Below are 115,343 nucleotides of genomic sequence, written 5' to 3'. Positions count from 1 at the left end.
GACCGGCTCGTAGGGGATGCGCAGCGCCTCGAAGATCTCGTCGTAGAAACCGCCCTCACCGAGCAGGAGGTTCGCGACGATGCGCAGGAACTCGCCGGAGGCGGCGCCCTGGATGACCCGGTGGTCGTAGGTCGACGTGAGCGTCATGACCTTCGAGATGCCGAGCTTGTTCAGGGTGTCCTGGGACGTGCCCTGGAACTCCGCCGGGTAGTCCATCGAGCCGACGCCCATGATGACCGACTGGCCGGGCATCAGACGCGGGACCGAGTGCACGGTGCCGAGGCCGCCGGGGTTGGTCAGGGAGACCGTGACACCGGTGAAGTCGTCCATCGTCAGCTTGCCGTCACGGGCACGGCGGACGATGTCCTCGTAGGCCTGCCAGAACTCGAAGAAGTTCAGCGTCTCGGCCTTCTTGATGCCGGCGACGACGAGCTGGCGGTCCCCGTTCGGCTTCACCAGGTCGATGGCGAGACCGAAGTTGACGTGGGCCGGCTTGACCAGGGTCGGCTTGCCGTCCTTCTCCGCGAAGGAGTGGTTCATCGACGGCATGGCCTTGATGGCCTGCACCATCGCGTAGCCGATGAGGTGGGTGAAGGAGATCTTCCCGCCCCGGGCGCGCTTCAGGTGGTTGTTGATGACGATGCGGTTGTCGAAGAGCAGCTTCACCGGGACCGCGCGCACGGACGTGGCCGTGGGCACCTCGATCGAGGCGTTCATGTTCTTCGCCACCGCGGCGGCGGGGCCGCGCAGCGGGACCAGCTCCGGGCCCTCGGCGGCGGGTGCGGCCTTCGGCTTGGCGGCGGCGGCCGGCTTCGCGGGGGCCGGCGCCGGAGCGGCGGCCTTGGCGGGAGCCGGAGCCGCGGCGGCGGGCTTCGGGACCACGGGTGCCGGAGCGGCGGCCGCGGGGGCCGGAGCAGCGGGCGCGGGAGCGGCCGGGGCCGAGGTGGTGGTCCCTGCGGCCCCCGCGGCCGCAGTACCCGCCGGGGCCGAGGCGGCAGGAGCGCCCGGCTTGTAGTCGGCGAAGAAGTCCCACCAGGCTCGGTCTACGGAATTCGGGTCCTGGAGGTACTGCTGATAGATCTCGTCGACGAGCCACTCGTTGGGGCCGAAGGCCGCGGCGGGGTTCTTCCCGGCTTGGTCGTCGGTCGAGATGCTCGAGTTACTGGGGGACTGTGGCGACACGGCGGCAACCGCCCTCTTCCGCTTCACAAGGTGATGGACAGCGGGAATAAAGGCTACGCCCCCCAGAGGGTGGAGGTCAGGCCGGGCTGGTCCATCGTCGCGTAAGTCACATCAAAGAGCGGGTTTCGGGGCTTGAAATGGCGGGAAACAAGCGCGGTTGTGCAACAGAGGGGACGCGGGAGGGTGCGTCGGCCCCGGTCCGGCGCCCACCAGGCGCAGGCCTCTGCCTGATCACACGTGTCCGTCAGCGCGGAAGCGCGTGGATCTTGTGGCTCCGGTTCGAACTTTACGTCAACTTGGGACGGAAGACTCTCCCGGGAGAGTGACGATAATCCTGCAGCCCCGGTCGGATTCGGCCACACCGATCCGGCCGCCGTGCAGATCCACCGCCCAGCGGGCGATCGCCAGGCCGAGGCCCGTGCCGCCGTCGCTGCCGGGCCCGTGCGGCCGGCTGACGTTGCCGCGGTTGAACCGCTCGAACACACGGCGCCACTCCGACCTCGGGATGCCGGGGCCCTCGTCCAGCACCTCGAGGTCCAGCGACTCGGGCAGCGGCCCGCGCCGCGCCCTGACCGTCACCCGGCCGTGCGCCGGACTGTGCTTGACCGCGTTGTCGATGAGGTTGGCCACGACCTGGTGGATCCGCTCCGGGTCCGCGTGCGCGGTCAGCTCCGGCGGGGACACGTCGAGGTGCAGATGGACGTCCGTACGGGTGTGGTTGCCGGAGCCGGAGGCGATGCCCGCGCGCGCGGAGGCGACCATGTTGGCCTCCTTCAGGACGCCCGACAGGTACGGCCACACCTCGAAGCGACGTTTCTTCAGTGGTACGACGCCGTTGTCCAGCCTGGACAGGTCGAGCAGCGTCTCCACCAGCCGGCCCAGCCGCTCGGTCTGCTTCAGGGCCGTACGCATCGTCTCGGGGTCGGCCTGCTGGACCCCGTCGACGATGTTCTCCAGCACCGCGCGCAGGCCCGCGATGGGCGTCCGCAGCTCGTGCGAGACGTTGGCCACCAGCTCCTTGCGCTGGAGCTCCTGCGCCTCCAGCTCGTCGGCCATCACGTTGATCGTCTGGGCCAGGTCGCCCAGCTCGTCGCGCCGGCTCTCACGTACCCGGCGGGTGTAGTCGCCGTGCGAGATGGACCGGGCCACCGTGTTCATCTCGTCCAGCGGCGCGGTGAGCGAATGCGCCACGAACTGCGTGATCAGCAGTGTGGCGATCATCGAGAAGACCGTGATGAAGCGCAGCTCCGTCTTGGTGTGCACCGCGATCACCGACAGCCCCGTGGTGATCAGCACCGAGACGACGACCAGCGCGCCCAGCTTGGTCTTGATCGAGAACGGGCGTACGCCCCCCCAGGGCTCCCCGGGGCTTCTCCGTGGGGCCGGCCCGTCGCTCATGGCGTCGGCGTCTCCAGCGCGTAACCGACACCGTGCACCGTGCGGATCCGCTCGGCGCCGATCTTCCGCCGCAGCGCCTTGATGTGGCTGTCGACGGTCCGGGTACCCGAGGCGTCCGCCCAGTCCCACACCTCGGCGAGCAGCTGCTCACGGGAGAGCACCGCGCGGGGGGTGTTGGCGAGGCACACCAGGAGGTCGAACTCGGTGGGCGTCAGATGCACGTCGTCGCTGCGCACCCGCACCCGGCGCTGCGCGTGGTCGATCTCCAGCTCGCCCAGCCGCAGGATTCCGCTGCGCGGGGTCGAGGCCGCGATCGCGGCCCGCTCCACGCGGCGCAGCAGCACGTGCACCCGTGCGGCCAGCTCACGCATCGAGAACGGCTTGGTCATGTAGTCGTCGGCGCCCACGCCGAGTCCGACCAGCATGTCGGTCTCGTCGTCGCGGGCGGTCAGCATCAGCACCGGCACCGGACGCGCGGCCTGCACACGGCGGCAGACCTCCAGGCCGTCGAAGCCGGGCAGCATGATGTCGAGGATCAGCAGATCGGGCTGCCAGGCCTCGGCCGTGTCGACCGCTGACGGACCGTCGCCCGCCGTTTGCACGAGGAATCCCTCGGCGCGCAGGCGGGTCGCGATGGCGTCCACGATCGTCGGATCGTCCTCCACGACCAGAACCCGGCGCTGAGCGCCGGGGGCCGCCGCCGTACCGTTGTGGGAGGTGTGTGTCTGCTCCATCGCCCGCCCCTGAGTTGCTTTCCGGGATCAGTGGGGTGACCCCTTGTCTGCGCATGACTGCGATTGACGCTTGAATGATCGGCGTCAGGTAGGCAGCGTACGGGGAGTGACCGCGCCTTTGCTATCCAGGTCGGACGGCGAGATGTACGACGTCGGGAACGCCCCGGGCAACCGGGATCTCTTCGGTACGCACCTGTTGGAACCCGGCATTCCGTAGGGATCCTTCAAATTCCGGAGATGGCCGCGCCGACCACACCGCCAACACGCCACCCGGGTTCAACACCCTTGCGCAGCTGGCCAGTCCGTCGACGGAGTAGAGGCTGTCGTTGCCCTCGGTGACCGTCCAGCCGGGCCCGTTGTCGATGTCCAGGCACAGCGCGTCGTACGTGGCGCATGTCTCATTGACGAATGCGACAAGGTCCGTTTCCAGAATCCCGGTGCGCGGGTCGGCGAGGGCGGGCGCCGAGAGCGCGGACAGCGGACCGCCGCGATGCCAGTCGACGATGGCGGGCTCGCGCTCGACGACCGTGATCCGGCCCCACCGCGGGTTCGCCGCCGCGTGTGCGAGCGAGAATCCGACGCCCAGTCCGCCGATCAGCACACTCGGACGGGCCGGGGGCGCCGGCCGCCCGTCCAGGGCGTCGAGCGCCGCGTCCATCAGCAGCCGCTCCGACCGTCCGTCGGAGGTGTCCATCAGGAAGCACCCGTTGGCGATGATCTGCAGCAGCTCGCCGTGGCGCCGCAACACGACCTCGCCGTACGGGCCCTCGCGACGGTCCAGGACTTCGGGGGTGTCGTACGAGTACGAGAGGGGCATCGGCCCATCCTGGCAGTCGGGCGGGGGAGGGGCGGGCGAATTATCCGGAGGGCGGCCTGCCCGGGGTGACGCGTGCGCGCGGGGCTGCTCACGCGCGGGCTGCCCGCCCGCGGATGTTCAGGCGCTTGGGAAGTTCCTGTGAATCGCCCGGTGCGTGGCGCCGGTCATAGACAGTGCCGGTGCGGGGCGCGAAGGGTGGGGTGTGACGGAAGGGGCTCCTCACCGTGGAATCGACCGAGACCGCCGACGCGGCGGCGCCCTTCCCGCCGTCCGGCGCGTGCCCGCCGACGGAGTCCGGGCTCCTGGACGGGGTGCCACGCCAGCGTGGTGCCGCCGCACAGGGCACCGGGTCCGCCGGCTGCGCCGAGTCCGAGGGGTCCGTCGAGTCCGCCCGGGCGGTTGTCACCACCCCGCCCGCGACGGCGAACGCCGGGACGGCCACCGCCCGGGCGGTTCCCCGCCGCTTCCCCCGCCGATGGCGCCTGCTGCCCACGCCGCCCGCGACGGCGAACGCCGGGAGGGCCACCGCCCCGGCGGTTCCCCGCCGCTTCCCCCGCCCGTGGCGCCTGCTGCCCACGCCCGCCTCGACGCCGGTCACCTTCGCCTTCGTGCTCGTCCTCGTCGTCACCTCGGCCGTCACCGCCCACGCCGACCCGGCGCTCGTGCACGCCCTCCACCAGGGGTCCAGCACCGACGTGGCGCACCTCGTGCGGACGCCCGTGCTGGTGCTGTTCGCCAGCGCCCTGTGGGTCGCGGGCGGGATCACCTCGCCGTACGCGCTCGGTCTCGTCCTGGTCCTCACCGCGCTGGAGCGGCGCGTCGGCGGCCCGCGCACGGCCGGCGTGTTCCTTCTCGGCCATGTCCTGGCCACCCTCGCGACCGAGGTGCCCGTGGGCCTCGCCGTCCTGGCCGGCCACCTCCCCGAGAGTTCGCTGCACCGTCTCGACTACGGCGTCAGCTTCGGCGTGGCCGCCGCCACCGGCGCCCTGGCCGGACTCCTCACGCCCTGGCTGCGCTGGCCGCTCCTGGCGGTCTTCGGCGGGGCGCTGGTCCTGGACCTGCTCGCGTTCACGGACCCGATGACGAACTGGGGCCATCTGATCTCGCTGGTGACCGGCATCGCCACCTGGCCGGTGATCCGACGGCACCACCGGACGCGGACCGCGGCCCCTGCGGCGGACCGCAGGTAGGGGGACCGGCTGTGAGCGGCTTGATCGCCCACAGCGAACGCGTGGCCTCCCGGGGAACATTCGTCGATGCGTGTGCATTGAGTCGGCATAGCTCAACTTGAATGCCGAAGGGGAGATCATGGCTTCGACGTCCACACCGCTCACTCTGCCTGTGCTGCCGCTCGACGACGAGGTCGTGCTGCCCGGAATGGTCGTACCGCTCGATCTGAACGACGCCGACGTGCGCGCCGCGGTGGAGGCCGCACAGGTCGCCGCCCGCTCGGAGCCCGGCAAGCCCAGGGTCCTGCTGGTGCCGCGCATCGACGGGTCGTACCCGGGCACCGGTGTGCTCGGCACCGTCGAGCAGGTCGGCCGGCTGGCCGACGGTGACCCCGGCGCGCTCATCCGTGGCCGCGGCCGCGTGAAGATCGGTGCCGGTACGACCGGCCCGGGCAAGGCACTGTGGGTCGAGGGAACGAGGATCGAGGAGAGCGCGCCCGAGCCGCTGCCCGGTCACGTCGCCGACCTCGTGAAGGAGTACAAGGCCCTGGCCACCGCCTGGCTGCGCAAGCGTGGCGCCTGGCAGGTGGTCGACCGGGTGCAGGCCATCGACGACATCTCCACGCTCGCCGACAACTCCGGGTACTCGCCGTTCCTGACCACCGAACAGAAGGTGGAGCTGCTGGAGACCGCCGACCCGGTCGCCCGCCTCAAGCTCGCCACCCAGCAACTCCGCGACCACCTCGCCGAACAGGACGTCGCCGAGACCATCGCCAAGGACGTCCAGGAGGGCGTCGACAAGCAGCAGCGCGAGTTCCTGCTGCGCCGCCAGCTCGAGGCCGTACGCAAGGAACTGCGCGAGATCAACGGCGAGCAGGAGGGCGAGGAGTCGGACGACTACCGCGCCCGTGTCGAGGCCGCCGACCTGCCCGAGAAGGTCCGGGAGGCCGCCCTCAAGGAGGTCGACAAGCTGGAGCGGTCCAGCGACCAGTCGCCCGAGGGCTCCTGGATCCGTACCTGGCTCGACACCGTGCTCGAACTCCCGTGGAACGACCGCACCGAGGACGCGTACGACATCCAGGGTGCCAAGGCGGTCCTGGACGCCGAGCACGCGGGCCTGGAGGACGTGAAGGAGCGCATCACCGAGTACCTGGCCGTGCGCAAGCGCCGCAGCGACCGGGGCCTGGGTGTGATCGGCGGGCGGCGCGGCGGTGCCGTGCTCGCGCTCGTCGGACCGCCCGGCGTCGGCAAGACCAGCCTCGGCGAGTCCGTGGCGCACGCCATGGGCCGCAAGTTCGTCCGGGTCGCCCTCGGCGGCGTCCGCGACGAGGCGGAGATCCGCGGCCACCGCCGTACGTACGTCGGAGCGCTGCCCGGCCGGATCGTCCGGGCGATCAAGGAGGCCGGGTCCATGAACCCGGTGGTCCTGCTGGACGAGATCGACAAGGTGGGCTCGGACTTCCGCGGCGACCCCGCGGCCGCGCTCCTGGAGGTCCTGGACCCGGCCCAGAACCACACCTTCCGGGATCACTACCTGGAGGTCGAGCTGGACCTGTCGGACGTCGTCTTCCTGGCCACCGCCAACGTGCTCGAAGCCATCCCCGAGGCCCTGCTCGACCGTATGGAGCTGGTCCGCCTGGACGGCTACACCGAGGACGAGAAGGTCGTCATCGCCCGGGATCACCTGCTCCCGCGCCAGCTGGAGCGGGCCGGTCTGAACACGGACGAGGTGGTGCTCGACGAGAGCGCCCTGCGCAAGCTCGCCGGCGAGTACACGCGCGAGGCGGGTGTCCGCACCCTGGAGCGGTCGATCGCCCGGCTGCTTCGCAAGGTCGCGGCCCAGCACGAACTGGGCGCGCGGGAGCTGCCGTTCACCATCCGGGACGGCGACCTGCGCGAGCTGATCGGCCGGCCGCACCACGTGCCCGAGTCCGCTCAGGACCCGGCCGAGCGCCGGACGGCCGTGCCGGGCGTGGCGACGGGTCTCGCGGTCACGGGCGCGGGCGGTGACGTGCTGTTCGTCGAGGCCTCCCTGGCCGACCCGGAGACGGGCGCGGCCGGACTGACCCTGACCGGCCAGCTGGGCGACGTCATGAAGGAGTCGGCGCAGATCGCGCTGAGCTTCCTGCGCTCCCACGGCGCCGAGCTGGAGCTGCCCGTCGGCGACCTGAAGGACCGGGGTGTGCACATCCACTTCCCGGCCGGCGCGGTCCCCAAGGACGGCCCGAGCGCGGGCGTCACGATGACGACGGCGCTGGCGTCGCTCCTCTCCGGCCGCCTGGTCCGCACGGACGTCGCCATGACCGGCGAGGTCTCGCTGACCGGCCGGGTGCTGCCGATCGGCGGTGTGAAGCAGAAGCTGCTCGCCGCGCACCGGGCGGGTGTCACCACGGTGATCATCCCCAAGCGCAACGAGCCCGACCTGGACGACGTCCCGGCGGAGGTGCTGGACAAGCTCGACGTCCACGCCGTCACGGATGTCCGCCAGGTCCTGGAACTGGCTCTGTCGCCGGCTGTGAACGGCGCGGAGTCGGAGGTTCCGGTAGCGGCGTGACGGACGCGGCCGGACAGTGGAGGCCCGGGTCCCGTGAGGGAGGCCCGGGCCTTCGCCGTGCCTGGTGAGCGGTCGGCGGTCGTGTGCGGTGCGGTACGGGGCGGGCCTCTGCCGGGTGAACCGTCACCTGGTTCATCATGGTCATGCCATTACCGGGGCCGTTGGGGCGGCCACGCACGGGAAACACCAGGTGGGAACAGGCCCCGGAGGCTGCCAATGGTCCAAGCCTGCGAAATACTTGCCGAGCCGCGCCCGATGACGGCTCTTGGCGGAAACGTTCACCACGGGGACAACCGAGGCAGGGACTGACGTGCACGAAGACGCGAACGGTGACGGACGCCGGGTCGAACCCGGTGAGTCACCGAATGGTGTGGACCAGCTGGACGTCAACCGGATCGCCATGCCCCCGGTGGACCCCGAGTACCTCTCCCTGGAACGTGAGTTGACGGTGCTGCTGCGGCGCGCCCGCGCCAACCAGGGCGAGATGGCCCGCGAGGTCCACCCGGATCTGGAGTCGGCGGCCTACGGACTCCTCGTCCGCCTGGACGAGTGCGGCCGCCAGCGCGCCACCGAACTCGCCGCGTACATCGGCGTCGGCAAGGCCACCATGTCCCGCCAGCTGCGCGCCCTGGAGGACCTCGGCCTGGTCGCCCGCGAACCGGACCCGGCGGACGGCCGCGCCTGGCTCGTCCACCTCACCCAGGAGGGCCGCACCCGCGTCGGCAAGGTCCGCGAGGCCCGCCGGGCACGCTACGTCAGCCAGCTGTCCCACTGGGACCGGCAGGAGGTCGCTGAACTGGCGCGACTGCTGCAGCAGTTGAACCAGGGAATGGAGAAATAGCCGCGCGTCGCCCTGCGGCGCCAAGCCGCGCGTCGCCCTGCGGCGCCCACCCGCGCGTCGCCCTGCGCCGCCCCACACCGCCCCACACCGCCCAGTCGCGCGCCGCTCCACGGCCGCGCCCCGCGCCCCGCGCCCCGCGCCCCGCGCGTCGCGGCAGAGCGCCCCCGCACCTCATCCCCGGCCCCACCCGCAGGCCGCCTCACAGCTCGGCGTACACGACCGTCGCGTCGTCGTGCGTCTTGCTCCGCCCCAGATGTGTCCGCGCCTTGGCGTCCGCCCGCTCCAGCGCCCGTACCCGGTCCACCAGCTCCTGCGGACCCTTCTTCCGTACGAGGGTGAAGCAGTCCGCCCAGTCGCCCTCGCGGAACTTCTCCACCCATCGCGTCGCCCCGTCCGTCAGCGCGGTCAGCGACCGCACCTCCGCGCGCGGCAGCGACCCCGTCACGGCGTGCTCCGCCACCGCCGGATCCGCCGCCGCCGTGTAGAAGCCGCCCTCCTTGTTGCGGAGCGTGGCGTCCACCAGGGCGTCCGTGGCGAGAGCGGCGCGCGGCAGACGGGACAGGCGGTCGTCCAGCAGTGCCGTGACCGCTCCCTCGGGGGACTCCACCAGGAGGGTCGAGTCGGACAGGATCAGGTACTCGACCGTCTCCGGTGACCAGCGGGCCGCCACCACCGTCGCCTGCGGTGTTCGTGGGTGAGAAAGGTCACAGGACCCCTCGTGGCCCTCGGCTGTTCGACGGATCGCCAGGGAGAGAACCTCGGACAGCGTCAGATCTCGCCGGGAAACGGTCAGTTCGGTCAGGGCGCCGCCGAGGCGGCCGGTGAACCAGGGAACGGAGTGCAGGCAGCCCGTCCCCGTCCGCGGCGGCGTCACCCCGTCCGCGACCACCAGTGCGCCGCCCAGTCCTGAGGCCGGTAGCGCGACGGCGGAGAAGTCCTCGTTGGGGCGGGCCGGATCGCCGGGCTCCGAAACAAGTTCAGTGCGCATCCGGCCAGTCTGCACGAGCCCTTCACGACATCCATCAAAGGCTGCCATCAGTCACGGAATTGACGTGCCCGTGCAGGTCAGGCGCCTGGTTTGGGGTGGAATGATTCGCTCCGCCGAGACGTGGCGGCGAATCCTGCCACCGGCCGCCGCTGACGTCCAACCGGCCCGGCGCGCACGCCCCTCGCGCGCGCCCGGGAAACTTGCCCGGCCGCTCTTCTCCGGGGTTCACTCCTTCGGGTGGCGGGGCAGGTGATGCAGGACCGCCGCCCACCGGCACTGGGAGGGTCGGGGACCGATGCGGGTCCCCCCGTGCGAGTGACCTCGAGCGCGGGGGAGGGCGTGCGCACAGTCGGCAGGAGTTGACGCAGCGTCACGCGGGTCCATGAGTAGGACGAGTCAGGAATGCGAGCACCGGTGCAGAAGACGCGGCCTCGTCGCACAGGCAGGCAGACGGCCTCCGAGGGCGGCGCTGAGCGCACCCCCGGCGCCGCAAGCACCCCCGGCGCCGCCGGCAGCCCGAGCGCGCCGGTCGGCAAGGGTCGCCCCACCCACGTACGCACCCGGCTCATCCTCGCCGTGGCCGTCGTGGCCGTCGTGGCCGCGGCCATCGCAGGCGCCGGCGCCCCGTCCCTCATCGATGCCTCGGGGCAACTGAACGACTCCCAGGACCTGGTGACGCTCGCCGAGCAGACCCAGGACGCCCTCTCGCTCGCCCACTCGCTGGCCGACGAGCGCGACGAGGTCACCTCGTACATCGCGGCCGGCCGCGCCAAGTCCAAGGCGCCCTCGGAGCAGCGCGGTGCCCGTGTCGACCGGCAGGTCGAGGAACTGCGCACCGACACCGACACACCCGCCTCGCTGCGCTCCGACCTCGACAACATCGCGACCGTGCGCCGGGCGGCGCTCACCGGCAAGAGCAGCGCCCTCGAAGCACACCAGGCCTACTCCGCCGCCATCACCGAACTGCACGGGCTCGCCGAACAACTGGCCCAGCGGACGCCGCCGCGGGCCGGCTCCGGCGCCTACGCGCTGGCCGAGCTGGACTCCGCCGTCCAGCAGGCGGCCGCGGCCCGAGGGCTGCTCCTCGCGGCCCTCAACGTGCCGCGGCGCACGCAGACCGTGATCGACCCCGCGACCGGTCTGCCCACCACCACGACCGACTCCTCGGAGGCCGACGCCAAGCAGCGCGACGCCCTCACGGCCGCCGCCCAGCAGGCCCGCCTCCGTTCCGACGCGGCCCTCGCCGACTTCCACGACACCGCGTCCCAGGCCGCCCGCACCTCGTACGACTCCGCGGTCACCGGACCCGAGGTCAACTCCGCCGAGAAGTACCTGGCCTCGTTCACCGACCAGCCGACCCTCTCGGACGGCGAACTCGGCACCAGCACCAAGAAGGCCGACGCCGCCCTCTCCGCCCGCGTCGACCTGATGCGCGGTGCGGAGTCCGCGCTCTTCGACCGCCGCACCAAGGAACTCGCCCAGCTGCGCGACGACGACGTCACGGCGCTGGAGATCCGGATCGCCGTCCTCGGCGCCCTGGTGCTGCTCGCCGTCGGCATCGCCACGGCCATGGCCCGCACGCTCACGCGCCCGCTGTCCGTCCTGCGCCGCGGCTCGGCCCGGCTCGCGCAGGCGCCGGACCCGACCGCCGAGGAAGCCGTCGCCTTCACTGGGCGCAACGACGAGTTCGCCCAGGTCGTACGGTCCGTCAACGCCCTGCACGCACACGCCGCCGCCCTGCACGACCGCGTCGCCACGCTGGAGGCCGACCGCAAGCACCTGGTCGGCCAGCGGCAGAAGATGGCCGACGCCCGTGAGGAACTGCGCGCGGAACTCGCCGACTCGGGCGCCCAGCTGGAGCGACTGCGCACCAGCATCGGCGGCACCTTCGTCAACCTGGCGCTGCGCACCCTGGGTCTCGTCGAGCGGCAGCTCGCCGTCATCGAGGGACTGGAGGAGCGCGAGCAGGACCCGGACCGGCTGGCCACGCTCTTCAAGCTGGACCACTTCGCCACCGTCATGCGCCGGCACAGCGAGAACCTCCTCGTCCTGTCCGGAACCGAGCACGTCCAGCAGCACGCCGGTCCGGTCCCGCTCGTCGACGTCGTACGGGCCGCGGTCAGCGAGATCGAGCGGTACGAGCGGGTCCGCATCGCCGCGTTGCCACCGCACGCGCACCTCGCCGGATTCGCCGCGGACGACCTGAGCCATCTGCTGGCCGAACTCCTGGAGAACGCCACCTCGTTCTCCCCACCCGACCTGCCCGTCGAGGTCTCCGGCTGGCTCCTGGAGAACGGCGAGGTCATGCTCTCCGTCCAGGACGAGGGCATCGGCATGGCCGAAGCGCGGATGAGCACCCTCAACTCCCGGCTCGGCGAGTTCGACCCGGAGGCGCCCTACGACCAGGAGGGCGAGGGAGGGCTCGGGCTCGGCCTGTACGTGGTGGCCCGGCTCGCCCACCGGCACGGCGTCCGCGTGCAGTTGCGCGAGCAGAAGCAGGGCGGGATCGCCGCCGTCGTCGTCCTGCCCAAGTCGCTGCTGGCGGCCGCCCCCACCGCCGCCGTCCCGGCCGCCTCGCCCACGACGGGCGGCACGCACACGTTCTCCCTGCCGGGGGCCGACGCGGAGGCCAACTCCAATGTGATCAGCGCCCGTTCGGCGGGCGACGACACGCTGGTCGCGCTCGCGGAGAAGGCCGTACGCACGGCGGAAGCCGCCGAGGAGAGCCCGCAGGCCGCCGAGCAGACCCCGGAACCCGCCGAGGAGAGCCCGGAACCCGCCGAGCAGACCCCGGAACCCGCCGAGGAGAGCCCGGAACCCGCCACGACGCCGGCCGAGACCCCGGTCGGGACCCGGGTCCAGACCCCGGCCGTGACCCGGGCCAGGACTCCGGCCGAATCCCCGGCCGAGACCACCATGGAACTCCTGCTCCCGGCGCCGGAGACGGCAGCAGGCCCGGACGGCACGGACGGCCCGGACAGGACCGACCCGACCGGACCCACCGACCTCGCCGAAGACGCCGAGGACGAGGGCGAGCACGAGCACGAACGGCGGCACGAGCAAGAGGCCGACGCGGAGGCGGTGGAGCACCGGCGCGTCCCCGACGCGCCGGAGGAACCCGTCACCGACAAGGGACTCCCCAAGCGCACCCCGAAGATCACCGAACAGGCGACGGCCCCGCGCAGGCGGACCGGTTCCGTCGATGCCGAGGCGCTGCGCCGCCGCCTGGGCGGCTTCCGCCGGGGGGCGGACGCCGGGTACCGCGACGTACAGGCGGAGATCGCCGAACACCCGGACCGCACGGGGGCGTCGGCCGCGGGAGCAGCAGGGCCCGCGGCACCAGCAGGACCCGCACAATCCGCAGAAGTCACGGGGGGCACAGCCGAGGAGGCAAGCAGTTGACCGCGCCCAGTACCTTCGGACTGAGCAGTGAAGCCCGCAATCTGCACTGGCTGCTGACCAATCTCGTCGAGGAGGTGCCGGGCATCCAGTCCGTCGCGGTGGTCTCCTCCGACGGTCTGCTCCTGCTCTCCTCCGACCCCGGCCGCAACGCCGGGGCACGGGAGGCGCTCGAGGTGCGGCCCACCGGCCCCCGCGGCTCCTCCGCCGACCTCGCCACCATCGTCTCCGGCATCGGCAGCCTCACCATCGGCGCCGCCCGGCTGATGGAGTCCGGCCCGGTGAAGCACACGATGGTCGCGATGGACGAGGGCAGCCTCTTCGTGATGTCGATCAGCGACGGCTCACTGCTCGGCGTGCACGGCGCCGCGGACTGCGACATGAGCGTGGTGGCCTACCACATGGCGCTCTTCGTGGGCCGCGCCGGTCACGTCATGACGCCCGAACTCCGCAGTGAGCTACGACAGTCCCTCGAGGCCGAGTCGACGGGGAGTGCCCGATGAGCACCAGTGCCAGCATGCCGGCCAGGCTTCCCGTACGCGGCGGCGACCGCAAGCCCGCCCGCGTACGCCCCTACTCGCTGACCGGCGGCCGTACCCGCTTCGGGCACGTCCTGCTCGTCGAGACGTTCGTCGCGAGCACCGCCGCGCTCGAAGCCGGCGAGGAGCGCAGGGAACTGATGAACGGTTCTCTCTCCAGCCGGGTCATGCCGGAGATGCGGGCCATCGTCGAGCTGTGCCGCCGTATGCGCACGGTGGCCGAGATCGCCGCGCTGCTGAAGATGCCGCTGGGTGTGGTCCGCGTGCTCCTGAGCGACCTCGCGGACCAGGGAAAGATTCGTGTGTACGGCACCGGGACCGGTCACGGTACGGGCCGTCCGGACCGCGCTCTGCTGGAAAGGGTGCTGAGTGGACTCCGTCGTCTCTGACGCCGCCGCCTACGGCGTCTCCCCGCTCCTCGACGAAGAGGAGCCCCCGAGGTCCTGGCAGACGGACCGCACCCGCGCGCCGGTCGCCACGAAGATCGTGGTCGCGGGCGGGTTCGGGGTCGGCAAGACCACGCTCGTCACCGCCGTCTCGGAGATCACGCCCCTGCAGACCGAGGCGCTGATGACCGAGGCGAGCGAGGACACCGACGACCTCACCGCCACACCGCAGAAGCTGACCACCACGGTGGCCATGGACTTCGGCCGCCTCACGCTCGACGACGACCTGGTGCTCTACCTGTTCGGCACGCCGGGCCAGCAGCGGTTCTGGTTCATGTGGGACGACCTGGTACGCGGCGCGATCGGCGCCGTCGTGCTGGCCGACACGCGCCGCCTCAAGGACTGTTTCCCCGCGCTCGACTACTTCGAGAGCTGCGGGCTGCCGTACGTCGTCGCGGTCAACCACTTCGACGGCAGTGAGCGGTTCGAGCCGGCGGATGTGCGGGAGGCGTTGACGATCCCCGCGCACATACCTGTAATGATCATGGACGCGCGCCGTCGGATCTCGGTGATCGAGACCCTCCTGGCCCTGGTGGGCCACGCGCTCGACGCAACCCCCGAGTAGTCGCGATTTAGGAGTCACCAGCCGCATGCGGAAGATACTCGTCGTCGGAGCCGGCCAGTCCGGCCTCCAGCTCGCCCTCGGACTCCAGTCGCACGGCTACGAGGTCACCCTGATGTCGAACCGGACGGCGGACGAGATCCGCTCCGGCCGGGTCATGTCGACGCAGTGCATGTTCCACACGGCGCTGCAGCACGAACGTGATCTCACGCTGAACTTCTGGGAGTCCCAGGCCCCGAAGATCGAGGGGCTCGGCGTCTCCGTGGCCGCCCCCGGTTCGCACGACCCGGGTCCGACGCAGCGCGCGATCGACTGGGTGGGCAGGCTCGACGGGTACGCGCAGTCGGTCGACCAGCGGGTGAAGATGGCCGGCTGGATGGAGACCTTCGCGCAGCGCGGCGGCCAACTGGTCATCCACGGCGCGGCGGTCGGCGACCTCGACTACTTCTCCCGTACGTACGACCTGGTCCTGGTGTCGGCGGGCAAGGGCGAGCTGGTGTCGATGTTCGGCCGGGACGCCTCGCGTTCGCCGTACGGCGAGCCGCAGCGCGCGCTGGCCGTCTCCTACGTCCACGGTCTGGGCCCGCGTCCCGAGCACCCGGAGTACGACGCGGTCCGCTGCAACCTGGTGCCCGGCGTCGGCGAGCTGTTCGTCATGCCGACGTTCACCACCTCCGGCCGCGCGGACATCCTGTTCTGGGAGGGCATACCCGGCGGCCCGCTCGACGTCTTCAAGGGCGTCAAGGACCCGGCGGAGCACCTCTCCCTGACCCTGGAACTCATGAAGAAGTTCGTCCCCTGGGAGTACGCGCGCGCCACCAAGGTCGAACTGACCGACGCGGGCGGCACGTTGGCGGGACGGTACGCGCCCACGGTCCGCAACCCGATCGGCCGGCTGCCCGGCGGCGGTCTGGTGCTCGGTGTCGCGGACGTCGTCGTCGCGAACGACCCGATCACCGGGCAGGGCTCCAACTCCGCGGCCAAGTGCGCGGCCGCCTACCTCGCCTCGATCCTGGAGCACGGCGAGAAGGAGTTCGACGGGACCTGGATGCAGGCCACCTTCGACCGCTACTGGGACACCGCCCAGCACGTCACCAAGTGGACCAACGCGATGCTCGCTCCGCCGCCGGAGCACATCCTGAACCTCATCGGCGCGGCCGGCCAGCTCCAGCCGGTGGCTAATCGTTTCGCCAACGGGTTCAACGATCCCGCGGACTTCGAGAACTTCTTCTACGAGCCCGAGAAGACGGACGCCTACCTGGCCTCGGTGGCCGCGGGCTGATCGCCGCGGGACGGAGTGCGCCGCGGTCGCATCGTCCGCCACGGTCGCTTGCGCCTGCGGCGGTCGCGTCCGCCCACCGCCGGTCCGTTGTGCCGGCCGCGGCGCGGGGGTGTGTCGACCGCCGGTCCGGTGTGCCGGTCGCGGGGCGGGGGTGTGTCGACCGGCCGGTCCGGTGTGCCTGCGGCGGTCGCGTCTGCCCACCGCCGGTCCGGTGTGCCGGTCGCGGCTCGGGGGTGTGTCAACCGCCGGTCCGTTGTGCCCGCCGCGGCTCGGGTGCGTCCGCTCGCACCCACGCGGCGGGAACCGCACGTCGACACGACCCTGCGGCCCGCGTCAGGGGGCCTGGCGGGCCGAGTGGGGCGCGTGGGCCGTGCCGGTCAGGTCCAGGTTCCGGTTCAGGTTCCGGTTCCGGTTCCGGAGCTTCGGCGGTGTGTAGTGCCGTAGGGGTGCCGCGTGCGGGTCCGGGCGGACGGCGCCCAGGATCGGGTTGGCGGCGATCGGGGAGACCTTGACCCGCGCACCGGGACGCGGTGCCTGCACGACCTTCCCGCCGCCGACGTAGAGGGCGACGTGGGTGGCCTCGGGGAAGTAGACGACCAGGTCGCCCGGGCGCAGTTCGCTCAGCGGAATCCGCTTGAGCCGCGCCCACTGCTCCTGGCTGGTGCGCGGGACGGATTTCCCCGCGTGGTCCCAGGCCTGCGAGGTCAGCCCGGAGCAGTCGTACGACTTCGGCCCCTCCGCACCCCACTGGTACGGCTTCCCGAGCTGCCGCATCGCGTACCGGACGGCCCGGTCGCCCTCCCGCGACGGCTTCGGCGTCCCGCCCGCCTTGCCGTCACTCTCGTCTCCGACACCGTCGTCAGCCGTCGCGCCGCTCAGCGCGCCGGAGGCGACGAGATCCTGCTGGGCCCGGTCGATCCCCTTCTCCTCGAACTCCGCCAGCGCCGCCAACTGTTCGGCGCTCAGCGAGGCGAGCAGTTCCTCGACGTCCGCGAGCCGCGCGCGTACGGCGTCGCGCTCCTTCTTCGTCCGTTCGGCGAGGGTGAGCCGGTCGTCCAGGGCCTTGCGCGCCCGGCGCGCCAGGCCGTCGGCCTTCCGCTCGTTCCCGGTCAGCCGGCCCACCGTGTCGGCCCGTTCCCGCGCGAGCTGCCCGATCACATGGCCCTCGTCGAGCGCGTGCTGCGGATCGCGGGCGAGCAGCAGCCGTACGTACGGGGAGAGGGCGGTGCTGGTCTGGTACTGCTGCCGGACCAGCCTGCCCGCAGCCCCGCGGCTGTCGCGCAGGGAGAGTCGAGCGCGGGAGAGCTCACGCTCCAGCCGGTCGGCCTCCGCGCGCTGCTTCGTCAGCTTCTCCTCGGAGGCGTTGTACGCCTCGGTGGCCCGCTCGGCCTCCCGGTACAGGCGCTGGAGGTCCGTCAGCAGCGCGGCCGTGGAGGGTTCCCCGGGTTCGGGTGCGGTCGTGGGGGATTCCCCGGGTTCGGGTGCGGCCGTGGACGGTTCCCCTGGCCCGGGTGCGGCCGCCGCCGGCAGCGGTGCGAGAACGGTGCCGGCCGCCACCGCCGCCGTACAGACCAGACGCAGGAACCTTCCTGACACGTCATCACCTCCGATGCGCAACGGTCCTTCCGTTCCGCATCGCGAGCATCAGACGCGTGCGCCGAGTCCGCGCGCCGGGTGTGCGCGGTTCGGCGCAACCAGGTCACCCGTCGGTGGCTTCCGGCTTGCCGCCCGGCGTGGCGTCTGGCCTGGTCCACGGCCATCTGAGCCTGCCGTCGCCGCCCTCGGGGTCGTAGGCGTACTTCCATCCCCGCTGGAGCCCGAGCCGCCTGCTGTGCCCGCGCGGTTCCCGCCGGTAGACGAGCACGGTGGGCGGGCCGCCGGCGGCGTCGGGGACGGGGATGCGGTAGATCTTGGGCGGCTGCCCGGTGGGCCCCAGCAGCACGGGCAGCACCCGGCCGTCCATCGGCCCGCCCTCGAAGGGGATGTCTTCGCTCTTCACGGCACCAGTGTCAGCCATCCGCCGCGAGCGCCTCGACCAGCGCCGCGGTCTGCGGGTCCCGCCCCGCGGTCACCGACAGCACGGCCACGAACTGCTCGACCAGCCAGTCCCGCAGCTCGGCCACCGGCGGCTGCTTGCCCTCGTCGAGCCAGATCAGCGAGGCGGCCTCGACCGCCGTGATCCACATCCGTACGGTCATCCGCAGCAGCAGGCCGGGCTCCGTGACCCGCAGATGGCTGAGGATGTGCTCGGCCGCGGCCCGCCGTACGCCGTCCACGATGGCCGTCGTCCGGGACGTCTCCACAACGCTGCCGCCCTGGAGCAGCGCGCTGAAACCGGCGTCGTGCTGGTCGACGAAGGCGAGGTAGCGGTCCAGGGCGCGGGTCAGCCGGGGGAGCAGCGGGCCCTCGCGCGGCTCGTCGAAGCAGTGCCGCAGCTCCTCCGCGGCGGACCGCAGCGCCGCCTCGTACAGCTGCTGCTTCCCGCCCGGGAAGTAGCGGTACACGAGCGGCCGCGACACCCCGGCCGCCTCCGCCACGTCGTCCAGGGACACGTCCTCCGGCACCCGGTGCGCGAAAAGGGACAGCGCGGCGTCGAGCAGCTGGCTCCGGCGTTCCTCGACGCTCAGGCGGCGGTACGCGGGGGTGGCGGCGGAGGGGGTCATATGGGGCAGCGTAACCGCCCCGCCCGGCGCCCGGCCTACGCCAGCAGCCCGGACGACTTCCAGAGCCGCCGCCCCACTCCCCGCAACACCCCGATGTCGTCCAGGAAGTCGGTCAGTTTCCTCGCCCCCGTCTGCATGACCTCGCGCCGGTGTCCGCTGGCCCGCACCTGCGCCACGGCCTCCCGCCGGTCCAGGCCGACGTTCGTGTAGACCTCGGGGTTGACGAACGCCACGGAGAACACCCGGGCGAACTCCCCGGACGTCACCCGGGTGAACTCCTGCGACCACCGCGGAGCCGTCACCATCTGCCGCCGCAGCTCCTCGCGGGCGTACCGCACGTGCCGCGCCTCCTCGACCACGTGGATCCGCGTCACACCCCGGACCAGGGTCTGCACCCGCTCGTCCGGGAAGGTCAGCCGCTGCATCCAGTCGAGGACCTCCTCGCCCAGCAGGGTCGCCGTGAAGGACCCCGGGGTCGTGGAGATGGTCTTGAACAGCCGCCCCAGGTTCAGGTGCGCGCGGCTCACCGGGTACCACGGCGTGTCCCCGTGCGAGATCAGCCGGGCGAACATCTTCGAGTGCCGGCACTCGTCCTCGATCTCGGTCAGCGCGTAGCGCACGTGCGCGCTCGTCGCCGCCTTGTCGTAGATGTGCCGGACCAGCAGCTGCATCAGGATCAGTTCGAACCAGATGCCGAGCGAGGCGAGCGCGGCGGCCTCGTGCTGCGACAGCAGGATCCTCTGCTCCTCGCTCATCCGCTTCCACAGCGGGGTGTCGTACAGCGACACGAGCTCCGGCGGCCAGAACCACTTGCCCTCCTCGAAGGGCGCGTCCCAGTCGAGTTCCGTGTCGGGGTCGAAGGAGTGCTTGGCGGAGGAGACGAGCAGCCGTTCGGCCACCTGTTCGCGGTCCTTGAGCAGACCGAGCGCGTCACGCAGCCCGTCGAGCGCTTCGGCGTCTGTGAGGGTCGTGGTCATGGCACTTATGAGACTGCCTGTCAGCAAGCTCGTCAATCCCCCGCGCGGGACTTGTTGACGAAGCGTCTACCGCGTGTGAGCCTGCGAGGCATGCCGACTTACGACCTGTACGCCACGGAACCGGGAGACTCCCCCTGGCAGGTGCCGGCGACCGGCGACGCCCGCTTCAACTGGGAGTACGACGACGGCCGCGACCGCCTCCTCGCCCTCTACCAGAAGGGCAAGGACAAGCAGTGGGACGGCCAGAAACGCATCGACTGGGACCTGGAGGTCGACCCCTACGACCCCCTCGGCACGCCCGACGAGGCGATGTCCCTCTACGGCACGAAACACTGGGCGAAGTTCACCGACCGGGACAAGGCCGAACTGCGCAGGCACTACGCCTCCTGGCAGTTCAGCCAGTTCCTGCACGGCGAGCAGGGCGCGATGATCTGCGCCGCCCGGATCGTCGAGTCGGTCCCTGACCTGGACGCGAAGTTCTACTCGGCGACCCAGACGATGGACGAGGCCAGGCACGCCGAGATCTACGGCCGCTTCCTGCACGAGAAGATCGGGATGCTCTACCCGATCAACGACAACCTCCAGTCGCTGCTGGGCGACACCCTGCGCGACTCCCGCTGGGACATGCCCTACCTCGGGATGCAGGTTCTGATCGAGGGTCTGGCGCTCGCCGCCTTCGGCATGATCCGCGACACCACCGACAAGCCCCTCCCGAAGCAGATCCTCGCCTACGTCATGCAGGACGAGGCCCGTCACGTGGCCTTCGGCCGCATGGCGCTCAGGGACTACTACAAGCAGCTGAGCGACGCCGAACTGCGCGAGCGCGAGGAGTTCGTCATCGAGGGCTGCTACCTGATGCGCGACCGGCTGCGCGGCGTCGAGGTGCTGCGCAACTTCGGCATCCCGGCCGCGGAGGCCGACGAGTACAGCGAGCAGTCCGAGTTCCTCGCCCTCTTCCGCAAGCTGCTGTTCTCCCGCATCGTCCCCTGTGTCAAGGACATCGGCCTGTGGGGCAAGCGACTCCAGCAGGCCTACGTCGACATGGGCGTCCTCGAACTGGGCGACTCCAGCCTCGACCTGCTGATGGCGCAGGACGAGGAGATCGCCGAGAAGCTCGACGCGGAACGGTTCGCGGCGGAAGAACAGGAGCGCGTGGCGGAGGTCGAGGGCGCGATCGAAGCGGGCGGAATCGCCTCCTGACGCGCCCCTCACATGCAGTAACGTGCTGACGTGTCCACGCCTCCACCACCCCAGAACCCACACGGCGGGCAGCCGCCCGAGAACCCCTACGGCGGGCAGCCGCCCCAGGGGCCCTACGGCCCGCAGTCGCAGGGCCCGCAGGCAGACCCGTACGGGGGGCGGCCGCAGGGCCCCTACGCCGGACCGTACGGACAGCCGCCGCAGGGGCAGCAGCCCGCCCCGCCGTACGGACAGCCGCCGTACGGACAGCAGTCCGCCGCGCCGTACGGCGCCCCGGCCCCGTATCCCCCGCAGCCGTACGGCGGTTGGGGCGCGCCCCCGGTGTTCCCGCCGCCCAGGAAGCGCCGCGTCGGGCTCGTACTCGGCATCGTCGGCGGAGTCGTCGGCGCGATCGTGGCGATCGTCGTGGCACTCGTGGTGATCGGTGCGGCGGCGAGCAGCGGCTTCCCCGAGGCCAGGTTCGACCTGAGCCTGCCCAGGACGCTGGTCGACGGGCGTTACGAACTCACCCAGGACCTCTCGGACTCCGAGGGCGGGAAGATCAAGGACGAGGCGGACGGCGCCTGGGACGCGAAGGTCGCCGGCAGCGTGGTGGGTCAGTACAGCCCCGGCGGCGACGCGACCAAGGGCGCCCTGGTGGTGTCGGGCATGTACGGCCGGTTCAAGAACACCGACGAGGCCCGCGAGAACATGATGAAGGGCGCCGCGCAGGGAGCCGACGCGAAGGTGGCCGTACAGCCGAAGGACTTCCCGCCGAGCGGCTCCGGGGGCGTCACGATCACCTGTGAGGTGCTCACCCGGAGCCAGTCCGGCACGGCAGTGACCGTCCCGGTGTGCGGCTGGGCGGACGACAACACGGGCGCCTCCGTGGCCGAGGTGACCGTGGAGACGATGTCGCAGGACCCCTCCGAGGTCGACCTGGAGGCGGCGGCCGAGGCGACCCAGCGGATCCGCTCCGACATGCGGAAGCCGATCAAGTGACGCCATGACGGGAGTGCCGGGGGAGAGCCCTACGCGGGGCACCCCAGATCCTCGGGCACCGGCACGGCCACCGGCTCGGGCGTCCCGGGCGCGGCCGTCACCGCGTCCGCCGCTTCCGGGGCGAAGGACGTCCGCAGGGTGAAGGCGTACGGCGTCGCCCCGTGCGTCCGCAGGTGCAACAGCCGTTGCTCCGCCTCCGCGACCGTCGGCCGGTGCCCCGCCGGGACCCACCACAGCGTTGTCATCGCCTCCCGTACCCGCTCGAACCACTCGCGCCGCCTGGCCAGCATCTCCCGGTGCCTCCCCTGGTACATGTAGGCGGTCAGCGCGTCGGTGTCGCGCCACACCGACATGTTGACGATGAGCCATTCGTCCCCGAACACGGCGATGTCCGTCGCGTTGCCGGAGTCGCTCTCCAGTCGCCAGACGAAGCCGTCGGCGGCGTCCGCGTCGGCGTTCACGGGGTCGAGCGCGTCGACGAAGTCCTTCAACTGCGGTGAGTCCAACGGGGCGTTGAGGCGGGCGAGATTGACCTGGGCGAGTTCGAACGCGGCGGGCTCAGTCATGACCGAACGGTAGGTCGGTCCCGCACCGCGGCGGAACCCCCCGTCTCACGAGGTGAGCACGCGCGGGGTGGCGCTCACGGGGTGGCACTCACGAGGTGAGCACGGCCTCCATCACCGCCCGTGCGATCGGCGCCGCCACCCCGCCCCCGCTGATCTCCCCCCGGTCCGCCGACCCGTCCTCCACCACCACCGCGACCGCCACCTTCGGCTCCATGTCGTCCTCGGCCTGCGCCCAGGACACGAACCAGGCGTACGGCACACCGGCGTTGCCGATGCCGTGCTGGGCGGTGCCGGTCTTGCCGCCCACCCGCGCGCCGGGGATCGCCGCGTTGCCGCCGGTGCCCTCCGTCACCACACCCTCCATCAGCTCCTTCATGCGTACGGCGGTAGACGGCCGCATCACCTGGCGCACGGGGCGTGAGCCGGCCGTGGCGAGGGTCGCGCCCGCGTCGGTGGTCGTCCGCTCCACCAGGTACGGCGCGCGCAGCTGCCCGCCGTTCGCGACGGCCGCCGAGACCATCGCCATCTGCAGGGGAGTGGCCCGCGTGTTGTACTGCCCGATCGACGACAGCGCGAGCTGCGCCCTGTCGACCGAGGTGTCGAAGGTGCTCCGCGCGACCGAGAACGGGATCCGCAGCGCCGTGTCGTTGAAGCCGAAGCCCTGCGCGGTGGCCGTCATGTCGGCCACGCCCACGTCGGCGCCCAGCTTGGCGAACACCGTGTTGCACGACCACTCGAACGCGGCCCGCAGCGGGGCGTCCTCGCACCCCTCGCCCTCGTTCGTCAGCGAGGTGGTCGTGCCGGGCAGCGTGTAGGGGGCCGGGGAGTCGGTGGGCTCGTCGAGATCCGTGATCACGCCCGCGTCCAGCGCGGCCGCCGCGGTGACCACCTTGAACGTCGAGCCCGGCGGATAGGTCTGCCGCGCCGCCCGGTTGAGCATCGGCTTGTCCCGGTCGCCGATCAGCCGCGACCAGGACCGCTTCACCGCCGAGCCGTTTCCGGACAGCACCGCCGGGTCGTACGACGGGGTGGAGACCAGCGCCAGGATCCTCCCGGTCGACGGCTCGATCGCCGCCACCGCGCCCTTGCGCGCCCCCAGCCCCTCGTACGCCGCCTGCTGTGCGCCCCGGTCGAGCGTGGTCACGACGTCGCCGCCGTCGGCCCGGGCGCGGGTGAGGTCGTTCCACAGGGGGAACGGCGAGAGCATCGGGTCCGTCCCGGACAGCACGTCGTCCTCGGCGTGCTCCAGGAACGTCGTCCCGTACAGCTGCGAGGCGAAGCCGGTCACGGGCGCGTACAGCGGGCCGTTCTCGTACGACCGCTCGTAGCGGAGCTGCCCGCCGCTGTCCCGGGAACCGGTGACGGGCCGGCCGCCGACCAGGATGTCACCGCGCGGCTCGTGGTAACGGGCGATGGTCTGGCGGCGGTTGGCGGGGTTGTCGTCGTAGGACCCGGCCTGGACGACCTGGATGCGGGCGGCGTTCGCGAGCAGCGAGGCGAGCAGCAGGGCGCAGAAGACGGCCGCGTGGCGGATGTACCTCGTCATGGGGCGGCCTTCCCGTCGTACTGGCCGCGGGCCGAGTCGCTCACCCGGATCAGCAGCGCCACGATCGCCCAGTTCGTCACCACCGACGAGCCGCCCTGCGCGAGGAAGGGCATCGCCATACCGGTCAACGGGATCAGGCCGGTCACCCCGCCCGCGATCACGAACACCTGGAGCGCCAGGATGGAGGCCAGTCCGACCGCGAGGAGACGGCCGAAGGGGTCGCGCTGGGCCAGGCCCGCACGGTAGCCGCGCTCCACCAGCAGCCCGTACAGCAGGAAGATCGCGGACAGACCCGCCAGGCCCAGCTCCTCGCCCGCCGTCGCCAGGACGAAGTCCGACTTCGCCGCGAAGCCGATGAGGATCGAGTGGCCGAGGCCAAGCCCGGTGCCGAGGATGCCGCCGGTCGCGAAGGAGAACAGCGACTGGGCCAGCTGGTTGGGTCCCTGGCCCGCCTCGATCGAGGCGAACGGGTGCAGCCAGTCCTCGACCCGGCTGTGCACGTGCGGTTCGAGCCAGCCGACGGCGACCGCCCCCAGCGAGGCCAGCAGCAGGCCGACGGCGATCCAGCCGGTGCGGCCGGTGGCGACGTAGAGCAGGACGACGAACAGGCCGAAGAACAGCAGCGAGGTGCCGAGGTCCCGCTCTAGGACCAGGACGCCGACGCTCAGCAGCCAGATCGTGACGATCGGGCCGAGCACGCGTCCGGTGGGCAGTTGGAGTCGACGGAACTTCCAGACGCGGCGGCCCGCGTACGCCAGCGCGTTGCGGTTGGCGGCCAGGTAGGCGGCGAAGAAGACCGCCAGCAGCACCTTCGCGAACTCGCCGGGCTGGATGGAGAATCCGGCGATCCGGACCCAGATGCGGGCGCCGTTCACGGCCGGGAACAGGATCGGGAGGGTGAGCAGGCCGAGGGCGGTGACGACACAGACGTACGCGTAGCGCTGGAGCACCCGGTGGTCGCGCAGCAGGACGACGACCAGGATGAACAGCGTCACGCCGACCGTGGACCACACCAGCTGGGTGGGAGCCGCCTCGTCGCCGGGGGTCTCCAGGTCGAGCCGGTAGATCAGGACCAGGCCGAGGCCGTTGAGCAGGACGGCGATCGGCAGGGGCAAGGGGTCGGCGTCGGGGGCGCGCAGACGCACCGCGCAGTGCGCGAGGAACGCGAGCACGCCGAGCCCGGCGCCGTAACCGGCGGCGCCGGGCGGGACGGTGCCGTTCCTGGCGAGGCCGACAGCGCAGTAGCCGTACACGCAGAGCAGGACGGCGAGGACGATGAGGGCCAGTTCGATGCCACGGCGCCGGGGGAGGCGTACCGCCGAAGCGGGTGCTTTCGCCTGTGCCACGGTGGTTCCGGCATTGATCATGTCCGGAACTTACCCAAATGGGCCGTGTTGTCCACCTGTGTTGTCAGCACCAGCGTGGCGCGGCGCCGATGTTGTCGATGTAGCGGGCCGAGCCCCACGCCCAGGTGCCGTCCGTGAGGAGGTACCAGAGCCGGTTGCCGTCGACGTTCTGACCGCCGGTCTTGCAGAAGATCGAGACGATCTCGCCTCGGTGGGCGTACCGGATGACCTGGCCGCCGCGGTTCGGAGCGGCGCGCAGGGCCAGCGTGCTCGCGGTGACCCGACCCCGGTAAAGGCGCTGGTCGTTCTGGTTGCCGTGCTGGTCCCAGTCACCGCCCTGGGCGTTGGCGGTCTGGTGTCCGTTGTCACCGCCCTGGGTGTTGCCGCCTTGGGTGTTGGCGGTCTGGTGTCCGTTGTCACCGCCTTGAGTGTTGCCGCCCTGAGTGCTGCCGCCTTGGGTGTTGGCGGTCTGGTTCCCGTTGCCACCGCCCTGAGTGTTACCACTCTGGGCGTTGGAGGCCTGGTTGTCGGCGCTCTGGCTGTTGGCGTTCGGGTTCCAGGTGCTGCTCTGGTTGGAGCCACCCGGCTGGTCGGATGCGGTGGCGGAGGCGTTCTGGCTGGAGTTCGGGTCGCCGTTGTCCCACTCCCCGTCCGCGACGGCGGGGGCGGCCGCGGCCGCGGCGAGCAGGCTGGCGACGGCGGCCGTTATGGCGAGACCGCGGGGGAGGGAGGAACGCAGGGACATGGGGGGTACCTCCGTGAAAGGGCGAGCATGTCGTCGGTTCCGAAGGTCTCGAAACCTGACTAACCGCCACATTAGGAGCGTCGTACGGACCGCGCCCGTCACGCTGCGCCATCGGGGAGCGCGGACCCGGGGAGCACGGACTCGCCGGGCCTGCCCTGAGGCAGCGTCAGCGTGGCGCACGCGCCGCCCCCCGGCGCGTTCGCGAACTCCAGCAGCGCGCCGAGTACCTCCGCCTGGCCGAGCGCGATCGTCAGCCCGAGCCCGTGCCCCTTCGCCCCGCCCTCGGTGCGGAACCGCTGCGGCCCGTGCTCGACCAGGTAGTCCGGATAGCCGTCCCCGTGGTCGCGCACGGTGACCACCGGGCCGTCCACCGTGAGCACCACCGGCTCCCGGCCGTGCCGGTGCGCGTTCGCGACCAGATTGCCGAGCACCCGCTCGAGGCGCCGCCGGTCCGTCTCCACGAGGACATCCCGCACGACCCGCACCTCGGTGCCGGCACCCGCACCCGTGTCGCCCTGCGGCACGACGCCGGTGCGCGACGCCGCGCCCGAGTCGCCTTCGGGAGCGACACCCGTGCCCGCGGCCGCGCTCGTGTCGCTTGCGGGAGGGACGCCCGCGCCCGACGCCGCGCCCGAGTCGCCCTGCGGCACGACGCCGGTGCGCGACGCCGCGCCCGAGTCGCCTTCGGGAGGGACGCCCGTGCCCGCGGCCGCGCTCGTGTCGCTTGCGGGCGCGACGCCGGTGCCCGACGCCGCGCGCGAGTCGCTTTGGGGAGCGACGCCCGTGCCCGCGGCCGCGCTCGTGTCGCTTGCGGGAGCGACGCCCGCGCCTGACGCCCGCACCACTCGCTCGGCCAGCGCCCCCAGCGGCTCCGGGTCCAGCTCCAGCCGCTCACGCCCGGTGTCCAGCCGGGAGATCTCCAGCAGATCCTCGGTGAGCGTGCGCAGCGCGGCCACCCGGTCCCGCACCAGCTCCGTCGGCCGGCCCGCCGGCAACAACTCGGCCGCCGCGTGCAGCCCGGTCAGCGGAGTGCGCAGTTCGTGCGCCACGTCCGCGGTGAACCGCTGCTCGCTCAGCAGCTTGCCCTGCAAGGAGGCCGCCATGGAGTCCAGCGCGGCGGCCACCGCGGCCACCTCGTCCTGCCCGCCCGACGCGTCCTTCGTACGGGGGTCGCCCACCCGCGCGTCCAGGTCGCCCGCGCTGATCCGCCGGGCCACCCGCGCGGTCGTGTGCAGCCGCCGGGTCACCCGGGTCACCGCGAACGCGCCGACCAGGAGGGTCGCCCCGATGGCCAGGGCCGACGACCACACGATCGCCCGGTCGAGGCCGTCGATGGTCCGCCTGCCCTGCGCGTAGTCGACCTGCACCGCGAGGGCCCGCCCACCGTCGACCGGGCCCGCCGCCCACATCGTGGGGCGCCCGCGGTGATCGCTCACCATCGTGCCGCGCTCCCCGGCGGCGGCCAGCCTCCGCAGCGGGACGGGCAGGCCCGGCGGATCGACCCCGGTACCCGGTGCGAGCGTGTCCCCGGCCTCGTACGCCGCCGTCGCCTCCGTCAGCCGGGACAGCGCGAGGTCACGTGCCTGGCCGACCGTCTGGTTCGTGACCGAGACGTGCACCAGGACGCCGAGCAGGGCGGCGAGCGCGCAGCACATCACGATGATGAACGCGGCGGACTTGGCGGCAAGAGTCCCGGCCCACCGGGGAAGGGCGAGCCCCGGGCGTTTCGCCGAGGCACTTCTGGTCGGGCGTCTCGTCGAACGGGTCGGGGAGGGCCTCTCCTGGCGTCTCACGGGGTGCTCGCCGAAGGGGAGAGCGAGGGGGAGAGCGAGGGGGCGGCGGTGCTTGACGGCCGCTTGGAGTGCTTCCCGTCCCCGGTGCGCAGCATCTCGTCGTGCGTCAGCAGCATCAGACGCTGCTGCGGGTCCCAGGTCCACTGGAACCGGTACTCGTAGGCCGGGATGTCGGACGGCGAGCGGATGATCACGGACCGCCCCGCCAGCTCGACGCCGGTCACCGCGTCGTCGTTGGACATCACCTGGACCAGCCGGCCCGACCGGAAGGTGTAGACGCGTACGGCCGTCTGGTTGCCGGGCAGCAGCCGGAACCCCAACGTCAGATCGTCGCGCCCGTCACCGGTGAGGTCGCGGTAGTACGCCTTGAGAACCGGGCACCGGCCGCCGGTCACGGTCTCACCGTCCGCCGCGGCCCTGCTGTCGGTCGTAGCGTTCTCGCCGCAGTCGTCCATCCTGCGGACCGTCTCGCGGTACGTCGCCTTGGCGCCGGTGTACGCCCCAGGGTGCCGGCTGATCTCCGCGCGGACGACGGCCACCGGGTCCACCTTGTGGATGTCGTCGCCCGGAGCGGTGATGCCGCGCACGAGCTCGGACTCGCCGTCCTCGTAGTCCCAGGCGGGGCTGGAGGCCGGCCGCAGACCCGGCCACAACCTGTCCGGACCGGTCGCCGCCGGGGTCGCACCCGCCCCGAGCAGCTCGCCTCCGTCACCGCAGCCCACGGCGGACACCAGCACGAGGGCGACCGTGAGGGCGGAGAGGACGAGGCGGCGGGGCGGCACTGTGCTCCTGTGATCGGGTGCGGTGTGGGTGTGTGGGCGGGGAGGGGTGGGGCGGATCCGGGTGCGGGGCAGGGCAAACAAGCAGGCAGGGGCGGGGCTGGGCCGGGATCGTGCGGGGTCGCCCCGGCCTCGTACACCTTATTCGTACGGACGTCCTTTTTGCGTCACGAGGTGTCCCGTCGGGGACCTCGTCCGGAGCCGGAGAAGAAACGATTGCTCGCCCACCGGACCGCCTCCACCGCCCCCTACTCGGTGAGCTCCTCGAGGAGCCGGGCCGTCGGCAGCCCCGTCTGGAGGTACTCGACGAAGAGTTCGTTGTGCAGCGCCCATGGGGAGCGGCGGGTCCGGATCAGCCGGATCGCCTCGTCGCTGGAGTGCCCCAGGCGTACGAGCGCGTGCGCGACGACCAGGCCGGACCGGTTGTACCCGTGGTAACAGCGCACGAGGACCTTGCGGCCGTCGTCCAGCGCGTCGCAGGCGGCCTGCGCCAGCCGCATCACGCCCGCGAGCTGCGTCCCGTCCAGCGGTCCGTCCGGAATCGGCCACACATGGTGTTCGACGCCCGGGTCGGGCCCGTGCCCCGGCAGTCTCAGGAGGGTCAGCACGAGATCGAACTGGTCCCGCACGACCGCGAACTCGAGCTGCCCGGGCGGCCCCTTGAACTCGTGCCCGCCCATCCACAGTCCGGGCACGATCTCGCTCCATGGGCTGTCCGGAGCCGGTACGTCGGATTGCTTCCTGCGCGTCCGCAACGGCGCCTCCCCAAGCCCCAGCCAACTCTCCTCAAAGGTAGCCGGGTTCTTGCCCCTGGAGCACCCCGCCTGTTCCCATGGTCGTGGGGTGATGGTGCATGAGCGGACTGCGCGTCATACCGACCTGGCGACACGGCCAGGAACGGCTGTACGTCTGCCTCAGGGACGGCAGGAACATCGCCTGGTACGACCGTGAGGCCGCCCGGGTCAACCTGCTGAGCGAGGACCGGAGAGACGACGTCCTCGAAGCCCTGGGGCCCTTCCTGACGGGCCCGGTAGCGGTGGGCCCGCCCGCGGTCCCGACCCCGGCCGAGCTGGCCCGTCTCTCCCTCCACCCGGACGACGACCTCGCGCCCAACCGCCCCGGCGAGGCGCTCCAGGTCTCGCTGGACCGGGACCCGGGCCCGCAGCGCCGTCTGCGGCCCGACCCGCGCCGCCGGGCCCTGGCCGCGGAACAGGCGGTGGGGGAGTCGCTGGACCGCCTCGACGGCGTCGGCTGGCACGCCCTGCACTCGGTCCCGCTCCCCGGCGGGGACCGGGTCCACCACCTGGTGATCGGTCCCGGCGGCCTCTTCGCGATCCACACGCTGTACGCCCGCAAGGCCCGGGTGACGGTCGCCGACCCGGTGGTCACGCTGGGCCGCCGCGACTCGAGCCCGCTCCTGCGCCGCGTCCGCGCCGACGCGGACCGGGCCTCCTACGCGCTGACGGCCGAGGTTCACCCGGTCCTCGTCCTCGTGGACCCCGCGGACCTCGCGATCATCACCCCGCTCCGAGACGTCCGCGTCCTGGCCGACACGGAGATCGAGGGCCTCGCCAAGCTGGGCGGCATCCTCAAGCCGGCAGACGTGCAGGCCCTCCACGCAACGGCCAGGGACCGGCAGACGTGGGTACGGGTGTGAGGGTCGCGATATCCGGCGAGTGCGGCCGACCTGGCGTGTCCGGCTTGCGAGGCCGACGCGGCGTGTCCGACCCACCTGGCTCACTTGGCGTGTACGGTCTGCCGGGCTCCCTTGGCGCGTCCGGCCTGCCGGGCTCACTCCGGGTGTCGGGCCCACCCTGGCGCACTTGGCGCGTCCGGCTTGCGGGGCTCACTCCGGGTGTCGGGCCCGCCTGGCGCACTTGGCGCGTCCGGCTTGCGGGGCTCACTCCGCGCGTCCGGCCCGCCTGGCCCACCAGGTCAACCGGGAGCGTCCGGCCTGCCGGGTTCACCCCGCGCCTCCGGCCCGCTCGGCCAACCCAGCCCGTCCGGCGTTTGAGGACGAGGCCCTTCAGGCCGAAGCGGGGGTCTGGGGGCGCAGCCCCCAGGACACGTGCGGCAGGCCGCGACGGGCGGATGGCAACCGGCAGATGCCGACCGACAGGGTGCGACCGGCACATACCGACCGACACATACCGACCGACACACACCGACCGGCACATACCGACCGGCACATGTCGACCGGCAGATGTCGACCGGCAGATGCCGGCCGTCAGTGCGCAACCCCGCGCATGCCGGTCACGACGCGACGGTCGCGCGCCGCGGTCACGGCAACGCCCCCGCCCGCCCCGCATCAAGCAACCCGGCGAGCAAATCGCCGTACTCCCGCACGCGCGGACCGATGTCCTCAGCCCGAAACGCCAGCCGCTCAGCCCCCCCGCTCTCCTCCACCTCGCTCCAGGTCACCGGCGCCGACACCAGTGGCTCCGCCCGCGCCCGCAGCGTGTAGGGCGTCGCCGTGGTCTTGCGGGCCGCGTTCTGGCTCCAGTCGACGAACACCTTCCCGGGTCGCAGGCTCCGCGTCATGCGGTGGACGACGAGCCGGGGCATGGCCTTCTCCGCCTCGACGGCGAGTTCCTTGGCGTACTCGGTGGTCCGTTCGGAGGAGGCCGAGCGCACCGCCGCGAGCAGGTGCAGCCCCTTCGACCCGGAGGTCTTGGCGTACGCCTCGATCCCGTCCGCCGCCAGCCGTTCCCGCAGCCACAGGGCGACCTCGCAGCAGTCGACGACGGTGGCGGGCGGGCCGGGGTCGAGGTCGAAGACGATCCGGTCGGCGTCGCCGGGTGCGTCGATGACCCACTGGTGCGTGTGGAACTCGGTGACGAGGTTCGCGGCCCACATCAGGCTCGCCAGGTCCTGTACGAGCACCATCCGGGCCGGCCCCTCCGACCGGGGTACCTCGACGGTGGTGACCCAGTCGGGCGTACCCGGCGGAACGTTCTTGGCGAAGAACACCTGGCCGTCGGGCCCGTCCGGATACCGCAGGAAGGACACCGGCCGATCCCGCAGATGGGGCAGCAGGACCTCGGCGGTGGTCGCGTAGTAGTGCAGCAGCTCGCCCTTGGTGAACCCGGTCGCGGGATACAGCACCTTGTCCAGGTTGCTGAGCGCGAGCCTCCGCCCCTCCACCTCCGTGATCGGCGTCATACGATGAGAATCCCACGCATGCAGGCATAAAGCCTCACTCAGCCACAGAACGGTGGAATCGGACCGAAAGGGTGCTGCACGTGCGATCCATCTGGAACGGTGCCATCTCGTTCGGCCTGGTCAGCATCCCGATCAAGCTGGTGAACGCCACCGAGAGCCACTCGATCTCCTTCCGCCAGATCCACCTGGAGGACGGCGGCCGCGTCCGCTATCGCAAGGTCTGCGAGCTGGAGGACCGGGAGATCAGCGGATCGGAGATCGGCAAGGGCTACGAGGACGCGGACGGCACGATCATCCCGATCACGGACGACGACCTGGCGCACCTGCCCCTCCCGACGGCGAAGACGATCGAGATCGTCGCGTTCGTGCCGGCCGACCGGATCGACCCGTTGCAGATGGACACCGCCTACTACCTCGCGGTGGGCGGCGCTCCGGCCGCGAAGCCGTACACCCTGCTGCGGGAGGCACTCAAGCGCAGCAACAAGGTGGCCATCGCGAAGTTCGCGCTTCGCGGACGGGAGCGCCTCGGCATGCTCCGGGTGGTGGAGGACGCCATCGCCCTGCACGGGCTGCTCTGGCCGGACGAGGTCCGCACCCCGCAGGGCGTCGCCCCCGACACGAAGGTCAAGGTCAACGACAAGGAACTCGACCTCGCGGACGCCCTGATGGACACCCTTGGGGAGATCGACCTCGACGAGCTGCACGACGAGTACCGCGAGGCCCTGGAGGAGGTCGTCGCCGCGAAGGCGGCCGGTGAGAGCCCGCCGGAGGCCCCGGAACCGCCGGAGGGCGGGAAGGTCCTCGACCTGATGGCGGCCCTGGAGAAGAGCGTGCAGGCGGCGAAGCAGTCGCGGGGCGGAGGGAAGGGCGAGGCGGAGGAACACGCCGAGGTCAGGAAGCTTCCGCAGCGGAAGTCGGCGCGGGCGGCGCCGAAACAGACGTCCGGGAGGAAGACGGCGGAGGGTACGAAGAAGAAGACGGCCGCGAAGACCACGTCCGCCGCCTCCACCAAGAGCACGGCGAAGAAGAAGCCACGCAAGCACCCGGCCTGAACGGGACCGCCGCCGCGGCGGCCGACGACGCGAGCGCTCCCCGCCGCCGTGGGACACGGCACGCCCAGCCCCGACGCACCCGCCGACGCCGTACCGGACCCGCCACCGGCCCTCAATGGCCGCCGTAACCCACACAAAGCGGTTCGGCCTTCACCCAACTACCGAACCACACCCGCATGTTGCCGGGATTTAACGCACGCCCCCTTGGTGAATCCCTTTCTACGCGCGTAACTTGAGCCGACTCCCCACAGGCACTGGTTCAAGCCCCGTCGCCCGACGGAGCGTGACGTACGTACCCCGAGGCAGTGCCCGAGGACGTACCCGACGTACGAGGAGACCGCCAGCGTGTCCAGACCCGCAGGAAGCAGACCCCGCGCGCGCCGCGCCGCCTACCCGCTCGTCTCGGTCGGCGCGGCGGGCGCGCTGGCCCTCACCGGCCTGCCCGCCGCCTTCGCCGCCCCGTCGGCCACCGCGGTGATCGCCGAGGTGTACGGCGGTGGAGGCAACTCGGGGGCGACCCTGACCCGGGACTTCGTCGAACTCGGCAACGCCGGTTTCACGTCCTACGACCTGTCGGACTACAGCGTGCAGTACCTGCCCGGCACGCCGTCGGCCGGCTCCCAGTGGCAGGTGACCGCCCTCAGCGGCGCCCTGGCCCCCGGCGCCCGGTACCTCGTCGCCGAGGGAACGGGCAGCGGCGGCACGACGGCACTCCCGGCCCCCGACGCGAGCGGCGCGATCGCGATGAGCGCCACCTCCGGCACCCTCGCCCTGGTCGCCGGCACCACCGCGCTGACCTGCAAGACCGCCGCGGACTGCGCGGCCGACACCCGGATCGTCGACCTGGCGGGCTACGGCAGCGCGGTCGTCCGGGAGGGCAGCGGCCCGGCCGCCGGCGCCTCCAACACCGCCTCCGTCGCGAGGGCGGCCTCCTCGGCGGACACCGACGACAACGCCGCGGACTTCACGGCCGGTACGCCGACGCCGGTCAACTCGTCCGGTCAGACGCCCGGTTCGGGCGACGGAGGTGGAGACGACGGCGGTGGCACGGACCCCGGCACGCTCCGCGTCCACGACATCCAGGGCACCACACGCCTCTCCCCGTACGCGGGCCGGACGGTCACCCGCGTCCCCGGCATCGTCACGGGCGTCCGTACGAGCGGCTCCCTCGGCTACTGGATCCAGGACCCGCAGCCCGACACCGACCCCCGCACCAGCGAGGGCGTCTTCGTGTACACCGGCTCGGCCGCTCCCACCGTGGCCGTCGGTGACTCGGTCCTGGTCACCGGCAAGGTCAGCGAGTACTACCCGAGCAGCACCAGCCAGTCCGCCACCGAGATCACCGCCCCCGCGACGACCGTCCTCTCCGGCGGCAACGCGCTGCCCGGAGCCGCGACGCTGGACGCCGGCACGGTCCCCGACGCCTACATACCGGACGCGGCCGGCGCGAGCGTCGAATCCCTCGCCCTCCAACCGGACGTCTACGCCCAGGACTTCTACGAATCGTTGGAGGGCATGCGGGTCACCTTCGCGGACGCGCGGGTGGTCGGCGCGACGGACGCGTACGACGAGCTGTGGGTGACGGTGAAGCCCGAGGAGAACGCGACGACGCGCGGCGGCACCCTGTACTCGTCCTACGACCAGCCCAACACGGGCCGGATCGAGGTGATGTCGCTGGACGCGAGCGCCGCCTTCCCCGTGGCGAACGTCGGCGACGACCTCTCGGGCCCGACCACCGGCCCCCTCGACTACTCCACCTACGGCGGCTACAACGTCCAGGCCACCCAACTCGGCACCCTGGTCGACAACGGCCTGAAGCGGGAGGTCACCCGGCGCCAGAAGGGTGACGAGCTCGCGGTCGCCACGTACAACGTGGAGAACCTGGACGCGCTCGACGACCAGGAGAAGTTCGACCGGCTCGCCGAAGGCGTCGCCGTCAACCTCAACTCACCCGACGTCGTGGCCCTGGAGGAGATCCAGGACGACAACGGCGCGGTGAACGACGGCACGGTCACCGCCGAGACGACCCTCAAGCGCTTCACCGACGCCATCCGCGCGGCCGGCGGCCCGCGCTACACCTGGCGCTACATCGCCCCCACGAACAACCAGGACGGCGGCGAGCCCGGCGGCAACATCCGCCAGGTCTTCCTCTTCAACCCCAAGCGGATCTCCTTCACCGACCGCGCGGGCGGCGACGCCACCACGGCCACCAGCGTGGTGAAGACGAGGAAGGGCCCCCAGCTCACGTACTCCCCGGGCCGCATCGACCCCACGAGCGACGCGTGGGACAGCAGCCGTAAGCCGCTGGTCGGCGAGTTCACGTTCCACGGCGAGCAGGTCTTCGTCATCGCCAACCACTTCACCTCCAAGGGCGGCGACCAGCCCCTGCACGGCCGCTACCAGCCGCCGGCCCGCAGCTCGGAAACCCAGCGCGCGACCCAGGCGGCAGAGGTCAACACCTTCGTGAAGTCACTCCTGGCCGCGGACCGAAACGCCAAGGCGGTGGTGCTGGGCGACCTGAACGACTACGAGTTCTCCCGGACGGTCACCACACTGACAACGGACCGGGTCCTCAAGCCCCTGATCACCACACTCCCGGCCGCGCAGCGCTACACCTACGTCTACGACGGCAACTCCCAGACCCTGGACCACATCCTGACGACCCCGTCGATCACGTCCTTCGACTACGACGTCGTCCACATCAACGCGGAGTTCGCCGACCAGGCGAGCGACCACGACCCGCAGATCGTCCGGATAGACGTATCGAAATGCCGTAACCACTGAAACCACTGACGCGGCAACGCCGACGGGTTGGGGGCCACAGCCCCCACTCCATCGCCGCACCACACCTCGACGCGTGGGAACGTCCTGGTGCCCGCGGCTGCCGCCGGTCCGCACCTTGTTGATCTGATCGACGACGTCCCGGCCCTGGGTGACCCGCCCGAAGACGGTGTCAGCGCGGCCGGCCCCTCCTCTCGCCGAATCCCGTCATGTGCCCGGCGCGAAAGGTCAGCCACGCGCTCAGGACCCACACCGCGCGCGGTCCTCTGCGCCCTACCTCCAGAGGACTTATCGGATCAATCTGACAGGACTATGAGCAGCCCGGGAATCGAACCGGAACGGCAAGCTCTTCGGCCTTCCGCCCGGCGGTTGAGGGGACGCGTGAAAAAGATGCGCTTGTTGCGCCCGGTGATAGCTCCGATCCTCGCCATCGCACTGGCCGGAGGCGCAGGTGCCGCTATGGCTGCGCCGTCTTCGTCCGACGGCACCGAATACAAGATCACCCTCGAGATGAGCGAATGCGGTCTCATGGCAGTGGGGGTGACCGGCACCTGCATACGCAGCCTGCAGACGTGGCTGAACATCGCCGACGGCGCGAACCTCACTGTCGACGCGATCTTCGGAGTGAAGACGAAGCGGGCCGTCATCCACTTCCAGAGGCGTTTCGGGCTGAGGCCCGACGGCGCATTCGGCGACAACAGCCGCAACGCCCTCAAGGGCTGGTACTACGACATGATCCAGAACAGCGTGCCCACGCCGCGACCCGGAGCCCCCGCGTCAGTCCCGCTGGACAAGGGCAGGGCGGAGGAAGGCCTCAACAGCGGGATGGGGTACACCGTCGTCACGGCGATCGCCTGCGGCGGAGTGGGCGTGCTCGCAGGGTTCCTGACAACGCCGGCCGGCGGTTTCGGGGCAGGCCTGGCCTGCGACATCCTCCTCGACGACTGAGGAGCGGCGCCTTCAGACCCGGCGGCGCCCGCAGGCGCATCGTGAGCTGCGGGCGCTCGGCTGCAGTGGAACGGTTCGCCGTCCGCCCGCGTCGTCCCTCTTCGAGGCACGGTGGCTGTGCCCTTGAGAGGCAGAAGAGGGGAGACCGGGTGCATACGGACGGCTTCGCCAAGTGGACAAGGCGGTTCGAGGAGGAGCGCGAGCGCAGACGCGCCGAGGGTGACCCGGACTGGGGGCAGAGCGCGACGCTGCATCCGGCGGTGTGGGCCAGCATCCAGCGCTTCCAGGTCGGCGAGGACGGTGACGGCGCCAACCTCGTGGGCAAAGCGGACCAGGCCGGAGACGCCGACTACGGGCAGGCGGTCCGGCTCTTCATCGCCGAGGAACAGAACCACGCCCGTCTGCTCGCCCGCCTGCTGGCTGCGGGAGGGCAACCGACGTTGACCGGCCACTGGAGCGACACGGTCTTCGTACGGCTGCGACGCCTCATGGGCCTACGCATGGAACTGCTGGTCCTGATGATCGCGGAAGTGGTGGCGCTGCGTTACTACCGGGCCCTGCGCGACGGCACCGACGACTCGCTCACTGCCGATGTGGCGGGGCGAATACTGTCCGACGAACAGCGCCACGTCCCGTTCCACTGCGAGCGACTGCACGCCTCCCTGGCAGAGCTACCCCGCGCCACGCGCCGCCCGGTGATGGCCCTTTGGCGCCTCCTTCTCCTCGCGGTCTCCCTCGTCGTCGCCGCCGACCACGGCCCCGCGCTGCGCCGCCTGAACATCGGCCGCCTGCGCTTCGTGCGCGAGATCATGACCTCGTCCCACACGGTGGTCTCCGCAGTCCTGTCCCCCACCCCAGACGCATGGACAAGCACGGCCTGACGCAGCCGCCCCTGGCCGCACATACGCGAAGACCCCGTCCTCAGCGAAGCCGCTGACGGCGGGGTCTTTGGGCACCTAATTCAAGGTGCCCCCGGCAGGATTCGAACCTGCGCACACGGCTCCGGAGGCCGTTGCTCTATCCCCTGAGCTACGGGGGCGTGTCGGTCGTGGTGTTCGCGGCGACGGGTAGAACCCTACCAGCTCCCTCGGGGTGTTCATGAACGGGTTTTGGCGCGTCGCGGGGGTGCTTGGGGAGGTCACGGGTGGTGCGTATGGGGCGGTGGTTGCAGGTCCCGGAGGGGGGAGGGTTGGAAGTGGGGAAAAGCCGGACGCGGTGGCCGGTCCCCACCTACTCTCGAGTTGTGCCAGGCGTGTCGGGCCGGGTGCTTGTTGTGGACGACAACAAGGTCATCCGGCAGTTGATCAGGGTCAATCTCGAGCTGGAGGGTCTCGAGGTCGTGACCGCGGCCGATGGTGCCGAGTGTCTGGATGTCGTGCATCAGGTGCGGCCCGATGTGGTCACCCTCGATGTCGTGATGCCCCGTCTGGACGGGCTTCGGACCGCGGCCAGGCTGCGTTCCGATCCTCGGACCCGTCACCTTCCCCTCGCCATCGTCAGCGCCTGTACCCAGTACGAGGTCGAGAGCGGTCTCGATGTCGGCGTCGACGCCTTCCTCGCCAAGCCCTTCGAGCCCGCCGAACTCGTGCAGCTCGTACGGCAGTTGGTGGAGCAGGCCCGCAGTGGTCCGCAGGGGGACGGGGAAGTCGGTCCGCGCGGTGAGGGGGACGCCTCGGTATTCCGGGGCGTTTTCGGCGCCGAGGAGACCGACCGAGCGGAGAGAGTCGAGCGGGCCGAGAGAGTCGAGCGGGCCGAGACAAGTGGACGGGCCGGTCATGCCGGTGGCTGAGCGGTTGGCCGTCATCGTCGCCCCCCGCCGCCCCGTACAGGGCTGACGCCCCAACCCCGGACGGCTACGACTTCTCCGACGCCCCGGCCACCGTCAACGCCCCGGCCCCGGCCACGGTCAACGCCCCGGCCACGGTCAACGCCGACTCTCCCGCTCCCACCGCGGTCAGCGCTGACGTCCCGGCTCCGGTCAGCACCGACGCCCCGGCCCCACCTCGGTCAGCACCAACGCCGACGCCGACGCCCCCGCCCCAGTCAACGCCGACGCCGACGCCTCCCGCTCCCACCCCACAGGCCTGACACCCCCGCCCCCACCCGTCCACATCCCAAAACCGGCTCGCCTACCCACCCCCCTCCTCCCCTACCCTTGTCCCGTGACCCCCGTCGAGCTCTCTCGTACCGTGCTGTGCGCGGTGCGTCGTGCTGTTGACGTGGGGGAGCTGAGCGTGAGCGTCCCCGCACGGGCCGTTGTCACGCCCCCCGGGCCCGGGGGGCGTGGTGACTACGCCAGCAGCATCGCTCTTCAGCTGGCCCGACCGGCCGGACGGACGCCGCTGAAGGTCGCCGAGGTGTTGCGAGCGCATCTCCTCGCCGAGCCCGGCATCACCGACGTCGTCGTCACCGGGCCCGGGTTCCTCAACATCAGCCTCCAGGGCACCGCCCCCGCAGTTCTCGTCGCGGAGATCCTGCGACTCGGGCCCCTGCGATACGGGTTCGCCGCCGCGCCCACCGGGCAGTTCGACGTGCTGGACGCGCCCACCGGGCAGCTCGACACCCTCGCCGCGCCCACCGGGCAGCTGGACCCGCTTGCCACGCCCACCGGGCAGCTGGACCCGCTCGAAGCGCCCACCGGGCAGCCCGACGCCCTCGCCGCGCCCCCCGGGCAGCTCGACGCTCTCGCCGCGCCCACCGGACAGCTGGACCCGCTCGAAGCGCCCACCGGGCAGCTCGACGCCCCCGCCGCGCCCCCCACCCGGCTCGTGCACCTCCACGCCCCCCGCGAGGTCCGTGCTGTCGCCGTCGCCGACGTCAGCGCCCGGCTGCTTCGCTCGCAGGGCGTCCTCGTCCGTACGAGCTGCGTGGCGCGGCCCGAAGCGTCGTGGACCGACGACCTCGGTCTCGAAGTCGACGTCTCCTGCACCCCGGAGTCGCCATCACCCTTCCCCGTGAACGTCCTGCCGGTCCCGGCCCCCGCCGATCCCGTCCCGCTCGGCCGCGACGCCGCCCGCTGGGCGCTGCTCCACCCCGCCGCCCACGACCGGCCGCGCATCGGCGACGAGCACCTCGTCCAGCGCGAGAGCAACCCTCTCTTCCGCGTCCGGTACGCCCACGCTCGCACCCGAGCTCTCAGCCGTAACGCCCGCGACCTCGGGTTCGCCGCCGAACCCGGCCCCACCCCGGAGGCCGGCGCTCTCCTCGCCGCCCTCGCCGACCACCCCCGCATCCTCGGCGCCGCCGCGAGGCACCGCGCCCCCGACCGCCTCGCCCGGCACCTCGTCACCGTCGCCGATGCCGCGCTCCCCTTTCTTCTCACCGTGCTGCCGTGCGGTGAGGAGAAACCCTCGGCCGCCCACCGTGCCCGGCTCGCGCTCGCCGAAGCCACCGGGACGGTGCTGGCCGGCGGCCTGACCCTGCTCGGTATCGACGCACCCGACCACCTCTGATCAGAGTCTCCGGGGCCGCGCGCCGGCCCCGCCCGAAGAGACCTGACGCGAGACACAGAGAGCCACCGGAGAACATGAGCCGTTCCGCACACCCCGCCGGGCCCCGCCACGCCGACGTCCTTCCCGAGGGTCACTACTCCGCTCCGGCCGCCGACCTCAACGCCCTTGATCCCAAGGTGTGGGCCGAGACCGTCGGCCGGGACGCCGACGGGGCCGTCCGCGTCGGTGGTGTCGACGTCAAGAGCCTCGCCGAACAGCACGGCACTCCCGCCTACGTCATCGACGAGGCGGACTTCCGCGCCCGGGCCCGCGCCTGGCGCAGCGCCTTCGGGACCGAGGCCGACGTCTTCTACGCCGGCAAGGCGTTCCTCTCCCGCGCGGTCGTGCGCTGGCTGCACGAGGAGGGGCTCAACCTCGACGTCTGCTCCGGCGGTGAACTCGCCACCGCCCTCTCCGCCGGGATGCCCGCCGACCGCATCGCCTTCCACGGCAACAACAAGTCGCCGCGGGAGATCCAGCGCGCGATCGAGGCAGGTGTCGGGCGGATCGTCCTCGACTCCTTCCAGGAGATCGTCCGGGTCGCGCACATCGCGCAGTCACTCGGGAAGCGGCAGCGGGTCCAGATCCGTATCACCGTCGGCGTCGAGGCCCACACGCACGAGTTCATCGCCACCGCCCACGAGGACCAGAAGTTCGGCATCCCGCTCGCCGGCGGACAGGCCGCCGAGGCCGTACGGCGGGCCCTTCAGCTCGACGGGCTCGAACTCATCGGGATCCACTCCCACATCGGGTCGCAGATCTTCGACATGTCGGGGTTCGAGGTGGCCGCCCACCGGGTCGTCTCCCTGCTCAAGGAGATCCGCGACGAGCACGGCGTCGAGCTGCCCGAGATCGACCTCGGCGGCGGCCTCGGCATCGCCTACACCAGTGCCGACGACCCACGTGAGCCGCACGAGATCGCCAAGGCGCTGACCGACATCGTGACCCGCGAGTGCGAGGTGGCGCGGCTGCGCACCCCCCGGATCTCCGTGGAGCCGGGGCGGGCCATCGTCGGCCCGACCGCGTTCACGCTCTACGAGGTCGGTACGATCAAGCCGCTCGACGGGCTGCGCACATACGTCTCCGTCGACGGCGGCATGTCCGACAACATCCGGACCGCGCTGTACGACGCCGAGTACAGCGTCGCCCTGGTCTCCCGCACCTCCGACGCCGAGCCCATGCTGGTCCGTGTGGTCGGCAAGCACTGCGAGAGCGGGGACATCGTGGTGAAGGACGCGTTCCTGCCGGCCGACCTGGCACCGGGTGACCTCATCGCCGTACCCGCGACGGGTGCGTACTGCCGCTCCATGGCCAGCAACTACAACCACGTGCTGCGGCCGCCGGTCGTCGCGGTGCGCGACGGCGAGGCCAAGGTCATCGTCCGCCGGGAGACGGAGGAGGATCTGCTGCGCCTGGACGTCGGGTGAGGCACTGTCCGATGCGCCGATCGCCGACGAAAGATCTCCTGTCTTTCACCCCGGTACAAATGAAATAGATATCTCACAATCCGGACGAGGGATAGAAACTCCCGTCCGGTGAGTGAGACTGGTCCCACCGATGACGGTATGAGGAAACGAGGTCGGATGATGCGTACGCGTCCGCTGAAAGTGGCGCTGCTGGGCTGCGGAGTGGTCGGCTCAGAGGTGGCGCGCATCATGACGACGCACGCCGACGACCTCGCCGCCCGGATCGGAGCGCCCGTGGAGCTCGCGGGCGTGGCCGTACGGCGGCCCGCCAAGGTCCGTGAGGGCATCGACCCGAGCCTCGTGACCACCGACGCCACCGCCCTCGTCAAGCGCGGGGACATCGACGTCGTCATCGAGGTCATCGGCGGTATCGAGCCGGCCCGGACCCTCATCACCACCGCCTTCGAGCACGGCGCCTCCGTGGTCTCCGCCAACAAGGCCCTGCTCGCCCAGGACGGCGCCGCCCTGCACGCGGTGGCGGAGGACACCAAGAAGGACCTCTACTACGAGGCCGCCGTCGCCGGTGCCATTCCGCTGATCCGGCCGCTGCGCGAGTCCCTCGCCGGCGACAAGGTGAACCGGGTGCTCGGCATCGTCAACGGCACCACCAACTTCATCCTCGACAAGATGGACTCGACGGGCGCCGGATACCAGGAGGCGCTCGACGAGGCCACCGCCCTCGGGTACGCGGAGGCCGACCCCACCGCCGACGTCGAGGGGTTCGACGCCGCCGCCAAGGCCGCCATCCTCGCCGGAATCGCCTTCCACACGCGCGTGCGCCTCGACGACGTCTACCGCGAGGGCATGGCCGAGGTCACCGCCGCCGACTTCGCCTCGGCGAAGGAGATGGGCTGCACCATCAAGCTGCTCGCCATCTGCGAGCGGGCGGCCGACGGCGGCTCCGTCACCGCGCGCGTGCATCCCGCGATGATCCCGCTCAGTCACCCGCTGGCCTCCGTGCGCGGCGCCTACAACGCCGTCTTCGTGGAGTCCGACGCCTCCGGCCAGCTCATGTTCTACGGGCCCGGTGCCGGCGGCGCGCCCACCGCCTCCGCGGTGCTCGGCGACCTCGTCGCCGTCTGCCGCAACCGGCTCAGCGGAGCGACCGGCCCCGGCGCGTCCGCGTACGCGGCGCTGCCCGTGTCACCCATGGGCGAGGTCGTCACGCGCTACCACATCAGCCTCGACGTGGCCGACAAACCGGGCGTTCTCGCCCAGGTCGCAACCGTGTTCGCCGAACACGGGGTCTCGATCGATACGGTTCGCCAGCAAGGCAAGGACGGCGAGGCCTCCCTGGTCGTCGTCACCCATCGTGCGTCCGACGCGTCCCTCACCGGGACCGTCGAGGCGTTGCGCAGCCTCGACACCGTGCGGGGTGTCGCCAGCATCATGCGGGTTGAAGGAGAGTAACCAGCAATGACCCACCAGTGGCGCGGAATCATCGAGGAGTACCGGGACCGGCTGCCGGTGTCCGACACGACGCCGGTCGTGACGCTCCGCGAGGGCGGCACGCCCCTCGTGCCCGCGCAGGTGCTCTCCGAGCGCACCGGCTGCGAGGTCCACCTCAAGGTGGAGGGGGCCAACCCGACCGGGTCCTTCAAGGACCGCGGCATGACGATGGCCATCACCCGTGCGAAGGAGGAGGGCGCGAAGGCCGTCATCTGCGCCTCCACCGGGAACACGTCGGCGAGCGCCGCCGCGTACGCTGTGCGTGCGGGCATGGTGTCGGCCGTCCTCGTCCCGCAGGGCAAGATCGCGCTCGGCAAGATGGGCCAGGCCCTCATCCACGGCGCGAAGATCCTCCAGGTCGACGGCAACTTCGACGACTGCCTCACCCTCGCCCGGTCGCTGAGCGACAACTACCCGGTGGCGCTGGTCAATTCCGTCAACCCGGTGCGTATCGAGGGGCAGAAGACGGCCGCCTTCGAGATCGTGGACATGCTCGGCGACGCGCCCGACATCCACGTCCTGCCGGTGGGCAACGCGGGCAACATCACCGCGTACTGGAAGGGCTACAAGGAGTACGCCGCCGACTCGATCGCCTCGCACACGCCCCGGATGTGGGGCTTCCAGGCGTCCGGCAGTGCCCCGATCGTGCGGGGTGAGGTCGTCAAGGACCCGTCGACCATCGCCACCGCCATCCGGATCGGCAACCCGGCCTCCTGGCAGTACGCCCTGGCCGCGCGGGACGAGTCCGGTGGCTTCATCGACGAGGTGACGGACCGTGAAATCCTGCGCGCCTACCGGCTGTTGGCCGCGCAGGAGGGTGTCTTCGTGGAGCCGGCGTCCGCCGCGTCCGTCGCCGGGCTGCTGAAGGCCGCCGAGCAGGGCAAGGTCGACCCGGGCCAGCGGATCGTGTGCACCGTCACCGGCAACGGCCTCAAGGACCCCGACTGGGCCGTCGCGGGTGCCCCGCAGCCGGTCACCGTCCCGGTCGACGCGGTGACCGCGGCCGAGCGCCTCGGCCTCGCCTGACCGGCCTCCGCGCGGGGCCCGGTCGGCCCCGCGCGGAGGGAATTCCCCGTCGGGGGTGCACAAGGGGCTTACGACACGCATCGTGCGCCTCCTGTGCGCCCTATGTCGCCACAGAACCTTCCTTCGATAGGCTGTACCGAACCCGCCCGCCGCATATGCCCTCGCATATGGCACGGCGCCGCGCCGCCTCCGCGGCCCGAGGGTCCTCATCAGGTACGTATCGAGTGTCCATCGAATGTCATTCGACAATCTCGCAGCTCAAGGAGAGTCATCGAGAGATGGCCGGTCCCGCTTTCCGTGCCGCCGCCGTCCGGGTGCGCGTTCCCGCCACCAGCGCCAACCTCGGCCCGGGCTTCGACGCCTTCGGCCTGTCCCTGGGGCTCTACGACGACGTGGTCGTCCGCGTGGCCGACGCCGGGCTGCACATCGACATCGCCGGCGAGGGCGGCGAGACGCTCCCGCGCGACGAGAACCACCTCCTCGTACGGGCTCTGCGCACCGCTTTCGACCTGCTGGGCGGACAGCCGCGCGGCCTCGAGATCGTGTGCGCCAACCGCATTCCGCACGGCCGGGGTCTCGGCTCCTCCTCGGCCGCCATCTGCGCCGGCATCGTCGCCGCGCGGGCGGTGACCATAGGCGGCGAGTCCCGGCTGGACGACACCGCACTGCTGGAACTCGCCACCGAGATCGAGGGCCACCCCGACAACGTGGCGGCCTGTCTGCTCGGCGGTTTCACCCTTTCCTGGATGGAGCGCGGCGCCGCGCGCGCGATCAGGACGGAGCCCGCCGATTCCATCGTTCCGGTGGTTTTCGTGCCCGGTAAGCCGGTGCTGACGGAAACCGCGCGCGGACTGCTGCCGCGCACCGTGCCGCACGTCGACGCCGCCGCCAACGCGGGCCGTGCGGCCCTGCTCGTCGAGGCACTCACCCGGCGCCCCGAACTGCTGCTGCCGGCCACCGAGGACCGCCTCCACCAGGACTATCGCGCTCCGGCCATGCCGGAGAGCGCGGCGTTGGTGGAGCGGCTGCGGGCCGACGGGGTCCCCGCGGTGATCTCCGGCGCGGGACCCACCGTGCTGGCGCTGGTCGACCACGAAAGTGCCGACAAGGTCGCCCATCTGGCGGGCGAGGGCTGGGCCGCCAACCGGCTCGAACTCGACGCCGGAGGAGCGAGCGTGCTGCCGCTCGCGCCGTTCAGTGTCCATTAGCAGCGCACGGTCGCCGGATTTCGAGAGGGGGAATGTTTGTTGGATCCGGTAGTGTTAATCTCAAGTCTGCACCCGACCCCACCATGGCGAGGTGCTTCCTGTCCCCGTCCGGGACAGACATTCTTCCGGGAGCCTCCCAAGCCGCACTGTGTTCCGTATGTCGTACGCGGGCAGTACGCCGTACGCGGACACTGAGCGACCTGCCGGGCACGCTCCGGAACAGGCGCGACCAAGCCGCGTGACACGGACACTCAGTGCCACGGCTCAGGAAAGCGCCGTCACCACATTCCTCCGCCCTCCAGGCGGACCACCGCCCCGGCACGGTCCACACAGCAAGGACCGAAGCCGGACAGCACAAACGGTCGCCGAGCCAGACAGGCCGACGTCCGCTCCAGGGAAGGACCCTTCGTGAGCGACACCACCGATCTGATGGGCGCACGTGTCGAGGAGACCGCTGCCGCGCCCGCCACGGACGCCTCCGCGCCTGCCACCGGTGCAGGCTCCCGGCGGCGCCGCGGTACCGGCCTCGACGGCATGGTGCTGGCCGAGCTGCAGCAGGTCGCATCCGGCCTCGGCATCAGGGGCACCGGGCGCATGCGCAAGAGCCAGCTGATCGAGGTCATCAAGGAGGCGCAGGCCGGGGGCTCCGCCCAGGCCGCCGGCACCGGGGGAGGGGGCGCCGAGGCCAAGGCCGACGCCGCCGAGACCAAGCCGAAGCGCCGCGCCACCTCCAAGGCCCGTACGGGTGAGGAGGCCGCCTCCGCCGCCGAGAAGAAGGCGCCGGCCAAGGCAGAGACCCCCGCCGAGAAGGCCGTGGCCCAGCAGCAGATCGAGATCCCCGGCCAGCCCGCCGGTGGCCCCGCCCGCGCCGGTGACACCGAGCGTGGGGGAGACGACGCTCCCGTGGAGCGCCGTCGCCGTCGCGCCACCGCCGACGCCGGCAGCCCCGAGACGGTCACCGCCGAGGCGAAGAGCGAGCCGCAGGCCGAGACGCCGGCCCAGTCGCAGGGCGACGCCGACGCCGACGGCCGTCAGGGCCGCCAGAACCGCCGTGACCGCGACCGTGACCGCGGCGGCCGCGACCGCGACCGCCGTGGCAACAAGGGCGACGAGCAGCAGGGCGGCGGCCAGGGCGGTGGCCAGCAGCGCCCCGACCGCCAGGAGCGCCAGGACCGCCCGGACCGTCAGCAGCAGAGCGGTGGCCGACAGGACCGTCAGGACCGTCAGGACCGTCAGCAGCGTGACAACGGCCCCCAGGACGACGACGACTTCGACGGCGGACGCCGTGGCCGTCGGGGCCGTTACCGCGACCGTCGTGGCCGGCGTGGCCGCGACGAGATCGGCACCCCGGAGCCGCAGCTCGCCGACGACGACGTCCTGATCCCCGTCGCGGGCATCCTGGACATCCTCGACAACTACGCCTTCATCCGCACGTCGGGCTACCTGCCGGGTCCCAACGACGTGTACGTCTCCCTCGCCCAGGTCCGCAAGAACGGCCTGCGCAAGGGCGACCACGTCACCGGTGCGGTCCGGCAGCCGAAGGAGGGCGAGCGCCGCGAGAAGTTCAACGCGCTCGTGCGCCTCGACTCGGCGAACGGGATGGCGGCCGAATCCGGGCGTGGGCGGCCGGAGTTCAACAAGCTGACGCCGCTCTACCCGCAGGACCGGCTCCGTCTGGAGACCGACCCGGGCGTGCTCACCACCCGCATCATCGACCTCGTCGCGCCGATCGGTAAGGGCCAGCGCGGTCTGATCGTGGCCCCGCCGAAGACCGGCAAGACCATGATCATGCAGGCGATCGCCAACGCGATCACGCACAACAACCCCGAGTGCCACCTGATGGTCGTCCTGGTCGACGAGCGTCCGGAAGAGGTCACCGACATGCAGCGCTCGGTCAAGGGCGAGGTCATCTCCTCGACCTTCGACCGCCCGGCCGAGGACCACACCACGGTCGCCGAGCTGGCCATCGAGCGCGCCAAGCGCCTGGTGGAGCTGGGTCACGACGTCGTCGTACTGCTCGACTCGATCACGCGTCTGGGTCGTGCGTACAACCTCGCCGCCCCCGCCTCCGGCCGCATCCTGTCCGGTGGTGTCGACTCGACCGCCCTCTACCCGCCGAAGCGCTTCTTCGGTGCGGCCCGCAACATCGAGGACGGCGGATCGCTCACGATCCTCGCCACCGCCCTCGTGGACACCGGGTCCCGCATGGACGAGGTCATCTTCGAGGAGTTCAAGGGCACCGGCAACGCCGAGCTCAAGCTCGACCGGAAGCTCGCCGACAAGCGCATCTTCCCGGCGGTGGACGTCGACGCGTCCGGCACCCGTAAGGAAGAGATCCTGCTCGGCAGCGACGAGCTGGCGATCACCTGGAAGCTGCGCCGTGTGCTGCACGCGCTCGACCAGCAGCAGGCGATCGAGCTGCTCCTCGACAAGATGAAGCAGACGAAGTCGAACGCCGAGTTCCTGATGCAGATCCAGAAGACGACCCCGTCGCCGGGCAACAGCGACTGACGTCACCTCCCACCAGAGGACTCACCGAGGGCCGCCCCCTGTCACAGCAGTGACAGGGGGCGGCCCTTCGGCGCTGAGAGGTACGGGTGCCTCAGACGCCCCGTCCCATCTCTTGTCTCCCTGGGGGGACCCCTTGCGCACGCCCCTGCCCGTATCCGGTCGGCACAGACGCCGGATACGGATCGCCCTGCCCCTGACCGCCGCCGGTGTGGCCGCGGCCGTCGCCGCCGCGCTGCTGACCGCGTCCGCCGGCGCGGCCACCGCCGCCCCCGCGCCGAAGCCGCCGGTCCGGTCCGCCGCCCCCGCGCCCACGCTCACCGAGCTGCGCGAGCGCATCGCCGGCGCGATGGCCGGTGACGACATCCCCGGCGAGACGATGAGCACGTCGTCTCAGAGCGCCGTGACCAGCGGCTCCGCCGTCGACCCGAAGGTCATCAGCGGCACCGACACCACCATCACCACCGCTCCCTGGATGGCGCAGCTCTGGTACACCGACGACCAGGGCACCACCGACGAGAGCGACGACACCGGCTTCTTCTGCGGTGGTGCCGTGATCGCGCCGACGAAGATCCTCACCGCCGCGCACTGCGTGAAGGGCTACGACTGGCACGCCCACGGCGCGATCGTCACGGGGACCGCTCAACTCCCCTCCAACGGGGGCACCGACCTGCACGGCGGCACCGTCAGCGGTGTCTGGAGGCAGTGGAACCACCCGTCGTACGGCGTGCGGACCTTCGACGACGACGTCGCGGTCCTCACCCTGCCCCGGCCCGTCACCGCGACGCCGATCCGTATGACGACGTCCGGCGACACCGCCTCGTACGCCGCCGGGACCAGCGCCACGATCTACGGCTGGGGCCGGACCTCCTCGACCGACCAGGACATCTCCGACACGCTGAAGACGGCCACGCTGCCCATCCAGCCGGACTCCGCCTGCGCCGGCGTCTACGCCGAGTTCGTCAAGAACGACATGGTCTGCGCCGGAAAGCCCGCCACCGGCAGCGACACGGGCACCACAGCCACGTGCAACGGTGACTCCGGCGGCCCGCTGGTCGTCGGCGGCCGGATCGTCGGCGTCGTCTCCTGGGGCGCCACGGACTGCGTCGCCAAGGGCTCCTACAGCGTGTTCGCCAAGGTCAGCACCTTCGTCGGCGCGATCTACCCGCGGGTCGAGGACACCAACCTCAGCGGCGACCACAAGGCCGACCTGTGGGTGCGCAACGCCTCCACCAGGACCGGCTACGAGAAGGACTCCAAGGGAACCTCGTTCGGCACCCGTCAGTCCTGGGGCGACTGGACCGGTGTCAACCTCGTCCTGCAGACCGACCTGAACCGGGACGGCTACCAGGACTTCGTGTACCGGCTGAGCGCGACCGGCGACGTCTACTGGTGGCGCTACGTCCCGGCCACCCAGAGCTGGGCCGACCCCAAGCGGATCTACAGCGACTGGAAGTCCCGCACCCGCATCCTCACCCCCGGCGACGTCACCGGGGACTACCTGCCCGACCTGCTCTCGGTCGACTCGGCCGGCGTGCTGTGGATCTACCCCGGCAAGGGCAACGGCACCTTCGCGGCCCGCGTGAAGGTCGGCTCCGGCTGGAACCAGTACAACTCCCTGCGCGCACACGGGGACTTCACCGGCGACGGCAAGGCCGACCTGATCGCCCGCAGCAAGAGCGGCTCGTACGTCTACCTCTACAAGGGCACCGGCAAGGCCGGCTCCGGCGCGTTCTCCGGCCGGATCAAGGTGCGCACCTGGAGCGGCTACAACGCCTTCGACGCGGTCGGCGACGTCAGCGGCGACGGCAAGGCCGACTTCCTGGCCCGCACGCCCGGCGGGACCCTCTACCTGTACAAGGGCACGGGCAAGGCCACCAGCGAGATCTTCGCCACAAGGATCTCCGTCGGCACCGGTTTCGATCAGTACGACCTCTTCGGCTGAACCCGCAGGTGAGCGCCGCTCACCCGGATGCCGGCCGTCACGCGCTGTGCCCACCGCTCCACGAAGGTGGGCACAGCGCGCCGTGCAACCCTTTGCCGAGTTCCGCCGTCTGACCAGGTGGAGCGACGATGGAGGCAATACGGTCGCTTTCGACCAGGCCTGACCCTGAAAGCAGGGGGTATCCGACCGGACGAGATTCGAGGAGCACATGTCCGCCGAGAGCACGCCGGAGCCCGGCATACCGGGTGGCACCGGCCCCGACGGCCCACGTGGCCGCGCCAAGGGCCGTCGCCGCAAACCCCGCAGCAAGCGACGCAAGGGCATCCTGGTGATGGCCTGGACCGCCGCGGGCATCGTCGTCCTGGGCGGCACCGGAGCCGGATACCTGTACTTCAAGCTCAACGGCAACATCAAGAGCGTGAACATCGACCAGGCCCTCGGCACCGACCGGCCCACCAAGGTCGACAACGGCTCCGAGAACATCCTCGTCCTCGGCTCGGACACCCGCTCCGGCAGCAACAAGGCGCTCGGCGGCGGCACCGACGACGGCAGCGCCCGCTCCGACACCGCGATGGTCGTGCACGTCTACCAGGGCCACAAGAAGGCCAGCGTGGTCTCCATCCCGCGCGACACCCTCATCGACCGCCCCGAGTGCACCGACACCAAGGGCGCCACCCACGACGCCGCGTCCGGCGTGATGTTCAACTCCGCGTACTCCACCGGCGGCGCCGCCTGCGCGGTGAAGACCGTCGAGTCGCTCAGCGGCATCCGTATGGACCACTACCTCGAGGTCGACTTCTCCGGCTTCCAGAAGCTGATCGACGAACTCGGCGGGGTCCGGGTGACCACCACCAAGGCGATCAAGGACCCCGACAGCCACCTGAACCTGAAGGCCGGCACCCACCAGCTGGACGGCGAGCAGGCCCTCGGCCTGGTCCGCACCCGGCACGGCGTCGGCGACGGCTCCGACCTCGGCCGTATCCAGCTCCAGCAGGCCTTCATCAAGGCGCTGGTCGACCAGGTCAAGGAGGTCGGCCTGTTCACCAGCCCGAAGAAGCTGTACAACCTCGCCGACACCGCCACCAAGGCCGTCACGGCCGACTCGGACCTGGGTTCGGTGAACTCCCTGATGTCCTTCGCGAGCGGCCTCAAGGGCATCAGCTCCTCGCACATGAACATGGTCACGATGCCGGTCCAGTACGACCCGGCGAACATGAACCGCGTCATCGTGCAGAAGGCCAAGGCGAAGCAGGTGTGGACCGCCCTGGAGAACGACCGGGCGATCCCGAAGAGCGCCACCAAGGGCACCGCCGGCGGCGACGCCAAGGGCGTCGTGTCCTCCTCGTAGCCCCTCGTACGGGCCCCGCGCGCACCCGGGGGAATAGATCACGGCGCCCCCCGGTTTTGGGGGATGCGGCCAGTCCTGGCAGACTGGTACGTCGGCTCCGGTTCACGCCTCCGCAATCCGCGGCTGCGACCCGGCGCCCTCCCGAAACTAGGAGACACCTTGAAGCGCGACATCCACCCCGAGTACGTCGAGACGCAGGTCAGCTGCACCTGTGGCGCGTCGTTCACCACCCGCAGCACGATCTCCAGCGGCACCGTCCGTGCCGAGGTCTGCTCCGAGTGCCACCCGTTCTACACGGGCAAGCAGAAGATCCTCGACACCGGTGGCCGTGTGGCCCGCTTCGAGGCCCGCTTCGGCAAGGCCGCCGGCTCCAAGAAGTAGCGAGCCGCCAGCGCCGGTCCACGGTGCCCCGTCCCGGGGCTCCCGGGGACCGGCGTTTTTGGTCGCCCGCCTTCCCTTCCGTTCGCAGCACAGGAGCCCAAGATGTTCGAGGCCGTCGAGGATCTCGTCGGTGAGCACGCCGACCTGGAGACCAAGCTCGCCGATCCGTCGGTGCACTCCGACCAGGCCAACGCGCGCAAGCTGAACAAGCGCTACGCCGAGCTCACCCCGATCGTCGCCACGTACCGCTCCTGGAAGCAGACCGGCGACGACATCGTGACCGCGCGCGAGTTCGCCGCCGACGACCCGGACTTCGTCGCCGAGGTCAAGGAGCTGGAGAAGCAGCGCGAGGAACTGACGGAGAAGCTGCGGCTGCTCCTGGTCCCGCGCGACCCCAGCGACGACAAGGACGTCATCCTCGAGATCAAGGCGGGCGCGGGCGGCGACGAGTCGGCCCTGTTCGCCGGCGACCTGCTGCGGATGTACCTGCGCTACGCCGAGCGCGTCGGCTGGAAGACCGAGATCATCGACGCCACCGAGTCCGAGCTGGGCGGCTACAAGGACGTCCAGGTCGCCGTGAAGACCAAGGGCGGCCAGGGTGCGACCGAGCCCGGCCAGGGCGTCTGGGCCCGCATGAAGTACGAGGGCGGTGTGCACCGCGTCCAGCGCGTGCCGGCCACCGAGTCCCAGGGCCGTATCCACACCTCAGCGGCCGGTGTGCTCGTCACGCCCGAGGCCGAGGAGGTCGACGTCGAGGTCAACCCCAACGACCTGCGCATCGACGTGTACCGGTCCTCGGGGCCCGGCGGCCAGTCCGTCAACACGACCGACTCCGCCGTGCGCATCACGCACATTCCCACCGGAGTCGTCGCCTCCTGCCAGAACGAGAAGAGCCAGCTGCAGAACAAGGAGCAGGCACTGCGTATCCTGCGCTCCAGGCTGCTCGCCGCGGCACAGGAGGAGGCGGAGCGGGAGGCCGCCGACGCCCGCCGCAGCCAGGTCCGCACCGTCGACCGCTCCGAGAAGATCCGCACGTACAACTTCCCCGAGAACCGCATCTCGGACCACCGCGTCGGCTTCAAGGCGTACAACCTGGACCAGGTCCTGGACGGCGACCTCGACGCGATGATCCAGGCCTGCGTGGACGCGGACTCGGCCGCCAAGCTCGCAGCCGCGTAAGCCCCGTACACCTACCGGAGGACGAGCGTGAACCTGCTGCTCGCAGAGGTGGCCCAGGCCACCCAGCGGCTGGCCGACGCAGGCGTGCCCTCGCCGCGCAACGACGCCGAGGAGCTCGCCGCGTTCGTGCACGGCGTGAAGCGGGGCGCGCTGCACTCCGTGAAGGACACGGACTTCGACGCCCGGTACTGGGAGGTCATCGCGCGCCGTGAGCAGCGCGAGCCGCTCCAGCACATCACCGGCCGGGCCTTCTTCCGGTACCTGGAACTCCAGGTGGGCCCCGGGGTGTTCGTGCCGCGACCCGAGACGGAGTCCGTGGTCGGCTGGGCCATAGACGCCGTACGCGCGATGGACGTCGTCGAGCCGCTGATCGTGGACCTGTGCACGGGCTCGGGCGCGATCGCGCTCGCCCTCGCCCAGGAGGTCCCGCGCTCGCGGGTGCACGCCGTGGAGCTGTCCGAGGACGCCCTGCGGTGGACCCGCAAGAACACCGAGGGGTCCAGGGTCGACCTGCGCCAGGGCAACGCCCTGGACGCCTTCCCCGACCTCGACGGCCAGGTCGACCTGGTCATCTCCAATCCGCCGTACATCCCGCTCACCGAATGGGAGTACGTCGCTCCCGAGGCGCGGGACTACGACCCCGAACTCGCCCTGTTCTCGGGCGAGGACGGCCTCGAACTCATCCGCGGCCTGGAACGCACCGCGCACCGCCTGCTGCGCCCCGGCGGTGTCGTCGTCGTCGAGCACGCCGACACCCAGGGCGGCCAGGTGCCGTGGATCTTCACCGAGGAGCGGGGCTGGGCCGACGCGGCCGACCATCCCGACCTCAACAACCGGCCGCGTTTCGCGACCGCCCGCCGGGCGATGCCGTGAGCGCGCCCCGAACTTCCGTCCCGCAGTACGTGTACGAGGAGGCCCGCTAGTGGCACGGCGATACGACACCAACGACGCGACCGACCGCGTGACCGGTCTGCGCGAGGCCGCCTCAGCCGTCCGTCGTGGCGAACTCGTGGTGCTGCCCACCGACACGGTGTACGGCATCGGTGCCGACGCGTTCTCCTCCGAAGCGGTGTCCGACCTGCTGGAGGCCAAGGGCCGGGGGCGCAACATGCCCACGCCCGTCCTCATCGGTTCTCCGAACACGCTGCACGGCCTGGTCACGGACTTCTCCGAGCTGGCCTGGGAGCTCGTCGACGCGTTCTGGCCGGGCGCGCTCACGCTCGTCGCCAAGCACCAGCCGTCGCTGCAGTGGGACCTGGGGGACACCCGGGGCACGGTTGCCGTGCGCATGCCGCTGCACCCGGTCGCCATCGAACTGCTGACCGAGTTCGGGCCGCTGGCCGTGTCCTCGGCGAACCTCACGGGCCACCCGGCGCCGGAGGACTGCGACGCCGCGCAGGAGATGCTCGGCGACTCCGTCTCCGTCTACCTGGACGGCGGCCCCACCCCCGGCAACGTCCCGTCCTCGATCGTCGACGTCACCCGTGAGGTGCCGCTGCTGCTGCGCGCGGGCGCGATCTCCGCGGAGGAGCTGCGCAAGGTCGTACCCGACCTCGAGGTGGCGAATTGACAGCCCCTGACGCGGGGCGTGGCATAGGCAACGGGGAAGAGACGGGAAACCTGTTCGAACAAGGCCTTCCCCGCGACAGCTTCCGCATCCTCCACGTCAGCACCGGCAACGTGTGCCGCTCGCCGATCACCGAGCGGCTGACCCGCCATGCCCTGGCGGACCGGCTCGGCGACCCCCTGTGGGGCGGGCTGATCGTGGAGAGCGCGGGCACCTGGGGCCACGAGGGCGCCTCCATGGAGGCCAACGCGGAGACCGTGCTGGCCGAATTCGGCGCGGACCCCTCCGGGTTCACCGGCCGGGAGCTGCTCGACGAGCACGTGATCAGGGCCGACCTGGTGCTGACCGCCACCCGCGACCACCGCGCCCAGGTGATCTCCATGGGTCACTCGGCGGGTCTGCGCACCTTCACCCTGAAGGAGTTCACCCGCCTGGTGCGGGCGATAGACACCGCGACCCTGCCCCCGCTGGAGGACGGCGTGGTCGCACGCGCGCGTGCGCTGGTGCGCGCGGCGGCGGCGCTGCGCGGCTGGCTGCTGGCCCCCACCGCGGAGGCGGACGAGGTCTTCGACCCGTACGGGGCGCCGTTGCCGTTCTTCCGGTCGATCGGGGACGAGATACACCAGGCGCTGGACCCCGTGGTGACGGCGCTCACGGGCGTCCCCGCCAAGACGTAGCCGCCGTACACCTCAACGGCCGCAACGGCCGAGCACCCCGCCGGTCCCGGGCCTACATTGGACGTACGTCACCGTCGACGCCCCCGGAGCCCACCATGTCGGTCACCCATACCCTCGAGGCCGATGTCCTGCGGCGGCAGGACCCCGAGCTGGCCGAGATCCTGCTCGGCGAACTCGACCGGCAGTCGACGACGCTCCAGCTCGTCGCCGCCGAGAACTTCAGTTCGCCGGCCGTGCTGGCCGCCCTCGGCTCGCCGCTCGCCAACAAGTACGCCGAGGGATATCCGGGCGCCCGGTACCACGGCGGCTGCGAGATCGTCGACGTGGCCGAACGCCTCGCCGTGGAGCGGGCCAAGGCGCTGTTCGGGGCCGCGCACGCCAACGTGCAGTCCCACTCCGGTTCCTCCGCGGTGCTCGCCGCGTACGCCGCGCTGCTCCGGCCCGGCGACACCGTCCTCGCCCTGGGCCTGCCGTACGGCGGTCATCTCACCCACGGCTCGCCCGCCAACTTCTCCGGCCGCTGGTTCGACTTCGTCGGGTACGGCGTCGACGCGGAGACCGGCCTGATCGACTACGACCAGGTGCGCACCCTGGCCCGCGGCCACCGGCCCAAGGCGATCGTGTGCGGCTCCATCGCCTACCCGCGGCACATCGACTACGCCCGCTTCCGGGAGGTGGCCGACGAGGTCGGCGCGTACCTCATCGCGGACGCCGCCCACCCGATGGGGCTGGTCGCGGGGGGAGCGGCGCCGAATCCGGTGCCGTACGCCGACATCGTGTGCGCCACCACCCACAAGGTGCTGCGCGGGCCGCGCGGCGGGATGGTCCTGTGCGGGTCGGAGCTCGCCGAGCGCGTCGACCGGGCCGTCTTCCCGTTCACGCAGGGCGGCGCGCAGATGCACACCATCGCCGCCAAGGCCGTCGCGTTCGGCGAGGCGGCGACTCCGGCGTTCGGCGCGTACGCCCATCAGGTGGTCGCCAACGCGCGGGTGCTCGCGGCGGGGCTGGCCGCCGAGGGGCTGGTCGTCACCACCGGAGGCACCGACACCCATCTGATCACCGCCGATCCCGCCCCCCTCGGCGTCGACGGACGGACCGCCCGCGGGCGGCTGATCGCCGCCGGGATGGTCCTGGACTGCTGTGCGCTGCCCCACGGCGACGCCCGTGGCCTGCGGCTGGGCACCGCCGCGGTGACCACGCAGGGCATGGGGCAGCAGGAGATGGCGCGGATCGCCGCGTGGTTCGGGGGCGTGCTGCGGGGGGAGGCGGAGACACCGAGCGTCCGTGAAGAAGTGCGGGAGCTGGTCGGCGGATTTCCGCCGTATCCCGGCTGAGCGCGGGTAGGCGCACCGGTGTGGCCCCATGCCCACAGCCACTCGTGCAACCATCGTCGCTACCCGGAAGTCCTCATACGTATGCGTCCGTCGCTAGGGTGTGGGGCTGAGATGGCCAGCGAGACCTGTGGGGAAGCCCGTGCGTGAATACCTGCTGACGCTCTGCGTCACGGCCGCGGTGACGTATCTGCTGACAGGGCCGGTGCGGAAGTTCGCGATCGTGGCCGGAGCGATGCCGGAGATCCGGGCACGTGACGTGCACCGGGAGCCCACTCCGCGGCTCGGCGGGATCGCCATGTTCTTCGGCCTGTGCGCGGGCCTGCTGGTCGCGGACCACCTGACCAACCTCAACGAGGTGTTCGAGAAGTCCAACGAACCGCGGGCCCTGCTCTCCGGGGCCGCCCTGATCTGGCTGATCGGCGTCCTTGACGACAAGTTCGAGATCGACGCCCTGATCAAGCTCGGCGGCCAGATGATCGCCGCCGGCGTCATGGTCATGCAGGGTCTGACCATCCTGTGGCTGCCGATCCCGGGCATCGGCTCGGTCGCGCTGACCCAGTGGCAGGGCACCCTGCTGACGGTCGCGCTCGTGGTCATCACCATCAACGCGGTCAACTTCGTCGACGGCCTCGACGGCCTCGCCTCCGGCATGGTGTGCATCGCGGCCGCCGCGTTCTTCCTCTACGCCTACCGGATCTGGTACTCGTACGGCGTCGAGGCCGCCGCCCCGGCCACGCTGTTCGCGGCGATCCTGATGGGCATGTGCCTCGGCTTCCTGCCGCACAACATGCATCCCGCGCGGGTGTTCATGGGCGACTCCGGCTCGATGCTGATCGGGCTGGTCCTCGCCGCGGGCGCGATCTCCGTGACCGGACAGGTCGACCCGGACGCGCTCAAGCTGTTCGCCGGGTCGGAGAAGGCGGCCGTGCACCAGACGGTCCCCGTCTACATCCCGCTGCTGCTGCCGCTGACGATCATCGCCGTGCCGGCCGCCGACCTGGTGCTGGCCATCGTGCGCCGCACCTGGCGCGGCCAGTCGCCGTTCGCTGCCGACCGCGGCCACCTGCACCACCGGTTGCTGGAGATCGGGCACTCGCACAGCAGGGCGGTGCTGATCATGTACTTCTGGTCGGCGCTGATCGCCTTCGGCGCGCTCGCCTACTCCGTCAACTCCGGGGCCATGTGGAGCGTGCTCGGTGTGGCGGCGCTCAGCGCGATCGGGCTGCTCCTGCTTCTGCTGCCCCGCTTCACCCCGCGGACCCCGCGCTGGGCCGAGGCCTTCGTGCCGCCCCGCTACCGCCGGCGCCGCGCCGCCGCGGCGGCGGCCGGGTCGGTGGAGTCCGCTCCGACTGGGGAGGAACAGCGCACTCCGGTCACGGTCGGCGTCTCGGGAGTCAACGGGGCGACCGCCGTCGGCCCCCGGCAAAGCGTTCCGGACCGGGGGAAAGCGGAGTCGTCGCGCTGACGCTCAAGGTAAGAATCTGACTAGAGCATTGCCAAATCGTGGGGGAGCAAAGCTCCCCAATACCAGACAACTCGGCCGGGTTCGCGCGCAGACGGGCAGCTTCACTCTCATGTGTGACACCCAGCACACCCACTTGGTAAAGACCGCATCAAATAGTTTGTGATACGGTTCACGAGAACCCGGGATAGAGCCGAAGGACCGTAATGCGACGGTCCATTGGCGCGAGGTCATCGACACTCGGCCCCGGGACTACGCTCGTCCATGACGACACCTGCCCCCTGTGAAAGCGGAGTTGCCGCCATGCCGTCCAATGACGTCCGGATCCTCCTCCAGGCTGCCGTGCCCACGGCTGCCGTCGGCGCTGTTGCCGCCGTCGTCAGCGCTGTGGTGGCCGGCGGCAAGGGAGCGATCGGGGCGGCCGTGGCGACACTGGTCGTGATCGTCTTCATGGGGCTCGGTCTCTATGTTCTGCAGCGCACTGCCAAATCGCTTCCGCACCTGTTCCAGGCGATGGGCCTGATGCTCTACACGGCACAGATCCTTCTGCTGTTCGTCTTTGTCGCGATCTTCAAGAACACGACACTGTTCAACCCCAAGGCATTCGCCCTCACGCTTGTCGCCACCACCCTGGCGTGGATCGGCGCGCAGGCGCGTGCGCACATGAAGTCAAAGATCCTGTACGTCGAACCCGACTCGACCAGCTCTTCGACGGGTGGCCAGCCCAAGAACCCGGGGCACTCGTCGTGAGGGGTAGGGCCGGGATAAGGACGCATCAGCGACCCTGCTATCGTCCGGTGCCAACTGCGGCATCGCGGGCGCGGGCATCTGAGCTGACGCCTGCTCAATCGCGAGGCTTGATGCCCCACAGCCGCCCCCACATCCGAAACACCAGTCCAGTGCCGAACCGCGGCCGTGCGCCGCGCCGACACAACGAGGTTGCCGTACCCATGCGCCACGCTGAAGGAGCCCGCGGTGAGTGCTGACCCGACGCAGGTGCTCGCCTTCGAGACCGACTGCCACATCTTCGACGGCTGTGGCTTCCCGGCTCCCGGCCTGCACTCGTTCCTGTTCGAGCCCCTCTGGGGCGACGGTGACAGCAACGTGTACTTCAACAAGACGATGCTGCTGGCGCTGCTCGGCTCGATCATCATCGTCGGCTTCTTCTGGGCGGCCTTCCGCAAGCCGAAGGTGGTCCCGGGCAAGCTCCAGATGGTCGCGGAGGCGGGCTACGACTTCGTCCGCCGCGGTGTCGTCTACGAGACCATCGGCAAGAAGGAGGGCGAGAAGTACGTCCCGCTGGTCGTCTCGCTGTTCTTCTTCATCTGGATGATGAACCTCTGGTCGATCATTCCGATCGCCCAGTTCCCGGTGACGGCGATCATCTCCTACCCGGCCGTTCTGGCGGCGATCGTGTACGTGCTGTGGGTCTCGCTGACCTTCAAGCGGCACGGCTTCGTCGGCGCCTTCAAGAACTTCACCGGCTACGACAAGTCGCTGGGCCCGGTTCTCCCGCTGGCCATGTTCATCGAGTTCCTGTCGAACCTGATCGTCCGGCCCTTCACGCACGCGGTGCGACTCTTCGCGAACATGTTCGCGGGTCACACGCTGCTGCTGCTGTTCACGATCGCCAGCTGGTACCTGCTCAACGGCATCGGGATCGCCTACGCGGGTGTCTCGTTCATCATGGTGATCGTCATGACGGCCTTCGAGCTGTTCATCCAGGCCCTGCAGGCCTACGTCTTCGTACTGCTGACCTGCACCTTCATCCAGGGCGCGCTGGCCGAGCACCACTGAGCGCCCCTTCTCGAACCCGCAGTCGTCCGGTGGCCAACCCCCACCGGTCCGTAAAGAAAAGGAAGAACTGGCATGTCCCAGACCCTTGCCGCTGTCTCCGGCTCGCTCGGCTCGATCGGTTACGGCCTTGCTGCCATCGGCCCCGGCGTCGGCGTCGGCATCATCTTCGGTAACGGCACCCAGGCGCTCGCCCGCCAGCCTGAGGCCGCCGGTCTGATCCGCGCCAACCAGATCCTCGGCTTCGCCTTCTGTGAGGCGCTCGCCCTCATCGGCCTGGTCATGCCGTTCGTCTACGGCGTCTGATCGTTCATCGACGACCAGTCCACTAGACGAAAGGCACTGATATGAGCCAGCTGCTCAATATCGCGGCTGAGGAGATGGAAAATCCCCTCATCCCGCCGATCCCCGAGCTCGTCATCGGCTTCATCGCCTTCGTCATCGTCTTCGGCTTCCTCGCCAAGAAGCTCCTCCCGACCATCAACAAGGTTCTGGAAGAGCGGCGCGAGGCCATCGAGGGCGGTATCGAGAAGGCCGAGGCCGCGCAGACCGAGGCCCAGAGCGTCCTCGAGCAGTACAAGGCCCAGCTCGCCGAGGCCCGTCACGAGGCCGCGCGGCTGCGCCAGGAGGCGCAGGAGCAGGGTGCCACGCTCATCGCGGAGATGCGCGCGGAAGGACAGCGGCAGCGCGAGGAGATCGTCGCCGCCGGTCACGCCCAGATCGAGGCCGACCGCAAGGCCGCCTCGTCCGCGCTGCGCCAGGACGTCGGCAAGCTCGCCACCGAGCTGGCCGGCAAGCTCGTCGGCGAGTCCCTCGAGGACCACGCCCGGCAGAGCCGCGTCATCGACCGCTTCCTCGGCGAGCTCGAGGAGAAGGCCGAGGCGGCTCGATGACTGCGCACGGAGCCAGCCGCGAGGCACTCGCAGCAGCCCGTGAGCGTCTCGACGCGCTGACGGACAGCACGTCCGTGGACGCGGCCCAGCTCTCCGAGGAGCTGGCCGCCGTCACCGCGCTGCTCCACCGCGAGGTGTCGCTGCGTCGGGTCCTCACCGACCCGGCGCAGCCCGGCGAGGCCAAGGCCGAGCTGGTGCGGCGCATCCTCGGCGATCAGGTCGGCGGCACGACCGTCGACCTGGTGTCCGGCCTGGTGCGCTCGCGCTGGTCGCAGTCGCGTGACCTGGTGGACGCGCTGGAGGAGCTGGCGGACACCGCCGACCTCACCGCGGCGCAGAAGTCGGGCGAGCTCGACGACGTCGAGGACGAACTGTTCCGCTTCGGCCGGATCGTCTCCTCGAACACCGGGCTGCGCTCCGCGCTGACCGACCGCAAGGCCACCGCCGCGGCCAAGACCGAGCTGCTGCACCGGCTGCTCGGCGGCCGCGCGAAGCCGACCACCGAGCGTCTGGTGACGCGTCTTGTGACCGCGCCGCGGGGACGTAGCCTGGAAGCGGGACTGGAGTCCCTGTCCAAGCTCGCCGCCGAGCGCCGGAACCGCCTGGTGGCTGTCGTCACCTCGGCCGTTCCGCTGAGTGACGCGCAGAAGCAGCGCCTGGGTGCCGCCCTGGCGAAGCTCTACGGCCACCCGATGCACCTCAACATCGACGTGGACCCCGAGGTCCTCGGCGGGATCCGGGTGCAGGTCGGCGACGAGGTCATCAACGGCTCCATCGCGGACCGCATCGAGGACGCCGGCCGCCGCCTGGCGAGCTGACAGCAACTTCATAAGCAGTAAGTACGCACCTACGGCCCGGTTGGGCCGTGCAGAGGATTCACCTCTTTTACGGGGGGAGTCCCCATCCCCCCAAAGTGAAACTTCGGGCCCAACAAGGAGAGCAGGGAACCCAGATGGCGGAGCTCACGATCCGGCCGGATGAGATCCGGGACGCGCTGGAGAACTTCGTCCAGTCGTACAAGCCGGACGCGGCCTCGCGCGAGGAGGTCGGTACGGTCACGCTGGCCGGCGACGGTATCGCGAAGGTCGAGGGCCTCCCCTCGGCCATGGCCAACGAACTGCTGAAGTTCGAGGACGGCACCCTCGGTCTCGCGCTCAACCTCGAAGAGCGTGAAATCGGTTGCGTCGTTCTCGGTGAGTTCAGCGGCATCGAGGAGGGTCAGCCGGTCACCCGTACCGGTGAGGTGCTCTCCGTGGCCGTCGGCGAGGGCTACCTCGGCCGCGTCGTCGACCCGCTCGGTGCCCCGATCGACGGTCTCGGCGAGATCGAGACGTCCGGCCGCCGCGCCCTTGAGCTGCAGGCTCCGGGCGTCATGGCCCGTAAGTCGGTGCACGAGCCGATGGAGACCGGCTACAAGGCCGTCGACGCGATGACCCCGGTCGGCCGTGGTCAGCGTCAGCTGATCATCGGTGACCGCCAGACCGGCAAGACCGCCCTGGCTGTCGACACGATCATCAACCAGCGCGACAACTGGCGCTCCGGCGACCCGAAGAAGCAGGTCCGCTGCGTCTACGTGGCCATCGGTCAGAAGGGCTCGACCATCGCCTCCGTGCGTGGCGCCCTCGAAGAGGCCGGCGCGCTGGAGTACACGACCATCGTCGCCGCCCCGGCGTCCGACCCGGCCGGCTTCAAGTACCTGGCGCCGTACACCGGTTCGGCCATCGGTCAGCAGTGGATGTACGAGGGCAAGCACGTCCTCATCATCTTCGACGACCTCTCGAAGCAGGCCGACGCCTACCGCGCCGTGTCCCTGCTGCTCCGCCGTCCGCCGGGGCGCGAGGCCTACCCCGGTGACGTCTTCTACCTGCACTCCCGTCTGCTGGAGCGCTGCGCGAAGCTCTCCGACGAGCTGGGCGCCGGTTCGATGACGGGTCTGCCGATCGTCGAGACCAAGGCGAACGACGTGTCGGCGTTCATCCCGACCAACGTCATCTCCATCACCGACGGCCAGTGCTTCCTGGAGTCGGACCTGTTCAACGCCGGTCAGCGCCCCGCGCTGAACGTCGGTATCTCCGTCTCCCGAGTCGGTGGTTCCGCGCAGCACAAGGCGATGAAGCAGGTCTCCGGCCGGCTTCGCCTCGACCTCGCCCAGTACCGCGAGCTGGAGGCGTTCGCCGCCTTCGGTTCCGACCTGGACGCCGCGTCGAAGTCGCAGCTGGAGCGCGGTCAGCGTCTGGTCGAGCTGCTCAAGCAGCCTCAGTACCAGCCGATGCCGACCGAGGACCAGGTCGTCTCCGTGTGGGCCGGTACCACCGGACGTATGGACGACGTACCGGTCGCCGACGTCCGCCGCTTCGAGAAGGAGCTCCTGGAGTACCTGCACCGCAAGGAGCAGGGCCTCATGACCTCCATCAAGGAGGGCGGCAAGATGTCGGACGACACCCTCACCGCCATCGCGGACGCCATCGCCGAGTTCAAGAAGCAGTTCGAGACCTCGGACGGCAAGCTCCTGGGCGAGGACGCCCCGGCCGCGGCCAAGTGACGTAAGGAAGGGACCTGACTCATGGGAGCCCAGCTCCGGGTCTACAAGCGTCGCATCCGATCCGTCACCGCGACCAAGAAGATCACCAAGGCGATGGAGATGATCGCCGCCTCGCGTGTCGTCAAGGCGCAGCGCAAGGTGACGGCCTCCACGCCGTACGCGACCGAGCTCACCCGCGCGGTCACGGCGGTCGGTACCGGATCGAACACGAAGCACCCGCTGACCACGCAGGCCGAGACGGTCGTGCGGTCCGCGGTACTGCTCCTGACCAGCGACCGCGGTCTGGCCGGCGCCTTCAACTCCAACGCCATCAAGGCCGCGGAGAAGCTGACCGAGCGCCTGGAGCGCGAGGGCAAGCAGGTCGACACGTACATCGTCGGCCGTCGTGGCCTCGCCCACTACAACTTCCGTGAGCGCAAGGTCGCGGAGTCGTGGTCCGGGTTCACCGACGAGCCGACGTACGCGGACGCCAAGAAGGTGGCGGCTCCGCTGATCGAGGCCATCGAGACGGAGACGGCGGACGGCGGTGTGGACGAGATCCACATCGTGTTCACCGAGTTCGTGTCGATGATGACGCAGACGGCGCTCGACGACCGGCTGCTGCCGCTCAGCCTCGACGAGGTGGCTCAGGAGTCGGCGACGAAGGACGAGATCCTTCCGCTGTTCGACTTCGAGCCGTCGGCGGAGGACGTCCTCGACGCCCTGCTGCCGCGCTATGTGGAGAGCCGCGTCTACAACGCGCTTCTCCAGTCGGCCGCCTCCAAGCACGCCGCGACGCGGCGCGCGATGAAGTCGGCGACCGACAACGCCGGAGAGCTCATCGAGACCCTCTCCCGACTTGCCAACGCGGCCCGCCAGGCCGAAATCACCCAGGAAATCAGCGAGATCGTCGGTGGCTCTGCAGCCCTGGCCGACGCGACCGCGGGGAGTGACAGGTAATGACGACGACAGTTGAGACGGCCGTTGCCACGGGCCGCGTCGCCCGGGTCATCGGCCCGGTCGTCGACGTGGAATTCCCCGTCGACGCCATGCCGGAGATCTACAACGCCCTTCACGTCGAGATCTCCGACCCGGCCGAGGCCGGCAAGAAGAAGACGCTGACCCTGGAGGTCGCCCAGCACCTGGGTGACGGCCTGGTCCGCACGATCTCGATGCAGCCCACCGACGGTCTGGTCCGCCAGGCCCCGGTCACCAACACCGGCACGGGCATCACCGTCCCGGTCGGCGACTTCACCAAGGGCAAGGTGTTCAACACCCTCGGTGAGGTGCTGAACGTCGACGAGACCTACGACGGTGAGCGCTGGTCCATCCACCGCAAGGCGCCGAACTTCGACGAGCTCGAGTCGAAGACCGAGATGTTCGAGACCGGCGTCAAGGTCATCGACCTGCTGACCCCGTACGTCAAGGGCGGCAAGATCGGTCTGTTCGGTGGTGCCGGCGTCGGCAAGACGGTGCTCATCCAGGAGATGATCTACCGCGTCGCCAACAACCACGACGGTGTCTCCGTGTTCGCCGGTGTCGGTGAGCGCACGCGTGAGGGCAACGACCTCATCGAGGAGATGGCGGAGTCGGGCGTCATCGACAAGACCGCCCTGGTCTTCGGTCAGATGGACGAGCCCCCGGGCACCCGTCTGCGCGTGGCCCTCGCGGGTCTGACCATGGCGGAGTACTTCCGCGATGTGCAGAAGCAGGACGTGCTGTTCTTCATCGACAACATCTTCCGCTTCACGCAGGCCGGTTCCGAGGTCTCGACCCTGCTCGGCCGTATGCCCTCCGCGGTGGGTTACCAGCCGAACCTGGCCGACGAGATGGGTCTCCTCCAGGAGCGCATCACCTCGACCCGTGGTCACTCGATCACCTCGATGCAGGCGATCTACGTCCCCGCGGACGACCTGACCGACCCGGCCCCGGCCACCACGTTCGCCCACCTCGACGCGACGACGGTGCTTTCCCGTCCGATCTCCGAGAAGGGCATCTACCCGGCCGTGGACCCGCTGGACTCCACGTCCCGGATCCTGGACCCCCGCTACATCGCGGCGGACCACTACAACACCGCCATGCGCGTCAAGACGGTGCTGCAGAAGTACAAGGACCTCCAGGACATCATCGCGATCCTCGGTATCGACGAGCTGGGCGAGGAGGACAAGCTCACCGTCCACCGTGCCCGTCGCGTGGAGCGCTTCCTGTCCCAGAACACCCACGTCGCCAAGCAGTTCACCGGCGTCGACGGGTCGGACGTCCCGCTGGACGAGTCGATCACCGCGTTCAACGCGATCATCGACGGTGAGTACGACCACTTCCCGGAGCAGGCGTTCTTCCTGTGCGGTGGCATCGAGGACCTCAAGGCCAACGCCAAGGAGCTCGGCGTCTCCTGAGCCACGTGCTCGTGAGGAGGGGCGGGACGCGCGCTCGTGCGGGGTGTGTCCCGCCCCTCTTCGTACGCCTACTAGAATTGACCCCAACACCCGGCACTACCGCCGGGTGGTGACCCGAGGAGCCACCCTTGGCTGCTGAGCTGCACGTCGCGCTGGTCGCGGCCGACCGTGAGGTCTGGTCCGGCGAGGCCACCCTGGTCGTCGCGCGCACCACGTCCGGCGACATCGGCGTCATGCCCGGTCACCAGCCGCTGCTCGGTGTGCTGGAGTCGGGCCCGGTGACCATCCGTACGAGTGATGGTGGAACGGTCGTCGCCGCGGTGCACGGCGGTTTCATCTCGTTCGCCGACAACAAGCTGTCGCTGCTGGCCGAGATCGCCGAGCTGTCGGACGAGATCGACGTCCAGCGCGCGGAGCGGGAGCTCGAGCGCGCGAAGGCAGAGGGCGACGCCTTCGCCGAGCGTCGCGCGGACGTCCGACTGCGTGCGGCGGCGGGACACTGATCCCGTACGCCACACGATGACGTCACTCAGCCGCGGCTGGGACCGGAGGAATCCGGCCCCGGCCGCGGCTGAGGTGAATACGGGTCTTTTTTCCATTCCGTTACCTAGGAGACGAGGAGGTCGGTGTCGATGGTCCTCGCTCTGACTGTGTGCGGTGTGGTCGTGGCCCTCGTGGTGCTGGGGCTGTTCGTCTTCGGGCTGCGCCGCAGGCTCATCCAACGCTCCGGCGGAACCTTCGACTGCAGCCTGCGCTGGGATGTGCCGGAGAAATCCGACATCAGTGGCAAGGGGTGGAGCTACGGGGTCGCCCGCTACAACGGCGACCGCATCGAGTGGTACCGCGTCTTCTCCTACGCTCCTCGCCCGCGCCGCGTTCTGGAGCGCTCCGCGATCGAGGTGGCCGGCCGCCGCGTCCCCGAGGGCGAGGAGGAACTGGCGCTGCTGTCCGACGCGGTGATCCTCACCTGTCTGCACCGGGGCACGCGTCTCGAACTCGCCATGAGCGATGACGCGCTGACCGGTTTCCTCGCGTGGCTCGAGGCGGCCCCGCCCGGACAACGAGTGAATGTGGCGTAGCCACGTCCACTCTCCCCCGGACGAAGAAGCCCAGGGGGAGTGAACGTGGCTACGGGGCGGTAACTTCTTTACGACATGCCGCTGTTGATGGCGCTCACCAGTTCACCGTTGCTGGTGTCGCCGCTGAACTCCCAGAAGAACGCGCCGCCCAGACCCTGGTTCTTGGCCCACGTCATCTTGGTGCCGATGGTGGCCGGGGTGTCGTAGGACCACCAGTTGTTGCCGCAGTACGCGTACGCCGTACCGGCGATCGTGCCGTTGGCCGGGCAGGACGTCTTGAGGACCTTGTAGTCCTCGATGCCCTGCTCGTAGGTGCCGGCCGCCGGACCCGTCGCCGTGCCGCCGGGTGCCGCCTGGGTGACTCCGGTCCAGCCGCGTCCGTAGAAGCCGATGCCGATGAGCAGCTTGCTCGCGGCCACGCCCTTCGACTTGAACTTGGCGATCGCGTCGGCCGTGGTGAATCCGGCCTGCGGGATACCGCTGTAGGTGGTGAGCGGGGAGTGCGGCGCGGTCGGGCCGTCCGCGTCGAAGGCGCCGAAGAAGTCGTACGTCATCACGTTGTACCAGTCGACGTACTGCGCGGCGCCCGCGTAGTCGGCGGCGTCGACCTTGCCGCCGGAGGTGCCGTCGGCCGTGGTGGCCGCGGTGACCAGGTTGCCCGTGCCGAACTTGGCGCGCAGGGCCTGCATCAGGTTCTTGTAGGCCGCCGCCCCGCTGGTGTCGCAGGACAGACCGCAGGCGTTCGGGTACTCCCAGTCGATGTCGATGCCGTCGAAGACGTCGGCCCAGCGCGGGTCCTCGACCAGGTCGTAGCAGGACTGCGCGAAGGCGGCGGGGTTGGCCGCGGCCTGCGCGAAGCCGCCGGACCAGGTCCAGCCGCCGAAGGACCACAGCACCTTGATGTGGGGGTACTTCGCCTTCAGCTGCCGCAGCTGGTTGAAGTTGCCGCGCAGCGGCTGGTCCCAGGTGTCGGCGGCGCCGCTGACGGACTGGTCCGCGGTGAACGCCTTGTCGTAGTCGGCGTAGGAGTCGCCGATCGCGCACTTGCCGCCGGTGACGTTGCCGAAGGCGTAGTTGATGTGCGTGATCTTCGCGGCCGAGCCGGACGTCACCAGGTTCTTGACGTTGTAGTTGCGGCCGTAGATGCCCCACTCGGTGAAGTAGCCGAGCTTGACCTTGTTGCCGGTGGGCGGGGGAGTGGTGCCGCCGGTGGTGTGGACCGCGACCGCGCCGCCGGCCGGCCCGGTCTGGTCGGCGGTGTCACGGGCCCGGACCGTGTACGAGTAGTCGGTGCTGGCGGTGAGGCCGGTGTCGGTGTACGAGGTGGTCGTGACCGTCGCGACCTTGGCGCCGTCGCGCAGCACGTCGTAGTTCTTGACGCCCTTGTCGTCGGTGGCCGCGCTCCAGGTGAGCTTCACCGAGGTGTCGGTGATCGAGGAGGCGGTCGGGGTGCCGGGCGCGGACGGGGCCGCGTCACCGGGGACGGTCGTGCCGTCGCAGCTGTCGCCGTTGAGCTTGCAGTTGGACGGCGAGCCGGAGCCCGCGCCGTTGAAGCCGAAGGAGACGGAGGCGCCGGCGGCGATGGACCCGTTGTAGGACTTGTTCTTGGCGGTCCAGTGGGTGCCGGAGGAGGTGACGTCGGCGTCCCAGGCCGAGGTGACGGACGTGCCGGAGGGGAAGTCCCACTCGACGGTCCAGGAGCTGATGGCCGTGGTGCCGGTGTTCTTCACCGTCCACTTGCCCTCGAAGCCGGTGCCCCAGTCGGAGCTCTTGGTGTAGGTGGCGGTGGCGGTCGTCGCGGCCTGGGCGGGGCTCGCGAGGCCGACCAGTCCGGCCAGCGGGAGCAACAGTGTCGCGAACCCTGCCACGGCTCTGTGTCTGAAGCGCATGCTGCGCCTCCTCGTCGGGAGTCGTCGGAGGGGGCGTGACTGAGCCTTCACACCCCACAGTGCCGCGAGAATAGAAAGGTCTGGACCATAGGTCAATAGGTCTGGACCACTGTGCCGGAATGTGCCTTAGATCCCCAACTCCTGTGCCAGCACCGCCGCTTGGACCCGACTGCGCAGTTCGAGCTTCCCCAGCAGACGGCTGACGTGCGTCTTCACGGTCGCCTCGGCCATCCCGAGGCGAGCGGCGACACCGGCGTTGGACAGGCCCTCACCGAGACAGGACAGCACCTCCCGCTCCCGGCGGGTGAGGGTGTCGAGGACGGCGGGATCGGCCTTCGTCCGCCGTACCGGCCCGGCGGCGAACTCGGCGATCAGACGCCGGGTGACCGCCGGGGCGACGATCCCCTCGCCGCGGGCCACCGTCCGTACGGCCGTGATCAGGTCCCGCGCCTCCGCGTCCTTCAGCAGGAACCCGGCGGCACCGGCCCGCAGTGCCCCGAAGACGTACTCGTCCAGGTCGAAGGTGGTCAGCACGAGCACGTCGGCCAGCCCCTCCCCGACCACCTGCCGGGTCGCCGACACCCCGTCGAGGAGCGGCATCTGCACGTCCATCAGAACGAGGTCCGGCCGCAGTTCGCGTGCCAGCCGCACCGCCTGCTCGCCGTCCGCAGCCTCGCCGACCACCTCGATGCCGGGCGCGCTGCGCAGGATGAGGACGAGCCCGGCGCGTACGGCGGACTGGTCCTCCGCCACCAGGACGCGGATCATGCGGGATCTCCTTCGGTGACGGGGAGGGTGGCGCGTACGGTCCAGGACGCGCCGTCGGGACCCGCGTCGAACGCGCCGCCCAGCAGCGCGGCCCGCTCCCGCATCCCGACCAGTCCGGCGCCCGAGCCGGGCACGCGAGGGCCGTCCCGGCGGCCGTAGGGGCTGGTCACCCGTACCTCCAGCACACCGTCCCGCCGGACGAGCGCGACGCTGACGCGACCCGGGCAGCCGTGCTTGAGGGCATTGGTCAGCGACTCCTGGACGATGCGGTACGCGGCGAGCTCGACCGGTGCGGGGACACGGCCCGGGGCGGCGTCCAGAGTGACGTCGAGGCCGCCCGTGCGGGCGCCGTCGACCAGCGCTCCGAGTCCGTCGAGGGTCGGGACCGCGGCGGGCTCGTCGTCGCCGTCGCGCAGGATCCCGATCAGCCGCCGCATCTCCGCGAGGCCCTCCACGCTGTTCTCACGGATGACGGTGAGGGCCTCCCGGGAGGTGTCCGGCTCGTCGATGGAGAGCGCGGCGGTGGAGTGGATGGCGATCGCCGACAGGTGGTTGGCGACCATGTCGTGCAACTCCCTCGCCATCCGCGCGCGTTCGGCGGTGACCGCCTGCGAGCGGTCCATCTCGGCGAGCAGCGCGGTCTGTTCGGCCCGCAGTCGGGCGGCCTCGGCGGCCTCGCGGTGGTTGCGGACGATCCAGCCGGTGGCGGCCGGTGTGAACGCGACCAGCCCGGTCGCCACGCCGATCAGCACCGCCTCGGGCACCCGCAACACCACGAGCGGCACCACCGTCCCGGCCACCGTGAGCAACCCGGTGATCCAGGGGATGCGGCGGGCCGAGGCGGGCGGGCCGTACAGGACGGCCGCGTACATCAGGTCGGTGAACATCAGGACGGTGGCCAGATTGCCGCGCGTGAGGGTGTCCAGGACGACGGCGGCGGTGCCGAGCAGCAGTCCCGTGCGCGGGGCGGCCCGGCGCAGCAGCTCACAGCCTGCCGTCACGGCGAGCGGGACCAGGATCGGCCAGCGCCCCGGCCACAGCACGAACGCCTCGGTGGCCGGACGGACCCCGAGACCGATGCCCCACAGCAGCAGCCCGCCGAGCAGCCCGGCGACCGCGACGGCCACGTCGAAGCGGGCGGGACGGGGGAGTCGTACGGCCATGACTCCATCCAACACGGCCCCCGCCGCGCCCGCCTGATGCCCGGGAAGGGTCCTCCACTGCATCTTTCGATGTACGGCGACCTCGTCACCGCCGACGACGACCGGCGCGTCCCGGCGGGCGAGCCTGAGAAGGTGACGGAAGGAGCGAACCGTGATCGTCGCGTTGATCATCGCCTGCGAGGTCGGCTTCTGGGTGCTGCTGGCCCTCGGGCTCGCCGCCCGCTACCTGCTGAACCGGCGCCGGACCGGCGCGGCCCTGTTGCTGTGCGAGCCGCTGCTCGAACTGGTCCTGTTCGTGGTGACGGCGGTCGACCTCAGGAACGGCGCCGAGCCGACCTGGAAGCACGGCCTGGCCGCGCTCTACATCGGCTGGACCGTCGCCTACGGCCGCTACACGGTCCGCCGGCTCGACGGTCACGCCGCCCACCGACTGGCCGGCGCCCCCAGGCCGCCGAAGCCCCCGCGCCACGGGATGCCCCGCGCCCGGCACGAGGCCGGCCTGTGGCTGCGCACGCTGCTCGCGGCGGCCGTCGCCTGCGCTCTGCTGCAGGCCGCGATCCGGTACGTCGGCGACGGTGACACCTCGTCGCTGCGGGCCTTCCAGTGGGTGGCGCTCAGGGTCGCCGGCATTCACGGCCTGATCGCGCTCACCTATCTGATCTGGCCCAAGAAGGCCCCGGCCTCGGCGCTGCCCGCCTCAGCGCTCCCCGCCCGGGACCCAGAGGACGTCCCCGACGTCCTTGTTGGCCGTCCGCGCCAGGATGAAGAGCAGGTCCGATAGCCGGTTGAGGTAGGTCGCCGTGAGCGGGTTCATCACCTCGCCGTGCGCCTCCAGAGCCGCCCAGGTGGAGCGCTCGGCCCGCCGTACGACCGTGCAGGCCTGGTGCAGCAGGGCCGCGCCCGCGGTTCCGCCCGGAAGGATGAAGGAGCGCAGCTTCTCCAGCTGTTCGTTGAAGTGGTCGCAGTCCGCCTCGAGCTTGTCGACGTAGAACTGCTCGACCCTCAGCGGCGGGAACTCCGGGTTCTCCACGACCGGCGTCGACAGGTCCGCGCCCACGTCGAACAGGTCGTTCTGGACACGGGTGAGGACCTTGACGATCTCCTCGTCCAGACCGCCGAGCGCGATCGCGGTGCCGATCACGGCGTTCGCCTCGTTGGCGTCCGCGTACGCGGAGATCCGCAGATCGGTCTTGTCGACCCGGCTCATGTCGCCGAGGGCGGTGGTGCCCCGGTCGCCGGTCCTGGTGTAGATACGCGTCAGATTGACCATGGGGTCAGCGTAGTGACGAGGCGCCGGTTCGGGCGACGCGCGGGCCCGCCTCTCCGCACTGTCCGGACCTCGGACGGCCGACGGGCGCAATCCGGACGAAGTGTCACTTCGGGCAGGTCCGCTGCGCCGTGACATAGCGGAGTTGTTGAGTGAAAAGGTGCTCAACTAGGCCGTACGAGGGGTGCAATGACGCCTGGCGGTGTGACGTCCGTCAGATGAGACGTGACGCGCATTACTTCCCGGTCACACGACCCCGCACGAGCGCTAGTGTCCGCCGAAGAGGCATACGTAAACAGTGTGTAAGGCGTTCAAAGGGGAGTCGCACAGTGGCACGGAAGCTTGCCGTCATCGGCGCCGGGCTCATGGGTTCCGGTATCGCCCAGGTCTCCGCGCAGGCGGGCTGGGACGTCGTCCTGCGTGACGTCACCGACGAGGCCCTGACGCGCGGCACCGACGGCATCAAGGCCTCGTACGACAGGTTCGTCAGCAAGGGCAGGCTGGAGGCGCACGACGCCGACGCCGCCATCTCCCGGATCACCGCGACCACCGACCTGGACGCCGTCGCGGACGCCGACGTCGTCGTCGAGGCGGTCTTCGAGAAGCTGGAGGTCAAGCACGAGATCTTCCGCGCACTCGACAAGATCGTGCGCGAGGACGCCGTGCTGGCCTCCAACACCTCCGCCATCCCGATCACCAAGATCGCGGCGGCCACCGAGCGCCCGGAGCGGGTCGTCGGCGTGCACTTCTTCTCGCCGGTGCCGATGATGCAGCTCGTCGAGCTGGTCCGCGGCTACAAGACCAGCGACCAAACCCTGGCCACGGCACGGGAGTTCGCCGAGTCGGTCGGCAAGACCTGCATCGTCGTCAACCGGGACGTGGCCGGGTTCGTGACCACCCGTCTCATCTCCGCGCTCGTCGTCGAGGCGACCAAGCTCTACGAGTCCGGTGTCGCCACCGCCGAGGACATCGACCTCGCCTGCAAGCTGGGCTTCGGCCACGCGATGGGCCCGCTGGCCACGGCGGACCTGACCGGCGTCGACATCCTGCTGCACGCCACCAGCAACATCTACACCGAGTCGCAGGACGAGAAGTTCGCGCCACCGGAGCTGATGCGCCGGATGGTTGACGCCGGTGACATCGGACGCAAGAGCGGGCAGGGCTTCTACAAGCACTGAAACCGCACGTGCCTCGGGCGTATCACCCGCCCGGGTGAATTGGGTATCGGTTCGCTCACGGACGGCAACCTCTGAGGGTCTCACACCGTCAGAGGTTGCATCACCGAAGACATCAGACACGGAGCACGGACGCACTCACGGGGAGCGCATATGTTCATCAGGGGCGACCACGTCGAGCTGGTCGTCGGGGGCCGCCTCGACGTCCGCAGCGCGGCGGACGCCCGTACGGTCCTGCACTCGGCCGTCGACGACGGTGTCGGCGATCTCGTGCTCGACCTGTCCGAGCTGGACTCCTGGGACGCCACCGGACTCGGGGTGATCATGGGAGCACACCGGCGGGCCGGCCGCTGCGGCCGTCGGCTCGTCCTGCGCGACGTACCGCTGCAGATGCAGCGTCTGCTGGTGGCCACCCGGCTGCACCGGATCCTGGCGATCGAGGGCGGCATCGGCGTGGAGTCCCTGCCCCGCGTGTGACACGCGCCACGGGTGTGGCACGGCGGACGCGGGAGACCCGGGCGGAGCACCGCGAATCCGGGGAGGGCAATCCTCATGAGACTGTGACGTCTCGGACCGCGCGGTACCCCGGGCTGTCGTAGATACTGACTAAAGGTTTAAGGTTCGGTCGCCCGCTGCGTGACAACCCTTGAGCGGGCCCGGACCAGAAGCGACAGCGCGGTGTGCGGCAAGGCCGGGAGGGGCTCGGCACACGACGCTTTTGGGGGGCTTGTACCTATGGACCCGAACAACCGGGGACCCGAGGAGCGCGGCCACGACGGTGACGGCGAAGCGCCACGTCAGCGCCAGCCCAGGGAATCCCTCACATCGGACTTCGGTCAGCACGCGCCCGCGCTGGCCCGCACGGTGCGGCTCGTGGCCGGTGACTTCCTGCTCACCGTCAACCCCGTCGACGGCAGCGAGATAGAGAACTGCCCGCCGGGAGAGCGCCCCGGCCGGCCCCCGAAGTTCACGGTCGCCGAACGCGCCGAGGTCGCCCGCGCCGCCAAGCCGCCCGTCCCGCCCGGGCTCACGCCGCCGGCGCTGCCCCTCCTGGCCCGCCAGGACGAGCGCGAACAGCTGGTGCGCCTGCTCGCCCGCGGCCGCTCCGTACGCCTCACCGGTCCCGCCGGCTCCGGCCGCACCAGCCTCCTCGACGTCGTCGCCGAGGACTGCGAGGACCTCGCCCCCGACGGCGTGGTCCGCCTCACCGGTTTCCACCGCACCACGAGCGACCTGCTCCACGACCTCTTCGCCGCCGTCCACAACGCCCCCCGGTACCGCCCGGGCCCGGACGACCTGCGCGCCTGCCTCCGGGACGTCGGCGCGGTCGTCGTCCTCGACGATCTCGAATTCGGCGGCGCGGCCCTCGACGAGCTGATCGAGGCGACGCCCGAGTGCGCCTTCCTGATCGCCACGACGCCGGACGTGCCCGCCCCGTCCCCCGACTCCGCCGTCGAGGAGGTCTTCCTCGGCGGACTGGACCGCGCCGACGGCCTGGAACTCCTGGAGCGCGCCGTCGGCCGCGTCCTCACCGAGGAGGAGGCCAACTGGGCCGGCGACCTCTGGTTCGAGTCCGAGGGCCTGCCGCTGCGCTTCGTCCAGGCCGGCGCCCTGCTGCGGCGGCGCGACGAGGTGCGGGCCGGCACGAACGCCGTCGACGAGTTCGGCGTCTTCGCGGACGCGCCGGCGGCCGACGCCCTCGTGGACGCCGACGACGGCGACGCCCTCCCGCTGCCCTCCCTCGGCGAGGCCGCCGCGCCCGCCCCCCTGCTCGCCTCCCGGCTCAGCGCCTCGGCGCGCGCCACCCTGCGCTTCGCCGTCGCGCTCGGCGGAGAGGTGCCGCACCAGGCGCACCTGCCCGCGCTCGTCGGCGACACCCACGCCGACGCCGCGCTCGCCGAGCTGGCCGCCTGCGGACTGGTCTCCCCGGTCGGCGCCCGCTACCGGCTCGCCGCGGGCGTGCAGACCCAGCTGGAGGCCGCCGGATACGCGGTCGAGGCCGACGCCCGGGCCCTGACGGCCGCCCAGCACTACACCTGGTGGGCCGGGCACCCCTCGGTGGGCCCGGAGCGCGTGTGCGCCGAGTCGGACGCCCTGCTCGCCGCCCTCGACGTGCTCGTGCCGGCCACCACGGCGCCCGGCGAGGAGGAGGAGAGCGCCACGGTACGGCTGGCCCGCACCGCGGCGCCCGCCTTCGCCGCCGGGCTTGACTGGAGCGCCTGGGAACAGGCGCTGCGCCTCGGCGCCGAGTCCAGCCGGCTCGCCGGAGAGGCCGCGGAGCAGGCCTACTTCCACCACGAGCTGGGCGTCCTCGCGCTCTGCGCCGGACAACTCGACCTCGCCCGCACCGAACTGGAGACCTCCGTCGGTCTGCGCGGCGCCCTCGCCGACAAGCGCGGCACCGTCGCGAGCCGCCGCGCCCTCGCCCTGGTCGCCGACCGCTCCGGCACGACGGCCGGCCTCGGCGCGGTGCTCGCCCTCGGCGCGACCGCGGGCGAGGAGGTGCCCGAGGCACGCCACGACGAGTCGGCATCGCCTCCCGGCGGAACACCGGCGCCCTTCCCGCCGCTGCGGCCCCCGGCCCGGGACGACACCTCGTCCCTGGTCGTCCACCAGGCGAGCGCGCCGCCCGCGTCGCGCTCGCCGAAGGGCCGGACCGGCATCCGCGCCTATGCCCGGCGCAACCTGGTGGCGGCCGGCGCGGGTGCGCTCCTCGTGGCCGTGCTGGGCACGGTGGTGACGCTCGGCGCCACCTCCAACAACGACGCGAACAACCCGTCCGACCAGGTGGGCGTCAACCCGTCCGCCAGCCAGGGCAGCGGGGACGACAGCCTGGGCGCCGACACGGCGCCGACCAACGGCGACGGCTCCGACGACACCGGTACGGCGACGAGCCGGCCGACCGACCCGGGCCCGGACGGCACCCTCGGCACGTCGGACGATCCGACGCCGGTGGAGACGGCGGGACCGTCGGACGACCCGAGCGGGACGCGGGGGTCGGGGGGCTCGTCGAGTTCGCCGTCCAGGCCGCCTACGCGGCCGACCACGCCCAAGCCGTCGTCGTCACCGTCGGGAAAGCCCTCCGCGTCCACGTCGGGCAGCGCGAGCCCGTCGACGTCGACCTCCTCGACGCCCTCCGACACCGCGTCACCGTCCGGCAGCGCGTCGACGGCTCCCACGACCACCGACTCCGCCAGCCGTCCCGCCTCCTCCAGCGCGCCCGTGGCGACGAGCAGTTCGGCGAGTGCCCCGACGAGCGGCGACCAGACGACGCCGAGCGGCTCGTCCCCGGTGATCTGACGCCCACCCGACACACAAGGGCCGGGTCCGCGTGTCGGACCCGGCCCTCGTCGTCGTGGCACCTCATGGAACGGCGGTCAGAACAGGCGGAGCTTGTCGTCCTCGATGCCGCGCATCGCGTTGTAGTCGAGGACCTGGCAGCCGATGCCCCGGTCCGTGGCGAGGACGCGGGCCTGCGGCTTGATCTCCTGCGCGGCGAAGACCCCGCGGACCGGCGCGAGATGGGGATCGCGGTTCAACAGCTCCAGATAGCGCGTGAGTTGCTCCACGCCGTCGATCTCGCCGCGCCGCTTGATCTCCACTGCGACGGTCCGCCCCTCCGCGTCCCGGCACAGGATGTCGACCGGTCCGATCGCCGTCATGTACTCGCGGCGGATGAGCGTGTAGCCCTCGCCGAGGGTGTCGATGCGGTCGGCGAGGAGCTCCTGGAGGTGCGCTTCCACGCCGTCCTTGATCAGGCCGGGATCGACGCCCAGTTCGTGCGAGGAGTCGTGCAGGACCTCCTCCATCGTGATGATGAGCTTCTCGCCCGCCTTGTTGACGACGGTCCAGACGCCTTCCTCCTCGCCGGTGCCCTCCTTCAGGGTGCAGGGCGGCGACATCCAGTTGAGGGGCTTGTAGGCCCGGTCGTCCGCGTGGATCGAGACGCTTCCGTCCGCCTTGACCAGGATCAGGCGGGGCGCGGAGGGGAGGTGGGCGGTGAGCCGGCCCGCGTAGTCGACGGAGCAGCGGGCAATGACGAGACGCATGGTCGGCAACGCTACTCGACGGGCCGGGGTGCACGCGATTCGCCCTCCGGACTTCCGGCGCCCCTGTCGACCGGGCTTCGCTGGGCCGTCCTTGTTGTCCTGGAAGACCCGGGTCACCCCCTGTTCACTGGTGGCCGATTGTGTGCCTATTGAGGACGCCCTATGTGCGCATTCTCCTGGTGCGGCCACCGTCCGCTGCTTACCGTATAAACGGGAGGTCGCGAGACGTGTACTCAGCGTGTTCGGCATCGCGGCCTCCCTTATCTGTCCGGCAACCCCTGCTGGTCGGGGGTGCGAGAGGAGAACCCATGTCGCTCGACGTCTCACCGGCCCTACTCGAACAGGCCGAGCGAGGCGAGGTCGACGAAGCGGAATTCGTCGACTGCGTCCGGACCTCCCTGCCCTACGCATGGGAGATGATCAGCTCCCTGGTGGCTCAGCTGAAGGTGGACGGCGGACAGTTCGCCGACAACCAGACGCCTCCGCCGGACGAGCAGGCACGCGGTCAGCTGCTGCGTGCACTTGCGAGTGACGCGATACGCGGTGCGCTGCAACGGCATTTCGGTGTGCGACTGGCCTTCCAGAACTGCCACCGGGTGGCGGTGTTCCCTGCTGACTCCTCGGTCGACGAGACGCTGGTCCGCTTCACCTCGGTACGCAGCCAGTTGCTCAACCAGTCGCCGGAGTTCAGGGACTGCTGACGCCCAAGGCCCGTTTGCTTGCCGCTCCGTACGCGGGAGGTGCATTCGTACCGGGGCGGCAAGCATCCTGCATGGGGCATATTCAGCCGAGGTGGGGGAGCACCTCGGCTCCCAGCCTCCGGACGTTCTCCTCGGTGGCGGCCAGGTCCCCGGAGCCCTCGACGAGCAGCGCGAAGCGGGAGATGCCGGTGCGCTCGCTGGTCGCCGCGAGCCGGTCGGCGCACAACCGCGGGGTGCCCACCGGGTGCAGCCCGCAGAGCAGTTCGGTGTACGCCAGCGGGTCGCGCATCGAGCGCTGCCGTCCGTCCACCGTCACATGGGCTTCCAGCCCCTGCTTGAGCCAGCCCGGCATGGCCTTCGTCAGCGTCTCGACCGCGTCCGTGCGCCGGTCGGCGATCTGGCAGACGCCGGCCGACACGTGGGCCGCGCCGAGGACTTCCTCCGCCGGCCGCCCGGCCGCGTGGGCGAGCCTGCGCCACAGGGCTACCATCTCGGCCTTCTCCTCGTCCCCCACGTGCATGCCGAGCAGCATCGGCAGCCCGCGCTCGGCCGCGAGCCGCACGCTCGCCGGTGAGGTGCAGGCGACGACGACCTCGGGGCCCGCGATGTCCGAGAGGGACTCCGACGGCCTTGGTACGACCGGCACTTCGCGAAATCCGAAGCGTTTCCCGGCGGCCCCGACCGAGGGTTCGCGCAGCCAGCGCACCAGCAGATCGAGTGATTCCGGGAAGTCCTTCTCGTACGCCTCCAGGCCCGCCCCGAACACCTCCAGGTCGACCCATGGGCCGCCGCGTCCCACGCCCAGTGAGAAGCGCCCGCCGCTGGTCACGTGCAGCAGCGCCGCCTGCTCGCCGAGGGCCACCGGATGGACGGTGGGCAGCACGCTGACCGCGGTGCCGACCCGGAGCCGGCGGGTGCGGCCGAGCAGCAGGGCTGCCAGAGTGATCGCCGACGGACAGGTGCCGTACGGCACGAAGTGGTGCTCGGCCAGCCAGACCGTGTCGAGCCCCGCTTCCTCGGCCACCTCGGCCGTGCGGACCGCGCGGTGCAGCGCCTCCCCCTGGCCCTGCCCCGGGAACTGGGCGGCCAACACGAAACTTCCTACGCGCATTGCTTTTCCTGCTTCCTTGGCTCCGACGCGGAGCTCCCCCACCGGGCATAACCGTCTGACACGTGCCGAGGACACGGCCTGGCGAAGAGATTTGCGGATTGTCTGCAGAATGGGCCGCATGGGAGGGTGACTTGAGAGGGTTGGTCCCCTACGCCTACCCCTGTCGGTGCCGCGTAGGCTGGACGTGGCCCCTGCATCCTGTATAGCCCCGTGAGGTGTCCCTTGTCCCCGCGTCGCAACCGACCCAAGGAAGCCGCCCCGGCCGCCCGTGGCGCCGAGGACGACCGCTCGGGTCGCTACGGGGGCTGGCAGTCCACCGAGGACTGGCAGGGCGAGGAGTGGAGCGTGCGCCATGTGGCGGGGGCCAGTGCGCAGGGCAAGACCTACCGCTGCCCCGGCTGCGACCAGCTGATCGCCTCCGGGGTCCCGCACGTCGTCGCCTGGCCCGAGCACTCCGGCGTCGACGACCGCCGCCACTGGCACAAGGCGTGCTGGAACGCGAAGGACCGCCGCACCACGAGGGTGCAGCGGTCCCGGAACGCGCCCAGATTCTGACGCCGGTCTCCCGGCTCTACACGTCCCGCTTCTCCAGCAGCGCGTACGCGCCGGCGAACGCGACGGCCGTCGCCCCGAGGATGATCCACAGGGGGTCCCAGCCGGACGGGCCCGTCTCCGTGAGCGAGTTCGAGTAGAAGACGCTGAGCTGGTTCGGGATCGAGTACTCGAACAGGGCCTGACGCACGTCCTCCAGCGACTGCGAGAACATGAACAGCGCGATCACCAGCGGGGCCAGCACGGCGCCGATCATGATGGTGATGGCGCCCGCCGAGTGCCGGATGATCGAGCCGACGATGAGCGAGAGCAGCCCGAGCAGCGCCAGGTAGAGCGAGATGCCGACCGTGGCCTTCAGCCATTCCTGGCCCGTGGGGTCCTTGGCACCGGTGCCGTCCAGCAGGGGGATCTGCACCAGGGCGACGAAGCAGGAGGCGGCCAGCGTGACCACGAACGCCACCCCGAAGAACACGATCGACTTCGCCGCCAGCACCCGCCCGCGGGTCGGGCAGGCGGTCATCGTGGTGCGGATCATCCCGGTGCCGTATTCCGAGGCCGTGGTCAGCACGCCGAGCGTGATGAGGCACATGCTGCCGAGCAGCAGCCCGAAGAACCCCATCGACAGCGGGTTCTCGCCCGACAGGTCCGAACTCGAGGAGCCGACGAGCGCGCCGGTCAGCAGCCCGATGCCGACGACGAGCAGGACGAACACGCCGAGCGTCCACATCGTGGAGCGCACCGACCTGATCTTCGTCCACTCCGAGGCGAGCGCGTGCCCGAGGTGCGTGCGCACCACCGGGATCGGCGAGGTGTAGGTGGGGTACGACGAGGGACCGGGCGCCGCCTGCCAGGCGGGTGCGCCCTGCTGCATCGGGGGCTGGGGGGTGCTCATCGGGCGTCCTCGGGCTTGTTCAGGTCGGCGACGGGGGCGGCGCCCTGGGCGGGAGCCGGGGCGGCGGGCGGCTGCGCGGGGGCGGCCGGCGGCTGCGCGTACGGGTTCCGGTGACCCGCGCCGGGAGCGGCACCGGGCGCGCCGTACGGGCCCGACGGCGGTTGTGCCGGCTGTCCCTGCGCCCCCGGCGGTTGCTGGGGTACGGGCTGACCCTGGGGCATCGTGAAGGGGTGGCCGCCCTGCTGGGGCGGCGGCGGGGCGTACCAGCCCGGCTGGCCCTGTCCCGGCACCGGCATCGGCGGCTGCGCGCCGGGCGGCAGCGGCTGCATCAGGCCGGCCTTCTGGTCGATCGTCGAGCGGTAGTCGACGGCGCCCTGCGTCATCCGCATGTACGCCTCCTCCAGCGAGGCCTGGTGCGGCGACAGCTCCCACAGCCGTACGCCGGAGTCGTACGCGACGTCGCTGATGCGGGGCAGCGCCAGCCCCGTGACACGCAGCGCGCCGTCCTGCTCCGGCATGACGTGTCCGCCGGCCTCGGTGAGGGCGCCCGCCAGCTTCTCGCGCACCTGCGGGTCGGTGTCGGGCGTCCGCACGCGCGCGAAGTCGGCGGAGTTCGCCGAGATGAAGTCCCGGATGCTCATGTCGGACAGCAGCTGCCCGCGCCCGATGACGATCAGGTGGTCGGCGGTCAGCGCCATCTCGCTCATGAGGTGGCTGGACACGAAGACGGTCCGACCCTCCGCCGCGAGTGCCTTCATCAGGTTCCGCACCCAGAGGATGCCCTCGGGGTCGAGGCCGTTGACCGGCTCGTCGAACAGCAGCACCTGGGGGTCGCCGAGCAGCGCGGCCGCGATGCCGAGCCGCTGGCCCATGCCGAGGGAGAAGCCCTTGGACCGCTTCCTGGCCACGTCCTGGAGCCCGACCACGCCCAGCACCTCGTCCACCCGCCGGGCCGGGATGCCCGACAGCTGGGCCAGGCTCAGCAGGTGGTTGCGGGCGTGCCGCCCGCCGTGCACCGCCTTGGCGTCCAGCAGGGCGCCGACCTGTCGGGGGGCGTTGGGCAGCTTGCGGTACGGGAAGCCGCCGATCGTCACCTGCCCGGAGGTGGGGTTGTCCAGGCCGAGGATCATCCGCATCGTCGTCGACTTGCCCGAGCCGTTGGGCCCGAGGAAACCGGTGACGGCGCCGGGCCGCACCTGGAAGGAAAGGTTGGACACAGCGGTCTTGTCGCCGTAGCGCTTGGTCAGGCCGACTGCCTCGATCATGCTCCGCACCCATCGAAAGGTTCAGGACAGCGGGGCACACGCCCCCCGTAAGGGTTAGGAGCTTATCGGGGCGCTGACGGTTCCGCCCAAGGGAAGGCAAAGCCCCGGCCGCGGCGGCTACGCGTCCCGCCGCTTGAGCAGGACGTATCCGCCCGCAAGGGCCGCAAGCACCCATAGCGCCATGATCCCGAGCCCGCCCCAGGGACCGTAGGGCGTGTCGTCGTCGACCGGGGTGACGACCTGCATGATCCTGCTGCCGGCCTGGTCCGGCAGGAACCGGCCGATCTTCTCCGTCGCCGAGACGTTGCCGAGGATGTTGGAGATCAGGAAGAAGAACGGCATCAGGATGCCCAGCGACAGCATCGGGGAGCGCAGCATCGCCGCGACGCCCATCGAGAACATCGCGATCAGGGTCATGTAGAGGCCCCCGCCGATCACCGCGCGCAGGACACCCGTGTCGCTGATCGAGGCCCTGTGCGAGCCGAGCATCGCCTGTCCCAGGAAGAAGGCGAGGAAGCTGGTCACCAGGCCGACGGCGAGGGACAGCCCGGTGGCCACCGCGATCTTGCTGAACAGGAACCTGCCGCGCTGCGGCACCGCGGCCAGCGAGGTGCGGATCATTCCGGTGCTGTACTCGTTCGACACGACGAGCACCCCGAACACGATCATCGCGAGCTGCCCGAGGCTCATGCCCGCGAAGCTGATGAACGTCGGATCGAAGGAGATCTGGTCCTTGGTGCTCATGTTGTCGAACTCGTTCCGCGACAGCGCCGAGATCAGCATGCCGAGGGCGAGGGTGACCACCACGGTGAGGGAGAGCGTCCACACCGTCGACGCCACCGACCGGATCTTGGTCCATTCGGACCGGACGACCTGGATCGCCGCCATGCTCAGCTCCTCGTCCGGTCGTGGCCCCACTGCTGCTCCGGGGGCGTCTGCGAATGCGCGTGGTACTCGACCGACTCCGCGGTCAGCTGCATGAACGCCTCCTCCAGGGAGGCCTGCTGGGGGCTCAGCTCATGCAGCACGATCTGGTGCTGCGCGGCCAGCTCCCCGATGTGTTCGGGCTTGCCGCCGTCCACCTCCAGCGTGCCGCTGCCCGCCTCGACGGCGGTGATCCCGGCCTCGTGCAGCACATCGAGCAGCCGCTCGCGCTGGGGGGAGCGGATACGGACGTACGAACGGGAGTTCTGGCCGATGAAGTCGGCCATGGAGGTGTCGGCGAGCAGCCGGCCCTGGCCGATGACGACGAGGTGGTCGGCGGTCAGCGCCATCTCGCTCATCAGGTGACTCGACACGAACACGGTCCGCCCCTGCGCCGCGAGGGACTTCATCAGGTTGCGGATCCAGTGGATGCCCTCGGGGTCGAGGCCGTTGACCGGCTCGTCGAACATCAGGATCCGCGGGTCGCCGAGCAGCGCGCCCGCGATGCCGAGCCGCTGCCCCATGCCCAGGGAGAAGCCCTTGGCCTTCTTCTTCGCGACCGAGGTGAGACCGACCGTGTCCAGCACCTCGTGCACGCGGCCGGTCGGGATGCCGTTGCTCTGGGCGAGGCACAGCAGATGGTTGAAGGCGCTCCGGCCGCCGTGCATGGCCTTGGCGTCCAGCAGGGCGCCGATGTAGCGCAGCGGGTCCTTGAGCCGGTCGTAGTGCTCGTTGTCGATCCGGACGTCCCCGGCGGTGGGGCGGTCGAGTCCGAGCATCATCCGCATGGTCGTCGACTTCCCGGCGCCGTTCGGACCGAGGAAACCCGTGACGATGCCGGGTCTGACGGTGCAGGTGAGGTTGTTGACCGCCACCTTGTCGCCATACCGCTTCGTCAGGCCCTCGAGCTCGATCATGCGGCCACGCTAAGACGCGACAAAGCCCCCTGCCACCGGAGTGGCAGAGGGCTTCGCGGGAGTTCAGCTGCCGGATGCCCGGAGGTCACCGGTGCCCGGAGGCAGCCGGCGGCCGACGGCTACCGGGACTGCTGAGCCGGAACGCCCCGGGAGATCGGCTCGTCCTCGGCCGGCGTCGCGGCGGCCACCGCGGCACCGGTGAGCGTCGCCAGCATCTCGCGCACGTTCGTCAGCTGGGCGTTGATCGAGTCGCGGCGGTTGGTCAGCGCCGCGAGCTCGCGCTCGGATTCCGAACGGATGCGGTCGGCCTTGGCGTTGGCGTCGGCCACGATGTCCTCGGCCTGGCGCTGCGCCGTCTCGACGGTCTGGCGGGCGCGGCGCTCGGCGTCCGTGCGCAGCTTCTCCGCCTCCAGCCGCAGCTGCTCCGCGCGGTGCTCGATCTCCGCGAGACGCTTCTCCGCCTTCTGCTGACGCGAGGCCAGGTCCCGCTCGGACTGCTCGCGGCGCTTGGCGAGGTTCGTCTCGAAGTCGGCGGCGGCCTGCGCGGCCTTGGCGCGGGTCTCCTCGAAGAGGGCGTCGGCCTCCTCACGCTTCGACTGCGCGTCCTTCTGCGCCTCGGAGCGCAGCTGCGAGGCGTCGCTCTTGGCCTTCTCGACGATCCGGACGCCTTCGTCCTCGGCCTTGGACTTGCGCTCCGCGGCGAACGACTCCGCGTCGTTGCGGACCTGCTGGGCCGACGACTCGGCAAGCTCGCGGTGCTGCTCGGACGCGCGACGGGCCTCCTCTCGCAGATCCTTGGCCTCTTCCTCGGCGAGGCGGAGGATCTTCTCGACACGCGCGCCGAGACCGGCGTACGACGGCTCGGCGTCGCTTACCTGAGCCTGGGCGTTCTGCGTCTCGAGGTGGAGCTCCTCGATGCGCTTTTCCAGAGCGGTGATGCGGGCGAGAGCGCTGTCACGGTCGGAGGCGAGCTTCGAGATCCGTTCGTCCACCTGCGCGCGGTCGTACCCACGCCGCACAAGCTCGAAGCCGTAGGGGGAAGTGTCGCTCATGGGGTTCCTGTCGAATGAGACCGGTGAGGTGATAGGTGGAATCCTAGGGCCGGAAGCGGTGTGTCATCGAGCGGATGCGCGTTTGATCTGGAGAATGACACCCCTTTTGGGTGGCTAACCGTCGGACGGCTTGCCAAAGACTTGGTCAAAGGCCTCAGAAGGTGTCCAATTCGACCTGTGTGCTAGCTGTCTGACGACTTGCCGCCCGAACGGGGAGCGCCGACCACGGCGCCCGCCTTGACCCCGCCGTCCTTGCCCGCCGTCGGGGCCTCGAAGGACTCCAACGCCTCCAGGACGTCCTGGACACGCGAGATCTCGGCGTTGATGTCCTCGCGCCGGCGCACCAGGATCTCCAGCTCGCGCTTGCCCTCCTCGACCGTGCGCCGCGCCTCGCGGATCGCCTCGGCCTTGAGCTCCTCGGCCTCCCGCACCAGCGTGGCCTTCTTCAGCTCGGCCTCCTTGAGGAGACCCTCGGCCTTCTTCACGGCGGCGATACGCACCTTGCCCGCCTCCGAATTGGCCTCCGAGACCAGTTCCTTGGCCTTCGCCTGAGCCTTGCCCAGCTGCTCCTCGGCGGCCTTGATGAGCGCGTCACAGCGGTCGCCCGTCGACCTCATCGTCTCGGACGCCTCGCGGCGGGCCCGCTCGTGCAGCTGCTCGATCTCGTTCGTGATCCGCTCGCGCAGCTCCTCCGCGCGCTCCCGGATCGCGGTGGCGTCCCGGCGGGCGCCGACGAGCAGGTCGTCCGCGTCCGTACGGGCCTTCTCCACCGTCGAGTTGCCCTCGACCGTCGCCTCGGACACCAGCCGGTCGGCCTCGCTGCGGGCCGCGCCGACCATGCTGTCGGCCTGCCCCTCCGCGTCCGCCGTCGTCTTCTGCGCCTGCTGCTGCGCCTCGGCGAGCAGCTTGTCGGCCTCGGCCGCGGTCTCGCTGATGAGCTTGTCGACCTGCTCGGCCGCCTCGGAACGCCGCTTGTTGGAGTCCCGGCGAGCCTCGTCGAGGGTGTGCTCGGCCTCCTCGCGGGCGGACGACACAAGACGCTCCGCCTCCGCCTCGGCCGCCGACTTGAGGCGCTGCGACTCGCCGCGGATCCGCTCCGCGTGCTGCTGCGCCGAACCGACCGTCTCCGCGGCCTCGGCCCGCAGCCGCTCCGCGTCCCCGGTGGCGTCCGCGATCAGCCGCTCCGCCTTGGTGACCGCCTCGGTGCGGACCCGCTCGGCCTCGGCCGCCGTCTCCGAGGTGAGCCGCTCGGCCTCGGCGAGGGTCTCCGTCTGGAGCCGCTCCGCCTCGGAGCGCGCCTCGTTGATGAGGGTGTCCGCCTGGTTCGCCGCGTCCGACCGGATGCGGTTGGCGTCGTCCCGGGCGTCCGCCCGGGTGCGCGACGCGGCCTGGTCGGCCTCGGCGACCAGGTCCGACACCTCGGTGCGGACCCGCTGCGCGTGCTCGGACGCGTCCGAACGCAGCCGCTCCGCCTCGGCGATCGCCTCCGCGACCGTGTGCTCGGCGAGCGACTTGGCGGCGTCCGTCTCCTCGTTCGCCTCGCGCCGGATACGGCTCGCGTCCTCCGCGGCCCGCTCCCGCTCGGCGTAGGCGTCGGCGCGGACCCGGCCCGCCTCCTCCTCGGCCTCGCGCCGGACCCGGCCCGCCACGTGCTCGGCGGCCGAGCGCAGCCCGGTGATCTCCTCCTGGGCCTGCTCGTGCAGTCCGGCGACCGCGTCCCGCACCTGCTGGGCGTGCTGTTCGGCGGCCGACACCATCTCGTTGGCCCGCCGGTCGGCCTCCTCGACCAGACGTACGGCCTCGGCCTGCGCGTCCTCCACCCGCCGGCGCGCCGAGGCCAGCAGTTCCTCGCTCTGTGCGCGGGCCTGTTCGCGCTCCTGGCCGGCCTCCTGGCGGGCGGCACCGAGCAGCTCCTCGGCCTCGCGGCGGCGCCGGGCGGCCTCCTCCTGGGCGGCGGCCAGCGTCTCCGACGCCTCGACGGCCAGCCGCTCGGCGGCGGCCTGCGCCTCCGCCCGCATCCGGTCGGCGCTGTCCTGCGCCTCCGCCTTCAACTGCTCGGCCTCGGCGACCGCGTCGGACCGCAGGCGTACGGCGATGGCCTCGCCCTCCGCCCGGGACGCGGACGCGTCCGCGGCGGCCTCGGTGCGCAGCCGGTCGGCCTCCTCGGCGGCCTGCGCCTGGAGGGTGCGGATGCGCTCCGCGGCCTCGGCGCGCAGCCGCTCGTTCTCCTCGGCGGCCTCGCGGCGGATGCGCGAGGCCTCCTCGCGGGCGTCGGTCAGGGCCTGCTCGGCGGCGGTGAGGCGCTCCTCGGCCTCGGTGTGCAGCCGGGTCAGCTCCTGGGCGGCCTCGGCCCGGCGGGTCTCTATGGCCCGCTCGGTCTCCGCGCGCAGCTCGCGCCCGGCCTGTTCGGCGTCGTTCCTGATGCCCTCGGCCTGCTCGAGGGCCTCGTCGCGGTGCCGCTCGGCCTCCTTACGGGTGCGCTCCAGGGTCTCCTCGGCCTGCCGGCGCAGCGTGGTGGCGCGCTCGATGGCCTCGGTGCGGACCTTCTCGCTGTCCGTGGTGGCGCTCTGCCGCAGCTCGTCCGCGTCGGCCTTCGCCTTGGACAGCAGGTCCTCGGCGGTCCTGGCCGCCTCCTCGATCTGCTGGACGGCCTCCCGGCGCGCCTCGGCACGGATCTTCTCGCCCTCGGCGACCGCGTCGGCGCGCAGCTGCTCGGCCTCGCCGCGCAGCCGGCGGGCCTCCTCCTGGAGCTCGACCGTCTTGGCGCGGTACTCCTTGGTGTCGTCCTTCGCCGAACCCTTGAGCTGCTCGGCGATGTCGTGCGCCTCGGCGCGCAGCCGGTCCGCCTCGGTCTCCGCGTCGGTGCGGATCCGCTCGGCCTCCTCGGCGGCCGCCCGGGTGGTCTGCCGGGCGTCCTCCTGGGCCTTGTTGAGGACGTCCTCGGCGGTCTTGGCCGTCTTGGCGAGCTGGGAGGCGGTTTCCTCGGCGGTGAGGCTGCGGGCCTTCTCGGCGGCCTCGGCGAGGATCTTCTCCGCCTCGGCGCGGGCGTCGGCGACCAGCTGTTCGGCGTCCGACCTGGTGGTCTCGGCCTCCTTGGTGGCCTCGCCGACCAGCCGGGCGACCTGCTCCTTCGCCGTACGGGTGCGCTGCTCGTTGGCCGACTCGGCGCTCGAGAGCGCCTTGGCGGCGGCCTCCTTCGCCTCGGTGAGGACCTTCTCGGCCTCGGCGCGCGCCTCACGCAGTGCCGTGTCGGCCTCCGCGATGCGCTGCTCGGCGGTCCGGCTCAGCTCCTGGGCCGTGCGGCGGGCGCTGTCCGACTCGCTCGCGGTGGAGGTGCGCAGCTGCTCGGCGTGGTCGGTGGCCTCCTGGGCCTGCGTCGAGGCGGCGTTGATCAGCCGCTCGGCGTCGGTGCGGGCACGGCGCAGAAGCTGCTCGGCCTCCGCGCGGGCCGCCTCGGCGTCGCTCTGCAGCCGTTGGCGGGCCTCCGCGGTGACCCGCTCGGCCTCGGCCCGGGCGGCGGCCATGGCCTGCTCGGCCTCGGCCCGCGACTCGTCGAGGAGGCGGCGGGCCTGCTGCTCGGTGCGGGCGCGCAGTTGTTCCGCCCACGCCACGTTCTCGTTGACGTGCGACTCGACGGTCTGCCGCCGCTCGGCGAGCTCCTGGTCCAGCTGCTGCCGGCGGGTGACCGCCTCCTGGTGGAGCTCCGCCTGGAGGCGTGCCGCCTGCTCGGCGTGCTCCTGGAGGATGCGCTGGGTCTGCGACCGCGCCTGGCTCAGCTCCCGCTCGGCGTCCAGCCGCAGCTGGTCGGCCTGGATCTGGGCGTTACGGAGCAGCTGCTCGGCCTGATAGCCGATGTCACCGCCGTCGTAGGCCGGTCGGGACATGAGGGTGCGCCGCGCCTCGTGCAACTTGGCGCGCAGCACCTCGACCTGGTAGCCGAGGTCCTCGGCGTGCTGGATCGCCTTTTCCCGCTCGGTCTTCAGCCGATCCATCTCGGCCTCGAACCGAGAGAGGTGGTCGACGTCAGCCGCCGGCTCTCGCTCCTGGCGTTCGTAGCCCCGCACTGCGCGGTCCCATCCGTCCCCTGGTCGCAAGTATGGCCAAACGAGCTCCGTCCATACGCCCGAACGGGGCCCCCGGGGAATGGTGTCAGATCAACGGCGGAGCACGGGCTGCCGCCCCGACGCTCGTCCCCCGAAACCCGGACCCCGGCCCGCGGTCACCCTCTCGGAGCGGCGACCGCCCCCAACCCTACCGGCCCATATGTACGAGGGTCAGTGCTCAGGTGACTCAACGGGCGCAGAAGTGACCAGTTCTGTCAGTACGCCATGGCAATCCTTGGGGTGCAGGAAGGTGATCCGCGACCCCATGGAGCCGCGTCGTGGCTCCTCGTACAGGACGCGTACGCCCTTGTCGCGGATGTCCGCGGCGTCCGTGTCGACGTCCGCCGTACCGAAAGCGATGTGGTGCACGCCCTCGCCGTTCTTCGCGAGCCACTTCGCGACGGTGGAGTCCTCCCGGGTGGGTTCCAGAAGTTGCAGATAGGAAGCCCCGCCGTCGGACGTATCGTTGATCTTGAGCATGGCCTCGCGCACGCCCTGCTCCTCGTTGATCTCGGAGTGGAACACCTCGAAGCCGTAGGTGGCCCGGTAGAACTCGACGCTCTTGTCGAGGTCGAAACAGGCGATTCCGATGTGGTCGATTCGCGTCAGCATGCTGCCAGTGCAGCGCTCCGGAGGTGGTTACGCAACGTGCGCGCGATCACACTGACCGCCCGGTGACGCGATGGACTACCGCTCAGTACATTCGAAGTAAACCCTCGTTCACTCCTCGGCTGTGCAAGCCGGAAGGGGATCGCATTCCATGACTGGAACGAACAGCAGTACCTCGGTGATCGTCGCGGGCGCCCGGACGCCCATGGGGCGGTTGCTGGGCTCGCTGAAGTCCTTCTCGGGAGCCGAACTCGGCGGCTTCGCCATCAAGGCCGCCCTCGACCGCGCGGGGATCGGCGGCGACCAGGTGCAGTACGTGATCATGGGCCAGGTGCTCCAGGCCGGGGCAGGGCAGATCCCGGCACGCCAGGCCGCGGTCAAGGCCGGCATCCCGATGAGCGTTCCGGCGCTCACCATCAACAAGGTGTGTCTGTCGGGCCTCGACGCCATCGCGCTGGCCGACCAGCTGATCCGCGCCGGCGAGTTCGACGTGATCGTCGCGGGCGGCCAGGAGTCCATGACCAACGCCCCGCACCTGCTGCCGAAGTCCCGTGAGGGCTTCAAGTACGGCGCGATCGAGATGCTCGACGCCATGGCGTACGACGGTCTGACGGACGCCTTCGAGAACATCGCCATGGGCGAGTCCACGGAGAAGCACAACACCCGCCTGGGCATCCAGCGCCCCGAGCAGGACGAGATCGCCGCCCTCAGCCACCAGCGGGCGGCCGCCGCCCAGAAGAACGGCATCTTCGAGGCGGAGATCACCCCGGTCGAGATCCCGCAGCGCAAGGGCGAGCCGGTCGTCTTCAGCAAGGACGAGGGCATCCGCGGCGACACGACGGCGGAGTCCCTCGGCAAGCTGCGCCCGGCGTTCACCCGTGACGGAACGATCACCGCCGGTTCCGCCTCACAGATCTCGGACGGCGCGGCGGCCGTGGTCGTGATGAGCAAGGCCAAGGCGCAGGAGCTCGGCCTGGACTGGATCGCGGAGATCGGCGCGCACGGAAACGTGGCGGGCCCGGACAACTCTTTGCAGTCGCAGCCGTCGAACGCGATCCTGCACGCCCTGAAGAAGGAGGGCCTGGAGGTCTCCGACCTCGACCTGATCGAGATCAACGAGGCCTTCGCCGCGGTCGCCGTCCAGTCAATGAAGGACCTCGGCGTGTCCACGGAAAAGGTGAACGTCAACGGCGGCGCCATCGCCCTCGGACACCCGATCGGCATGTCCGGCGCCCGCCTCGTCCTGCACCTCGCGCTGGAGCTGAAGCGGCGCGGCGGCGGGGTCGGCGCGGCCGCCCTGTGCGGCGGCGGCGGTCAGGGTGACGCCCTGATCGTGCGGGTATCCAAGGCCTGACACGCGTTTTTTGGTAGCCGACTGCTAGTGAACGGAGCTGTGATGCAGGACGTCTCCACCCTGGTGGCCCAGGCCAGGGAAGGCCGGCCGCGGGCCGTGGCCCGGCTGATCTCCCTGGTGGAGGGGGCGTCTCCGCAACTCAGGGAGGTCATGGCGGCGCTGGCCCCGCTGACCGGCAACGCGTACGTCGTCGGCCTCACCGGGTCACCGGGCGTCGGCAAGTCCACGTCGACGTCGGCGCTGGTGACGGCGTACCGCAAGCAGGGCAGGAGGGTCGGCGTCCTGGCCGTCGACCCGTCCTCGCCGTTCTCCGGCGGCGCGCTGCTCGGCGACCGGGTGCGGATGTCGGAGCACGCCTCCGACCCCGGCGTCTACATCCGCTCGATGGCCACCCGCGGCCACCTGGGCGGCCTCGCCTGGGCAGCCCCGCAGGCGATCCGCGTCCTGGACGCGGCGGGCTGCGACGTGGTCCTGGTCGAGACGGTGGGCGTGGGCCAGTCGGAGGTGGAGATCGCCTCCCAGGCGGACACCTCCGTGGTGCTCCTGGCCCCCGGCATGGGCGACGGCATCCAGGCCGCGAAGGCGGGCATCCTGGAGATCGGTGACGTGTACGTCGTCAACAAGGCGGACCGCGACGGCGCCGACGCGACGGCCCGTGAGCTGAACCACATGCTCGGCCTCGGTGAGTCCCGTGGGCCGGGGGACTGGCGTCCGCCGATCGTGAAGACGGTCGCGGCGCGCTCCGAAGGCATCGACGAGGTCGTCGAGGCGCTGGAGAAGCACCGCGCGTGGATGGAGGAGCGGGGCATCCTGGCCGAGCGCCGGGCGGCCCGCGCCGCCCGCGAGGTGGAGACGATCGCGGTCACGGCCCTGCGCGAGCGCATCGGCGACCTGCACGGGGACCGACGGCTGAGCAGTCTGGCCGAGCGGATCGTGGCGGGGCGACTGGACCCGTACCGGGCGGCCGACGAACTGGTGGCGGGGCTGACGGAGGGGAACTGAGGACGGAAACCCTCAGCACCCGTCGGGCAGCCTGGTCGTAGGCGGTCGTAGGCGGTCGTAGGCGGTCGCAAGTCGTGGGGCCCGGCCGGAACGGTGGTCCGTTCCGGCCGGGCCCCACGGTTGTGGTCAGGCGTGCCCTGACACCTGCCGGTCTGCTCGCGGGCCGGGTCTCGCGTCAGTCGTCCGACCGGTCCGCCGTCACCTTGCCCGTGCGCAGGTCGACCCGCCAGTCCTGCTCCGGCTGGCCGGCGGAGCCCCGCGTCTCGACCTCCCAGGCCTTCGACGTGCCGTCCTCGTCCAGCTCCACGGCGGTCACCGTGCCCTTGCCGTGGACGGCCTCCGCCGCCTTCGCGGCGGTCACCGGCGCCCCCTTCAGGGCGGCCCGCACCTGCGGGGTGTCGTCCTCCCGCTCGGCGGTGGAGCCGAGGACCCCGCCCTTCGCGGCGTCGATCCGGACGGTCTTCCAGGTGTTGTCGCCGGCGAGGACGTCGACCTCCCACACGACCGCGGTACCGCTGCCCTCCTCGTCGTCCAGTTCGGCGGAGACGACGGTGCCGGAGGCGTGCCGCAGGGCGGAGGCGATCGCGTCACCGGCGGTCACGTCGGCGGAGGCCACCCGCGCGGCCTCGTCGTCCGCGCGGCTGTCGTCGTCGCCGTCGTCGTCCCGGCCCCCGTCGTCGCCATCCCGGGCATCCGTCTGCCGTACCTGGCCCGAACCCGACGCCTCGCCGTCCCCCGTCACCGCGAGAGCCGTGGCCGTACCGCCCCCGACCAGGGCCGCGCAGGCGACGACGGCGATCACGATGTTGCGCTTCATGAGGTTCCTCCAGAGTCTTCGGCTGGTTTCGCTTCGACGGGATCCACCATCACCGACCGACGCTGAGGGGAACCTGAAGCCGCCTGAAGGCTTCTTCAGCCCGGCTTTGCGACCCTGTACGGATGCGCCCACCCGTCACCCGCCACGGCCCTGCCCAAGGCGCCGCGCGCCGCCCCTTCCGGCTGCTGATCGTGGAGGACGAGAGGCGGCTGGCCCTCTCCCTCGCCGGGGGCCTGACGGCCGAGGGCTATGCCGTGGACGTCGTGCACGACGGACGGGACGGCCTGGACCGGGCCACCGAGGGGTCGTACGACCTCGTGATCCTCGACATCATGCTGCCCGGCCTCAACGGCTACCGCGTCTGCGCCGCCCTGCGCGCCGCCGGGCACGACATGCCGATCCTGATGCTCACCGCCAAGGACGGCGAGTACGACGAGGCCGAGGGCCTCGACACGGGCGCGGACGACTACCTGACCAAGCCGTTCTCCTACGTCGTCCTCGTCGCCCGGGTCAAGGCACTGCTGCGGCGGGGCGGACCGGGCGGTGGCGGGCCGTCACCCGTCCACCTGCACGGCGACCTCAAGGTCGACACCGCCGCCCGCCGGGTCCTCCTCGGTGAGGAGGAGGTCACCCTGACGGCCAAGGAGTTCGCCGTTCTGGAACAGCTGGTGGTGCGGGCCGGCGAGGTGGTGTCCAAGGCCGACATCCTCGAGCATGTCTGGGACTTCGCCTACGACGGCGACCCGAACATCGTCGAGGTGTACGTCAGCGCCCTGCGGCGCAAGCTGCGCGCCTCCCTCATCGGGACGGTCCGCGGCGCCGGGTACCGCCTGGAGACGGAGTCGGAGACGGCGCGATGAGACGCCTCCTCGGTTCCGTCCGCGCCCGGGCCACCCTCGCCGCCACCGTCGTGGTCGCCGTGGCGCTGCTCGCGGCCGGGACCGCCGTGCTGCTGTCCCTGCGGTCCAACCTGATCGACCAGGCGGGCACCCAGGCGGAACGCTCGGCCCGGGCCGTGGCCGCCGACCTCGCCGCGGGGAAGCCCTACGACGAGCTGTCCCTGGACGACGACGACCGGCCGGTCCAGGTGGTCGACGCGACCGGGACGCTGGTCGCGGCCACCGAGGACCTGGAGCGGATCAGCGGCACGGGGATCGACGCGGTGCACCCGCGGGCCTCCACAGGCCGCGTGGCCGACGACGACGATCGCGCTGAGGAGGACAGGGAGGACAGGAAGGACAGGAAGGTCAGAGAGGGCAAGGGGGACGAGGGGGACGACGACTCCCTCGACCCCGGCGAGATCGGCGAGCGGACCACCGTCACCGGGGGCTCCGCCACCCTCGACGGCACCACCGCCGAATACCGTTTCGCCGCCGTGTCGGTCGACGCCCCCGGCAAGGGACTGCTGACCGTGAACGCCGGTGCGCCCCTCGCCGCCGAGCAGAGCGCCGTGAGCACCGCCACGACCGTTCTGCTGATCGGGTTTCCGCTGCTGCTCGGGGTCGTCGCGGGCGTGACCTGGCTGGTCACCCGGCGCGCCCTGCGTCCGGTCGAGGGCATCCGCCGGGAGATGGCCGCGATCACCGCCTCCGAGGACCTCGCGCGTCGGGTGCCGGTGCCCGCCACGCACGACGAGGTCGCCCGCCTCGCCCGGACCACCAACGAGACGCTGGCCGCTTTGCAGACCTCGGTGGAACGGCAGCGGCGGTTCGTCGCGGACGCCTCGCACGAACTGCGCAGCCCGATCGCCTCCCTGCGCACCCAGCTCGAGGTGGGGGCCGCGCACCCCGGTCTGCTCGATCTCGACGGCGCGGTGGAGGACACGGTGCGGCTCCAGCGCCTCGCCGCCGACCTGCTGCTTCTCGCCCGGCTGGACGCGGGGGAGCGCCCCGGCGAGGCGCGGTTCGACCTCGCCGGGCTGGCGGCGGAGGAGGCCGGGCGGCGGGCGGGGGTGACGGTACGGGCCCCGGAGATGGTGGAGGTGGCCGGATCGCGGGGGCAGTCGGGGCGGTTGCTCGCCAACCTGCTGGACAACGCGCGGCGGCACGCCCGTTCGGCGGTCACTCTCGCCGTACGGCGGGAGGGAGCGTGGGCGGTGGCCGAGGTCGCCGACGACGGCGACGGGGTGCCCGAGGGCGACCGGGAGCGGATCTTCGAGCGGTTCGTACGGCTGGACGACGCCCGCAGCCGTGACGACGGCGGTGCCGGACTCGGGCTCGCCATCGCCCGCGACGTCGCCGTACGGCACGGCGGCACGCTCACGGTGGGTGACGCACCGGCAGGCGGAGCCCTGTTCGTGCTCCGCCTGCCGCTCGCCCGTCCGGGTGCTTCAGCCCGTTAGGGCCGGCCCCGGTGTCCCCGCAGGTGCTCCGCGATGGGTTTGAGCGCCTTGTCGAGTTCCGCCAGGGCCTCGGGGGACAGCAGATCGATGAAGTGCCTCCGCACCGACGCCACATGATGCGGCGAGACCTTCTGCATGGTCTCCATGCCGCGCTCGGTGAGCACGGCGTACAGTCCGCGGCGGTCGGACTCGCAGTTCTCGCGTCGTACCAGGTCCGCGTTCTCCATACGGGTGATCTGGTGCGAGAGGCGGCTCTTGGACTGGAGGGTGGCGGACGCGAGGTCGCTCATCCGCATCCGTACGTCCTCCGACTCGGACAGATTGACCAGGATCTCGTAGTCGTTCATCGTCAGGCCGAACGGTTGCAGGTCCTTCTCGAGCTGGTACGTCAACAGCCTGTTGACCTCCAGGTGGGTGCGCCAGGCGCACTGCTCCGCATCGGTCAGCCAGCGCGTGGCCGTCTCGGTCTCCATGAATGAAGTCTACCTAAAATGTTGAAAGGCGAACTAGTGAGGGTGGCGTGACGGCGCGCACACGTTCGACGTCACACTCCGCAGACTACCGCTCACAGCCCGAAGCGACGCTGGAGGTCCCCCAGCTGTCCGGGAAGGCGCGGTGCGCCGGCTTGCTGTGGGTGGCCTGCGGGCCCCCCACCGGCACCGGGTACCCCGGCCTGCTGCGGAACCGCCCCCGTGGCCTGCTCGGCCATCAGGGTTTCGGACGACTGGAGCAGGACCGTGCCCGCTCCGACGAACTCGAACTGGTGCTCCTCGCCGGAGGCCCCGCCGAGGCCCGTCAGCGCACGTAGACCGCCCAGGAGACCCGTCATGTAGCCGTGGTCGTAGTGATGGCACGGCGAAGGGCAGTCGGCCCAGCCGACGAGCGCCTGCGGGTCCACCCGGATCGGGGGTTCCATGAACACCACCGGACCGTTTGACGCGGCCACGAACTTGCCGGTTCCGATCAGCGTCAGAAATCCCGGCACGATCGACTGCTTGAGTGCCAGAGTTGGCTGAAAAGCGAGCAGATTGCCCGAGCGAATGGTCAGGTTGCCGTCGTCCAGGTCGTACGAGTTCACGTCGAAGGCCCGGTCGGCGAGGAGCATCTTGCCCGAGCCCTCCGCCACGACCCAGTCGCTCGCGTGCAGTGGCGAATGAAAGGACGTACGGACAAGACGGTCCAAACGGCCGTGTCCGATGCCGTTGAACTCCATCGAGCCGTAGTAGGCGATCATCTTGCCCTTCTGCAGGAACCACTGGCTCCCCTTGAGCTCCACGCAGAAGGTGTAGTTGTTGACGTTGTCGTCGACCGGCAGGGTCATCGGGTCGTGGATCGTCGGGCCGCCGCCCGGAGCCCCGTACATGCTCACAGCTTCTCCTCCGAGGCCTGGACGTACACCGTGCCGCTGCCGCTGAGCTCCAGCTGGAAGGCCTCGCCGGAGCCGCGGCCCACCATGTCGCGCCAGCCCAGCGCGGTGGACAGCTTGTTGCGCACGTCGCCGTGGTGGGCGACGTACGCCTGCGGGTCGACGTGGACCGGGCGCTGCGGGGTGATCGGGATCTCGAAGACGCCGCCGTGCGCCATCACCGCCACCGCGCCCTGGCCCTTGAGGGTGGTCGTGAACAGTCCCTGCCCCGTGACCTGGCCCCGGACCATGCCCATGACGCCACCCTGCGAACCCATGAACATGGTGCCCTGCTGGAGGCTGCCCTCGAAGGCGAGCAGTCGGTCCGCCTCCACGTAGAGCGTGTCGCCGCTGAGGTTGATCACATGGACGTGGTGGCCGCCGTGCCCGAACAGGACCGTGCCGTTGCCCTCGACGCTCATCAGCGGGGTGGCCTCGCCCGCGACCCGGCGGCCGAGCATCGACATGACGCCGCCCTGGCCGCCCTGCATGTTGGGCGTGAAGGCCACCTCGCCCTTGTAGGCGAGCATCGCGCCGCGCTGACTGAACACCCGTTGCCCGGGCAGGACGGTCGCCTCGACCATCTTGGAGTTGATCTCACGCAAGGCCATGTCACACGTCCCCCGCGATCGTGTTCCGCTCGCTCGGCTGGACGTACACCAGCCCGTCGCCCTCGAAGCGGATCTGGAAGGCCTCGCCGCCGCCCTCGCCTATCAGTGTGCGGAACGTCACCCCGGACTGGAAGGACTGCCGGAGGTTCCCCTGGTGCGCGATGTAGGCGCCCGGGTCGACGGTCAGCGGGTACTGCTGGCTCACCCGCAGCACCACGGCCGGCCCGTCCGACATGATCGCCGCCTGGCCGTGGCCCTCGATGGTCGTCGTGAACAGTCCGTTGCCCTGCGAGGCGCCGCGCATACCGGTGAAGGTGGTCCCGGTGCGCAGCCCGGCGTCGGTCGCGAGCAGGTTGCTCGACTCGACGTACAGCTTGTCGCCCTGGAGGCCGACGAGGTTGATCTCCGAGGCGCGGTCCGCGAACCAGCACGTCCCGTGCCCCTTCACCTCCATCAGGGTCATCTGCTCGCCGGTGATCCGCCGGGTCACCATCCCCCGGATGCCCTCACCGCCGCCGCTGAGCTTCTTGAAGGCCATCTGTCCGTCGTACGCGACCATCGAGCCGTTCTTCGCCTTCACGGCGTCCCCGGTCATGTCGACGGCCAGCACCTTGCTGCCTTGGAGTCGAAACATCGCCACGCAGCGAAGGTAGCCCGCCGGGCGCCTTCACGGACAGAGTCCGTGGGTGGAGCCGCACCCTGACCGCACCCCTAGGGGTTCGTCCGCCGCCGCCCGGGGCCACCCGGGCGGACCCCCGCCCCCGCGACCGCGCCGCCGTTTGTCACAATGGCGGGACGTTTGTGCTTGTGTTCACAAACGGCCGTCGACTCTCCCACCGAAGGTGACCCGTGGACATCAAGACCGCCACCGCCCTCCGCCGCCTCCGTCTGGTCTCGGCCCCCGAGGCCGTCTCCTTCCTCCTTCTGCTGGTCTGCTCGGTGCTGAAGCGGACCACGGACTTCAACGCGGTGCCCGTGATGGGCGCGGTCCACGGCGTCCTCTTCATCCTGTACGTGATCTTCTGGGCGGACGCCTGGAACCGCACGAAGTGGTCCCCGAAAACGGCCGCCCTCTACTTCGTCCTCTCCGTGCTGCCCACCGGCGGCTTCTTCGCCGAGCGCAAGCTGCGGCGCGAGGCCGAGGACGCGGTCATCGCCTCCCGCGCCCGCGCCGAGGCCGCGGTGAAGACGTCATGACCGTCGCCTTCTCCGTGACCCCGCTGGGGGTCGGTGAAGAGGTCGGCGAGTACGTCGCCGACGCCGTCCGCGTGGTCCGCGAGTCCGGCCTGCCGCACCGTACCGACGCGATGTTCACGTCGGTCGAGGGTGAGTGGGACGAGGTCATGGACGTGGTCCGGCGTGCGGTCGCGGCGGTCGAGCGGCGCGCCCCGCGCGTCTCCCTGGTCCTCAAGGCGGACATCCGCCCCGGCGTGACGGACGGACTCACCTCCAAGGTGGCGACCGTCGAGCGCCATCTCGCCGGGCCCGACCCCGTCTGACCGGGGCCGGCGGGTGTCGGCGGACCGAAGGGCGAGACGGGGCTGACCACCATGTGACCGGCCGGTAAGGTCGGTGCCGTGCCGAAGCCGCTCAGCCTTCCCTTCGACCCCATCGCCCGCGCCGACGAACTCTGGAAGCAGCGCTGGGGAAACGTGCCGTCGATGGCCGCGATCACCTCGATCATGCGCGCCCACCAGATCCTCCTCGCCGAGGTCGACGCGGTCGTCAAGCCGTACGGGCTGACGTTCGCGCGCTACGAGGCGCTGGTCCTGCTCACCTTCTCCAAGTCGGGCGAGCTCACGATGTCGAAGATCGGCGAGCGGCTCATGGTGCATCCGACCTCGGTGACGAACACCGTGGACCGGCTGGTGAGGTCGGGGCTGGTGGCCAGGCGGCCCAACCCCAACGACGGGCGCGGCACGCTCGCCGGGATCACCGACAAGGGCCGCGAGGTCGTCGAGGCCGCCACCCGCGACCTGATGGCCATGGACTTCGGGCTGGCGGCGTACGACGCCGAGGAGTGCGCCGAGCTCTTCGCCATGCTCAGGCCGCTGCGGGTGGCCGCGCACGACTTCGACGAGGAGTGAGCGCACCCGCCGGCGTCCCCCTCGCCGGGCGCCGGGGGTGCCGCAAGATCGCCCCAAACCGGCCGTTACGCTCGTCCTCATGAAAAAGAGCGTGCTGACCCGCTACCGCGTCATGGCCTACGTCACCGGTGTGCTGCTGGTTCTGCTGTGCCTGAGCATGATCGCCAAGTACGCCTTCGACGTCGACGGCGCCGCGGACTTCACCCGTGTCGTCGCCATCGCGCACGGCTGGCTGTACGTGGTCTACCTGATCTTCGCCTTCGACCTGGGCGCCAAGGCCAAGTGGCCGGTCGCCAAGCAGCTGTGGGTCCTGCTGGCGGGGACCATCCCGACGGCCGCCTTCTTCGTCGAGCGGAACATCAGCCGCGAGCTGGAGCCCCGGATCGCGGAGGACTCGCCCGCTGTCGTCAAGGCGTGACCTGACCCGGCCGACAGCGCCTCCACCGCCGTACGGACACGCGTGCGGCGGTTTCCCATCGACATTTACTAGGACGTCCTAGTAAATTCGAAGCATGGACGCTGACGCCATCGAGGAAGGCCGCCGACGCTGGCAGGCCCGTTACGACGCCGCACGCAAGCGCGAGGCGGACTTCACCACGCTCTCCGGGGATCCCGTGGAGCCGGTGTACGGGCCACGACCGGGCGACACGTACGAGGGTTTCGAACGGATCGGCTGGCCGGGGGAGTATCCCTTCACCCGCGGCCTCCATCCGACCGGCTACCGGGGGCGTACGTGGACCATCCGGCAGTTCGCCGGGTTCGGGAACGCCGAGCAGACCAACGAGCGCTACAAGAAGATCCTCGGCAACGGCGGCGGTGGGCTGTCCGTGGCCTTCGACATGCCGACCCTGATGGGACGGGACTCCGACGACCCGCGCTCGCTGGGCGAGGTCGGGCACTGCGGGGTCGCCATCGACTCGGCCGCCGACATGGAGGTCCTGTTCAAGGACATCCCGCTCGCGGACGTGACCACGTCCATGACCATCAGCGGCCCGGCCGTGCCGGTCTTCTGCATGTACCTGGTCGCCGCCGAACGGCAGGGCGTCGACCCGGCCGTCCTCAACGGCACGCTGCAGACGGACATCTTCAAGGAGTACATCGCGCAGAAGGAGTGGCTCTTCCAGCCGGAGCCCCATCTGCGGCTGATCGGCGACCTGATGGAGTACTGCGCGGCCGGCATCCCCGCCTACAAGCCGCTGTCGGTCTCCGGCTACCACATCCGTGAGGCCGGTTCGACGGCCGCCCAGGAACTGGCCTACACACTGGCCGACGGGTTCGGCTACGTCGAACTGGGCCTGTCCCGCGGGCTCGACGTCGACGTCTTCGCGCCGGGACTGTCCTTCTTCTTCGACGCGCACCTCGACTTCTTCGAGGAGATCGCCAAGTTCCGCGCGGCCCGGCGCATCTGGGCCCGCTGGATGCGGGACGTGTACGGCGCGAAGTCGGAGAAGGCCCAGTGGCTGCGCTTCCACACGCAGACCGCCGGTGTCTCGCTGACCGCCCAGCAGCCGTACAACAACGTGGTGCGGACGGCCGTGGAGGCGCTGGCGGCCGTACTGGGGGGCACCAACTCGCTGCACACCAACGCCCTGGACGAGACGCTGGCCCTGCCGAGCGAGCAGGCGGCGGAGATCGCCCTGCGGACGCAGCAGGTGCTCATGGAGGAGACCGGCGTCGGCAACGTGGCCGACCCGCTGGGCGGCGCGTGGTACGTCGAGCAGCTGACCGACCGGATCGAGGCGGACGCCGAGAGGATTTTCGAGCAGATCAAGGAGCGGGGGCTGCGCGCGCACCCCGACGAGCAGCACCCGATCGGGCCCGTCACCTCCGGAATCCTGCGGGGCATCGAGGACGGCTGGTTCACCGGGGAAATCGCCGAGGCCGCCTTCCGCTACCAGCAGTCTTTGGAGAAGGGCGAGAAGAGGGTGGTGGGCGTCAACGTCCACACCGGCTCGGTCACCGGGGACCTGGAGATCCTGCGGGTCAGCCACGAGGTGGAGCGGGAGCAGGTGCGGGCGCTCGCGGCCCGCAAGGACGCCCGGGACGAGGGCGCGGTGCGCTCAGCGCTGGACGGCATGCTCGCGGCCGCGCGGAGCGGGGCCAACATGATCGGACCGATGCTCGACGCGGCACGGGCCGAGGCGACCCTGGGCGAGATCTGCGGGGTGCTGCGGGACGAGTGGGGGGTGTACACGGAGCCCGCCGGCTTCTAGCGGTTGCCCCGGCACCGGGAGCCGTGCGGCTCTGGTGTGCGGGTGTCGTCAGGCTCCGGGCGTGCAGGCGCTGTGCGGTTCCTGGCGTTCAGGTGCTGTGCGGCTCTGGTGTGCGGGTGTCGTCCGGCTTCCGGCGTTCAGGTGCTGTGCGGCCCTGGCGTCCGGGCGCCGTCCGGCTCTGGCGTGTACGCGCCGTCCGGCTCCCGGCGGTCTCCCGCTGCCCGTGCGGGGGCGGGAGCGTCTGCGGGCGGGTCGGCTGGGGCGGTCAGCCCCCACAGGAGGACCTGGGTGAAACCGCGCACCCACTCCTCGTCCGCCGGCTCCGCGCTCACCAGGGTCCGGTGGACCACCGCGCCCGCCACCATGTCGAAGATCAGGTCGACCGTGCGGGTGGTCTCCTCGGGATCGGTCTCGGGCGGCAGTTCGCCCCGCGCCTGCGCCCGCGCACGGCCCGCCAGGACCAGCCGCTTCTGGCGGTCGACGATGGAGGCGCGGATACGTTCCCGCAGCGCGTCGTCCCGGATCGACTCCGCGACCACCGCCATCAGACCGCTCTTCGCCTCCGGGCGGGCCAGGATCGCCGAGAACTGGAGCACCACACCCTCGATGTCGGCGGCCAGGGAGCCGCGGTCGGGGAGCTCGAGTTCGTCGAAGAGTTCGGCGACCGCGTCCACGACGAGTTCGTTCTTGCCGGCCCATCGGCGGTAGAGGGTCGTTTTCGCAACCCCGGCGCGGGTCGCGACGTCTCCCAGGGTGAGCCTGGACCAGCCCAGTTCGACCAGGGCCGCCCGCGTCGCGGCCAGAATCGCGGTGTCCGCGGCGGCGCTGCGCGGACGTCCGGTACGGCTCGTGGGCGTGCGGCTCTGCATCTCCCGACCATAACCGGCCGTTCTCGTGCGGGCGTGAGGGAGATCACCGGAAGCCGGTGGTCCGGAGGCACTCGGTGCCATTACGCTACGACTCGTAGCGAAAGCCAGGACGCGATGACCGACGTGTCCGGCTTACGCGAGCGACTACCACTGGCCCGGGTGGGGACCCGGCGCCGCACAGCACACAGCGGTCCCGGTTCTTGCCTCGACCGGGGGTCCGGGGCCGTCCCCCGGGGTATGGACCACACACGCGCGGGAACGGGGGAGGATAGACGCATGCAGCCACGGAACATGTCCATGAGCGGAGTCGTCGACCTCGCCGCGGTGAAGGCGGCCCAGGAGGCCAAGGCGAAGGCGGAGCAGGCGCGCGCCGAATCAGCCCGGCAGGGCGGGGGAGGGGCCGTCGCCCCGGCCGCCCTCGTCTCCGACGTCGACGAGGCCGGGTTCGAGCGTGACGTACTTCAGCGGTCCACCGAGGTGCCCGTCGTCATCGACTTCTGGGCCGAGTGGTGCGAGCCGTGCAAGCAGCTGAGCCCCGTCCTGGAGCGGCTGACCCTGGAGTACAACGGGCGCTTCGTCCTCGCCAAGATCGATGTCGACGCCAACCAGATGCTGATGCAGCAGTTCGGGATCCAGGGGATCCCGGCCGTCTTCGCGGTGGTGGCCGGGCAGGCCCTGCCGCTCTTCCAGGGGGCCGCCGGCGAGGCGCAGATCCGCCAGACCCTGGACCAGTTGGTGCAGGTGGCCGAGGAACGCTTCGGCCTCACCGGCCTGATGGTCGACCCCGACGCCGGGCCGGGCGCCGTCCAGGCTCCTCCCACGGTGCCCGCGGGGCCGTACGACGCCCTTCTCGAGGCGGCCGTACAGGCCCTGGACGCGGGGGACTTCGGGGGGGCCGTACAGGCGTACCGGAACGTGCTGAGTGACGACCCGGGCAACTCGGAGGCCAAACTGGGTCTCGCCCAGGCCGAGTTGCTCCAGCGGGTGCAGGATCTGGACCCGCAGCGGACACGCAAGGAGGCGGCCGAGAAGCCGGCCGACGCGCAGGCGCAGATCGCCGCCGCCGACCTGGATCTGGTGGGCGGCCACGTGGAGGACGCGTTCGGCCGGCTCATCGAGACCGTACGGCGCACGGCGGGCGACGACCGGGACACCGTACGGCGGCGGCTCCTGGAGCTGTTCGAGGTCGTGGGCGCCGACGACCCGCGGGTCACGGCGGCTCGCCGGGCGCTCGCGCGAGCCCTCTTCTGAGCGGGCTCCGGCGGATGTTCTGAGTCGGGCGCGAGCCCGGTTCTGACCAGTCGCTAAACGCGAGGGCATGTGGTGCCCGAGTGAAAGATCTGCCGACGAACTGTCAGTGCGGCCGCGCTTTACCAAAACTTGGTAAACGCGGCCGCTGTTACTGCAAGTAAGTTACGGCCGTTGATCTGTCGGAATCTGTCCATTGATCAACAGTTTTGTCCTCCCCGTATCTGCCACCGAGCGTTGTCGGACGAGACCAGCGGGTCGTTGTTCGGTTATCCGGCCGTTACTAGCGAGTAACGAACCCCCTTGTGCGGGCGCCGAGAATGCACCACGATCGGCGACGCTCGGTCCATTCGCGTACCCCGACAGCCGGTTGGGTCCACGGGAACCAGGGTCCCCACCGGGCAGGGTCGACGGCAGTGGCGTCGGCTCTTGGGCAGGGGGGTCTTCGCCGTCCGGCGGAGCCTGTCCAGCAAGGTTGTGCGTGATGCGTGTCAGGCGCGACCAGTGGTTGTCGCTCGGGGGTGATCGCCGGTGATTCGGGTGCGTTTGCGCCACCGAGTGCAGGCGCTCTCCTTCCCGAGGACGTAGCACTTCTCCCATCCCTGCCCGGCTGAGCCGTCTGTCGATAGGGGCAGTCAGGGCCAGGAGATGTACGTCCGAGAAGGAGGAAATATGGAGTCCCAGGTGCGTGGCGGGACCAGATGGAAGCGGTTCGCTGTGGTCATGGTGCCCAGCGTCGCCGCCACGGCGTGCATAGGCGTGGCCCTGGCTCAGGGTGCGCTTGCCGCGTCGTTCAGTGTGTCGGGACAGTCGTTCAAGGTCACGGCCAAGGAGCTCAACGGTAAGGGCTTCTCGCAGTACGGGGCCATCGACGAGGGCTACACCCTCGACGGTAAGAAGACGGCTCACCCGGTCGCGGTGTCGGCGTTCACGAGTGCCAGCATCGAGAAGATGTGCCAGTCGGTCGTCACGCCGAACATCCCGCTGCTCGGGTCCGTGACCCTGCGGCTGGAGGCGGGTGACAGCAGCGACGAGGACAAGCAGGTCGCTGCGACCAACCTGTACATCGACGTCGAGGACCTTGGCGCGGACGCCGAGTTCACCAACATCGACATCGGTGTGGCGGGCAAGGACCTCAAGGGCGCGAAGATGAAGGCCAATGAAACGGCCAACCCCTTCGGTTTCGCCCAGCAGGCCGACTCGGTGAAGCTCACCAAGGTCAAGCAGACGGCGTGGGCGACCACCGCGGGAACGTTCAAGCTCCCCGGCCTCAGCATGAAGCTGTCCACGGGTACCAGCAGGGAGTGCTACTAGGCATTCGGTGACGGGCGGGGGCGCCGGAAGGCACCCCCGCCCGTCGCTCCCCCGTCTGCCTTTGCGCACACCCCGCACATCTTCACCGCAGTACCACCTTCACCACAGCAAAAGCCGCACCAGGGAGCTGTTTTCCATGAGCGCCGAGACTTCTGCCGAGCCCGGTCAGTTCACTCGCCGGAGGCTGCAGTTCCGCGCGTGGCGGGGTACTCGCCCGTTCTGGGCCGGCCTGTTCGTCGTGATCGCCGGTTTTCCGATCATGTACTTCCCGTACGCGCACCTCCAGGTCGGTCACCTGACGCTGGCCATGGCCACCACCGCGGGGGCCGGCTCGCTGATCATCGGCGTGCTGCTGGTCGTCCTGGGCATCAGCCTGTGGGTCCAGAAGCACATCCGCACCTTCGCGGGCGTCGCGGCGATTCTGCTGGGACTGGTGTCCCTGCCCGTCTCCAACTTCGGTGGCTTCATCGTCGGCTTCCTGTTCGCGCTCATCGGCGGTGCGATGGCGGTGTCGTGGGCACCGGGCCTGCCGCCGGAGGAGCAGGTGAAGGAGCCCGGCTCCGAGGAGGGCGGCGCCCCGCAGGCGGCGGCCCCCGAGGACGGCACTCCCGCGGTCAGTACCCCCGAGGCCCCGTACAGCGAGGGCCCGGTGTTCACCAAGGACGACCGGGTGGACGAGCCGAACGATCTGTCAGGAACGAGCCCGGGGACCGGGGCATACGGGAGGCACAGTGCCGGCTGACGAGGTGACCCACGGGACTGACGTGGACGCGTCCCGTGTGAGAACCGGGCCGCGGCATGCGGCGCCCAGGAAGCCGCTGTTCACCAGGTTCCACATGCCTGCCGGGAAGGCGATAGCCCTGGCGGCGATGCCGACGGCTGTTCTCATGGGGATGGGCTTCACGTCCACGTTCGCCAACGCCGACGACCAGCCGGCGTCGAACAGCCAGCAGGCCGACGAGTACAAGGACTGCGTCACCGCCCTGGACCCCTCCGCCTCGGCCACGCCGTCGCCCTCCGCCTCGGCGAGCGACGAGGCGTCGGACTCGGCGGACCAGGACGACACGGCCGAGCCGACCCCGTCGGCGACGTCGTCCTCGCCGGCCTCGGACACGGGCAAGGACTCTTCGTCGGATTCAGGTTCCGACGACAAGGCCGACCCCACGCCGTCCGCGTCGGAGAGCAAGTCCTCGTCGAGCGGCAGCGGTGACACCGCCACGCCGACCCCCTCGGCGTCCGAGAGCAAGAACGTCCTGGAGACGATCGGCGACACGATCGGCGACATCCTCACCGGTGGCGACAAGAGCGCCACCGAGAGCGCGAGCGCGAGCCCGACCCCCTCGGCCTCGGCGTCCGCCTCCGAGAGCGCCGGCAAGGACGAGTCGACCGACTCCTCCGACGCCGTCAAGGAGACGACGAAGAAGGTCACCGACACGGTGGAGGACACCGTGAAGGACGCGACCGACACGGCGTCCAAGGCGGCCGAGGACACCACCAAGGCGGTGGAGGAGGCGGCTGAGGACGCCACGTCCTCTCCGAGCCCCTCCGCCAGTTCCACCACGGACGCCGACGACTGCGAGGCCGCGACGGACGCGGAGGGCGGTGTCGACAACAAGGTTCTGCTGCCCGACAACCCCTGGACCCTGAACGCCAGTTCGCTGACGCTCAAGGGCGCCGACTACAAGGGCATAGTCAAGGTCCGTACGGCCAGCGGCAAGGTCAAGGAAGTCCTGAAGTACGTCATATCGGGCGGCACGGACATCGGCGACCTGCACCAGACGGTGAAGGACGAGCAGTCGGGCAAGACGTATCACGTGCAGGCCGCCACGGGCTTGCCGCACTCGACCATCGAGGGCGGCGACACGATCATGTACACCGAGAGCATCTCGGGGAACCTGTTCGGCCTGATACCGGTCACGTTCAGCCCGAAGAGCCCGCCGCCGCTGAACATCCCGTACATCTACTTCTCCAACGCGAAGGTGCAGCAGGCAGGCCAGTTCGGCGGCACGCTGACCATCCCCGGACTGCACCAGTACATCGACTGAACACCCCACAGAGCCCGTCCGGGAGCCGCAAAGGACTGTGCCCCGCCGTTGAACCCGGCGGGGCACAGTCGTGCCTGGGGGCGTCGAGGAGGCTGGAGCTTTTCTTCATGCACCAGCGGGACGCGTGGGGCGGAACAGGGTTCGGACGTAAAGGGAAATTGAGGGTTCCGTAAAAGCTTTCCCACTGAGATGATGATCCGGTCCCCTGGGGAGGGGGCACGGGGCACGCGTGTTGACCGCACGCGGCATGGACGGGGATCTCTCTACTTCCTGGCATTTCCTGCGCGGCAGGCCAGTCGGCATGACTACCGACCGGCCTCGGCCGGCGATTCGTCGTGCCCTTCTTCTCGTGCGACAAGACCGACTATCCGGACTGACCATTCAGGTAGGGCATCGACATGCGTAGGACTCGAAGAAGACGACAAAGACGATCCCGGGCCGTGCGTTTACCGCGGGGTTTCGCAGCCGTCGCGCTCGCGACCGCGACGGCCGTGCTCGGCGGACTCGTCTCCGCCGCCCCCGCGAACGCCGACGAGCCGGGGGACAACCCGGCCAACCCGTATGAACGCACCCTCCGCATCAGCCTCGGCGCTCAGGCCAGGAAGGACCGCTGCCAGGTGGGGCGCGCCGTACACTTCGGCGGACCCGAGACGAAGACGTACGCGGCGACCAAACTCGCTGGAACGGACGACGATCTGCGCAAGGTCGTGGCGGACTGGAACTTTGGGGAAGTCGGCCAGGTCCAGCAACGGGACGACGACGCGGGCCTAGCTGACCTGAAGGCTTTTCAGGACCGCCAGGACAAACTGAACATCGGCAATAAGCCCTACGCCGCGGTGAATTCGTCGGGCGGCCGAGATTACTGGGCGCCGGAGTTCGGCAAGGACATCGTCGCCTTCACTCTCGGCACCCAGCAGGACCTGTACAACAAGATCTGGGAGAACCCGACGCCGAGGCCTGGGCAGGCTTCGCTGGACCAGGCGCGGAAGGTGCTCGACGCCTTCGACACAGGCGGGGACGCGTGGGCGGCCGCCTACAAAGACGTCGCCGGGCGGGAACTGCTCGACACGAGCAACCTGGGCTACTCCTCGGCCAACGACGTCGCGACCTTTCTGCGGTTCGGCGGTTTCCCGACCGAGGCGCCCGAGCCGGACTCGCTGGAGTTCCGCACCGAGGTCGAGGCGCTGAAGACGGCCTGGGCGGCCTGCGACAGCGGCAACCCGATCGACCAATACCGGGTGTTGACCGGCCCGGTCGTGCAGGCATACACGGAGTGGGAGGCGGAGTACTCCGGCCAGGCCGAGCAACGCAAGGCGATCGTCACCGCCGAGGCAGCCGCGTCGAAGGAGACACGGGTCGCCACCGGCGCGATGCTGGAAGCGGTCCGGCAGGCCTGGCAGGCGGACCAGATCCTGTACTGGCAGAAGTACTGGGCCGCGAACAAGGATTCCGCCCTGTACCCGACGAAGGCCGAACTCACCAAGGCGACGACGGACCTGAACGCGGCGAAGACCAAGGCCACCGCGCAGGTGGCACTGGCGGACGCGGCGGCCACCCGGGCCAAGACGGCCGCGGACACCGCGGGCGCCCAGCAGGCGAAGGCGTGGACGATCGCCGACGTCGCGAAGCTGCCGCGCGGCCGGGGCCTGCTGTACGCGCAACAGTCGGTGCAGGTCGCCAAGGCTTCGGCCGCCGCCACTCAGGCGGCTGCGAAGGCCACGCTGACGGCGTCGAACGCGGCGAAAGCCACTGTGGGGGACTCCCAGACGCTGCTGGCGCTGGCCAAGACCCAGGCGCACGCGCTGAACACGGAGTTCCGCAAGACGGCGGCGCTGGAGGCAAAGACGCAGGCCAAGGCCGCGGCTGAGTCCGCCGCCAAGCTGGCCACGGAGGCCTCGGCCAACGCCGCCACCGCGAAGAGCGCCCGCGCGACCGCCGAGAAGGCGGAGCAGACTGCCAAGACCCAGGCTGCCGAAGCGAAGCGCCAGCGAGGTATAGCGGAGGCGGAGAAGGCCACCGCCGAGCGAGAGCGGGACACCGCGGCCAGTGAACGGGCCAAGGCCGAGGCCGCCGAGGAGCGCGCGCAGGGCGATAGGAACAGGGCGAGCGAGGCCCTCGCCGACGCGCAAAACGCTGGTTCGGTGGCGACGCAGAAGCTGGCGGCGGCGACGGACGCCGAACTGCGCGCCTACACGGCACGCAACCAGGCGGTCAGGGCCGAGCACGAGAAGAACGCCACCGCGTCGCGGGCGGCAGCCCTGGAGTCCGCTGCCGCAGCGGCCGACGGCACCGCCGCCGCAGCCGAGACCAGGCAGGCGGCCACTGAGGCCCGTTCCGCGGCCACCGAGGCGGCGGCCGCCGCGACCCGAGCCCGTACTGCTGCCAATGAGGCGACCACGGCGGCTATGAACGCCCGCGCGGCGGCGACCCGCGCCGACGGCGCGGCCAAGCGGTCACGGTCCGCCGCCGACGCGGCCCAGTCGGCATACGCGAAGACTCACGCGGCAGCCGCAACCGCGCACGCCGCGGCGGCCGAGGCGATCGACGCGGCGGCCTCCGCGAAGGACAACGCCAAGAAGGCGGACGGCGAGGCCAAGAAAGCCCAGGCCGCGGCGATCACCGCACGCAAGGAGGCCACCGCGGCAGTGGCCGAGGCCGCCAAGACGGCCGCGTGGTCGGCGAAGACCGCCGGGTACGCGCTCGCTACGGCCCAGTACGCGCAGGCCTCCAGGGACGCCGCGACCGCGGTGACCAAGGCGGCCGACGAGGCGATCACCATCGGCTCCCCGTACCGCGAGAGCGACACCTCGGCGGCGTACGCGGTCCTGATCGGCCAGACCTCCAAGACGCTCGCCGAGCAGCAGGCCACCGCGGCCAAGGCCAAGTCGGACGAGGCGAAGAAGGCGGCGGCGCAGGCCAAGGCCCTCGCCGACAGGGCGGCCGGCGACGCGAAGATCGCCCTTCAGGCGGCAGCCGACGCCGCGGACTACGCGGTGCAGGCGGTCAACTCCGCAGCGGCCGCCAACGCTTCGGCGGCCGTTGCGGCGACCGACGCGGCCGCCGCGAAGAAGGCCGACGCGAACGCCCAGAAGTACGACCAGCAGGCGGGCACCGACGCCTTCTACGCCAACTTCGCCGCCAACGACGCGGAGTCGGCGGCCGCCCAGGCCGACCGCGAGGCGACGGAGGCCGAGAAGGACGCGTCGAGCGCCCGCTCCGCCGCGTCTGGCGCCGAGGCCGACGCCTCCGCCGCAGACCAGGTCGCGACGCACGCCGAGTCGGAAGCGACCAAGGCCGAGACGGCGGCGTCCAACGCGGAAAGCGCGGCCAAGGAGGCGGACGCGGCTGCCGACCGCGCCGAGGAGGAGCAGCGCAAGCGGCTGGAAGAACTCCGCAGAGGGAGTGCTGAGCAGCCGGCCGACGCGGGCTCGCCCCTGTCCTCCGACGAGGAGGCGGCGCTGCTGCGCATGTGTGGGCAGGAGTGCCTGGACCAGTACCGGGCCGCGCGCGACCTGGCGTCCCTGAACCTGTTGGACTGGGTCAAGCAGAACGGAGGGGCGATCCTCCTCGACTACATCGGCTGGACCGACCTCAAGAACTGCCTGACGAAGGGCGACGTCGAGAGCTGCCTGTGGACGCTGGTCAACGCGATCGGCGCGGCCGTCCCGCTCACCAAGTTCCCCGCGGTGGGCAAGGCGGTCGTCCGGATCTCCTCAGGCGTCGTCGGCTTCTTCGAGAAGTCGGCGAAGGCGAAGAAGACGCTGGACAAGCTTCGCAAGCTGGCCGAGAAAGCGAGGAAGGAACCGAACCTTCCGGCTTGCGTGAAGAAGAAGTCCGTGAAGAGCGTCGCGTCCGTGAGGGCGGCCGGGTTCACGTCCGCGGCCGCGGCGGACACGTCCGACGAGAGTATCGACCTGGACGTCTGCAACCTCGATCTGGCGGAGGACCTGCCCTACGAGGTACTGGCGGACATCGAGAAGAAGTACGGGTCCGACGTGGCGGACGGCGTCGAGTACCAGTGGATGCGGATGGGCAGCGACGACATTCAGCACGCGGCGGACCATGATCTGCCGGGCATCGGCCACAACTTGAAGTCCATGGCCGAGTACTTCAAGAAGTGGCGCGGCAAGGGCACCCATATAGACACGAAGACGAAGAATCCGGTCGCCTACGATGAGGACAAGGGCTTGATCGTCATCCTCCAGCCCCACCGCATCCACGCCTACAAGGTGACGTGGGAGACCTTCCACAACGGAACCCGCTACACGCCCAATCCCAAGAGCTGACGCGGGAAGGAGAGACGGTTGCCAAGACAACTGAAGCTGACCCGTGACGGCGACGCGCTCATTGCCCGGCTCGCGCCGTCCCAGGCGAGCGCCATGTACGAGGCGCTGACATATCTGCGCGAGCGGAACGGCGGTGACGAGGAGCTGACCCTGCTCGTCGGCGCCAGCCGGGAGGTGGTCGACGCGCTCGTCGAGCGCCTGGCCGGTCCGCACCCGGAATCCTTCGACGTCCGGCTCCGGTGGGAGGAACTGCACATGGTGCACAGCGCTCTGACCGCCGTGCCCACCATGTTCCTCACGCGCGGCGTGTTCACGGAGGAGTCCTTCCACATCAGGTTGGGCTTCTACCGGGAAAACTTCGACGCCCTGGCGCTCGCCATCGTCAACGCGGCGGCCCAGGTGTGACGTCCGGCGATGGTGTACCGAGGGGCCCGGGCCGCGTGTCTGGGCCCCTCCGGCGTCGGTCTTCCCGCTGCGGCCGGGCGCCGACCGCGAGAACTGAGGGCGCCCCCTGCCGCAGGAGGCGCCCTCAGTACCGTGGAAGAGCTCTTACCGGCCCGTCAGTTGGGGCCGTCGCCGCCACCCAGGTGGTGGACGCGGAGCATGTTGGTGGTGCCGGCGACGCCGGGGGGTGAACCGGCCGTGATGATGCAGATGTCGCCCGGGTTGAAGCGGTTGAGCTTGGCGATCTCCTGGTCGACCAGGTCGACCATCTCGTCGGTGCTGTTCACGAACGGCACGACGTGCGACTCCACGCCCCAGCTGAGCGTCAGCTGGTTGCGGGTGCCCTCGTCGGTGGTGAACGCGATGATCGGCTGGACCGCGCGGTAGCGCGACAGGCGGCGGGCGGTGTCACCGGACTGGGTGAAGGCGACCAGGCCCCGGCCGCCGAGGAAGTCCGCGATCTCGCAGGCGGCACGGGCCACCGAACCGCCCTGCGTGCGCGGCTTCTTGCCCGGGACGAGCGGCTGCAGGCCCTTGGACATCAGCTCCTGCTCGGCCGCGACGACGATCTTCGACATCGTCTTCACGGTCTCGATCGGGTAAGCGCCGACCGAGGACTCCGCCGACAGCATGACCGCGTCCGCGCCGTCCAGGATCGCGTTGGCGACGTCGGACGCCTCGGCGCGGGTCGGGCGGGAGTTGGTGATCATCGACTCCATCATCTGGGTCGCCACGATCACCGGCTTGGCGTTGCGCCGGCACAGCTCGATCAGACGCTTCTGCACCATGGGGACCCGCTCGAGCGGGTACTCGACGGCCAGGTCGCCACGGGCGACCATCACGCCGTCGAACGCCATCACGACGTCCTCCATGTTGTCCACCGCCTGCGGCTTCTCCACCTTGGCGATGACGGGGACCCGGCGGCCCTCCTCGTCCATGACCCGGTGGACGTCGGCGACGTCCTTGGCGTCCCGGACGAAGGACAGCGCCACCAGGTCGCAGCCCATCCGCAGCGCGAAGCGCAGGTCCTCGATGTCCTTCTCGGACAGTGCCGGAACGTTCACGGCCGTGCCGGGCAGGTTGATGCCCTTGTGGTCGGAGACGACACCGCCTTCGATGACGATCGTCTTCACCCGCGGACCCTCGACGTCCAGGACCTTCAGCTCGACGTTGCCGTCGTTGATCAGGACCTGGTCGCCGCGCGAGACGTCACCGGGAAGACCCTTGTACGTCGTCCCGCAGATCTGCTTGTCGCCGGGCACGTCCTCGGTGGTGATGACGAACTCGTCGCCGCGCTCCAGCTCGACCGGCCCCTCGGCGAAGGTCTCCAGGCGGATCTTCGGCCCCTGGAGGTCGGCGAGGACACCGATGGCCCGGCCGGTCTCCTTGGCGGCGGCCCGGACACGGTCGTACCGGCCCTGGTGCTCGGCGTGGGTGCCGTGGCTGAAGTTGAAGCGGGCAACGTTCATGCCGGCTTCGATCAGGGACACGAGCATCTCGTGGGAGTCGACCGCGGGGCCGAGAGTACAGACGATTTTCGAACGGCGCATGAGGCGATCCTATCGGTTTGTTTCGCTACGGAATATTCCGTCTGGTGGAAGATACAAATGGGCGGGTCTGCGCTCAGGCGTGTTACTGCCGTGTATTTCCTCAGCGGCTCTTTCCGACCAGTGCGTAGGTCTGATTGGCGATCTCCAGTTCCTCGTCGGTCGGCACCACGGCCACGGCGACCCGCGCCCGCGCGGGCGAGATCAGCCGCGGTTCTGCGCCGCGTACGGCGTTCAGTTCGGCGTCCACCGCCAGGCCCAGCCCCTCCAGCCCGGCCAGGGCGGCCTCCCGCACCGGCGCCGAGTTCTCACCCACCCCGGCCGTGAAGGCGATCGCGTCCACCCGGCCGAGTACGGCGTAATAGGCGCCGATGTACTTCTTCAGCCGGTGAATGTAGATGTCGAAGGCCAACGCCGCCCGTTCGTCGCCTTCTTCGACCCGGCGGCGGATCTCCCGCATGTCGTTGTCCCCGCACAGACCGATCAGACCGCTCCTCTTGTTGAGAAGAGTGTCGATCTCGTCCGTTGACATTCCGCCAACTCGCATCAAATGGAAGATGACGGCCGGGTCCATGTCTCCGGAGCGCGTACCCATCACCAGCCCCTCCAAAGGCGTCAGCCCCATGGAGGTGTCCACGCAGACTCCGCCCCGCACGGCGGAGGCGGACGCCCCGTTGCCCAGGTGCAGCACGATCACGTTGACGTCCTCGGGCGCCCTGCCGAGCAGCTTCGCGGTCGCCCGTGACACGTACGCGTGTGAGGTCCCGTGGAAGCCGTACCGCCTGATCCGGTGCGCGTCGGCGGTCTCCACGTCGATCGCGTAGCGCGCGGCCGACTCCGGCATCGTGGTGTGGAAGGCGGTGTCGAAGACGGCGACCTGGGGCAGGTCGGGCCGCAGTGCCCGCGCCGTACGGATGCCGGTGAGGTTGGCCGGGTTGTGCAGGGGCGCCACCGGGATCAGCCGCTCGATCTCGGCGAGCACCCGCTCGTCGACGACGGTCGGCTCGGTGAACGACTTGCCGCCGTGCACCACTCGGTGGCCGATCGCGAGCAGTTCGGGCGAGTCGAGCCCCAGTCCGTCCTGGGCCAGTTCCTCCGCCACGGACTTCAGGGCCGCGTCGTGATCGGCGATCGGGGCGGTCCACTCGCGGATCTCGCCGCCCCGCGCCACCGGCGTGTGCCGGAGCCGGGAGCCCCGCTCGCCGATGCGCTCGACGAGCCCCACGGCGAGGCGGCTGCTGTCGCGCATGTCGAGCAGTTGGTACTTCACCGACGAGGAGCCGGAGTTGAGGACGAGGACGCGGGTCGCACTCACTGGTCGGTCGCCTTCTCGCTGGGGGACTGGGCCTGGATCGCCGTGATGGCGACGGTGTTGACGATGTCCTGGACGAGCGCGCCCCGGGACAGGTCGTTGACCGGCTTGCGCAGCCCCTGGAGCACCGGCCCGACCGCGATCGCGCCGGCCGAACGCTGCACGGCCTTGTACGTGTTGTTGCCGGTGTTGAGGTCAGGGAAGATCAGCACGCTGGCCTGGCCGGCCACCTCGGAGCCGGGCAGTTTGGTCTCGGCGACCGTCGGCTCCACGGCGGCGTCGTACTGGATGGGGCCCTCGATCTTCAGGTCGGGCCGCCGGGAGCGGACCAGCTCGGTCGCCTGGCGCACCTTGTCGACGTCGGCGCCCGAGCCGGACGTACCGGTCGAGTACGACAGCATCGCGATCCGCGGCTCGACACCGAACTGCGCGGCGGTGGCGGCCGACTGGACGGCGATGTCGGCGAGCTGCTCGGCGTCGGGGTCGGGGTTCACCGCGCAGTCGCCGTAGACGAGGACCTTGTCGGCGAGGCACATGAAGAAGACGGACGAGACGATGCCGGCGTCAGGCCTGGTCTTGATGATCTCGAAGGCCGGGCGGATGGTCGCGGCCGTCGAGTGCACGGAACCGGAGACCATGCCGTCGGCGAGGCCCTCCTGCACCATCAGCGTGCCGAAGTAGTTCATGTCGGAGACGACGTCGTAGGCCAGCTCCACGGTGACCCCCTTGTGGGCGCGCAGCCGGGCGTACTGCTCGGCGAAGGAGTCGCGCAGTTCGCTGGTGGCCGGGTCGATCAGCTGCGTCTCGCCGAGGTCGATGCCGAGGTCGGCGGCCTTCTTGCGGATCTGGTCGACCGGGCCGAGGAGGGTGAGGTCGCACACGCCGCGGCGCAGCAGCACCTCGGCGGCGTGCAGCACGCGCGCCTCGGTGCCCTCGGGCAGCACGACCCGGCGCAGGTCTGCGCGGGCCCGGTCCAGCAGCTTGTGCTCGAACATCATGGGTGTCACGCGGTCGCTGCTGGGGGTGGAGACCCGCCTCAGCAGTCCCTCGGTCTCCACGTACCGCTCGAAGAGCCCGAGCGCGGTCTCCGCCTTGCGCGGGGTGGCCGCGTTCAACTTCCCCTCCAGGGAGAAGAGTTCGGCGGCGGTGGGGAAGCTGTTGCCGGCCACCGACAGCACCGGGGTGCCGGGGGCGAGGCGGGCGGCCAGGGTCATGACCTCGTCGCTCGGCACTTCCCCCAGGGTCAGCAGCAGGCCCGCTATCGGCGGGGTGCCGGCGCTGTGCGCGGCCATCGAACCGACGACCAGGTCCGCGCGGTCGCCCGGGGTGACGACCAGGCAGCCCGGGGTCAGGGCGTGCAGGAAGTTCGGCAGCATGGCGCCGCCGAACACGAAGTCCAGCGCGTCCCGGGCGAGCCCCGAGTCGTCGCCGAGCAGCACCTTCGCCCCGAGGGCCTGGGAGATCTGCGCGACGGTGGGCGCGGAGAGGGCGGGCTCGTCGGGCACGACGTAGCAGGGGACGGGGAGCCGGGAGTCGAGCCGGCGGGCGATCTCGTCCCGGTCGTCCCGGGCGACCCGGTTGGTGACCATGGCGAGGACGTCGCAGCCGAGGCCGTCGTAGGCACGGTAGGCGTTGCGGGTCTCGGCGAGCACGGACTCGGTGCTCTGGCCCCGGCCGCCCACCACGGGGATGACGGCGGCGCCGAACTCGTTGGCCAGCCGGGCGTTCAGGGACAGCTCGTCGGGGAGCTGGGTGGCGGCGAAGTCGGTGCCGAGGACGAGCACGACGTCGTAGTCGCGGGCCACCAGATGGAACCGGTCGACGAGCGCCGACACCA

Annotated in this window: 101 protein-coding genes and 1 tRNA gene (2 of these 102 only partly in view); 62 read left to right on the top strand and 40 right to left on the bottom strand. The window is 70.7% G+C overall.

Annotated elements, in window-relative coordinates:
• The 4 genes from OG985_RS16910 to OG985_RS16895 form a co-directional block, all read right to left on the bottom strand.
• A protein-coding gene (locus OG985_RS16910) for a multifunctional oxoglutarate decarboxylase/oxoglutarate dehydrogenase thiamine pyrophosphate-binding subunit/dihydrolipoyllysine-residue succinyltransferase subunit (protein ID WP_371669169.1) crosses the window boundary here: on the bottom strand, window positions 1–1,182 show its beginning. 2,613 nt of this gene lie to the left of the window's left edge; only the first 1,182 of its 3,795 coding nucleotides appear in the window; its start codon is at window positions 1,180–1,182; its stop codon lies off the left edge, out of view.
• Between the two features lie 291 nt (window positions 1,183–1,473).
• Window positions 1,474–2,580 (bottom strand): sensor histidine kinase, encoded by a 1,107-nt coding sequence (locus tag OG985_RS16905; protein ID WP_371669168.1) that lies wholly within the window; start codon window positions 2,578–2,580, stop codon window positions 1,474–1,476.
• Window positions 2,577–3,314, bottom strand: a complete 738-nt coding sequence (locus OG985_RS16900; RefSeq protein WP_371669167.1) for a response regulator transcription factor — start codon at window positions 3,312–3,314, stop codon at window positions 2,577–2,579. The genes OG985_RS16905 and OG985_RS16900 overlap by 4 nt, the downstream gene beginning before the upstream one ends.
• Window positions 3,315–3,435: 121 nt before the next feature.
• Window positions 3,436–4,131: a spermidine synthase gene (locus OG985_RS16895; RefSeq protein ID WP_371669166.1), complete on the bottom strand. Its 696-nt coding sequence runs from the start codon at window positions 4,129–4,131 to the stop codon at window positions 3,436–3,438.
• Between the two features lie 224 nt (window positions 4,132–4,355).
• On the opposite strand from OG985_RS16895, the gene OG985_RS16890 reads away from it, so the two are divergent.
• From OG985_RS16890 to OG985_RS16880, 3 genes are all read left to right on the top strand, one after another.
• The gene (locus OG985_RS16890) at window positions 4,356–5,321 is read left to right on the top strand and encodes a rhomboid-like protein (RefSeq protein WP_371669165.1); all 966 of its coding nucleotides are present in this window, start codon (window positions 4,356–4,358) and stop codon (window positions 5,319–5,321) included.
• A gap of 118 nt (window positions 5,322–5,439) precedes the next feature.
• On the top strand, window positions 5,440–7,854 hold the full coding sequence (gene lon / locus OG985_RS16885) for an endopeptidase La (protein ID WP_371669164.1): 2,415 nt from the start codon (window positions 5,440–5,442) through the stop codon (window positions 7,852–7,854).
• A gap of 310 nt (window positions 7,855–8,164) precedes the next feature.
• Window positions 8,165–8,695 (top strand): MarR family winged helix-turn-helix transcriptional regulator, encoded by a 531-nt coding sequence (locus OG985_RS16880; RefSeq protein ID WP_371669163.1) that lies wholly within the window; start codon window positions 8,165–8,167, stop codon window positions 8,693–8,695.
• 199 nt (window positions 8,696–8,894) lie between these two features.
• Here OG985_RS16880 and OG985_RS16875 read toward each other — a convergent pair whose 3' ends face one another.
• Entirely contained in the window at window positions 8,895–9,683 is a 789-nt protein-coding gene (locus OG985_RS16875) for a hypothetical protein (protein ID WP_371669162.1), read from the bottom strand.
• A gap of 402 nt (window positions 9,684–10,085) precedes the next feature.
• On the opposite strand from OG985_RS16875, the gene OG985_RS16870 reads away from it, so the two are divergent.
• Genes OG985_RS16870 through OG985_RS16850 form a run of 5 tightly spaced genes read left to right on the top strand, consistent with a single transcriptional unit; the run spans window position 10,086 to window position 15,911 of the window.
• The gene (locus OG985_RS16870) at window positions 10,086–13,085 is read left to right on the top strand and encodes a nitrate- and nitrite sensing domain-containing protein (protein WP_371669161.1); all 3,000 of its coding nucleotides are present in this window, start codon (window positions 10,086–10,088) and stop codon (window positions 13,083–13,085) included.
• Complete coding sequence (locus OG985_RS16865; protein WP_371669160.1) at window positions 13,082–13,585, top strand: roadblock/LC7 domain-containing protein; 504 nt, start codon at window positions 13,082–13,084, stop codon at window positions 13,583–13,585. Before OG985_RS16870 ends, OG985_RS16865 begins: the two co-directional genes overlap by 4 nt.
• The gene (locus tag OG985_RS16860) at window positions 13,582–14,010 is read left to right on the top strand and encodes a DUF742 domain-containing protein (RefSeq protein ID WP_371669159.1); all 429 of its coding nucleotides are present in this window, start codon (window positions 13,582–13,584) and stop codon (window positions 14,008–14,010) included. Before OG985_RS16865 ends, OG985_RS16860 begins: the two co-directional genes overlap by 4 nt.
• A complete protein-coding gene (locus tag OG985_RS16855) occupies window positions 13,991–14,632 on the top strand; it encodes an ATP/GTP-binding protein (RefSeq protein ID WP_371669158.1) in 642 nt (213 codons plus the stop codon). Before OG985_RS16860 ends, OG985_RS16855 begins: the two co-directional genes overlap by 20 nt.
• Before the next feature lie 25 nt (window positions 14,633–14,657).
• A complete protein-coding gene (locus OG985_RS16850) occupies window positions 14,658–15,911 on the top strand; it encodes a styrene monooxygenase/indole monooxygenase family protein (protein WP_371669157.1) in 1,254 nt (417 codons plus the stop codon).
• Between the two features lie 333 nt (window positions 15,912–16,244).
• On the opposite strand, the gene OG985_RS16845 is transcribed toward OG985_RS16850, so the two are convergent.
• The 4 genes from OG985_RS16845 to OG985_RS16830 all read right to left on the bottom strand — a co-directional run bounded on the left by OG985_RS16845 (window position 16,245) and on the right by OG985_RS16830 (window position 19,551).
• Window positions 16,245–17,507 (bottom strand): NlpC/P60 family protein, encoded by a 1,263-nt coding sequence (locus OG985_RS16845; protein WP_371669156.1) that lies wholly within the window; start codon window positions 17,505–17,507, stop codon window positions 16,245–16,247.
• Between the two features lie 103 nt (window positions 17,508–17,610).
• Window positions 17,611–17,928: a hypothetical protein gene (locus OG985_RS16840; RefSeq protein WP_371669155.1), complete on the bottom strand. Its 318-nt coding sequence runs from the start codon at window positions 17,926–17,928 to the stop codon at window positions 17,611–17,613.
• Window positions 17,921–18,574, bottom strand: a complete 654-nt coding sequence (locus tag OG985_RS16835; protein WP_371669154.1) for a TetR/AcrR family transcriptional regulator — start codon at window positions 18,572–18,574, stop codon at window positions 17,921–17,923. Before OG985_RS16835 ends, OG985_RS16840 begins: the two co-directional genes overlap by 8 nt.
• Before the next feature lie 35 nt (window positions 18,575–18,609).
• Window positions 18,610–19,551 carry a diiron oxygenase gene (locus tag OG985_RS16830; RefSeq protein ID WP_371669153.1) on the bottom strand — a complete coding sequence of 314 codons (942 nt, stop codon included), beginning with the start codon at window positions 19,549–19,551 and terminating at the stop codon, window positions 18,610–18,612.
• A gap of 90 nt (window positions 19,552–19,641) precedes the next feature.
• Between OG985_RS16830 and OG985_RS16825 the strand changes: the two genes are divergently transcribed.
• On the top strand, window positions 19,642–20,751 hold the full coding sequence (locus tag OG985_RS16825) for a ferritin-like domain-containing protein (protein WP_371669152.1): 1,110 nt from the start codon (window positions 19,642–19,644) through the stop codon (window positions 20,749–20,751).
• Window positions 20,752–20,781: 30 nt separating this feature from the next.
• Window positions 20,782–21,732, top strand: a complete 951-nt coding sequence (locus OG985_RS16820) for a hypothetical protein (RefSeq protein ID WP_371669151.1) — start codon at window positions 20,782–20,784, stop codon at window positions 21,730–21,732.
• Window positions 21,733–21,761: 29 nt separating this feature from the next.
• Here the strand turns inward: OG985_RS16820 and OG985_RS16815 are convergent, their stop codons facing one another.
• From OG985_RS16815 to OG985_RS16785, 7 genes are all read right to left on the bottom strand, one after another.
• Complete coding sequence (locus tag OG985_RS16815) at window positions 21,762–22,298, bottom strand: DUF3291 domain-containing protein (RefSeq protein ID WP_371669150.1); 537 nt, start codon at window positions 22,296–22,298, stop codon at window positions 21,762–21,764.
• A gap of 88 nt (window positions 22,299–22,386) precedes the next feature.
• Entirely contained in the window at window positions 22,387–23,844 is a 1,458-nt protein-coding gene (locus OG985_RS16810; protein ID WP_371669149.1) for a peptidoglycan D,D-transpeptidase FtsI family protein, read from the bottom strand.
• Complete coding sequence (locus OG985_RS16805) at window positions 23,841–25,211, bottom strand: FtsW/RodA/SpoVE family cell cycle protein (RefSeq protein ID WP_371669148.1); 1,371 nt, start codon at window positions 25,209–25,211, stop codon at window positions 23,841–23,843. The genes OG985_RS16810 and OG985_RS16805 overlap by 4 nt, the downstream gene beginning before the upstream one ends.
• A 43-nt stretch (window positions 25,212–25,254) precedes the next feature.
• Window positions 25,255–25,935 carry an SH3 domain-containing protein gene (locus OG985_RS16800; RefSeq protein ID WP_371669147.1) on the bottom strand — a complete coding sequence of 227 codons (681 nt, stop codon included), beginning with the start codon at window positions 25,933–25,935 and terminating at the stop codon, window positions 25,255–25,257.
• Between the two features lie 98 nt (window positions 25,936–26,033).
• A complete protein-coding gene (locus OG985_RS16795) occupies window positions 26,034–27,728 on the bottom strand; it encodes an ATP-binding protein (RefSeq protein WP_371669146.1) in 1,695 nt (564 codons plus the stop codon).
• Window positions 27,725–28,510 carry a hypothetical protein gene (locus OG985_RS16790; RefSeq protein ID WP_371669145.1) on the bottom strand — a complete coding sequence of 262 codons (786 nt, stop codon included), beginning with the start codon at window positions 28,508–28,510 and terminating at the stop codon, window positions 27,725–27,727. Before OG985_RS16790 ends, OG985_RS16795 begins: the two co-directional genes overlap by 4 nt.
• Before the next feature lie 245 nt (window positions 28,511–28,755).
• A complete protein-coding gene (locus tag OG985_RS16785) occupies window positions 28,756–29,262 on the bottom strand; it encodes a dual specificity protein phosphatase family protein (protein WP_371669144.1) in 507 nt (168 codons plus the stop codon).
• A 98-nt stretch (window positions 29,263–29,360) separates the two neighbouring features.
• Between OG985_RS16785 and OG985_RS16780 the strand changes: the two genes are divergently transcribed.
• Complete coding sequence (locus OG985_RS16780; RefSeq protein WP_371669143.1) at window positions 29,361–30,164, top strand: nuclease-related domain-containing protein; 804 nt, start codon at window positions 29,361–29,363, stop codon at window positions 30,162–30,164.
• A gap of 623 nt (window positions 30,165–30,787) precedes the next feature.
• Here OG985_RS16780 and ligD read toward each other — a convergent pair.
• Entirely contained in the window at window positions 30,788–31,669 is an 882-nt protein-coding gene (gene ligD, locus OG985_RS16775; protein ID WP_371669142.1) for a non-homologous end-joining DNA ligase, read from the bottom strand.
• A gap of 71 nt (window positions 31,670–31,740) precedes the next feature.
• Here ligD and OG985_RS16770 point away from each other — a divergent pair, with 71 nt between their 5' ends.
• The 4 genes from OG985_RS16770 (at window position 31,741) to OG985_RS16755 (ending at window position 37,331) form a co-directional block, all read left to right on the top strand.
• Entirely contained in the window at window positions 31,741–32,721 is a 981-nt protein-coding gene (locus OG985_RS16770) for a Ku protein (RefSeq protein WP_371669141.1), read from the top strand.
• A gap of 423 nt (window positions 32,722–33,144) precedes the next feature.
• Entirely contained in the window at window positions 33,145–35,505 is a 2,361-nt protein-coding gene (locus OG985_RS16765) for an endonuclease/exonuclease/phosphatase family protein (RefSeq protein WP_371674395.1), read from the top strand.
• A gap of 387 nt (window positions 35,506–35,892) precedes the next feature.
• Window positions 35,893–36,450, top strand: coding sequence for a peptidoglycan-binding protein (locus OG985_RS16760; RefSeq protein ID WP_371674394.1), 558 nt, complete (start codon window positions 35,893–35,895; stop codon window positions 36,448–36,450).
• A 149-nt stretch (window positions 36,451–36,599) separates the two neighbouring features.
• Window positions 36,600–37,331 (top strand): ferritin-like domain-containing protein, encoded by a 732-nt coding sequence (locus tag OG985_RS16755; protein ID WP_371669140.1) that lies wholly within the window; start codon window positions 36,600–36,602, stop codon window positions 37,329–37,331.
• An 86-nt stretch (window positions 37,332–37,417) separates the two neighbouring features.
• Here the strand turns inward: OG985_RS16755 and OG985_RS16750 are convergent.
• Window positions 37,418–37,489 (bottom strand) — tRNA-Arg (locus OG985_RS16750).
• Window positions 37,490–37,714: 225 nt separating this feature from the next.
• Between OG985_RS16750 and OG985_RS16745 the strand changes: the two genes are divergently transcribed.
• The 26 genes from OG985_RS16745 to OG985_RS16620 all read left to right on the top strand — a co-directional run bounded on the left by OG985_RS16745 (window position 37,715) and on the right by OG985_RS16620 (window position 66,174).
• Entirely contained in the window at window positions 37,715–38,239 is a 525-nt protein-coding gene (locus OG985_RS16745) for a response regulator (RefSeq protein WP_371674392.1), read from the top strand.
• Window positions 38,240–38,612: 373 nt separating this feature from the next.
• Window positions 38,613–39,902 carry an ArgS-related anticodon-binding protein NrtL gene (gene nrtL, locus OG985_RS16740; protein ID WP_371669139.1) on the top strand — a complete coding sequence of 430 codons (1,290 nt, stop codon included), beginning with the start codon at window positions 38,613–38,615 and terminating at the stop codon, window positions 39,900–39,902.
• A 74-nt stretch (window positions 39,903–39,976) separates the two neighbouring features.
• Window positions 39,977–41,368, top strand: coding sequence for a diaminopimelate decarboxylase (gene lysA / locus OG985_RS16735; protein ID WP_371669138.1), 1,392 nt, complete (start codon window positions 39,977–39,979; stop codon window positions 41,366–41,368).
• A 156-nt stretch (window positions 41,369–41,524) separates the two neighbouring features.
• Window positions 41,525–42,817 (top strand): homoserine dehydrogenase, encoded by a 1,293-nt coding sequence (locus OG985_RS16730; protein WP_371669137.1) that lies wholly within the window; start codon window positions 41,525–41,527, stop codon window positions 42,815–42,817.
• Window positions 42,818–42,823: 6 nt separating this feature from the next.
• A complete protein-coding gene (thrC, locus tag OG985_RS16725) occupies window positions 42,824–43,882 on the top strand; it encodes a threonine synthase (protein ID WP_371669136.1) in 1,059 nt (352 codons plus the stop codon).
• A 278-nt stretch (window positions 43,883–44,160) separates the two neighbouring features.
• Window positions 44,161–45,090, top strand: coding sequence for a homoserine kinase (gene thrB, locus OG985_RS16720; RefSeq protein ID WP_371669135.1), 930 nt, complete (start codon window positions 44,161–44,163; stop codon window positions 45,088–45,090).
• Between the two features lie 408 nt (window positions 45,091–45,498).
• The gene (gene rho, locus OG985_RS16715) at window positions 45,499–47,601 is read left to right on the top strand and encodes a transcription termination factor Rho (RefSeq protein WP_371669134.1); all 2,103 of its coding nucleotides are present in this window, start codon (window positions 45,499–45,501) and stop codon (window positions 47,599–47,601) included.
• A gap of 133 nt (window positions 47,602–47,734) precedes the next feature.
• Window positions 47,735–49,543 (top strand): trypsin-like serine protease, encoded by a 1,809-nt coding sequence (locus OG985_RS16710; RefSeq protein WP_371669133.1) that lies wholly within the window; start codon window positions 47,735–47,737, stop codon window positions 49,541–49,543.
• Between the two features lie 208 nt (window positions 49,544–49,751).
• Window positions 49,752–50,891, top strand: coding sequence for an LCP family protein (locus OG985_RS16705; protein WP_371669132.1), 1,140 nt, complete (start codon window positions 49,752–49,754; stop codon window positions 50,889–50,891).
• Window positions 50,892–51,050: 159 nt separating this feature from the next.
• Window positions 51,051–51,272: a 50S ribosomal protein L31 gene (gene rpmE, locus OG985_RS16700; RefSeq protein ID WP_016438250.1), complete on the top strand. Its 222-nt coding sequence runs from the start codon at window positions 51,051–51,053 to the stop codon at window positions 51,270–51,272.
• Between the two features lie 102 nt (window positions 51,273–51,374).
• Window positions 51,375–52,451, top strand: coding sequence for a peptide chain release factor 1 (gene prfA / locus OG985_RS16695; protein ID WP_371669131.1), 1,077 nt, complete (start codon window positions 51,375–51,377; stop codon window positions 52,449–52,451).
• A gap of 27 nt (window positions 52,452–52,478) precedes the next feature.
• Window positions 52,479–53,324 (top strand): peptide chain release factor N(5)-glutamine methyltransferase, encoded by an 846-nt coding sequence (prmC, locus tag OG985_RS16690; protein WP_371669130.1) that lies wholly within the window; start codon window positions 52,479–52,481, stop codon window positions 53,322–53,324.
• Window positions 53,325–53,373: 49 nt separating this feature from the next.
• On the top strand, window positions 53,374–54,021 hold the full coding sequence (locus OG985_RS16685) for an L-threonylcarbamoyladenylate synthase (protein ID WP_371669129.1): 648 nt from the start codon (window positions 53,374–53,376) through the stop codon (window positions 54,019–54,021).
• On the top strand, window positions 54,018–54,695 hold the full coding sequence (locus tag OG985_RS16680; protein ID WP_371669128.1) for a protein-tyrosine-phosphatase: 678 nt from the start codon (window positions 54,018–54,020) through the stop codon (window positions 54,693–54,695). Before OG985_RS16685 ends, OG985_RS16680 begins: the two co-directional genes overlap by 4 nt.
• A 95-nt stretch (window positions 54,696–54,790) precedes the next feature.
• The gene (glyA, locus tag OG985_RS16675; protein WP_371669127.1) at window positions 54,791–56,029 is read left to right on the top strand and encodes a serine hydroxymethyltransferase; all 1,239 of its coding nucleotides are present in this window, start codon (window positions 54,791–54,793) and stop codon (window positions 56,027–56,029) included.
• 139 nt (window positions 56,030–56,168) lie between these two features.
• On the top strand, window positions 56,169–57,494 hold the full coding sequence (locus OG985_RS16670; protein ID WP_371669126.1) for an MraY family glycosyltransferase: 1,326 nt from the start codon (window positions 56,169–56,171) through the stop codon (window positions 57,492–57,494).
• A 300-nt stretch (window positions 57,495–57,794) separates the two neighbouring features.
• Window positions 57,795–58,241 carry a hypothetical protein gene (locus OG985_RS16665; RefSeq protein WP_371669125.1) on the top strand — a complete coding sequence of 149 codons (447 nt, stop codon included), beginning with the start codon at window positions 57,795–57,797 and terminating at the stop codon, window positions 58,239–58,241.
• A gap of 225 nt (window positions 58,242–58,466) precedes the next feature.
• The gene (gene atpB, locus OG985_RS16660) at window positions 58,467–59,288 is read left to right on the top strand and encodes a F0F1 ATP synthase subunit A (protein ID WP_371669124.1); all 822 of its coding nucleotides are present in this window, start codon (window positions 58,467–58,469) and stop codon (window positions 59,286–59,288) included.
• A 72-nt stretch (window positions 59,289–59,360) separates the two neighbouring features.
• Window positions 59,361–59,591 carry an ATP synthase F0 subunit C gene (atpE, locus tag OG985_RS16655; RefSeq protein ID WP_031039373.1) on the top strand — a complete coding sequence of 77 codons (231 nt, stop codon included), beginning with the start codon at window positions 59,361–59,363 and terminating at the stop codon, window positions 59,589–59,591.
• 41 nt (window positions 59,592–59,632) lie between these two features.
• Window positions 59,633–60,178 (top strand): F0F1 ATP synthase subunit B, encoded by a 546-nt coding sequence (locus OG985_RS16650; RefSeq protein WP_371669123.1) that lies wholly within the window; start codon window positions 59,633–59,635, stop codon window positions 60,176–60,178.
• Window positions 60,175–60,996, top strand: coding sequence for a F0F1 ATP synthase subunit delta (locus OG985_RS16645; protein ID WP_371669122.1), 822 nt, complete (start codon window positions 60,175–60,177; stop codon window positions 60,994–60,996). The genes OG985_RS16650 and OG985_RS16645 overlap by 4 nt, the downstream gene beginning before the upstream one ends.
• Before the next feature lie 134 nt (window positions 60,997–61,130).
• Window positions 61,131–62,720, top strand: a complete 1,590-nt coding sequence (atpA, locus tag OG985_RS16640; protein ID WP_371669121.1) for a F0F1 ATP synthase subunit alpha — start codon at window positions 61,131–61,133, stop codon at window positions 62,718–62,720.
• Between the two features lie 21 nt (window positions 62,721–62,741).
• Window positions 62,742–63,659 carry a F0F1 ATP synthase subunit gamma gene (locus OG985_RS16635; RefSeq protein ID WP_371669120.1) on the top strand — a complete coding sequence of 306 codons (918 nt, stop codon included), beginning with the start codon at window positions 62,742–62,744 and terminating at the stop codon, window positions 63,657–63,659.
• Window positions 63,659–65,095: a F0F1 ATP synthase subunit beta gene (gene atpD, locus OG985_RS16630; protein WP_371669119.1), complete on the top strand. Its 1,437-nt coding sequence runs from the start codon at window positions 63,659–63,661 to the stop codon at window positions 65,093–65,095. The genes OG985_RS16635 and atpD overlap by 1 nt, the downstream gene beginning before the upstream one ends.
• A gap of 128 nt (window positions 65,096–65,223) precedes the next feature.
• Window positions 65,224–65,598 (top strand): F0F1 ATP synthase subunit epsilon, encoded by a 375-nt coding sequence (locus OG985_RS16625; RefSeq protein WP_371669118.1) that lies wholly within the window; start codon window positions 65,224–65,226, stop codon window positions 65,596–65,598.
• A 129-nt stretch (window positions 65,599–65,727) separates the two neighbouring features.
• Entirely contained in the window at window positions 65,728–66,174 is a 447-nt protein-coding gene (locus tag OG985_RS16620; RefSeq protein WP_371669117.1) for a DUF2550 domain-containing protein, read from the top strand.
• A gap of 68 nt (window positions 66,175–66,242) precedes the next feature.
• Here the strand turns inward: OG985_RS16620 and OG985_RS16615 are convergent, their stop codons facing one another.
• The 3 genes from OG985_RS16615 to OG985_RS16605 form a co-directional block, all read right to left on the bottom strand.
• Window positions 66,243–68,063, bottom strand: a complete 1,821-nt coding sequence (locus tag OG985_RS16615; RefSeq protein WP_371669116.1) for a glycosyl hydrolase family 18 protein — start codon at window positions 68,061–68,063, stop codon at window positions 66,243–66,245.
• Between the two features lie 126 nt (window positions 68,064–68,189).
• Window positions 68,190–68,831, bottom strand: a complete 642-nt coding sequence (locus tag OG985_RS16610; RefSeq protein ID WP_371669115.1) for a response regulator — start codon at window positions 68,829–68,831, stop codon at window positions 68,190–68,192.
• Window positions 68,828–69,994, bottom strand: a complete 1,167-nt coding sequence (locus tag OG985_RS16605) for a sensor histidine kinase (protein ID WP_371674391.1) — start codon at window positions 69,992–69,994, stop codon at window positions 68,828–68,830. The genes OG985_RS16610 and OG985_RS16605 overlap by 4 nt, the downstream gene beginning before the upstream one ends.
• Window positions 69,995–70,145: 151 nt before the next feature.
• On the opposite strand from OG985_RS16605, the gene OG985_RS16600 reads away from it, so the two are divergent.
• Window positions 70,146–70,775 (top strand): hypothetical protein, encoded by a 630-nt coding sequence (locus tag OG985_RS16600; RefSeq protein ID WP_371669114.1) that lies wholly within the window; start codon window positions 70,146–70,148, stop codon window positions 70,773–70,775.
• On the opposite strand, the gene OG985_RS16595 is transcribed toward OG985_RS16600, so the two are convergent.
• A complete protein-coding gene (locus tag OG985_RS16595) occupies window positions 70,692–71,264 on the bottom strand; it encodes a cob(I)yrinic acid a,c-diamide adenosyltransferase (RefSeq protein WP_371669113.1) in 573 nt (190 codons plus the stop codon). The genes OG985_RS16600 and OG985_RS16595 overlap by 84 nt on opposite strands.
• 326 nt (window positions 71,265–71,590) lie before the next feature.
• On the opposite strand from OG985_RS16595, the gene OG985_RS16590 reads away from it, so the two are divergent.
• The 3 genes from OG985_RS16590 (at window position 71,591) to OG985_RS16580 (ending at window position 75,736) form a co-directional block, all read left to right on the top strand.
• Window positions 71,591–72,439 carry a 3-hydroxyacyl-CoA dehydrogenase family protein gene (locus tag OG985_RS16590; protein WP_371669112.1) on the top strand — a complete coding sequence of 283 codons (849 nt, stop codon included), beginning with the start codon at window positions 71,591–71,593 and terminating at the stop codon, window positions 72,437–72,439.
• 150 nt (window positions 72,440–72,589) lie between these two features.
• The gene (locus OG985_RS16585; protein ID WP_371669111.1) at window positions 72,590–72,913 is read left to right on the top strand and encodes an STAS domain-containing protein; all 324 of its coding nucleotides are present in this window, start codon (window positions 72,590–72,592) and stop codon (window positions 72,911–72,913) included.
• 258 nt (window positions 72,914–73,171) lie between these two features.
• The gene (locus OG985_RS16580) at window positions 73,172–75,736 is read left to right on the top strand and encodes an ATP-binding protein (protein ID WP_371669110.1); all 2,565 of its coding nucleotides are present in this window, start codon (window positions 73,172–73,174) and stop codon (window positions 75,734–75,736) included.
• Between the two features lie 77 nt (window positions 75,737–75,813).
• On the opposite strand, the gene nucS is transcribed toward OG985_RS16580, so the two are convergent.
• Window positions 75,814–76,485 carry an endonuclease NucS gene (gene nucS, locus OG985_RS16575; protein WP_371669109.1) on the bottom strand — a complete coding sequence of 224 codons (672 nt, stop codon included), beginning with the start codon at window positions 76,483–76,485 and terminating at the stop codon, window positions 75,814–75,816.
• A 308-nt stretch (window positions 76,486–76,793) separates the two neighbouring features.
• On the opposite strand from nucS, the gene OG985_RS16570 reads away from it, so the two are divergent.
• The gene (locus OG985_RS16570; RefSeq protein ID WP_371669108.1) at window positions 76,794–77,186 is read left to right on the top strand and encodes an SCO5389 family protein; all 393 of its coding nucleotides are present in this window, start codon (window positions 76,794–76,796) and stop codon (window positions 77,184–77,186) included.
• An 82-nt stretch (window positions 77,187–77,268) separates the two neighbouring features.
• Here the strand turns inward: OG985_RS16570 and OG985_RS16565 are convergent, their stop codons facing one another.
• Window positions 77,269–78,297, bottom strand: a complete 1,029-nt coding sequence (locus tag OG985_RS16565) for an LLM class flavin-dependent oxidoreductase (RefSeq protein WP_371669107.1) — start codon at window positions 78,295–78,297, stop codon at window positions 77,269–77,271.
• Between the two features lie 222 nt (window positions 78,298–78,519).
• On the opposite strand from OG985_RS16565, the gene OG985_RS16560 reads away from it, so the two are divergent.
• A complete protein-coding gene (locus OG985_RS16560; RefSeq protein WP_371669106.1) occupies window positions 78,520–78,852 on the top strand; it encodes an ATP/GTP-binding protein in 333 nt (110 codons plus the stop codon).
• 16 nt (window positions 78,853–78,868) lie between these two features.
• On the opposite strand, the gene OG985_RS16555 is transcribed toward OG985_RS16560, so the two are convergent.
• The 7 genes from OG985_RS16555 to mce all read right to left on the bottom strand — a co-directional run bounded on the left by OG985_RS16555 (window position 78,869) and on the right by mce (window position 88,614).
• Window positions 78,869–79,741: an ABC transporter permease gene (locus tag OG985_RS16555; RefSeq protein ID WP_371669105.1), complete on the bottom strand. Its 873-nt coding sequence runs from the start codon at window positions 79,739–79,741 to the stop codon at window positions 78,869–78,871.
• Entirely contained in the window at window positions 79,738–81,006 is a 1,269-nt protein-coding gene (locus OG985_RS16550) for an ABC transporter ATP-binding protein (RefSeq protein ID WP_371669104.1), read from the bottom strand. Before OG985_RS16550 ends, OG985_RS16555 begins: the two co-directional genes overlap by 4 nt.
• 117 nt (window positions 81,007–81,123) lie before the next feature.
• Complete coding sequence (locus OG985_RS16545; protein ID WP_371669103.1) at window positions 81,124–81,894, bottom strand: ABC transporter permease; 771 nt, start codon at window positions 81,892–81,894, stop codon at window positions 81,124–81,126.
• A gap of 2 nt (window positions 81,895–81,896) precedes the next feature.
• Window positions 81,897–82,847: an ATP-binding cassette domain-containing protein gene (locus tag OG985_RS16540; RefSeq protein WP_371669102.1), complete on the bottom strand. Its 951-nt coding sequence runs from the start codon at window positions 82,845–82,847 to the stop codon at window positions 81,897–81,899.
• 119 nt (window positions 82,848–82,966) lie between these two features.
• On the bottom strand, window positions 82,967–83,899 hold the full coding sequence (locus OG985_RS16535) for a cellulose-binding protein (RefSeq protein ID WP_371669101.1): 933 nt from the start codon (window positions 83,897–83,899) through the stop codon (window positions 82,967–82,969).
• 182 nt (window positions 83,900–84,081) lie between these two features.
• Complete coding sequence (gene scy, locus OG985_RS16530) at window positions 84,082–87,963, bottom strand: polarized growth protein Scy (protein WP_371669100.1); 3,882 nt, start codon at window positions 87,961–87,963, stop codon at window positions 84,082–84,084.
• Window positions 87,964–88,173: 210 nt separating this feature from the next.
• Window positions 88,174–88,614, bottom strand: a complete 441-nt coding sequence (gene mce / locus OG985_RS16525; protein WP_371669099.1) for a methylmalonyl-CoA epimerase — start codon at window positions 88,612–88,614, stop codon at window positions 88,174–88,176.
• Window positions 88,615–88,762: 148 nt separating this feature from the next.
• Here mce and OG985_RS16520 point away from each other — a divergent pair, with 148 nt between their 5' ends.
• Entirely contained in the window at window positions 88,763–89,965 is a 1,203-nt protein-coding gene (locus OG985_RS16520; protein ID WP_371669098.1) for an acetyl-CoA C-acetyltransferase, read from the top strand.
• A 42-nt stretch (window positions 89,966–90,007) separates the two neighbouring features.
• On the top strand, window positions 90,008–90,967 hold the full coding sequence (meaB, locus tag OG985_RS16515) for a methylmalonyl Co-A mutase-associated GTPase MeaB (protein WP_371669097.1): 960 nt from the start codon (window positions 90,008–90,010) through the stop codon (window positions 90,965–90,967).
• Between the two features lie 175 nt (window positions 90,968–91,142).
• Here meaB and OG985_RS16510 read toward each other — a convergent pair whose 3' ends face one another.
• Window positions 91,143–91,784: a PepSY domain-containing protein gene (locus tag OG985_RS16510; protein WP_371669096.1), complete on the bottom strand. Its 642-nt coding sequence runs from the start codon at window positions 91,782–91,784 to the stop codon at window positions 91,143–91,145.
• Between the two features lie 122 nt (window positions 91,785–91,906).
• Here OG985_RS16510 and OG985_RS16505 point away from each other — a divergent pair, with 122 nt between their 5' ends.
• Both OG985_RS16505 and OG985_RS16500 read left to right on the top strand, forming a co-directional pair.
• Window positions 91,907–92,644, top strand: coding sequence for a response regulator transcription factor (locus OG985_RS16505; RefSeq protein ID WP_371669095.1), 738 nt, complete (start codon window positions 91,907–91,909; stop codon window positions 92,642–92,644).
• Window positions 92,641–94,125: a sensor histidine kinase gene (locus tag OG985_RS16500; RefSeq protein ID WP_371669094.1), complete on the top strand. Its 1,485-nt coding sequence runs from the start codon at window positions 92,641–92,643 to the stop codon at window positions 94,123–94,125. Before OG985_RS16505 ends, OG985_RS16500 begins: the two co-directional genes overlap by 4 nt.
• Here OG985_RS16500 and OG985_RS16495 read toward each other — a convergent pair.
• From OG985_RS16495 to OG985_RS16480, 4 genes are all read right to left on the bottom strand, one after another.
• Window positions 94,122–94,598 (bottom strand): MarR family winged helix-turn-helix transcriptional regulator, encoded by a 477-nt coding sequence (locus OG985_RS16495; protein ID WP_371669093.1) that lies wholly within the window; start codon window positions 94,596–94,598, stop codon window positions 94,122–94,124. The two genes, OG985_RS16500 and OG985_RS16495, sit on opposite strands and share 4 nt — an antisense overlap.
• Before the next feature lie 92 nt (window positions 94,599–94,690).
• Entirely contained in the window at window positions 94,691–95,488 is a 798-nt protein-coding gene (locus tag OG985_RS16490; RefSeq protein WP_371674390.1) for an AIM24 family protein, read from the bottom strand.
• A 2-nt stretch (window positions 95,489–95,490) separates the two neighbouring features.
• Window positions 95,491–96,141 (bottom strand): AIM24 family protein, encoded by a 651-nt coding sequence (locus OG985_RS16485; protein ID WP_371669092.1) that lies wholly within the window; start codon window positions 96,139–96,141, stop codon window positions 95,491–95,493.
• 1 nt (window position 96,142) lies between these two features.
• Window positions 96,143–96,775 (bottom strand): AIM24 family protein, encoded by a 633-nt coding sequence (locus OG985_RS16480; protein WP_371674389.1) that lies wholly within the window; start codon window positions 96,773–96,775, stop codon window positions 96,143–96,145.
• Between the two features lie 215 nt (window positions 96,776–96,990).
• On the opposite strand from OG985_RS16480, the gene OG985_RS16475 reads away from it, so the two are divergent.
• From OG985_RS16475 to OG985_RS16455, 5 genes are all read left to right on the top strand, one after another.
• Window positions 96,991–97,338, top strand: coding sequence for a DUF3817 domain-containing protein (locus OG985_RS16475; RefSeq protein ID WP_371669091.1), 348 nt, complete (start codon window positions 96,991–96,993; stop codon window positions 97,336–97,338).
• Window positions 97,335–97,640 (top strand): MTH1187 family thiamine-binding protein, encoded by a 306-nt coding sequence (locus OG985_RS16470; protein WP_371669090.1) that lies wholly within the window; start codon window positions 97,335–97,337, stop codon window positions 97,638–97,640. The genes OG985_RS16475 and OG985_RS16470 overlap by 4 nt, the downstream gene beginning before the upstream one ends.
• Window positions 97,641–97,718: 78 nt before the next feature.
• Window positions 97,719–98,228 carry a MarR family winged helix-turn-helix transcriptional regulator gene (locus OG985_RS16465; RefSeq protein WP_371669089.1) on the top strand — a complete coding sequence of 170 codons (510 nt, stop codon included), beginning with the start codon at window positions 97,719–97,721 and terminating at the stop codon, window positions 98,226–98,228.
• 79 nt (window positions 98,229–98,307) lie between these two features.
• Window positions 98,308–98,646: a DUF3817 domain-containing protein gene (locus OG985_RS16460; RefSeq protein ID WP_371669088.1), complete on the top strand. Its 339-nt coding sequence runs from the start codon at window positions 98,308–98,310 to the stop codon at window positions 98,644–98,646.
• A gap of 94 nt (window positions 98,647–98,740) precedes the next feature.
• Complete coding sequence (locus OG985_RS16455; protein WP_371669087.1) at window positions 98,741–100,441, top strand: methylmalonyl-CoA mutase; 1,701 nt, start codon at window positions 98,741–98,743, stop codon at window positions 100,439–100,441.
• Between the two features lie 137 nt (window positions 100,442–100,578).
• Here the strand turns inward: OG985_RS16455 and OG985_RS16450 are convergent, their stop codons facing one another.
• A complete protein-coding gene (locus tag OG985_RS16450) occupies window positions 100,579–101,310 on the bottom strand; it encodes a TetR/AcrR family transcriptional regulator (RefSeq protein WP_371669086.1) in 732 nt (243 codons plus the stop codon).
• A 276-nt stretch (window positions 101,311–101,586) separates the two neighbouring features.
• On the opposite strand from OG985_RS16450, the gene OG985_RS16445 reads away from it, so the two are divergent.
• The 6 genes from OG985_RS16445 (at window position 101,587) to OG985_RS16420 (ending at window position 110,608) form a co-directional block, all read left to right on the top strand.
• Window positions 101,587–102,561 carry a tetratricopeptide repeat protein gene (locus tag OG985_RS16445; RefSeq protein ID WP_371669085.1) on the top strand — a complete coding sequence of 325 codons (975 nt, stop codon included), beginning with the start codon at window positions 101,587–101,589 and terminating at the stop codon, window positions 102,559–102,561.
• Between the two features lie 669 nt (window positions 102,562–103,230).
• On the top strand, window positions 103,231–103,872 hold the full coding sequence (locus tag OG985_RS16440; protein ID WP_371669084.1) for a DUF6230 family protein: 642 nt from the start codon (window positions 103,231–103,233) through the stop codon (window positions 103,870–103,872).
• 136 nt (window positions 103,873–104,008) lie between these two features.
• A complete protein-coding gene (locus tag OG985_RS16435; protein WP_371669083.1) occupies window positions 104,009–104,614 on the top strand; it encodes a DUF6114 domain-containing protein in 606 nt (201 codons plus the stop codon).
• Entirely contained in the window at window positions 104,604–105,917 is a 1,314-nt protein-coding gene (locus OG985_RS16430) for a hypothetical protein (protein WP_371669082.1), read from the top strand. Before OG985_RS16435 ends, OG985_RS16430 begins: the two co-directional genes overlap by 11 nt.
• A gap of 440 nt (window positions 105,918–106,357) precedes the next feature.
• A complete protein-coding gene (locus OG985_RS16425; protein ID WP_371669081.1) occupies window positions 106,358–110,203 on the top strand; it encodes a hypothetical protein in 3,846 nt (1,281 codons plus the stop codon).
• 18 nt (window positions 110,204–110,221) lie between these two features.
• Window positions 110,222–110,608, top strand: coding sequence for a hypothetical protein (locus tag OG985_RS16420; RefSeq protein WP_371669080.1), 387 nt, complete (start codon window positions 110,222–110,224; stop codon window positions 110,606–110,608).
• A 155-nt stretch (window positions 110,609–110,763) separates the two neighbouring features.
• Here the strand turns inward: OG985_RS16420 and pyk are convergent, their stop codons facing one another.
• The 3 genes from pyk to pta form a co-directional block, all read right to left on the bottom strand.
• Entirely contained in the window at window positions 110,764–112,197 is a 1,434-nt protein-coding gene (pyk, locus tag OG985_RS16415; protein WP_371669079.1) for a pyruvate kinase, read from the bottom strand.
• 100 nt (window positions 112,198–112,297) lie between these two features.
• A complete protein-coding gene (locus OG985_RS16410; RefSeq protein WP_371669078.1) occupies window positions 112,298–113,509 on the bottom strand; it encodes an acetate kinase in 1,212 nt (403 codons plus the stop codon).
• Window positions 113,506–115,343, bottom strand: partial view of a phosphate acetyltransferase gene (pta, locus tag OG985_RS16405; protein WP_371669077.1) — the 3' portion only. Its footprint extends 253 nt past the window's final position; only the last 1,838 of its 2,091 coding nucleotides appear in the window; its start codon lies off the right edge, out of view — the gene reads right to left on this strand; the stop codon is at window positions 113,506–113,508. Before pta ends, OG985_RS16410 begins: the two co-directional genes overlap by 4 nt.

The sequence above is a fragment of the Streptomyces sp. NBC_00289 genome (genome assembly GCF_041435115.1).
Lineage (GTDB): Bacteria > Actinomycetota > Actinomycetes > Streptomycetales > Streptomycetaceae > Streptomyces.
This window is presented reverse-complemented; position numbering and strand designations above follow the sequence as displayed.

Coding starts and splice junctions, on each gene's coding strand:
- OG985_RS16905 (WP_371669168.1), bottom strand. CDS start 2,580: ATGAGCGACGGGCCGGCCCCACGGAGAAGCCCCGGGGAGCCCTGGGGG.
- OG985_RS16900 (WP_371669167.1), bottom strand. CDS start 3,314: ATGGAGCAGACACACACCTCCCACAACGGTACGGCGGCGGCCCCCGGC.
- OG985_RS16895 (WP_371669166.1), bottom strand. CDS start 4,131: ATGCCCCTCTCGTACTCGTACGACACCCCCGAAGTCCTGGACCGTCGC.
- lon (WP_371669164.1), top strand. CDS start 5,440: ATGGCTTCGACGTCCACACCGCTCACTCTGCCTGTGCTGCCGCTCGAC.
- OG985_RS16875 (WP_371669162.1), bottom strand. CDS start 9,683: ATGCGCACTGAACTTGTTTCGGAGCCCGGCGATCCGGCCCGCCCCAAC.
- OG985_RS16870 (WP_371669161.1), top strand. CDS start 10,086: ATGCGAGCACCGGTGCAGAAGACGCGGCCTCGTCGCACAGGCAGGCAG.
- OG985_RS16860 (WP_371669159.1), top strand. CDS start 13,582: ATGAGCACCAGTGCCAGCATGCCGGCCAGGCTTCCCGTACGCGGCGGC.
- OG985_RS16850 (WP_371669157.1), top strand. CDS start 14,658: ATGCGGAAGATACTCGTCGTCGGAGCCGGCCAGTCCGGCCTCCAGCTC.
- OG985_RS16840 (WP_371669155.1), bottom strand. CDS start 17,928: ATGGCTGACACTGGTGCCGTGAAGAGCGAAGACATCCCCTTCGAGGGC.
- OG985_RS16835 (WP_371669154.1), bottom strand. CDS start 18,574: ATGACCCCCTCCGCCGCCACCCCCGCGTACCGCCGCCTGAGCGTCGAG.
- OG985_RS16830 (WP_371669153.1), bottom strand. CDS start 19,551: ATGACCACGACCCTCACAGACGCCGAAGCGCTCGACGGGCTGCGTGAC.
- OG985_RS16825 (WP_371669152.1), top strand. CDS start 19,642: ATGCCGACTTACGACCTGTACGCCACGGAACCGGGAGACTCCCCCTGG.
- OG985_RS16815 (WP_371669150.1), bottom strand. CDS start 22,298: ATGACTGAGCCCGCCGCGTTCGAACTCGCCCAGGTCAATCTCGCCCGC.
- OG985_RS16810 (WP_371669149.1), bottom strand. CDS start 23,844: ATGACGAGGTACATCCGCCACGCGGCCGTCTTCTGCGCCCTGCTGCTC.
- OG985_RS16805 (WP_371669148.1), bottom strand. CDS start 25,211: ATGATCAATGCCGGAACCACCGTGGCACAGGCGAAAGCACCCGCTTCG.
- OG985_RS16800 (WP_371669147.1), bottom strand. CDS start 25,935: ATGTCCCTGCGTTCCTCCCTCCCCCGCGGTCTCGCCATAACGGCCGCC.
- OG985_RS16780 (WP_371669143.1), top strand. CDS start 29,361: ATGAGCGGACTGCGCGTCATACCGACCTGGCGACACGGCCAGGAACGG.
- ligD (WP_371669142.1), bottom strand. CDS start 31,669: ATGACGCCGATCACGGAGGTGGAGGGGCGGAGGCTCGCGCTCAGCAAC.
- OG985_RS16760 (WP_371674394.1), top strand. CDS start 35,893: ATGCGCTTGTTGCGCCCGGTGATAGCTCCGATCCTCGCCATCGCACTG.
- lysA (WP_371669138.1), top strand. CDS start 39,977: ATGAGCCGTTCCGCACACCCCGCCGGGCCCCGCCACGCCGACGTCCTT.
- OG985_RS16730 (WP_371669137.1), top strand. CDS start 41,525: ATGATGCGTACGCGTCCGCTGAAAGTGGCGCTGCTGGGCTGCGGAGTG.
- thrC (WP_371669136.1), top strand. CDS start 42,824: ATGACCCACCAGTGGCGCGGAATCATCGAGGAGTACCGGGACCGGCTG.
- thrB (WP_371669135.1), top strand. CDS start 44,161: ATGGCCGGTCCCGCTTTCCGTGCCGCCGCCGTCCGGGTGCGCGTTCCC.
- OG985_RS16705 (WP_371669132.1), top strand. CDS start 49,752: ATGTCCGCCGAGAGCACGCCGGAGCCCGGCATACCGGGTGGCACCGGC.
- prfA (WP_371669131.1), top strand. CDS start 51,375: ATGTTCGAGGCCGTCGAGGATCTCGTCGGTGAGCACGCCGACCTGGAG.
- glyA (WP_371669127.1), top strand. CDS start 54,791: ATGTCGGTCACCCATACCCTCGAGGCCGATGTCCTGCGGCGGCAGGAC.
- OG985_RS16665 (WP_371669125.1), top strand. CDS start 57,795: ATGCCGTCCAATGACGTCCGGATCCTCCTCCAGGCTGCCGTGCCCACG.
- atpE (WP_031039373.1), top strand. CDS start 59,361: ATGTCCCAGACCCTTGCCGCTGTCTCCGGCTCGCTCGGCTCGATCGGT.
- OG985_RS16650 (WP_371669123.1), top strand. CDS start 59,633: ATGAGCCAGCTGCTCAATATCGCGGCTGAGGAGATGGAAAATCCCCTC.
- OG985_RS16645 (WP_371669122.1), top strand. CDS start 60,175: ATGACTGCGCACGGAGCCAGCCGCGAGGCACTCGCAGCAGCCCGTGAG.
- atpA (WP_371669121.1), top strand. CDS start 61,131: ATGGCGGAGCTCACGATCCGGCCGGATGAGATCCGGGACGCGCTGGAG.
- OG985_RS16635 (WP_371669120.1), top strand. CDS start 62,742: ATGGGAGCCCAGCTCCGGGTCTACAAGCGTCGCATCCGATCCGTCACC.
- atpD (WP_371669119.1), top strand. CDS start 63,659: ATGACGACGACAGTTGAGACGGCCGTTGCCACGGGCCGCGTCGCCCGG.
- OG985_RS16620 (WP_371669117.1), top strand. CDS start 65,728: ATGGTCCTCGCTCTGACTGTGTGCGGTGTGGTCGTGGCCCTCGTGGTG.
- OG985_RS16615 (WP_371669116.1), bottom strand. CDS start 68,063: ATGCGCTTCAGACACAGAGCCGTGGCAGGGTTCGCGACACTGTTGCTC.
- OG985_RS16610 (WP_371669115.1), bottom strand. CDS start 68,831: ATGATCCGCGTCCTGGTGGCGGAGGACCAGTCCGCCGTACGCGCCGGG.
- OG985_RS16605 (WP_371674391.1), bottom strand. CDS start 69,994: ATGGCCGTACGACTCCCCCGTCCCGCCCGCTTCGACGTGGCCGTCGCG.
- OG985_RS16595 (WP_371669113.1), bottom strand. CDS start 71,264: ATGGTCAATCTGACGCGTATCTACACCAGGACCGGCGACCGGGGCACC.
- OG985_RS16585 (WP_371669111.1), top strand. CDS start 72,590: ATGTTCATCAGGGGCGACCACGTCGAGCTGGTCGTCGGGGGCCGCCTC.
- OG985_RS16580 (WP_371669110.1), top strand. CDS start 73,172: ATGGACCCGAACAACCGGGGACCCGAGGAGCGCGGCCACGACGGTGAC.
- nucS (WP_371669109.1), bottom strand. CDS start 76,485: ATGCGTCTCGTCATTGCCCGCTGCTCCGTCGACTACGCGGGCCGGCTC.
- OG985_RS16570 (WP_371669108.1), top strand. CDS start 76,794: ATGTCGCTCGACGTCTCACCGGCCCTACTCGAACAGGCCGAGCGAGGC.
- OG985_RS16565 (WP_371669107.1), bottom strand. CDS start 78,297: ATGCGCGTAGGAAGTTTCGTGTTGGCCGCCCAGTTCCCGGGGCAGGGC.
- OG985_RS16555 (WP_371669105.1), bottom strand. CDS start 79,741: ATGAGCACCCCCCAGCCCCCGATGCAGCAGGGCGCACCCGCCTGGCAG.
- OG985_RS16550 (WP_371669104.1), bottom strand. CDS start 81,006: ATGATCGAGGCAGTCGGCCTGACCAAGCGCTACGGCGACAAGACCGCT.
- OG985_RS16545 (WP_371669103.1), bottom strand. CDS start 81,894: ATGGCGGCGATCCAGGTCGTCCGGTCCGAATGGACCAAGATCCGGTCG.
- OG985_RS16540 (WP_371669102.1), bottom strand. CDS start 82,847: ATGATCGAGCTCGAGGGCCTGACGAAGCGGTATGGCGACAAGGTGGCG.
- OG985_RS16535 (WP_371669101.1), bottom strand. CDS start 83,899: ATGAGCGACACTTCCCCCTACGGCTTCGAGCTTGTGCGGCGTGGGTAC.
- mce (WP_371669099.1), bottom strand. CDS start 88,614: ATGCTGACGCGAATCGACCACATCGGAATCGCCTGTTTCGACCTCGAC.
- OG985_RS16520 (WP_371669098.1), top strand. CDS start 88,763: ATGACTGGAACGAACAGCAGTACCTCGGTGATCGTCGCGGGCGCCCGG.
- meaB (WP_371669097.1), top strand. CDS start 90,008: ATGCAGGACGTCTCCACCCTGGTGGCCCAGGCCAGGGAAGGCCGGCCG.
- OG985_RS16510 (WP_371669096.1), bottom strand. CDS start 91,784: ATGAAGCGCAACATCGTGATCGCCGTCGTCGCCTGCGCGGCCCTGGTC.
- OG985_RS16505 (WP_371669095.1), top strand. CDS start 91,907: ATGCGCCCACCCGTCACCCGCCACGGCCCTGCCCAAGGCGCCGCGCGC.
- OG985_RS16500 (WP_371669094.1), top strand. CDS start 92,641: ATGAGACGCCTCCTCGGTTCCGTCCGCGCCCGGGCCACCCTCGCCGCC.
- OG985_RS16495 (WP_371669093.1), bottom strand. CDS start 94,598: ATGGAGACCGAGACGGCCACGCGCTGGCTGACCGATGCGGAGCAGTGC.
- OG985_RS16490 (WP_371674390.1), bottom strand. CDS start 95,488: ATGTACGGGGCTCCGGGCGGCGGCCCGACGATCCACGACCCGATGACC.
- OG985_RS16485 (WP_371669092.1), bottom strand. CDS start 96,141: ATGGCCTTGCGTGAGATCAACTCCAAGATGGTCGAGGCGACCGTCCTG.
- OG985_RS16480 (WP_371674389.1), bottom strand. CDS start 96,775: ATGTTTCGACTCCAAGGCAGCAAGGTGCTGGCCGTCGACATGACCGGG.
- OG985_RS16470 (WP_371669090.1), top strand. CDS start 97,335: ATGACCGTCGCCTTCTCCGTGACCCCGCTGGGGGTCGGTGAAGAGGTC.
- OG985_RS16460 (WP_371669088.1), top strand. CDS start 98,308: ATGAAAAAGAGCGTGCTGACCCGCTACCGCGTCATGGCCTACGTCACC.
- OG985_RS16455 (WP_371669087.1), top strand. CDS start 98,741: ATGGACGCTGACGCCATCGAGGAAGGCCGCCGACGCTGGCAGGCCCGT.
- OG985_RS16450 (WP_371669086.1), bottom strand. CDS start 101,310: ATGCAGAGCCGCACGCCCACGAGCCGTACCGGACGTCCGCGCAGCGCC.
- OG985_RS16445 (WP_371669085.1), top strand. CDS start 101,587: ATGCAGCCACGGAACATGTCCATGAGCGGAGTCGTCGACCTCGCCGCG.
- OG985_RS16440 (WP_371669084.1), top strand. CDS start 103,231: ATGGAGTCCCAGGTGCGTGGCGGGACCAGATGGAAGCGGTTCGCTGTG.
- OG985_RS16435 (WP_371669083.1), top strand. CDS start 104,009: ATGAGCGCCGAGACTTCTGCCGAGCCCGGTCAGTTCACTCGCCGGAGG.
- pyk (WP_371669079.1), bottom strand. CDS start 112,197: ATGCGCCGTTCGAAAATCGTCTGTACTCTCGGCCCCGCGGTCGACTCC.